Source organism: Luteibacter sp. P1_D3, assembly GCF_056406135.1.
In genome coordinates, this window is the sequence record NZ_JBFUAT010000012.1 from 1 (window position 1) to 111771 (window position 111771).

Annotated in this window: 98 protein-coding genes and 1 pseudogene; 50 read left to right on the forward strand and 49 right to left on the reverse strand. The window is 64.0% G+C overall.

What is annotated here, in order from left to right; genetic code table 11:
- Nucleotides 1–699, reverse strand: a pseudogene (locus AC1DYM_RS09865) (serine hydrolase domain-containing protein); the annotation flags it as partial.
- Between the two features lie 214 nt (nucleotides 700–913).
- On the opposite strand from AC1DYM_RS09865, the gene AC1DYM_RS09870 reads away from it, so the two are divergent.
- Both AC1DYM_RS09870 and AC1DYM_RS09875 read left to right on the forward strand, forming a co-directional pair.
- Entirely contained in the window at nucleotides 914–1846 is a 933-nt protein-coding gene (locus AC1DYM_RS09870) for an ATP-grasp domain-containing protein (RefSeq protein ID WP_477337790.1), read from the forward strand.
- On the forward strand, nucleotides 1843–2874 hold the full coding sequence (locus tag AC1DYM_RS09875; RefSeq protein ID WP_477337792.1) for an LLM class flavin-dependent oxidoreductase: 1032 nt from the start codon (nucleotides 1843–1845) through the stop codon (nucleotides 2872–2874). Before AC1DYM_RS09870 ends, AC1DYM_RS09875 begins: the two co-directional genes overlap by 4 nt.
- Here AC1DYM_RS09875 and AC1DYM_RS09880 read toward each other — a convergent pair.
- From AC1DYM_RS09880 to tal, 7 genes are all read right to left on the reverse strand, one after another.
- Nucleotides 2858–5272, reverse strand: a complete 2415-nt coding sequence (locus AC1DYM_RS09880; RefSeq protein ID WP_477337794.1) for a TonB-dependent receptor — start codon at nucleotides 5270–5272, stop codon at nucleotides 2858–2860. The genes AC1DYM_RS09875 and AC1DYM_RS09880 overlap by 17 nt on opposite strands.
- A 295-nt stretch (nucleotides 5273–5567) precedes the next feature.
- Nucleotides 5568–6677 (reverse strand): acyltransferase family protein, encoded by a 1110-nt coding sequence (locus AC1DYM_RS09885; RefSeq protein WP_477337796.1) that lies wholly within the window; start codon nucleotides 6675–6677, stop codon nucleotides 5568–5570.
- Between the two features lie 132 nt (nucleotides 6678–6809).
- Nucleotides 6810–8411 carry a response regulator gene (locus tag AC1DYM_RS09890; RefSeq protein ID WP_477337798.1) on the reverse strand — a complete coding sequence of 534 codons (1602 nt, stop codon included), beginning with the start codon at nucleotides 8409–8411 and terminating at the stop codon, nucleotides 6810–6812.
- 1 nt (nucleotide 8412) lies between these two features.
- Nucleotides 8413–9270 (reverse strand): CheR family methyltransferase, encoded by an 858-nt coding sequence (locus AC1DYM_RS09895; RefSeq protein WP_477337800.1) that lies wholly within the window; start codon nucleotides 9268–9270, stop codon nucleotides 8413–8415.
- On the reverse strand, nucleotides 9255–12683 hold the full coding sequence (locus AC1DYM_RS09900; protein ID WP_477337802.1) for a response regulator: 3429 nt from the start codon (nucleotides 12681–12683) through the stop codon (nucleotides 9255–9257). The genes AC1DYM_RS09895 and AC1DYM_RS09900 overlap by 16 nt, the downstream gene beginning before the upstream one ends.
- Before the next feature lie 126 nt (nucleotides 12684–12809).
- On the reverse strand, nucleotides 12810–13193 hold the full coding sequence (locus AC1DYM_RS09905) for a GNAT family N-acetyltransferase (RefSeq protein WP_477337804.1): 384 nt from the start codon (nucleotides 13191–13193) through the stop codon (nucleotides 12810–12812).
- A gap of 218 nt (nucleotides 13194–13411) precedes the next feature.
- A complete protein-coding gene (tal, locus tag AC1DYM_RS09910) occupies nucleotides 13412–14482 on the reverse strand; it encodes a transaldolase (RefSeq protein ID WP_477337806.1) in 1071 nt (356 codons plus the stop codon).
- Between the two features lie 317 nt (nucleotides 14483–14799).
- Between tal and AC1DYM_RS09915 the strand changes: the two genes are divergently transcribed.
- Nucleotides 14800–16428, forward strand: coding sequence for a glycoside hydrolase family 71/99 protein (locus tag AC1DYM_RS09915; protein WP_477337808.1), 1629 nt, complete (start codon nucleotides 14800–14802; stop codon nucleotides 16426–16428).
- Between the two features lie 53 nt (nucleotides 16429–16481).
- Here the strand turns inward: AC1DYM_RS09915 and AC1DYM_RS09920 are convergent, their stop codons facing one another.
- Both AC1DYM_RS09920 and AC1DYM_RS09925 read right to left on the reverse strand, forming a co-directional pair.
- Nucleotides 16482–16763, reverse strand: coding sequence for a hypothetical protein (locus AC1DYM_RS09920; protein ID WP_477337810.1), 282 nt, complete (start codon nucleotides 16761–16763; stop codon nucleotides 16482–16484).
- Nucleotides 16764–16990: 227 nt separating this feature from the next.
- Entirely contained in the window at nucleotides 16991–17818 is an 828-nt protein-coding gene (locus AC1DYM_RS09925) for an alpha/beta fold hydrolase (RefSeq protein ID WP_477337812.1), read from the reverse strand.
- Nucleotides 17819–18000: 182 nt separating this feature from the next.
- On the opposite strand from AC1DYM_RS09925, the gene AC1DYM_RS09930 reads away from it, so the two are divergent.
- Both AC1DYM_RS09930 and AC1DYM_RS09935 read left to right on the forward strand, forming a co-directional pair.
- The gene (locus tag AC1DYM_RS09930; protein WP_477337814.1) at nucleotides 18001–18597 is read left to right on the forward strand and encodes a carbonic anhydrase; all 597 of its coding nucleotides are present in this window, start codon (nucleotides 18001–18003) and stop codon (nucleotides 18595–18597) included.
- Nucleotides 18598–18621: 24 nt separating this feature from the next.
- Nucleotides 18622–19428, forward strand: coding sequence for a helix-turn-helix domain-containing protein (locus AC1DYM_RS09935; RefSeq protein ID WP_477337816.1), 807 nt, complete (start codon nucleotides 18622–18624; stop codon nucleotides 19426–19428).
- Here the strand turns inward: AC1DYM_RS09935 and AC1DYM_RS09940 are convergent.
- Nucleotides 19418–20872: an efflux transporter outer membrane subunit gene (locus tag AC1DYM_RS09940; RefSeq protein ID WP_477337818.1), complete on the reverse strand. Its 1455-nt coding sequence runs from the start codon at nucleotides 20870–20872 to the stop codon at nucleotides 19418–19420. The genes AC1DYM_RS09935 and AC1DYM_RS09940 overlap by 11 nt on opposite strands.
- 82 nt (nucleotides 20873–20954) lie before the next feature.
- On the opposite strand from AC1DYM_RS09940, the gene AC1DYM_RS09945 reads away from it, so the two are divergent.
- From AC1DYM_RS09945 to AC1DYM_RS09965, 5 genes are all read left to right on the forward strand, one after another.
- The gene (locus tag AC1DYM_RS09945; RefSeq protein ID WP_477337819.1) at nucleotides 20955–21560 is read left to right on the forward strand and encodes a TetR/AcrR family transcriptional regulator; all 606 of its coding nucleotides are present in this window, start codon (nucleotides 20955–20957) and stop codon (nucleotides 21558–21560) included.
- 85 nt (nucleotides 21561–21645) lie between these two features.
- The gene (locus AC1DYM_RS09950) at nucleotides 21646–22746 is read left to right on the forward strand and encodes an efflux RND transporter periplasmic adaptor subunit (protein ID WP_477337821.1); all 1101 of its coding nucleotides are present in this window, start codon (nucleotides 21646–21648) and stop codon (nucleotides 22744–22746) included.
- Nucleotides 22743–25853, forward strand: coding sequence for an efflux RND transporter permease subunit (locus AC1DYM_RS09955; protein WP_477337823.1), 3111 nt, complete (start codon nucleotides 22743–22745; stop codon nucleotides 25851–25853). Before AC1DYM_RS09950 ends, AC1DYM_RS09955 begins: the two co-directional genes overlap by 4 nt.
- A gap of 93 nt (nucleotides 25854–25946) precedes the next feature.
- Nucleotides 25947–26594 (forward strand): HD domain-containing protein, encoded by a 648-nt coding sequence (locus AC1DYM_RS09960; protein ID WP_477337825.1) that lies wholly within the window; start codon nucleotides 25947–25949, stop codon nucleotides 26592–26594.
- Between the two features lie 27 nt (nucleotides 26595–26621).
- Nucleotides 26622–27632 carry a GlxA family transcriptional regulator gene (locus tag AC1DYM_RS09965; RefSeq protein WP_477337827.1) on the forward strand — a complete coding sequence of 337 codons (1011 nt, stop codon included), beginning with the start codon at nucleotides 26622–26624 and terminating at the stop codon, nucleotides 27630–27632.
- Between the two features lie 120 nt (nucleotides 27633–27752).
- On the opposite strand, the gene AC1DYM_RS09970 is transcribed toward AC1DYM_RS09965, so the two are convergent.
- Nucleotides 27753–28718 (reverse strand): GlxA family transcriptional regulator, encoded by a 966-nt coding sequence (locus tag AC1DYM_RS09970; RefSeq protein WP_477337829.1) that lies wholly within the window; start codon nucleotides 28716–28718, stop codon nucleotides 27753–27755.
- Between the two features lie 100 nt (nucleotides 28719–28818).
- On the opposite strand from AC1DYM_RS09970, the gene AC1DYM_RS09975 reads away from it, so the two are divergent.
- Together AC1DYM_RS09975 and AC1DYM_RS09980 are read left to right on the forward strand one after the other, a co-directional pair.
- On the forward strand, nucleotides 28819–29112 hold the full coding sequence (locus tag AC1DYM_RS09975) for a hypothetical protein (RefSeq protein ID WP_477337831.1): 294 nt from the start codon (nucleotides 28819–28821) through the stop codon (nucleotides 29110–29112).
- A gap of 130 nt (nucleotides 29113–29242) precedes the next feature.
- Nucleotides 29243–30280 carry an alpha/beta fold hydrolase gene (locus AC1DYM_RS09980; RefSeq protein WP_477337833.1) on the forward strand — a complete coding sequence of 346 codons (1038 nt, stop codon included), beginning with the start codon at nucleotides 29243–29245 and terminating at the stop codon, nucleotides 30278–30280.
- Between the two features lie 6 nt (nucleotides 30281–30286).
- Here AC1DYM_RS09980 and AC1DYM_RS09985 read toward each other — a convergent pair whose 3' ends face one another.
- From AC1DYM_RS09985 to AC1DYM_RS10000, 4 genes are all read right to left on the reverse strand, one after another.
- Nucleotides 30287–30871, reverse strand: coding sequence for a DUF1989 domain-containing protein (locus tag AC1DYM_RS09985; RefSeq protein WP_477337835.1), 585 nt, complete (start codon nucleotides 30869–30871; stop codon nucleotides 30287–30289).
- Nucleotides 30868–31533 (reverse strand): guanitoxin biosynthesis heme-dependent pre-guanitoxin N-hydroxylase GntA, encoded by a 666-nt coding sequence (gntA, locus tag AC1DYM_RS09990; protein WP_477337837.1) that lies wholly within the window; start codon nucleotides 31531–31533, stop codon nucleotides 30868–30870. Before gntA ends, AC1DYM_RS09985 begins: the two co-directional genes overlap by 4 nt.
- A 166-nt stretch (nucleotides 31534–31699) precedes the next feature.
- Nucleotides 31700–32479, reverse strand: a complete 780-nt coding sequence (locus AC1DYM_RS09995) for a YkgJ family cysteine cluster protein (protein WP_477337839.1) — start codon at nucleotides 32477–32479, stop codon at nucleotides 31700–31702.
- A 113-nt stretch (nucleotides 32480–32592) separates the two neighbouring features.
- Nucleotides 32593–33645 (reverse strand): class I SAM-dependent methyltransferase, encoded by a 1053-nt coding sequence (locus AC1DYM_RS10000; RefSeq protein ID WP_477337841.1) that lies wholly within the window; start codon nucleotides 33643–33645, stop codon nucleotides 32593–32595.
- Between the two features lie 268 nt (nucleotides 33646–33913).
- Here AC1DYM_RS10000 and AC1DYM_RS10005 point away from each other — a divergent pair, with 268 nt between their 5' ends.
- A complete protein-coding gene (locus AC1DYM_RS10005) occupies nucleotides 33914–34219 on the forward strand; it encodes a hypothetical protein (protein WP_477337843.1) in 306 nt (101 codons plus the stop codon).
- A 7-nt stretch (nucleotides 34220–34226) separates the two neighbouring features.
- On the opposite strand, the gene AC1DYM_RS10010 is transcribed toward AC1DYM_RS10005, so the two are convergent.
- The 3 genes from AC1DYM_RS10010 to AC1DYM_RS10020 form a co-directional block, all read right to left on the reverse strand.
- Nucleotides 34227–34994, reverse strand: a complete 768-nt coding sequence (locus AC1DYM_RS10010; protein ID WP_477337845.1) for a TIGR00266 family protein — start codon at nucleotides 34992–34994, stop codon at nucleotides 34227–34229.
- A gap of 99 nt (nucleotides 34995–35093) precedes the next feature.
- Nucleotides 35094–35996, reverse strand: coding sequence for an SDR family oxidoreductase (locus AC1DYM_RS10015; RefSeq protein WP_477337846.1), 903 nt, complete (start codon nucleotides 35994–35996; stop codon nucleotides 35094–35096).
- Between the two features lie 119 nt (nucleotides 35997–36115).
- A complete protein-coding gene (locus AC1DYM_RS10020) occupies nucleotides 36116–37162 on the reverse strand; it encodes an alpha/beta hydrolase (protein WP_477337848.1) in 1047 nt (348 codons plus the stop codon).
- 28 nt (nucleotides 37163–37190) lie between these two features.
- Between AC1DYM_RS10020 and AC1DYM_RS10025 the strand changes: the two genes are divergently transcribed.
- Complete coding sequence (locus AC1DYM_RS10025; protein WP_477337850.1) at nucleotides 37191–37526, forward strand: hypothetical protein; 336 nt, start codon at nucleotides 37191–37193, stop codon at nucleotides 37524–37526.
- Between the two features lie 6 nt (nucleotides 37527–37532).
- Here AC1DYM_RS10025 and AC1DYM_RS10030 read toward each other — a convergent pair whose 3' ends face one another.
- The gene (locus tag AC1DYM_RS10030; protein ID WP_477337852.1) at nucleotides 37533–38234 is read right to left on the reverse strand and encodes a nucleoside/nucleotide kinase family protein; all 702 of its coding nucleotides are present in this window, start codon (nucleotides 38232–38234) and stop codon (nucleotides 37533–37535) included.
- 194 nt (nucleotides 38235–38428) lie between these two features.
- On the opposite strand from AC1DYM_RS10030, the gene AC1DYM_RS10035 reads away from it, so the two are divergent.
- The 10 genes from AC1DYM_RS10035 to AC1DYM_RS10080 all read left to right on the forward strand — a co-directional run bounded on the left by AC1DYM_RS10035 (nucleotide 38429) and on the right by AC1DYM_RS10080 (nucleotide 48240).
- Nucleotides 38429–39166, forward strand: coding sequence for a nucleoside/nucleotide kinase family protein (locus AC1DYM_RS10035; RefSeq protein WP_477337854.1), 738 nt, complete (start codon nucleotides 38429–38431; stop codon nucleotides 39164–39166).
- Between the two features lie 11 nt (nucleotides 39167–39177).
- Entirely contained in the window at nucleotides 39178–39894 is a 717-nt protein-coding gene (locus AC1DYM_RS10040) for a nucleoside/nucleotide kinase family protein (RefSeq protein ID WP_477337856.1), read from the forward strand.
- Between the two features lie 58 nt (nucleotides 39895–39952).
- Nucleotides 39953–40711 carry an aspartyl/asparaginyl beta-hydroxylase domain-containing protein gene (locus tag AC1DYM_RS10045; RefSeq protein WP_477337858.1) on the forward strand — a complete coding sequence of 253 codons (759 nt, stop codon included), beginning with the start codon at nucleotides 39953–39955 and terminating at the stop codon, nucleotides 40709–40711.
- Nucleotides 40712–40906: 195 nt separating this feature from the next.
- The gene (locus AC1DYM_RS10050; protein WP_477337860.1) at nucleotides 40907–42670 is read left to right on the forward strand and encodes a fatty acyl-AMP ligase; all 1764 of its coding nucleotides are present in this window, start codon (nucleotides 40907–40909) and stop codon (nucleotides 42668–42670) included.
- On the forward strand, nucleotides 42667–43647 hold the full coding sequence (locus AC1DYM_RS10055; RefSeq protein ID WP_477337862.1) for an NAD-dependent epimerase/dehydratase family protein: 981 nt from the start codon (nucleotides 42667–42669) through the stop codon (nucleotides 43645–43647). The genes AC1DYM_RS10050 and AC1DYM_RS10055 overlap by 4 nt, the downstream gene beginning before the upstream one ends.
- Entirely contained in the window at nucleotides 43647–43889 is a 243-nt protein-coding gene (locus AC1DYM_RS10060) for an acyl carrier protein (RefSeq protein ID WP_477337864.1), read from the forward strand. The genes AC1DYM_RS10055 and AC1DYM_RS10060 overlap by 1 nt, the downstream gene beginning before the upstream one ends.
- Nucleotides 43890–43950: 61 nt before the next feature.
- Nucleotides 43951–45135 carry a serine palmitoyltransferase gene (gene spt / locus AC1DYM_RS10065; RefSeq protein ID WP_477337866.1) on the forward strand — a complete coding sequence of 395 codons (1185 nt, stop codon included), beginning with the start codon at nucleotides 43951–43953 and terminating at the stop codon, nucleotides 45133–45135.
- The gene (locus tag AC1DYM_RS10070; RefSeq protein ID WP_477337868.1) at nucleotides 45132–46466 is read left to right on the forward strand and encodes a lipopolysaccharide biosynthesis protein; all 1335 of its coding nucleotides are present in this window, start codon (nucleotides 45132–45134) and stop codon (nucleotides 46464–46466) included. The genes spt and AC1DYM_RS10070 overlap by 4 nt, the downstream gene beginning before the upstream one ends.
- Nucleotides 46463–47305, forward strand: coding sequence for a hypothetical protein (locus AC1DYM_RS10075; RefSeq protein ID WP_477337870.1), 843 nt, complete (start codon nucleotides 46463–46465; stop codon nucleotides 47303–47305). Before AC1DYM_RS10070 ends, AC1DYM_RS10075 begins: the two co-directional genes overlap by 4 nt.
- Nucleotides 47306–47400: 95 nt before the next feature.
- Nucleotides 47401–48240: a hypothetical protein gene (locus AC1DYM_RS10080; protein WP_477337872.1), complete on the forward strand. Its 840-nt coding sequence runs from the start codon at nucleotides 47401–47403 to the stop codon at nucleotides 48238–48240.
- 121 nt (nucleotides 48241–48361) lie between these two features.
- On the opposite strand, the gene AC1DYM_RS10085 is transcribed toward AC1DYM_RS10080, so the two are convergent.
- From AC1DYM_RS10085 to AC1DYM_RS10105, 5 genes are read right to left on the reverse strand one after another with little or no spacing between them, the layout of a single operon-like run.
- Nucleotides 48362–49732: an efflux transporter outer membrane subunit gene (locus AC1DYM_RS10085; RefSeq protein WP_477337874.1), complete on the reverse strand. Its 1371-nt coding sequence runs from the start codon at nucleotides 49730–49732 to the stop codon at nucleotides 48362–48364.
- Nucleotides 49729–52845, reverse strand: coding sequence for an efflux RND transporter permease subunit (locus tag AC1DYM_RS10090; protein ID WP_477337876.1), 3117 nt, complete (start codon nucleotides 52843–52845; stop codon nucleotides 49729–49731). Before AC1DYM_RS10090 ends, AC1DYM_RS10085 begins: the two co-directional genes overlap by 4 nt.
- 10 nt (nucleotides 52846–52855) lie before the next feature.
- On the reverse strand, nucleotides 52856–55969 hold the full coding sequence (locus tag AC1DYM_RS10095; protein ID WP_477337878.1) for an efflux RND transporter permease subunit: 3114 nt from the start codon (nucleotides 55967–55969) through the stop codon (nucleotides 52856–52858).
- Nucleotides 55966–57123 (reverse strand): efflux RND transporter periplasmic adaptor subunit, encoded by a 1158-nt coding sequence (locus AC1DYM_RS10100; RefSeq protein WP_477337880.1) that lies wholly within the window; start codon nucleotides 57121–57123, stop codon nucleotides 55966–55968. Before AC1DYM_RS10100 ends, AC1DYM_RS10095 begins: the two co-directional genes overlap by 4 nt.
- On the reverse strand, nucleotides 57123–58262 hold the full coding sequence (locus tag AC1DYM_RS10105; RefSeq protein ID WP_211258485.1) for a hypothetical protein: 1140 nt from the start codon (nucleotides 58260–58262) through the stop codon (nucleotides 57123–57125). The genes AC1DYM_RS10100 and AC1DYM_RS10105 overlap by 1 nt, the downstream gene beginning before the upstream one ends.
- Nucleotides 58263–58698: 436 nt before the next feature.
- Here AC1DYM_RS10105 and AC1DYM_RS10110 point away from each other — a divergent pair, with 436 nt between their 5' ends.
- Complete coding sequence (locus tag AC1DYM_RS10110; RefSeq protein WP_477337882.1) at nucleotides 58699–60282, forward strand: methyl-accepting chemotaxis protein; 1584 nt, start codon at nucleotides 58699–58701, stop codon at nucleotides 60280–60282.
- 77 nt (nucleotides 60283–60359) lie between these two features.
- On the opposite strand, the gene AC1DYM_RS10115 is transcribed toward AC1DYM_RS10110, so the two are convergent.
- Genes AC1DYM_RS10115 through AC1DYM_RS10135 form a run of 5 tightly spaced genes read right to left on the reverse strand, consistent with a single transcriptional unit; the run spans nucleotide 60360 to nucleotide 68814 of the window.
- Nucleotides 60360–61775, reverse strand: coding sequence for a family 4 glycosyl hydrolase (locus tag AC1DYM_RS10115; protein ID WP_477337884.1), 1416 nt, complete (start codon nucleotides 61773–61775; stop codon nucleotides 60360–60362).
- Nucleotides 61753–62700, reverse strand: coding sequence for a carbohydrate kinase family protein (locus tag AC1DYM_RS10120; RefSeq protein ID WP_477337886.1), 948 nt, complete (start codon nucleotides 62698–62700; stop codon nucleotides 61753–61755). The genes AC1DYM_RS10115 and AC1DYM_RS10120 overlap by 23 nt, the downstream gene beginning before the upstream one ends.
- Nucleotides 62679–64040 carry an APC family permease gene (locus AC1DYM_RS10125; RefSeq protein WP_477337888.1) on the reverse strand — a complete coding sequence of 454 codons (1362 nt, stop codon included), beginning with the start codon at nucleotides 64038–64040 and terminating at the stop codon, nucleotides 62679–62681. Before AC1DYM_RS10125 ends, AC1DYM_RS10120 begins: the two co-directional genes overlap by 22 nt.
- Complete coding sequence (locus AC1DYM_RS10130) at nucleotides 64040–65998, reverse strand: beta-galactosidase (protein ID WP_477337890.1); 1959 nt, start codon at nucleotides 65996–65998, stop codon at nucleotides 64040–64042. Before AC1DYM_RS10130 ends, AC1DYM_RS10125 begins: the two co-directional genes overlap by 1 nt.
- A gap of 2 nt (nucleotides 65999–66000) precedes the next feature.
- Nucleotides 66001–68814 carry a TonB-dependent receptor gene (locus AC1DYM_RS10135; RefSeq protein ID WP_477337892.1) on the reverse strand — a complete coding sequence of 938 codons (2814 nt, stop codon included), beginning with the start codon at nucleotides 68812–68814 and terminating at the stop codon, nucleotides 66001–66003.
- Nucleotides 68815–69266: 452 nt separating this feature from the next.
- Between AC1DYM_RS10135 and AC1DYM_RS10140 the strand changes: the two genes are divergently transcribed.
- Nucleotides 69267–69722 carry a hypothetical protein gene (locus AC1DYM_RS10140; RefSeq protein WP_477337894.1) on the forward strand — a complete coding sequence of 152 codons (456 nt, stop codon included), beginning with the start codon at nucleotides 69267–69269 and terminating at the stop codon, nucleotides 69720–69722.
- A gap of 33 nt (nucleotides 69723–69755) precedes the next feature.
- Here AC1DYM_RS10140 and AC1DYM_RS10145 read toward each other — a convergent pair whose 3' ends face one another.
- Nucleotides 69756–70400 (reverse strand): YceI family protein, encoded by a 645-nt coding sequence (locus AC1DYM_RS10145; RefSeq protein ID WP_477337896.1) that lies wholly within the window; start codon nucleotides 70398–70400, stop codon nucleotides 69756–69758.
- Nucleotides 70401–70558: 158 nt separating this feature from the next.
- On the opposite strand from AC1DYM_RS10145, the gene AC1DYM_RS10150 reads away from it, so the two are divergent.
- The 6 genes from AC1DYM_RS10150 (at nucleotide 70559) to AC1DYM_RS10175 (ending at nucleotide 74449) form a co-directional block, all read left to right on the forward strand.
- On the forward strand, nucleotides 70559–70771 hold the full coding sequence (locus AC1DYM_RS10150; RefSeq protein ID WP_046967500.1) for a ParD-like family protein: 213 nt from the start codon (nucleotides 70559–70561) through the stop codon (nucleotides 70769–70771).
- A complete protein-coding gene (gene map / locus AC1DYM_RS10155) occupies nucleotides 70768–71541 on the forward strand; it encodes a type I methionyl aminopeptidase (protein WP_477337898.1) in 774 nt (257 codons plus the stop codon). The genes AC1DYM_RS10150 and map overlap by 4 nt, the downstream gene beginning before the upstream one ends.
- Nucleotides 71542–71575: 34 nt before the next feature.
- Nucleotides 71576–72592, forward strand: coding sequence for an LLM class flavin-dependent oxidoreductase (locus tag AC1DYM_RS10160; RefSeq protein ID WP_477337900.1), 1017 nt, complete (start codon nucleotides 71576–71578; stop codon nucleotides 72590–72592).
- A gap of 107 nt (nucleotides 72593–72699) precedes the next feature.
- Entirely contained in the window at nucleotides 72700–73290 is a 591-nt protein-coding gene (locus AC1DYM_RS10165; RefSeq protein WP_477337902.1) for a DUF4124 domain-containing protein, read from the forward strand.
- Between the two features lie 67 nt (nucleotides 73291–73357).
- Nucleotides 73358–73618, forward strand: coding sequence for a DUF3253 domain-containing protein (locus tag AC1DYM_RS10170; RefSeq protein ID WP_477337904.1), 261 nt, complete (start codon nucleotides 73358–73360; stop codon nucleotides 73616–73618).
- A 114-nt stretch (nucleotides 73619–73732) separates the two neighbouring features.
- Complete coding sequence (locus tag AC1DYM_RS10175) at nucleotides 73733–74449, forward strand: response regulator transcription factor (protein WP_477337906.1); 717 nt, start codon at nucleotides 73733–73735, stop codon at nucleotides 74447–74449.
- A gap of 4 nt (nucleotides 74450–74453) precedes the next feature.
- Here AC1DYM_RS10175 and AC1DYM_RS10180 read toward each other — a convergent pair whose 3' ends face one another.
- Complete coding sequence (locus AC1DYM_RS10180) at nucleotides 74454–75881, reverse strand: sensor histidine kinase (protein WP_477337907.1); 1428 nt, start codon at nucleotides 75879–75881, stop codon at nucleotides 74454–74456.
- Nucleotides 75882–76085: 204 nt separating this feature from the next.
- Here AC1DYM_RS10180 and AC1DYM_RS10185 point away from each other — a divergent pair, with 204 nt between their 5' ends.
- Complete coding sequence (locus tag AC1DYM_RS10185; RefSeq protein ID WP_477337909.1) at nucleotides 76086–79346, forward strand: protease pro-enzyme activation domain-containing protein; 3261 nt, start codon at nucleotides 76086–76088, stop codon at nucleotides 79344–79346.
- Between the two features lie 52 nt (nucleotides 79347–79398).
- On the opposite strand, the gene AC1DYM_RS10190 is transcribed toward AC1DYM_RS10185, so the two are convergent.
- The 5 genes from AC1DYM_RS10190 to AC1DYM_RS10210 are packed head-to-tail and all read right to left on the reverse strand — an operon-like array spanning nucleotide 79399 to nucleotide 82098.
- Entirely contained in the window at nucleotides 79399–79740 is a 342-nt protein-coding gene (locus AC1DYM_RS10190) for a hypothetical protein (RefSeq protein ID WP_477337911.1), read from the reverse strand.
- Nucleotides 79740–80201, reverse strand: a complete 462-nt coding sequence (locus AC1DYM_RS10195) for a hypothetical protein (protein WP_477337913.1) — start codon at nucleotides 80199–80201, stop codon at nucleotides 79740–79742. Before AC1DYM_RS10195 ends, AC1DYM_RS10190 begins: the two co-directional genes overlap by 1 nt.
- Nucleotides 80198–80959 carry an anti-sigma factor family protein gene (locus tag AC1DYM_RS10200; protein WP_477337915.1) on the reverse strand — a complete coding sequence of 254 codons (762 nt, stop codon included), beginning with the start codon at nucleotides 80957–80959 and terminating at the stop codon, nucleotides 80198–80200. The genes AC1DYM_RS10195 and AC1DYM_RS10200 overlap by 4 nt, the downstream gene beginning before the upstream one ends.
- Complete coding sequence (locus tag AC1DYM_RS10205; protein ID WP_477337917.1) at nucleotides 80949–81503, reverse strand: sigma-70 family RNA polymerase sigma factor; 555 nt, start codon at nucleotides 81501–81503, stop codon at nucleotides 80949–80951. Before AC1DYM_RS10205 ends, AC1DYM_RS10200 begins: the two co-directional genes overlap by 11 nt.
- Nucleotides 81504–81525: 22 nt before the next feature.
- On the reverse strand, nucleotides 81526–82098 hold the full coding sequence (locus AC1DYM_RS10210; RefSeq protein ID WP_477337919.1) for a cytochrome b: 573 nt from the start codon (nucleotides 82096–82098) through the stop codon (nucleotides 81526–81528).
- Nucleotides 82099–82235: 137 nt separating this feature from the next.
- Between AC1DYM_RS10210 and AC1DYM_RS10215 the strand changes: the two genes are divergently transcribed.
- Together AC1DYM_RS10215 and AC1DYM_RS10220 are read left to right on the forward strand one after the other, a co-directional pair.
- Nucleotides 82236–82535 carry a hypothetical protein gene (locus AC1DYM_RS10215; protein ID WP_046967490.1) on the forward strand — a complete coding sequence of 100 codons (300 nt, stop codon included), beginning with the start codon at nucleotides 82236–82238 and terminating at the stop codon, nucleotides 82533–82535.
- Nucleotides 82536–82540: 5 nt separating this feature from the next.
- Complete coding sequence (locus tag AC1DYM_RS10220) at nucleotides 82541–82852, forward strand: hypothetical protein (protein ID WP_477337921.1); 312 nt, start codon at nucleotides 82541–82543, stop codon at nucleotides 82850–82852.
- Here AC1DYM_RS10220 and AC1DYM_RS10225 read toward each other — a convergent pair.
- Nucleotides 82836–83423, reverse strand: a complete 588-nt coding sequence (locus tag AC1DYM_RS10225; RefSeq protein ID WP_477337923.1) for a TetR/AcrR family transcriptional regulator — start codon at nucleotides 83421–83423, stop codon at nucleotides 82836–82838. The two genes, AC1DYM_RS10220 and AC1DYM_RS10225, sit on opposite strands and share 17 nt — an antisense overlap.
- Nucleotides 83424–83550: 127 nt before the next feature.
- Between AC1DYM_RS10225 and AC1DYM_RS10230 the strand changes: the two genes are divergently transcribed.
- From AC1DYM_RS10230 to AC1DYM_RS10275, 10 genes are all read left to right on the forward strand, one after another.
- Nucleotides 83551–84105: a hypothetical protein gene (locus AC1DYM_RS10230; RefSeq protein ID WP_477337925.1), complete on the forward strand. Its 555-nt coding sequence runs from the start codon at nucleotides 83551–83553 to the stop codon at nucleotides 84103–84105.
- A 61-nt stretch (nucleotides 84106–84166) separates the two neighbouring features.
- Nucleotides 84167–84760, forward strand: coding sequence for a hypothetical protein (locus AC1DYM_RS10235; RefSeq protein ID WP_477337927.1), 594 nt, complete (start codon nucleotides 84167–84169; stop codon nucleotides 84758–84760).
- A 69-nt stretch (nucleotides 84761–84829) separates the two neighbouring features.
- Entirely contained in the window at nucleotides 84830–85357 is a 528-nt protein-coding gene (locus AC1DYM_RS10240) for a hypothetical protein (protein WP_477337929.1), read from the forward strand.
- A 9-nt stretch (nucleotides 85358–85366) separates the two neighbouring features.
- Nucleotides 85367–85711: a hypothetical protein gene (locus tag AC1DYM_RS10245; RefSeq protein WP_477337931.1), complete on the forward strand. Its 345-nt coding sequence runs from the start codon at nucleotides 85367–85369 to the stop codon at nucleotides 85709–85711.
- A gap of 107 nt (nucleotides 85712–85818) precedes the next feature.
- A complete protein-coding gene (locus AC1DYM_RS10250; protein WP_477337933.1) occupies nucleotides 85819–86817 on the forward strand; it encodes a sulfate ABC transporter substrate-binding protein in 999 nt (332 codons plus the stop codon).
- Nucleotides 86818–86819: 2 nt separating this feature from the next.
- Nucleotides 86820–87644 (forward strand): sulfate ABC transporter permease subunit CysT, encoded by an 825-nt coding sequence (cysT, locus tag AC1DYM_RS10255; protein WP_477337935.1) that lies wholly within the window; start codon nucleotides 86820–86822, stop codon nucleotides 87642–87644.
- On the forward strand, nucleotides 87641–88489 hold the full coding sequence (cysW, locus tag AC1DYM_RS10260) for a sulfate ABC transporter permease subunit CysW (RefSeq protein WP_477337937.1): 849 nt from the start codon (nucleotides 87641–87643) through the stop codon (nucleotides 88487–88489). The genes cysT and cysW overlap by 4 nt, the downstream gene beginning before the upstream one ends.
- Entirely contained in the window at nucleotides 88486–89592 is a 1107-nt protein-coding gene (locus AC1DYM_RS10265; RefSeq protein WP_477337939.1) for a sulfate/molybdate ABC transporter ATP-binding protein, read from the forward strand. Before cysW ends, AC1DYM_RS10265 begins: the two co-directional genes overlap by 4 nt.
- A gap of 513 nt (nucleotides 89593–90105) precedes the next feature.
- The gene (locus AC1DYM_RS10270; protein ID WP_477337941.1) at nucleotides 90106–90579 is read left to right on the forward strand and encodes a type II toxin-antitoxin system HicB family antitoxin; all 474 of its coding nucleotides are present in this window, start codon (nucleotides 90106–90108) and stop codon (nucleotides 90577–90579) included.
- A gap of 10 nt (nucleotides 90580–90589) precedes the next feature.
- The gene (locus AC1DYM_RS10275) at nucleotides 90590–91105 is read left to right on the forward strand and encodes a hypothetical protein (protein WP_477337943.1); all 516 of its coding nucleotides are present in this window, start codon (nucleotides 90590–90592) and stop codon (nucleotides 91103–91105) included.
- An 8-nt stretch (nucleotides 91106–91113) separates the two neighbouring features.
- On the opposite strand, the gene AC1DYM_RS10280 is transcribed toward AC1DYM_RS10275, so the two are convergent.
- A complete protein-coding gene (locus AC1DYM_RS10280) occupies nucleotides 91114–91866 on the reverse strand; it encodes a DUF72 domain-containing protein (RefSeq protein WP_477337945.1) in 753 nt (250 codons plus the stop codon).
- Between the two features lie 156 nt (nucleotides 91867–92022).
- Between AC1DYM_RS10280 and AC1DYM_RS10285 the strand changes: the two genes are divergently transcribed.
- Nucleotides 92023–92757 carry a 3-keto-disaccharide hydrolase gene (locus tag AC1DYM_RS10285; protein ID WP_477337947.1) on the forward strand — a complete coding sequence of 245 codons (735 nt, stop codon included), beginning with the start codon at nucleotides 92023–92025 and terminating at the stop codon, nucleotides 92755–92757.
- On the opposite strand, the gene yidA is transcribed toward AC1DYM_RS10285, so the two are convergent.
- A complete protein-coding gene (gene yidA / locus AC1DYM_RS10290) occupies nucleotides 92750–93577 on the reverse strand; it encodes a sugar-phosphatase (protein ID WP_477337949.1) in 828 nt (275 codons plus the stop codon). The two genes, AC1DYM_RS10285 and yidA, sit on opposite strands and share 8 nt — an antisense overlap.
- 153 nt (nucleotides 93578–93730) lie before the next feature.
- On the opposite strand from yidA, the gene AC1DYM_RS10295 reads away from it, so the two are divergent.
- Both AC1DYM_RS10295 and AC1DYM_RS10300 read left to right on the forward strand, forming a co-directional pair.
- Entirely contained in the window at nucleotides 93731–93967 is a 237-nt protein-coding gene (locus tag AC1DYM_RS10295; protein ID WP_477337951.1) for a hypothetical protein, read from the forward strand.
- Between the two features lie 126 nt (nucleotides 93968–94093).
- A complete protein-coding gene (locus AC1DYM_RS10300; RefSeq protein ID WP_477337953.1) occupies nucleotides 94094–95299 on the forward strand; it encodes a hypothetical protein in 1206 nt (401 codons plus the stop codon).
- 13 nt (nucleotides 95300–95312) lie between these two features.
- Here the strand turns inward: AC1DYM_RS10300 and AC1DYM_RS10305 are convergent, their stop codons facing one another.
- From AC1DYM_RS10305 to AC1DYM_RS10330, 6 genes are all read right to left on the reverse strand, one after another.
- On the reverse strand, nucleotides 95313–96626 hold the full coding sequence (locus AC1DYM_RS10305) for a sensor histidine kinase (RefSeq protein ID WP_477337955.1): 1314 nt from the start codon (nucleotides 96624–96626) through the stop codon (nucleotides 95313–95315).
- Nucleotides 96613–98001, reverse strand: coding sequence for a sigma-54-dependent transcriptional regulator (locus AC1DYM_RS10310; RefSeq protein ID WP_477337957.1), 1389 nt, complete (start codon nucleotides 97999–98001; stop codon nucleotides 96613–96615). The genes AC1DYM_RS10305 and AC1DYM_RS10310 overlap by 14 nt, the downstream gene beginning before the upstream one ends.
- Nucleotides 98002–98035: 34 nt before the next feature.
- Nucleotides 98036–100474 (reverse strand): ADOP family duplicated permease, encoded by a 2439-nt coding sequence (locus tag AC1DYM_RS10315; protein ID WP_477337959.1) that lies wholly within the window; start codon nucleotides 100472–100474, stop codon nucleotides 98036–98038.
- Nucleotides 100471–101256, reverse strand: a complete 786-nt coding sequence (locus tag AC1DYM_RS10320; protein WP_477337961.1) for an ABC transporter ATP-binding protein — start codon at nucleotides 101254–101256, stop codon at nucleotides 100471–100473. The genes AC1DYM_RS10315 and AC1DYM_RS10320 overlap by 4 nt, the downstream gene beginning before the upstream one ends.
- A complete protein-coding gene (locus AC1DYM_RS10325) occupies nucleotides 101234–102484 on the reverse strand; it encodes an efflux RND transporter periplasmic adaptor subunit (protein WP_477337963.1) in 1251 nt (416 codons plus the stop codon). Before AC1DYM_RS10325 ends, AC1DYM_RS10320 begins: the two co-directional genes overlap by 23 nt.
- 111 nt (nucleotides 102485–102595) lie before the next feature.
- Nucleotides 102596–102979 carry a hypothetical protein gene (locus tag AC1DYM_RS10330; protein ID WP_477337965.1) on the reverse strand — a complete coding sequence of 128 codons (384 nt, stop codon included), beginning with the start codon at nucleotides 102977–102979 and terminating at the stop codon, nucleotides 102596–102598.
- A 274-nt stretch (nucleotides 102980–103253) separates the two neighbouring features.
- Between AC1DYM_RS10330 and AC1DYM_RS10335 the strand changes: the two genes are divergently transcribed.
- A complete protein-coding gene (locus AC1DYM_RS10335) occupies nucleotides 103254–104498 on the forward strand; it encodes an RCC1 domain-containing protein (RefSeq protein ID WP_477337967.1) in 1245 nt (414 codons plus the stop codon).
- A gap of 46 nt (nucleotides 104499–104544) precedes the next feature.
- Here the strand turns inward: AC1DYM_RS10335 and AC1DYM_RS10340 are convergent, their stop codons facing one another.
- The 3 genes from AC1DYM_RS10340 to AC1DYM_RS10350 form a co-directional block, all read right to left on the reverse strand.
- Nucleotides 104545–105735, reverse strand: coding sequence for a glycoside hydrolase family 27 protein (locus AC1DYM_RS10340; protein ID WP_477337969.1), 1191 nt, complete (start codon nucleotides 105733–105735; stop codon nucleotides 104545–104547).
- Nucleotides 105736–105805: 70 nt separating this feature from the next.
- Entirely contained in the window at nucleotides 105806–107623 is a 1818-nt protein-coding gene (locus AC1DYM_RS10345; RefSeq protein WP_477337974.1) for a glycoside hydrolase family 35 protein, read from the reverse strand.
- A gap of 117 nt (nucleotides 107624–107740) precedes the next feature.
- Entirely contained in the window at nucleotides 107741–110647 is a 2907-nt protein-coding gene (locus tag AC1DYM_RS10350; RefSeq protein ID WP_477337971.1) for a TonB-dependent receptor, read from the reverse strand.
- 285 nt (nucleotides 110648–110932) lie between these two features.
- Here AC1DYM_RS10350 and AC1DYM_RS10355 point away from each other — a divergent pair.
- Nucleotides 110933–111771, forward strand: an 839-nt coding sequence (locus tag AC1DYM_RS10355; protein ID WP_477337972.1) for a glycoside hydrolase N-terminal domain-containing protein, incomplete at its 3' end; no start/stop codon positions are given.

The following is a 111771-nucleotide window of genomic DNA, read 5'->3' on the forward strand; positions in this document are numbered from 1 at the left end:
CTGGTCGACGGTGACGTCCGGATAGGCCGATAGTCCCGCCTTCTGATCCACGCGAAGCTTGCCTTCGCGCACGACAATACCGACCAGTGCCTGGGTCACCGACTTCGACAGGGAGTGACCCCAGATCGGCGTGTCGGGACCGTAGCCGGGGGCATAGCGCTCCGCGATCAGCTTGCCATCGTGGAGCACGACCATGCCCTTGGTGTGCCGCGGGCTCTGGGGATTGGGCTCGGAGAAGGCGAGATCCAGCGCCGCGCGAATGGCAGGGTCGGCCGCCTCTACCACGTGGGTGCCCCACGGATCGGGGATACCGTCGACGGCATCGCGCCGCGTGTCTCCGAGGCCGCCGGGATTCGGCATCGCATCGTCACCGTGCAAGAGAACGCAGCCCAGACCTGGCCGATAAACCGCACGCGCACCGAACCCGCCCAGGACCGTCGTGCGGACGTCGTGCCGCTCGCGATCAATCCGGTAACGCAATGCCCAACCGATGGAGCGCATGTTGGGCAACTGCTCTTCACGAAAGAGGCGATCCGGATCGACGTGGGAAATAAAGGCCGCACCGCAGAGGGAGCGACTGACCGAGTTGGTCGCCGTTCTAAACAGGTCCCCGACCGAGAGCGCATGAAAGGCGACGACGGCCGCCACGAGAACCAGCGCCGCGATGCCAGCGGCCATCTTGATGCTGCGAGAAGCCATGCGTGCCGTCCCTTTCCATGAACAAGGCAGCACTTTCTCCTTTTCCGGCCGCCGTTGCCAAGCGAAAGGGACGAAAGGCGCCCAAGCAGGGACGAACGGGGATGCGTACCGGAAGATCATGCGAACGTTAAGACGTCCAGACTTCCATCTTCACTTGACTTTGCACCCGGGCCATGTGAATTCTCTGTAAGTCCTTACAGATCGAAACCCACGCATGCCGAACGCACCGTCGCTGGCGATCGTTTACGAACACCCCGAATGGTTCAAGCCGCTCTTCGCCGCCCTTGATCGCCGCGGCGTGGCTTACCAGCCCATCTCGTTCCAGGATCACGGCTTCGATATCGCGCAGAAGGATGCGCCCGCCCCGCTGGTTTTCAGCCGGCTGGCCATGAGTTCCTTCCTGCGCCAGGACGAACATCCCATCTTCTACGCGCAGTCGCTCTATGCGCACTGGGAATTGAATGGAACGCGTGTGATCAACGGCACCCCTGCCCTCGCGATCGATGCCTCCAAGGCCCGGCAGATGTCGGTGATCACGTCCCTCGGGTTGGACATCCCCGCCACGCACGTCGTCCACAGGCAGGCCGATATCGTTGCGGCCACCAAGGGGCTGCGTTTCCCCGTCATCGTCAAGGTGAATATCGGCGGATCGGGGGCCGGCGTGTCGCGCTACGACACGCTCGAAGAACTGGCACAAGCCGTCGCCGACGGGACCACGCCGAAAGGTATCGACAGCGTCACCCTGGTGCAGGAATACGTGCCGGCGCGCGACCAGCGCATGGTCCGCATGGAGACCCTGGACGGCAAGTTCCTTTATGCCATCTCCCTCAATACGGACGGCGGCACGTTCGACCTGTGCCCCGCCGACGTCTGCCTGATCGACAAACCGACGGTCACGGTGCGCGAGTTCACGCCGGATGCCGAGGCGATACGCGCCGTCGAGGCGATAGCGCGCGCGGCAAAGCTCGATATCGGCGGCATCGAGTTCATGATCGACGACCGCGACGGCGCACGTCGCTTTTACGACATCAACGGCCTTTCCAATTTCGTGGCCGATCCGCTCAACGTGCTCGGCTGGGATCCGCACGAAAAGCTGGTCGACTACCTGGCCCACGCCATCGATGCCACCACGGGGAAAGCAGCATGAGGTATGGATTCTGGGCGCCGGTCTTCGGCGGATGGCTACGCAACATCCGCGACGAGAACATGGAGGCCAGCTGGGAATACCTCAGTCACCTGTGTCGGCGCGCCGAAGAGATCGGCTACGACCTGACGCTCATCGCCGAGTTGAACCTCAACGACATCAAGGGCGTCACCGAGCCGGCGCTCGATGCCTGGTCGAGTGCGGCCGCCCTGGCCGCGGTGACGAAGAAGCTGGAAATCATGGTGGCCGTTCGCCCCAACTTTCACCAGCCGGCGCTCTTCGCCAAGCAGGCCGCCAACGTCGATCGCATCTCCGGTGGCCGACTGGCCCTGAACGTAGTGTCTTCATGGTGGGCCGATGAAGCCAACCAGTACGGCCTGCAGTTCGACCAGCACGACGACCGTTATGCCCGCACCAGCGAATGGTTGCAGGTGGTCGATGGCCTGTGGTCGCAGACGCCTTTCACCTTCACCGGTGAACGCTACCAGCTGAAAGACGCCATCTGCGAGCCGAAGCCGCTGTCGTCACCGCGACCGACCATCTACGCCGGCGGCGAATCCGAGGCCGCCAAGTCGCTGATCGCCCTGCGTTGCGATGCCTATGTCATGCACGGCGACGAGCCCGAGTTCATCGCCGAGAAGATCGCGGACATGCGTGCGCGTCGCGAACGCAACGGCTTGCCACCCATGCAGTACGGCATGGCCGCTTATGCGATCGTCCGCGACACCGAAGAAGAAGCCCAGGCCGAAGTCGAACGCATCACGGCACTGGACACCGAGGCTCCCGGCTTTGCCAACTTCGAACAGTGGCTGTCCGGGACTCAGCTCGAGCGCGAGCTGAAGATCAAGGAGTACTCGGTATCCAATCGCGGTCTTCGCCCGGGCCTGGTGGGTACGCCTGAGAAGGTACGTGCACGCATCGCCGAGTTCTCGGCCGCGGGTCTCGACCTGCTGTTGTTGCAGATGAGCCCGCAGCTGGAGGAAATGGAGCGCTTCTCGCAGCAGGTGATCCAGGTCACCAGCGATAGCTGACCCTCGTATACAGGTAGCGACCGCTGTACCCGAACGGCGAATAGTCCGGGTACGGCCACGTCCCGCCGACGGCACCGTCGCTACCTGCCTTGTACTTCTGCGGATAGACATTGGTCAGGTTGTCGGCGCCCGCCGTGAACGTCCAGCCGCTGACCGCGTAGCTTGCCGACAGGTCGAGCAGCCAGCGTGCCGGGAACACCTGATCGAAGCCCGGGTTGCTCACCGGGTCCTGGTTGACGGTGAACTGGCCGTATCGCGTCAGCGCGCCGTGGAGGTTCCAGTGACCCAGCCCGTAGTCGGTGCCTAAGGCAATCTTGTCGCGGGGAGCGCCGTTGGTGATGTAGCCCTGCGCGATGTGCCCCACGCGCACCAGCTCCAGCCCGCTGGCGGCCAGCGACGGCGGATTGGGCGCCACGGACAGGATCGACGTGTGGTTGCGGTTGTAAGCCGCCGTGAACTGCAGCGTGCCGGCCGGGCCCAGGTCCAGGCGATAACCGCTGCTGAAGTCCACACCACGCGTACGCGTCTTCAAGGCATTGGTGAAGTAGCTGCCGCCCTGGATATTCGCAAAGCCCTGGCTGGCCAGATACGCCTGCACCGGGTCGCCGACGAGATTCTCGGAAGGAACGATCCGGTCGCCGATCGTGATCTGGTAAAGATCCAGCGACAGGGTCCAGGCGCCCGGCGCATACACCGCGCCCAGCGTGTAGTTGTGCGACTTCTCGGCCTTCAACGGTTCCGCGCCCAGCGCTTGGGCCACCGGGTTGCCCACCGCAAAGTTACGGATCTGCGTGGGTACGCCGCCGATGACGTTGGTCGACGTCGTCGAGTAGAACTGCTGCGGCAAGGACGGTGCGCGGAAGCCGGTGGCGGCCGTCCCGCGAAGTGCAAAGCTGTCGGTGAAATCGTAGCGTGCGGACAACGTGCCCGACGTCGTATTGCCGAAGTCGGTGTAATCCTCGTGGCGCAGGGCCAGCGAACCGCTAAGCTTGTCGGTGATCTGGTTCTCCAGGCTCAGGTACTCGGCAACGTCGTGCCGCGTGTTCTTGCCCGCATCGCCCGGTTGGAATCCCGGAAAACCCTGCGAACCCGTACCGAAGTACGAGGCCGGATCGCCCGGCTCGATCTCGTAGGCCTGGTGGAGATACTCGACGCCGAAAGCGAGCGTGACGGGATTATCCAGCCAGCCGAGCGTGAGATCTCGCGCGATATCGACATCGAAGGCCTTCTGCGTCGCGATCAGGCGGCCCGCGTTGAACCGGGTGGGACTGGCCGCGCCAAGATCGACGTTGAGCGTGTGGATCGGGTCGATGCTGACGCGGTTGCGGCCGTAGTTGCCGCTGATATCCCAGCGCCAACCACTCTCGGTCGTACCACGCACACCGGCCACGACGGCGCTGTCGATGGAGCGTACGTCGTTGAGTGGCAGGTAGCCGTCCGGATAGATGGAAGGCACGTTGCGCGAGCTGTTGTAGGTACGGAAGAGTGCCGGTGACGTTCCTTCGCGGCTGCTGGTATCGGCGAAGGCATACAAATCGATGTTCGATGCGAGCGCGTACTGGACGTTCAACAAAGCCTGGTGCGTCGTGATGTCCGGTTCACCGATGCGCTGCGTCTTCTGGCCATACACGGGCGAGGTGGGATCGCGATAGTCGCGCCCTCCCCGGTCCGTCGCATCCGCGTGCCCGTCAACCACGCTGATCCGCGCCCAGCCCTTGTCACCACCGAGCGGAACACCCAGGCTCGCGTCGCCCTGCCACTGCTTGCCGTCACCGGCGCTGTATCGACCCGCCGTGACACTCGCCTCGTTGGTTCCTTTTCCGGCGGCGCCCTTCAGCACGATGTTGATCACGCCCGCGATGGCGTCCGAGCCGTACTGTGCCGACGCGCCGTCGCGCAGGATCTCGATGTGATCGATGGCCGAGATCGGAATCGAGTTGAGATCGGCCGGTGCCGAACCCCGTCCGAGCGCACCCTGCAGGTTGAGCAAGGCGCCCGTGTGCCACCGTTTGCCATTGACCAGGACCAGCGTCTCGTCAGGCGAAAGACCGCGCAAGGCCGCCGGGCGCACGATGCCCGATCCGTCGTTGCCGGGTGCGCGGGGGAAATTCAGTGAGGGCGCGACACGCGACAGAACTGCGCCGAGCTGCGTATCGCCGAAGGACTGGAGATCCTGCGAGGAAACGACATCGATCGGCGACAGGGAGCTGCTCTGACTGCGATTCACCGAGCGGGTACCGGTGACCACGACGGTCTGCAACTTGGTGGCGGCATCGCTGGGGTCGCCGGGATGGCTGGCGCTGGCCGCCGGTGTGTCCTGGGCGTGGGCACCGCCGGCATGCAAGGCGGCCGCGATAAGTACGGACAGGGCGACGCGCGAGGGCTGAATAGGCCGCATGGGGAAGTTCCTTCGTTTTTCAGGCAACGCCATGACGTCGCGGCGAGCAGCCGCGTGTGGCGTGGGATCAGGGAAAGCGAACCGCCAGGATGACGGTAGCGCTCAGCGCCTCAGCGCTGGCGGATCAGGCAGTACGGCAACAACAACACACAGCGATCGACGAAGCGACGGCCGTGGAATGCGTGTTGGTGAGCTGCTGCGGGATCAAAAGGGTGCTGCCTCGCGATGTGTCCAGGGGGACGGGACGTTTAGATGTCCGAACCTCATCACATGCTGCTGCACGAAGTTACGAATGTCAAATACCTGCCGGAACCCGCCCAGAGGCGATTCTCGAGGCCCGCCGGCCAAGGGCATTGGCGGGTAACTCGACATAGACATGCACAAGACCGGCGACAAGAATCGCCAGGCCAACGCACGCGAGGCAGGCAAGGGAGTACGAGATGCCACGGTCGATCAGTATCGGCATGGTCACGTACCCGATCATCGAATGCACCAGGTAAAGCGGGAAGCTGATGTCCGCGAGGAAGTCGAGGATCCGGTTCTTCCTGAAGGTGTCCCTGAGCCGATAACACACCGCGAACAGAACGAGGGCATACGTGTAATTCTTTACCAGCGGCCCGAACACCTGCGCTTCGTGCATGGCGCCGATTGCCACGAACAGGCCAAAGATGAGCGCGCCGTAGCCTAGCGCCGAGCGTGCGTCGAGCTCATCGTAGAGCACGTAGTAGAAGAGGCAGCCCAGGAACATGAAGCTCATGTACTTCATGTCGGATACGAGGTACGCGAAGAACGACCCCGGAGACTCGCCATGGGTCGTGACGTAGGTGGCAACGCAGCACAACGTGAGCAGCCCGACGGAAAGCCAGACCACCTGCTTCGCGCTCTTCCCGATCAGGACGATCAGCGCGAACACGACATAGAACTTCACTTCCACCGCCAGCGACCAGCAGACGAAATCCAGCGACGGTATGCCGGCTGCGCTGTGTAGCAGCAGAAGGTTGCTTGCCACGTAAGACACGCTCACCCGCTCGGACAACGGCGTCGACCAATACCAGGCACTCACGCCGTACATGGCCAGGCTGATCAGCAGGCAAAACCAGTACACCGGATAGATGCGGAAGAAGCGGCGTATCAGGAACTGCCCGGTCGAAAGCTGCCGAAGGCTGATTGGAATGACGAAGCCGCTGATGAGGAAGAACACGCCGACGCCGAAAGCACCGTAGAGAAAGCCGCCTGCCCCCGGCGCAAGCACGTGCCGCGTATATCCCGGCTGCACTGGCACGAAGCTCGCCGGTACGCCGACGATCGCCCGCACCACAGGCGAGAAAAAGATCCCCCAGTAGTGATTCACCACGACCGACAAGGCCGCCAAGGCACGAAGTTGGTGAGCAAAAACAAGCTTCATACCCGCCCTCGTAGGAGCCGATTCATCGGCGATCGGGTGCTCGCGATAACCGGGCCCGCTGCCGCAGGATCGCCGGTAAACCGGCTCCTACCGGGGTGCGTGCCTTTGGGGGGCTAAAAGGTTGTCGACCTCTCAGCCAACCTGCGCCCGCTCCGCCTGCGTCACGAAGGCAAGCGCCTGCTGCAGCTCGCCGTAGCCCACCGGCTTGACCAGGTGGTAGTCGAAGCCCGCCCGGGCGGTCGCCGCCTTGTCGGCTTCCTGGCCCCAGCCGGTCTGCGCGATGATCGGCAGGAACCTGAGGCCCGGGTCGTCACGAAACGCCCGGCAGACGGCGTAGCCGTCGATGCTGGGCATGCCGATATCGAGCAGGACCACGTCCGGCTGGAATTCACGCGCGGCATCGAGGGCCGCCCGTCCGTCGAGCACCAGGCGATGCATGTGGCCCATGTCGCTCAACAGCCAGCCGATGGTTTCGGCGATATCCGCGTTGTCGTCGATAACAAGGATGCGCAACGCCTGCCCATTCGACGCGACGGCACCGGCCGCGCGCGCAGACACCTCATCATCATGAGCGACGAGAAGCGGAAGGCGCACGGTAAACGTGCTGCCCAGGTTTTCGCCATCGCTGCTTACGGCGATCGATCCCTCGTGCATCGACACGAGCTGCTTGACCAGAGCGAGGCCGATGCCGAGACCACCCTGGGAGCGCGTCAGATGCTCGCCGACCTGGGTGAAGAGCTCGAAGATGTTCGACTGCATCGATAGCGGTATGCCCATGCCGTTATCCGACACGGCGATAACGACGTCCTGCTCGTCGCGATACGCGTTGAGGGTCAGGGTGCCGCCCGATGGCGTGTACTTGGCTGCATTGTTGAGCAGGTTACCCACGACCTGGGTCAGGCGCGTTTTGTCGCCGTTGACCCATAGGGCATGAGGCGCCACGTTGACGCGCAGCGTGTGATTGCCGCCTTCGACGAAGGGCTGGCTGGCCTCGAGTGCCGCCTGGACGATCTCGGCAACCTCGACCTTCTCGCGCTTGAGCACGATCTTGCCCTGGCTGACTCGCGACACATCGAGCAGGTCGTCCACCAGGCGCACCAGATGGACCAGCTGACGGTCCATGACGCCGTGTATCTGCGTCGCTCGCTCGGGTGTCGGCTGGCCCCTGAGCACGTCCAGGCCCATGCGCAACGGCGTCAGCGGGTTGCGCAGTTCATGGGCGAGAATGGCCAGGAACTGATCCTTGTAGCGATCGGACCGGGTGAGCGTCTCGGCGTAGGCTTCGAGTTCGTCGCGCTGCGCGGCGATCTGCTGCTTCTGCCGATGCAGGTCGAAGAACACCTTCGTCTTGCTGCGCAGGATGTCCCACTCGACCGGCTTCTGGATGAAGTCGACTGCGCCGGCCTCGTAGCCCCGGAACGTCCGGTGATTATCGGTATTGCTCGCTGTCAGGAAGATGATCGGCACGTTGCGCGTGCGCTCGTTGCCGCGCATGAGTTCGGCCAGCTCGAAGCCGTCCATGCCGGGCATTTGCACATCGAGTAGTCCCAATGCCACGTCGTGCACGAGCAGGAGCTCGAGGGCTTCTTCTCCCGAACGTGCCTTGAGCAAGACCAGGTCGTCGCGACGCAGCAACGCCTCGAGCGCGACGAGGTTGTCCTCGAGGTCGTCCACGAGAAGAAAATGAACCGGGCTCATGGTGGCCGCGTCCTTACCGATGGTGGGAGAAACCACGTCAATGGTCCTGCTTCTGGTAGATCCGTTCCTCGAGGACAAAGTCCTGGAACGCATCGGCATGGGCGGAGAAGCGCAGGCTTTCCTTCGAGCCGAGGCCGAGGAATCCCTTGCGTATGAGCGAATCGCTGAAAAGCCCGATGGTGCGGTCCTGCAGCGAGTTGTCGAAATAGATAAGCACGTTGCGGCAGGAAATCAGGTGCATCTCGCCGAACACCGCATCGGTCACCAGGCTGTGGTCGGCGAACACCACACGCTCCCGCAGCGAACGGTCGAACGAGGCCTTGCCGTAGGCCGCCGTGTAGTAATCCGAGAGCGAGGACCGGCCACCGGACTGCTGATGGTTCTCGGTGAAGCCCCGGATGCGGTCCAGGCTGTACACCCCTGCCGAGGCCGCCTCGAGTGCGCCGGCGTTGATATCCGTCGCGTAGAACATGGTCCGCTGCTCCAGACCTTCCTCACGAAACAGAATCGCCAGCGAGTAGAGCTCCTCGCCGCTGCTACAACCCGCGACCCACACCTTCAGCGACGGATACGTGTGCAGGTGCGGCACGACATGCTCGCGCAAGGCGCGGAAATAGGACGGGTCGCGAAACATCTCGCTGACCTGGACGGTCAGGTAGCTCACGACCTGGGGGCCAATGGACGGATCATGCAGGAGCGCTTCCAGCATGGCCGACAGCGTGCGATAGCCGAGCTTGTCGCGCAGCTGCCGCAGACGCCGGGTGACCGACGCCCGCGAATAGCCGCGGAAGTCGTAGTGGAAGCGCTGGAACAGCGCCTCCAGGATCAGTTCGATCTCGATCGCCTCGAGACGATCGGCCGCGCTGTCTTCCATCGTCGTCACTGCGCGAGCCATACGCGCACCAGCGAAAGCAGTTTGTCGACATCCAGCGGCTTGGCCATGTAATCGCTCGCGCCGGCTTTCAGGCAGTTTTCCTGATCGTCCGGCATGGCCTTGGCGGTGAGCGCGATGATGGGCATCTTCTTCCAGCGAGGATCGTTGCGGATCGCCCGCGTGGCAGTCAGGCCGTCCATGACCGGCATCATCACATCCATCAGCACGAGGTCGATACCCTGTCCCGCGCCGTCGCTGGCCTTGTTCAGCGCGTCGATCGCTTCCTGTCCGTTGCGTGCGACAGTGAGCACACAGCCACGCGGCTCCAGGATATTGATCAGCGCGTATACGTTACGCACGTCGTCCTCGACCACCAGGATGCGCCGACCTTCGAGCAAGGCGTCGCGGTGCTGCGCTTCCTGGATCATTTTCTGGTGTTCCGCCGGCAGCTCGGTTACCACCTGGTGGAGGAACAGAGAAACTTCGTCCAGCAGGCGTTCCGGTGACTTCGCGCCCTTGATGATGATCGAGCGGGAATAGATGCGCAGGCGCGCCTCTTCGTCGCCCGTGAGGTCCCGTCCGGTGTAGACGATGACCGGCGGGAAGGCATGAATCCCCTCCCCGCTCAGCGTCTCGAGCAGCGTGAACCCGGAAGCGTCAGGCAGCGAGAGGTCCAGCACCATGCAGTCGAAGGTCTGGCTCTTGAGATGTTCGAGGCACTCCGCCGCCGTCGCGGCAGCCACGGTTTCGACATCGGCCGACGCGAGAAGCTGGCGAATCGCATCGCGCTGGACGTCATCGTCTTCCACCACGAGGACGCGCCGCACCGCTTGCGAAAGCCTGGCGTCGAGCTTGCCCAGCACCTCGGCCAGCTGCGCGCGCTTGACCGGCTTGAGCAGGTAGCCCACCGCGCCCATCGACATCGCGGCGTGGGAGTGATCCGTCGCCGAGACGACGTGAATGGGAATGTGACGGGTGCGGACGTCACGCTTGAGGATGTCGAGCACGGATAGACCCGACTGGTCGGGCAGGCCCACGTCGAGCACGATCGCCTGCGGCAGGTGGTGCCGGGCCAGGGCGAGCGCTTCCTGCGCACTGGTGGCGATCAGGCAGCGGAAATTCATCTCGCGTGCCAGCTCGAGGAGGATCTGGGCAAACCGCTCGTCGTCCTCGACAACCAGGATCGCCCGCCGGTGATCGGCCGGTTCGAAGCGGTCGTCGGGTACCTTCGGTGCGGGAATCGGGATCGGGGGCGTGACATCGTCGCGTGATGGCGTTTGCGCCACGGCCACCGGGGCGGTCGACCCGCCAGCGCCCGGCGCACGAACCGATCCCAGCAACGGCGGCAGGGTCAGGCTGAACGTGCTGCCCCTACCCACCTGGCTGTCGACCGCGATGCTGCCGCCGAGAAGGCGCGACAGCTCCAGCGAAATGGACAGGCCCAGGCCGGTGCCACCGTACTTGCGGCTGATCGTGCCATCGGCCTGCTGGAACGCATCGAAGATCCGCGTCTGTTGCTCGGCCGAGATGCCGATGCCGGTATCACTCACGGCGAAGACGAAATCGCCGTGCGCATCGCACGACACATGCAACTGCACGCTGCCCTGCTCGGTGAACTTGAAGGCGTTGGACAGGAGGTTCTTGAGCACCTGCTCCAGGCGCTGACGATCGGTCTCGACGATCGGCGGGCAATCCGGCGACGTCGACACCTCGAAGATGAGGCCCTTCTGCTCGGCCACCGGCTGGAACTGCGGAACCAGGCCCTTGATCAACCGCTCGACGGACAGCGACTCGGCGTGGATCTCGATATGACCGGCCTCGATCTTGGACAGATCGAGAATATCGTTGATCAAGGTGAGCAGATCGTTGCCGGACGAGTGGATCGTATTGGCGAACTTGATCTGCTCCTCGGTCAGGTTGCCACGCGGATTGTCAGCGAGGAGCTTGGAAAGGATCAGCGCCGAATTCAGCGGCGTGCGCAGCTCGTGCGACATGTTGGCGAGGAAGTCCGACTTATAGCGGCTTGCGCGCAGCACCTCCTTCGCCTTGTTCTCGATGACTTCGTTCGCGCGGGCCAGATCGTCGCGCTGCGATTCGAGCTGGTTGGCCTGCTCTTCGAGATGGGCGTTGGTCTGCTCAAGCTCCGCCTGCTGTTGCTCGAGCTCGTGCTGGGACTGCTTGAGTGCGCGGCTCTGCTCCTCCAGCTCTTCGTTGGAAACGCGGAGCTCTTCGCCCTGCATCTGCAACGAGTCGGACTGCCGACGGGTTTCTTCCAGCAGCCGGCTGAGGTCGGCGCGGTAGGTCGCCGAGCGGAGCGCGACGCCGATCGCCGCCGACGCCTGCTCGAGAAGCGTCACGACGTCTTCGTCGACCGCACTGAAGAAGCCGAGCTCGAGCACGCCGTTGACGTCGCCATCGACGACGGTCGGCAACAGGACCAGGTGGCGTGGCTTGTCCTGGCCCAGTGCGGAACCGATCGCGAGGTAACCGTCCGGCACGTCGTCGATGACGAAGGTCCTGCGTTCCGCGACGGTCTGCCCGAGGAGCCCTTCCCCCGGCAGGAAACGCGAGACGACCTCGTGACCGGAGGCAAGACCGTAGACCCCGATGCGCTCGTAGAAACTCTCCGAATTGACGAACAGCGCCCCCGCTTGCGCGTCGACGAAACGCCCGAGGAACGCCAGGATGTTCGCACCAAGGGCCTCCGTTTCCTGATCGCCGGCCATGACGGCCGCCAGCTCGAGCTGTCCGGCTTGCAACCATGTCGCCCGCTGACGCGCACGCGACGCATTGCGGATCATCACCGCCACGAAGACAGTCAAGGCCACGCCGAGGAGACCGCTGAGCAGACCGCTGGTCAGGGCGTTGCCATAGGCGGCGGTCATCTCCACGACGCGCTTGTCCCGCAGTGACGACTCCTCGGCCTGCATGCTGGCCAGCTGGTTGCGCACGGCGTCCATGGCCGCCTTGCCGCGATCGCTGTTGACCAGGACCAGCGCGGCATCGAGCCCACGGGCACGCCGCACCTCGATCGTGTCCTTGAGCTCGGCAAGCTTGTCGTCGAGGCGAACGGTGAGCTCCTTGAGCCGCACCTGCTGGCCGACGTTGTCCTGCGTCGTGGCGTGGATGGACTCCAGGCGCGCAGGGATGCTCGCCAGCGCGGCCCGATAGGGCTCGAGATAGCGCTCGTTCCCGGTCAGCAGGAAACCGCGCTGTCCGGTTTCCGCGTCTTGTGCGGCGGAGAGGATCTCGCTGAGCGCGGTGACCGTCTGCTGCGACTGGATGACCTTTTGATTGCCATCCCGGATGGTCCGGATGTTCAGATACGCAAGCGCGCCGCTGACCACGAAAAAAACGATGACGGCGGCCAGCGCGATGGACGTGCGCTGATCCATCGCGCGTGAGCGCGACGCACGGGGTACGGGTGAGCTCATGGTGACCAGACTTGTTAGCTGTCGTAGCGGGTAAATATATCATCAAGCCGCGGTTGTCCACCGGCTCCCGCCACAGCAAAAAACCCTGCGAAATCCGCCTCTTCGGCGCCTTAATTCACCTCGGTTTCACGGCTGCTCGGGCAATGGCAAAGGCAATTCGAGGACGGGAAGCACCCGGTCGTCGGCGCCTTCGATCGGCGCCGGAACGTCGCCGACCCGAACCGCGCCACACGCCAGGTAGAACGGTTCGGCATGGGGATCGGCCTCGATCGTGAGACGCCCGGCGCCGAATTTCCGGGCTTTTTCGGCGGCGTTCACCAGCATGGCTCGCCCATACCCTCGCCCGATGAACGCTGGCAGGAGCCAGAAGTGCTCCAGCCGCAGCGTTTCCTCGGACGCAGCCCTTAGCTGATAGAACCCGACCAGCGTGTCACCCGACCGTGCCGTGATCGTGGGGCAGCTCGTCATCTCCGACGGCGTGACCGCGAGGGTCGGTGCCCAGCGCTCCAACTGGGCGTCCGAATAAGGCCAGTGCGATTTGGAGGCGAGCGCCAGGTTCGTGAGAAGCGGCGCTTCTGAGGCGAGCGCTCGTTGAAATCTAAGCATTGGGGATCCCCGCTCGCAGCCATCGATTCGTCGCGATGAACGATCGTGGCGATCTTACCCCGCTGCCGCGGGATCGCCGATGAATCGGCTCCTACCGTGCCCCCGCAAGGCCAGGCGCGCGTTCAGGCGGTGACCTTGCCCTCTACGCGTTTGATCAGCTCGTCCCATGCGGTGACGAAGGCGGCGCCACCCTCGACCTGCAGTTGCCTGGCCAGGGCAGCCACGTCGAGGCCGCCCTCGGTGGCGGCTTGCTGGACGGCGGCACCGGCATCGCGATCGAGACCTACTTTGTCGGGCACCTGGCCGTGGTCGGCAAACGCACGCAGCGTCGCATCGGGCATGGTGTCGATCGTGTCGGGCGCGGCGAGCGCGGTAATGTACAGCGTGTCGTCGGCTTCGGGATCCTTTACGCCGGTGCTGGCCCAGAGCAGGGTCTGGGGCATCGCCCCTGCGGACGCCAGCGTCTTCCAGCGTTCGGAAGCGAGCACGCCCTGGTAGCCATCCCATACGTCGGCGGCGACAGCGAGGCCGAGCTTGTTACGCAGGTCGGCCCGACCCTGCTTCGCCGCGGCGGCATCCCAGCGGCTGACGAACACCGACGCCACCGAGCGGACTTTCGGATCGAGCCCCGCAAGAATGCGCCGCTCGATCCCACGCATGTACGCCTCAGCGACGGCCAGGTACTGATCGCGGGAGAACAACAGCGTCACGTTGATCGCGATGCCCTGGAAGATGGCTTCCTCGATGGCGATGGCGCCCTGCGGCGAGCCGGGGATCTTGACGAAGGCGTTCGGGCGGTTCATTTGCGCATGAAGCGTGTTCGCCCACTGCAGCGAACCCTTCGCATCGTCGAGCAGATGGGGCGACACTTCGATCGAAACCCAGCCGTCCTTGCCGCCGGTGTTCGCGTGGATCGGGGCGAACAGATCCGCCGCGCGCTGAAGATCCTTGACCATGAGACGGAACACGATCTCTTCGGGCGTCGCGCCCGTCGCGCGCTCGGTAGCGATCTGGGCGTCGTAATCGGTTCCGCCCGTGATCGCCTTGGTGAAGATCGACGGATTCGAGGTCAGCCCCGTGATCGAAAAGTCGCGGATATACGTCTCGAGCTGCCCCGTATCGATCATGTTCCGGGAGATGTTGTCGAGCCAGAGGCTCTGGCCGATGTGCTGGAGTTTCGCGGTCGCGTTCATGGGCTGTCCCGATCCAGGTGACGAACGACGGCGCACATGGCCAGGCGCCGGACTGAAAGCCATCGAACGCTAGCCCATGCCGTGCGCGGCGTCTTGAAGAAACCTGTGTCCTGACGCCGCCGGGCCTGTCGTTACTTCGCGGGTGACGGCTGGACCGGTACGCGGCAATGCGCGAGTGCCGGCGACTGGCCCGGGACATGACGTCATGACTGTTAGGACATGCTGGACGTAATCTCTTACCGAAAGCGTGAATCCAGACACGTTCGAACCTGGGCAGGCGAGCCACGATGCATCACCCCGCCACCCATCGGACACCCATGTCATTCAGAAAAACTCTCGCCGCGATGATCGCGCTCGCGTGCTTCCAGCCAGTGATGGCATCGGCGGCCGACGTCACTGACACGTCGACCGTGCTCGACAAGGTGTTCGCGGCTTATCAGGGATGGTTCCACTGTCCGGGTGCACCAAGCCCCGAAAGCAACTGGTTCCACTGGACCTATATCTCGCAGATCGACCCCACGGCCACGAACAGCTCGATCCCGACCTTCCCCATCACCGACGAATATCCCGCCGAAGCCCTATGCCCTGCCCCTGGACTCACGATCGGTGGCAAGCAAGCGAACTTCTTCTCGTCGTTGAACGTAGGCACCGCGCAGACACACTTCCGCTGGATGCGCGAATACGGCGTGGACGGTGCGATCCTCCAGCGCTTCCTCGGCTCGCTCGACATGCTTTACCAGGAAAACGACATCGTGCTGCGCAACGCCATGCAGGCCGCGGGCGATAATGGCCGCTCGTTCTTCATCGAGTACGACGTCAGCGGTCAGTTCGAGAACACCAGTACCCAGGCCGATGAAGACGCCATCTTCAACAAGCTGACGAGCGACTGGTTGCACCTGGTCAACGACCTCCACGTCACCCAGAGCGCGATGTACCAGCAACAGGGCGGCCGGCCCGTCGTCTCCCTCTGGGGCATCGACCAGGGCGGCAGCGAGACGACCTGGCAGATGAAGCCGGCGCTGGCGTCACGGGTGATCGACTGGTTCCACAACGTAGCCCATGCGACCGTGATGGGTGGCGTGAGCAACACGTATCTGGAACAGCCGGCTTACGCGGAAGTCGTCAAGAAGTTCGACATTATCCAGCCGTGGAACGTCGGCGTGTATCAGGACAGCGACCTCGACTGGTACGAAACCAACCGGACGCGCGTGCACCTGGCGGCGACTGCCGCGAACGGGCAGATCTACATGCCGACGATTCTTCCGGCGTCGTCCAGTCGCGACCAGACCAACGGCAACCTGCCATCGGAAGGCGCAAAGAGTCTCGGTGGCAAGTTCTTCTGGGACCAGGCGTACCGGGATCGCAGTGCGGGCGTCCGCACGGTCAAGATCGCCATGTTCGACGAACTCGGCGAAGGCACCTCGCTGCTCAAGGTCGCCTCGAATGCCTCGCAGGCTCCGTCGCAGTACCCGTGGCTCACGCTCGACGTCGACGGATACAAGCTACCGACGGACTGGAACCTGCGCGTGACGCACGAGATCGCCGCCATGTTCCACGGCGTCAGTCCGGTGACCGCCACGATGCCGACCGACCCGGGTCCGTTCGATGTCGTGCCGGAGTGTGGCGTGCTTCATCCGAATGAGATCCTCGCCCCCGCGCATCCACTGACCTCGTGCGATGGCCACATCAGCCTGGCACAGGACACGAATGGCGACCTCACCGTCTACCGTGACGGCATGCGACTCTATTCCAGTGGCACGGGAAGCCAGCCGATCAAGACGACGATCATGCAGGGCGACGGCAACCTGGTCGAATACGACCAGAACGGTCAGCCGCGTTGGGCTAGTGGCTCGGCGGGACACCCGGGCGCGTACCTGTATCTGCGCAACGATGGCACCACGTGGATCGTCGACGGCGGCAAACCCATCTGGCAAGCCGCCCCCTGATCCATCGCTCTCCCCCAGAACGCCGCCCGGTAATCCGGGCGACGCTCACTCTTTCAGGCAATACCCAACAGATTCTGCAACTGCGAAGCCACGGTCGAAGCAAGCGTCGTGGCCGTCGAAGCCGTGCTCGATGCCGCCGTCGTGGTTGACGTCGGCGCACCCGTCAGCGGATCGGTTGCACTCGCCGAGGTCAGGCTATCGGTGAACGGCGAGTCCGTCGTCGTATCGGTGTCCGTGTTGAGCAGACCCTTGCCGCCGCCATGGCCACCGTGGCCGCCGCGAACGTGCATTTGCGGCATGGGATTGACGCTGGTGGTCGAACCAATCGTAGTCATTTGCGGTTTCCTTGCTGTGGTGGTCTTTTGTGTCAGCAATGGGCGTGCCAAGTGTCCGCCAAAAGCATCGCCGATGAATCGGCTCCTACATTTCGCGGGGGATTCAACGGTTCGCTATAACGAACGAGGCCGTTGCATTGCTGCAACGGCCTCGGGTGTCAGTCCATTGACTGCGTGCGTCAATTTATAGCCGGCGATTACTTGCGACTTGCGTGAGACGCTACGAATCAGGCCTTGATAAACGCAAGCAAATCCGCGTTGATCGTGTCCGCATGCGTGGTCGGCATGCCGTGCGGGAAGCCCTCGTAGATCTTCAGCGTGGCGTTCTTCAGTACCTTGGCGGACAGCACACCGGCATCCTTGTACGGAACGATCTGGTCGTCGTCGCCATGAAGGACGAGCGCCGGCTGCTCGATCTTCTTCAGGTCGTCGTTGAAGTCGGTTTCCGAGAACGCCTTGATGCAGTCGTAATGGGCCTTGGTGCCGCCCATCATGCCCTGGCGCCACCAGTTGGTGATGATGCCCTGCGACGGCTTCGCGCCGGGACGGTTGTAGCCATAGAAGGGACCGGAGGCTACGTCGAAATAGAACTGCGAGCGATTGGCTGCCAGGGCGGCGCGCAGGCCATCGAACACCTCGATGGGCAGGCCGTCGGGATTGGCGGCCGTCTTCACCATGATCGGCGGTACCGCACTGAGCAAGGCGATCTTCGCCGTACGCTGCTGGCCGTACTGGGCGACGTAGCGCGCCACTTCACCGCCACCGGTCGAATGCCCGACATGCACGGCGTCGCGCAGGTCCAGGTGTTCGGTGAGCGCCGCGAGATCCGCGGCGTAATGATCCATGTCGTTGCCGTCTTCGGTCTGGCTCGAGCGACCGTGGCCGCGGCGATCATGGGCGATCACGCGGAAGCCCTGCTCCAGGAAAAACAGCATCTGGGTGTCCCAGTCGTCGGCCGACAGGGGCCAACCGTGGCTGAAGACGATCGGCTGGCCCGTGCCCCAATCCTTGTAATAGATGGATACGCCGTCTTTCGTAGTAATCGTGCCGTCCATACAACGCTCCTGAATCGTGGGGTGGTGGAAATACATGAAATGTTTGTGGAATAGGCCGTGCTTTTATTGAACAAACGTCTTTTTGCACGGACGCCAAAGCCAAGCTTATTACCTCGAACGTAATTGCCGCACATCGGCCAGGATCGAATACTTCGATCACCTTCCTACACGAGACCACGCCGATGAACGCCGCACCCGCCAGGTTCAGCGAGTTCGTTTTCAGTGCCCAACCCGGCTTCGACGAGCCAGCGATGCGCGAAGCGTTCTCGCATGCCGTGCCACTGAAGAGCATCGTCATTTACTGTTACGACCCGCGTGTCCGCGAGATTCCAGGCGCCGTGGCCCAGTTTCTCGGCGACCAGGTCTATCCGGGGGAAGTCGTCGTAAACCAGGCCGGCCAACGCGTCGGCTCCACGACGACCATGGGCACCGTGTCCGTCGCCGCCGGGCGTGCCGTGGATGCGCTGCGTTCGGTCACGGTCGGCGAGTTCCTCTTCGGGATCGAAACCGTCGTCGTCGTGCATCACTCGAACTGTGGCGCCACCTCGTACTCGACCGACGGCATGATCACGGCCTTTCGCCATGAGCACGGCGCCGATCTTTCGCGCGTCTACGACCGCGGCAGCATCAGCATCACCGACTACGAGGCGTCGCTGAAGTACGATACCGACCTGCTCCGTGCCAGCCCGGGCGTGCCCCGGCATGCCGAGATCCTTGGCCTGTTCTACAACACGGACACCGGTGAGCTCACCGAGGTGATACGGAACAAGGGCGAGTAACCCCACCATGGCGAGGACCGCGACATGACCACGCACGCCGACGCTTCCGCAGGCGAGCTCGGACGCATCCTGAAGGCGTGGCGTGGCATGCGCGGCCTCAGCCAGCTCGAGCTTTCCCTCGAAACCGGCGTCTCGCAACGCCACCTCAGCTTCATCGAAAGCGGGCGCAGTGCACCGACGCGGCAGATGCTGATGGTCGTGGCGGACGGGCTGGACATGCCGTTTCGGGAACGTAACCAGTTGCTGCTGGCCGCCGGCTACGCGCCGATCTACGCGGAAGAGTCGTGGGATGCCGCCTCGTTCGCCATCGTCCGCCATGCACTGGAAGGCATGCTCGCCCACCACGAGCCCTTCCCCGCCCTGGTAATGGACCGGTACTGGAACGTCGTGATGGCCAATGAGGCGACCAGGCGCATGCTCGGTTCTTTCATCGACCTCGATCGCTGGGCGCGTCCGCGCAACATGCTTCGACTGATCTTCGATCCCGAGGGATTGCGACCGTTCGTCGCGGACTGGGACGACATCTCCGCCGCCCTGCTCCAGCGGGTGCGTCGCGAGTCGGTGGGTGGCGTGATCGACGACGCCACACGGGAACTCGTCGCTTCTTTGCATGCGTACCCCGACATCGACGCCAGCGCCATCGACGACCCGGCAGGCGACCTGCCGGTCATTCCACTGACGCTTACCGACGACGACCATCGCCTGAGCTATTTTTCCCTGGTCACCACCGTCGGCACGCCGCGCAGCCCGGGGCCGCAGGAACTGCGCGTCGAATGCCTGGTACCGGTCGACGAGGCTACGAAGGCCTGGCACCGGCATCTCAAGGACTAACCACCGACGCGATACCGTTCTGCGGTTCCCAGCCGCCGCCCAATGCCCGGAAGGCGGCTACCGCGGCCCGCGCCGAGCCCGCCTGTGCCTGCACCTTCGCATCGCGGGTAGCCAGCAGGCGCGAGTTCGCATCGAGCACTTCGATCAGGCTCACCGCGCCGCCCTTGTACGCAGCCTCCGACGCGACCTCGGCTTGCTGCAGCGAGACTTCGCCACCGGCCAGGATGGCCGTCTCCTTCTGTCGTTTATCCAAAGCAACGAGGGCGTCTTCGACGTCCTCCGATGCGCGCAGCACGGCCAGTCGGTACGTCGCCAGCGCCTCCGCATCGCGCGCCTTGGCCGCCTTGATTTCCGCATCGACGCGGCCGAAATCGAAGAGACGCCAGCGCAGACCGAGAACCCCCTGCGCCTGACTGGCCGGACCGGAGAACTGCTGGCCCGCCGTCGTCGTCGCCGTGCCGATCAGCGCCGAAAGAGAGAACTTCGGGTAGTACTCGGCGATCGCCTGGCCGATGCGCGCGTTCGATGCCGCCAGTTGCCGCTCGGCGGCGATCAGGTCGGGACGTCGACGCAGCAGGTCGGCCGGTCCGCCGGCGTCGGCCAGCAACGGCGCCTGCGGAATCAGACCGATCGCGGCGAGCTCGACCTGGGACTCACCGGGTTGTCGCGCAAGCATGACGTCGAGCGCGTTCATCGCACTGGCCAACGCGGACTCGAGTGCCGGTACCGTCGCTTCGACTTGCGACAGCGCCCCCTCGGCCTGGTGAAACTGAAGCGCCGGCGCGATGCCGGCCTCGAACTGCAGGCGAATCGTGTGGGTCAGCCGCGTCTGTGTGTCGACCTGCTCACGGGCTACAGCGAGTCGCTGTTGCAGTCCACGAATGGCGAGGTAATCGTCGGCCACCTGGGCCTGCACCTCGAGCGTGGCGGCGGCATAGCCGGCTTGCGCCGCTTCGACATCGTCCACCGCGCCTTCGCGTCCACGCCGGAGGCCACCGAAGAGATCCAGCTCCCAGCCAGCCACCAGGTCGCCTTCGTACGCGTTACCAAAACGATCGAAGCCTGGCTGTGCAGCGAGCACGCGACCCAGCGGGGTCTCGGTCGATTGCTTCGCGCGCGCCGCTGAGGCGGCGACGGAGGCTGACGGCAGCAGTTCCGCGGTCGCTTCACCGAGGCTGGCGCGTGACAGCTGCACCCGTGCCCTTGCCTGCGCGAGGCTGAGGTTCTGGCTGACGGCGACCGCGATGAGGCGCGAGAGCGTCGGATCCTGGAATGCATCCCACCAGCGCTCGAGGTGGGCGACCGGCGCGGACGATCCGCCCGGGGCGGGCGCTGCGGCGTGGAAGGCGGCCGGCGCATGGACGTCGGGGCGGACATAATCGGGACCGACCGCACAGGCCGAAACGGCCAGGGTCGACGCCAGCGCGAACAGGAGGGGCTTCATGGTGAATCCTGGGAAACTGAGTGACCAGATTACGATATGGTCACTGGTTGTCAAGTAAAAGCCCGTCCTGTATACGGATGGGATGATCCAGACATCCCCACCCGCCGACGACCAGACCCTGACCATCCGGGATCAGATCGTCGAGGCCGCCGACGCCCATTTCAGCCGCTACGGCTATGCCAAGACGACGATGGCGGATCTCGCCCGCGCCATTGGCTTCTCCAAGGCGTACCTCTACAAGTTCTTCGATTCCAAGCAGGCCATCGGCGAGGCGATCTGTACGCGCTGCCTTGCGCCGCAGTTCGCCACGATCGCGGCCGCCGTCGAGGCCGCCCCGACGCCTCATGAGAAGGTCCGCGCGCTGTTCCGCACGTCGGTAAAACAGTGCCTGGAGCAGTTCTTCAACGACCGCCAGCTGTACGACATCGTGGCCTTCTCGCGGTCCGAGAACTGGGCGAGCTCGACGAAGTACGTCGCCGATCTCAACGCCCTGCTGGAAAGCGTCATTCGCCTGGGCCGCGCCAACGGCGACTTCGAACGTAAAACGCCGCTGGACGAAGTGTGCCGGGGCATCTGGATCGCGGTCCTGCCGTTCTCCGACCCCGTGCTTCTACAGCACAACCTGGACATCGTGGAAGACGGCTTGCCGGCGGTGATCGGACTGATCCTGCGCAGCCTGTCGACCTGACCCCGTGAAAAAATAATGGCTGTGACCAGTTGACAATTTGGTCACACGACACAAAAGTGTCGCTTTCCCTACTCGGAAAGCCGTCATGCACGCCCGTTACCGCGCCTCCCTTTCCATCCCCCTCTTGATCGGGGCAGTCCTGTTGGCCGGCGCCGTGAGCGGCTGCTCGCGGACCGAAGCCGACCCGCGACTCGCCGCGCCCCTGGTTCGCACCGCCACGCTGGACACCAGCAAGGTCGGGGAATCCAGCTACTCCGGCATCGTCGCGGCGCGGGTACAGAGCAATCTCGGCTTCCGCGTTCCCGGCAAGGTCGTCGAGCGCCTGGTCGACGCCGGCCAGACCGTGAAGAAGGGCCAGCCGCTGATGCGCATGGACCGTACCGACCTCGCGCTGGCCGACACGGCCTCCGTGGGCCAGGTAGAAGCGGCACGCGCACAGGCACTGCAGACCGCTGCGGATGAGAAGCGACTGCGCGGCCTCGTCGACGCAGGCGCTGTTTCCGCCTCGGCCTACGATCAGGCCAAGGCCGCCGCCGATGCCGCCGCCGCGCGCCTTCGCGCCGCCCAGGCACAGGCCTCGGTGTCGTCCAACGAAGCGGGTTATTCCGTATTGCTTGCCGACGCCGACGGCACGGTGATGGAGACCCTCGCCGAGCCCGGCCAGGTCGTCGCCGCGGGCCAGATGGTCGTCCGCCTTGCCCATGCCGGTCCGCGCGAAGCCCTCGTCGATCTTCCCGAAACGCTGCGTCCGGCGATCGGCGCGGTGGCGCGTGCCACGCTCTACGGCAGCAACGGTGAGGCCGGCAGCGCGCGTCTTCGCGTGTTGTCCGATGCCGCCGACCCGGCGACACGTACGTTCGAAGCGCGCTACGTGCTCGAAGGTACCGCCGCTGACGCACCGCTCGGCTCGACCGTGGTGGTCCACCTGCCGAACGCATCCCGTGCCGCCGCGACGATCCCGATCTCAGCGGTCTTCGATCGTGGCCAGGGACCCGGTGTGTGGATCCTGCCCGACCGGAAGCAGTCCGTAACATGGCGTCCGGTGAGCCTGGGCTCCGTCGGCGAGGAAACGGTTACGGTGACCGGCGGCCTGCAGGCGGGTGAACGCTTCGTCGCGCTCGGCGCCCACCAGTTGCACGAAGGCGAGCCCGTCCGCACCAGCCTGACGGCGAGCGCGCAGCCATGAGCGCCGGCTTCAATCTCTCGGCGCTGGCCGTCCGCGAACGCGCGGTCACGCTCTTCCTCGTCATCGCCATCTCGGTCGCCGGCCTGTTCGCCTTCGTCCATCTGGGCCGTGCCGAAGATCCCAACTTCACGATCAAGGTCCTGACCATCGTGACCGCGTGGCCCGGTGCCACCGCGCAGGAAATGCAGGACCAGGTGGCAGAACCGCTGGAAAAACGCCTGCAGGAGCTGCGCTGGTACGACCGCAGCGAGACCTTCACTCGCCCGGGCCTGGCGTTCACTACCCTGACCCTGCGCGACGATACCCCACCCGCCGACGTGGAAGGCGAGTTCTACCAGGCGCGCAAGAAGGTCGGCGACGAAGCCGCGAAACTTCCACCAGGCGTGATCGGCCCGCTCGTCAACGACGAGTACGCCGACGTGACCTTCGCCCTCTATGCCCTCAAGGCGCGCGGCGAGCCGCAACGCATGCTGGTTCGCGAAGCGGAAAGCCTGCGCCAGGACCTGTTGCACGTCGCGGGCGTGAAGAAGGTCAACATCATCGGCGAGCGACCGGAAAAGATCTTCGTCGAGTTTTCCCATGAGCGACTGGCCACGCTCGGCGTCACGCCGGCGGCGATCTTCGACGCCCTCAACAAGCAGAACGTGCTGACCTCGGCCGGCTCCATCGACACCGCAGGGCCGCAGATCCAGATTCGCCTCGACGGCGCCTTCGACGACGTCAAGGCCATCGAGGACACCCCGGTGATGACCGCCGGCAAGACCATCCGCCTGTCCGACATCGCCACGGTACGGCGCGGCTACGAAGATCCCTCCACCTTCCTCATCCGCAACGACGGCGAGCCGACGCTCGTTCTCGGCGTGGTGATGAAGGAACGCTACAACGGCCTCGAACTCGGCAAGGCGCTCGAGAGCAAGGCGACGGAAATCTCCGCGAGCCTGCCGCTCGGCCTGAGTTTCACCAAAATCACCGACCAGGCCGTCAACATCGCCGAGGCCTACGACGAGTTCATGCTCAAGTTCTTCGTCGCGCTCGCCGTGGTCATCGCCGTGAGCCTGGTCAGTCTCGGCTTCCGTGTCGGCCTCGTGGTCGCTGCCGCCGTGCCGCTGACCCTCGCCGGCGTGTTCGTCATCATGCTGGTGACCGGCCGCGATTTCGATCGCATCACCCTGGGTGCCTTGATCCTGTCGCTGGGCCTGCTGGTCGACGACGCGATCATCGTCATCGAGACCATCGTGGTGAAGATGGAGGAAGGCCACGATCGGGTCGCCGCGGCCACTTACTCGTGGAGCCATACGGCGGCCCCGATGCTGGCGGGCACCCTGGTGACGGCGATCGGCCTGATGCCGGTGGGCTTTGCGCACTCATCGGCCGGTGAATACGCCGGCAACATCTTCTGGGTCGTGATGTTCTCGCTGCTGACGTCCTGGCTGGTCGCGGTGATCTTTACTCCCTACCTCGGCGTCAAGCTCCTGCCAAAAATCCCGGTGATCGAGGGCGGCCATGCCGCCATCTACGGCACGCCGCGCTACCGTGCCTTCCGTCGGCTCATCGCCGCGATGGTGCGCCACAAGGTGATGGTGATCGCTTCCGTGATCGGCTTGTTCGTCGTGGCGATTTTCGGCATGGGCTTCGTCAAGCAGCAGTTCTTCCCGATCTCCGATCGCCCCGAAGTGCTCGTCGAAGTGCAAATGCCCGAGGGCACGTCCATCGATGCCACGTCGAAGGCGGCGAAGAAAGTCGAAGACTGGGCGCGCAAGCAGCCCGAAGCGCAGATCGTCACCGCGTATGTCGGTCAGGGCGCACCGCGCTTCTTCCTCGCCATGGCGCCGGAACTGCCCGATCCCTCGTTCGCGAAGATCGTCGTGCTTACGAAGAATGAAAAGACACGCGATGCACTCAAGCTTCGGCTGCGCCAGGCGGTGCAGGATGGCCTCGCGCCCGAAGCACGCGTCCGTGCGACGCAGATCGTCTTCGGGCCGTATTCGCCCTTCCCCGTCGCGTTTCGTGTGTCCGGGCCCGAAGAATCGAAGGTTCGCGACATTGCGCAGAACGTGCAACAAGTGATGCAGGCGAATCCGGGCATGCGGACCGTGAATACCGATTGGATGGAGCGGGTGCCTACCGTGCACTTCGTGCTGGACCAGGATCGCCTCCAGGCCATCGGCCTCACCTCGCATGACGCCGCCACCCAGCTGCAGTTCCTGCTCACCGGCGTGACGGTAACGCGCGTGCGTGAAGACATCCGTTCCGTGGACGTCGTCGCGCGCAGTAACGGCCCGACGCGTCTGGATCCGACGCAGCTCGGCGCCTTCTCGCTGGTCGGTTCGGAAGGACGCCGCGTTCCACTGGACCAGCTCGGCCACGCCGAGGTCCGGATGGAAGATCCGATCTTGCGCCGGCGCGACCGCATGACCACGATCACCGTTCGTGGCGATATCGGCGAGCAGTTTCAGCCACCCGATGTTTCCATGGACCTGATCGGCAAGCTCAAGCCCGTCATGGACAAGCTTCCCCCCGGCTATGCCATCGTGCCGGCCGGCGCGCTGGAGGAAGCGGGCAAGGCCAACAAGGCGCTGGCGGCGGTATTCCCGGTCATGCTCCTGCTGATGATGATCGTGATCATCTTCGAAGTGCGCTCCCTTGCCGGCATGGGGATGGTCCTGGCCACCGCACCGCTGGCCCTGGTCGGCGTGGTCCCGACGCTGATCGCCTTCCACCAGCCGTTCGGCTTCAACGCCATCCTCGGTCTGATCGGCCTGGCCGGCATCATCATGCGCAACACGCTCATCCTCATCGGTCAGATTCGCACCAATGAGCGGCAAGGTCTCGATGCCTACCACGCCGTGGTCGAGGCGACCGTGCAGCGTTCGCGACCCGTGATCCTCACCGCGCTCGCCGCCGTGCTGGCCTTCATCCCGCTGACCTTCTCGGTGTTCTGGGGCTCGCTGGCCTTCACCCTTATCGGTGGCACGATCGGCGGCACCATCCTGACCCTGCTGTTCCTGCCCGCACTGTACGCACTGTGCTTCCGCATCCGTCCGGACAAGGACATCGATCCGGGCGCCGTGCCGCACATCAGCCACACGCCTGTGGAAGCCATCTGACGATTGGCACGAATCGACGTTAAACAGTCATTTTTGCCATCCGGTGAGTCGGTACCTTATTTGCCTGTACCGACTCATCCGGAGCCTCCCCCCATGAACGCACCCGTATCCATCGGCGGCATCAGCGCACCCGATTCCGCTTTCACGCGCAAGGCCGCTGCCCTTGTCGAGCAGGTCCATAACAGGGACATGCTCCATCACGTCCATCGCTCGTGGTGGTTCGCCGATTTCCTTGGCCGCAAGCGAGGCCTGAAGTACGACCGCGAGGTGGTCTACCTCGCGGCCATCATGCACGACCTCGGCCTGAGCCAGGCACACATGGCCGACAAGCGATTCGAGGTCGACGGTGCCGATGCGGCACGCGCCCTGCTGCGCGAAGACCGCTTCCCCGAAGCGAAGGCGCAAGCCGTGTGGGACGCGATCTCGTTTCACTCCAGCATCGGCATCGCCGAGTACAAGGAGCCGGAAATCGCGCTCGTGCACATGGGCTCGCACCTGGATGTCCTGGGCTTTTACTACGACGAAGTCACGCCTAAGCTCATCGATGACACCCTCGCGCTCTATCCGCGCGTCGGCTTTCCCGCAGCGTTCCAGGCCGCCCTTGCCGAGGTGGTCCGGAAGAAACCGATCCTCGCGGCGGGTACCGGCCTGGTCGATATCGGCCACCGCCATGTTCCCGGCTTCACGCTACCCAACGGCTGCGATCTGCTCGACAACACGGTTTTCGAGCACCGTCACTGAGCCGGCGCAGGCATTACTATCCTGACCATGAAGAAGCGGACCACCGAGGCGAAACCGCTCGCTCGCACGACACGACGGCGCGTGGTCATCCTCGCCCTTCCGCCGGTCGACGCGCTCGATGTGGTCGGCCCGGCGGAAGTATTCGCCTATGCGAACCAGCTTCATGATGGGCCAACTCCCTACCTGCTGGAACTGGTGGCTCCGGGACCGGACGTGCACCTCGCCTCCGAGACCGGGATCGGCCTGACGGCTCATCACACGCTCAAGGATGAAGCGCGCGGTGGCCGGCCGATCGATACGTTGATCGTCGCCACGGGATTCGGCGCCATCGATCGCCTCGACCCCGTGGCCATCGACTGGATTCGTCGGCGTGCTTCCGGCATCCGACGCGTCTGCTCGATCTGTGTCGGTGCCTTCGCCCTGGCCGAGGCCGGCCTCCTCGACGGACGGCGCGCGACAACCCACTGGCGACTGGCGGATCAGCTCGCGGAACGTTTCCCCGAGGTGGACGTCGATCCCGCACCCATCTGGGTGAAGGACGTCAACGTATACACCTCCGCCGGTATCTCCTCGGGTATCGATCTGGCCCTGGCGCTGGTGGGCGAGGACCTGGGCGATACCGTCGCGCTGAACATCGCCAGGAACCTCGTCCTCTTCCTGCGCCGCCCGGGAGGGCAGGCACAGTTCAGTGTCGCCCTGCGCAACCAGGCGATGAGTTCGGAGCTGAGTAACTTGTGCGTATGGATCGGTGAGCATCTCGACCACGATCTCACCGTGGAACGCCTCGCGGACCGGCAGGCCACGAGTGTCCGCACCCTGATCCGACTCTTCCAGCGCGAGCTGAAGACCACGCCGGCGAAGTACGTCGAGGAAATGCGTCTCGAAGCCATCGGGCGCGCTCTGGAACGCGGTGGTATGACGATCGAAGACGTCGCCAGACGCCACGGTTACCACAGCGTCGACGTCCTGCGCAAAGCCTTCATCCGCCGCTACGGTGTCAGCCCAAAGGACTACGCGCTGCGCTTCGCGGCCACCTGATCTCGCCACCCGCCTTCGGTAGGAGCCGATTCATCGGCGATCCCGCGGCAGCGGGCCAAGGTGTCGCTAGCACCCGTTCGCCGATAAATCGGCTCCTACCAAAGCCGGCAAATGAATGGGTCAGTGCAGGTCGGCGCGGAGATCACGCACGCCGCGGCCGAGCTTTTGACGTAGCAGGGTCCGCAAGGTCGCGCCGTCGACATAGCCCACTTCGCTGGCGATGGCTTCGATATCGAGGTCGCTGCCATGCAGCAGCGAGCGCGCCCGCTCCACGCGAAGATCCTGGAAATACGACAGCGGCGACTTGCCGAGTACCGCTTCGCAGCGTCGCTGCAAGGTTCGCGAACTGGTCGCGAGGGCGTCCGCGGCGTCCTTCAGCGAGAAGCCCTTTTTCAGGTTACCCCGCGCCCAGCGCTCGAAACCGACGATCAGCGGATCGGCGTGCGCCAGGTGATTCGGAATGATGTATGGCGCCTGCAACGAGCGGATATCCGCAAGCAGATAGCGTGCAACCACGGTGGCCAGCTCGGGACTCGCCTGCCGCACCAGCCATAACGCAAGATCCAGGTGACCCATCGCCGCGCCAGCCGTGACACCCACATCGGTTGGCACCAGCATGCGCGACTCGTCGAGCAACACCTTGGGGTAGCGCTGCCGAAACAAAGGCGCGAGCCACCAGCTGATCGTCGCCTCACGACCATCGAGCAGGCCCGTCTCTGCCAGCAGCAGGCTTCCGTTGCAGGCCGAAGCGAGTCGTGCTCCCTGCGCGTGCCACGCCACCAGCTGTGCGCTCGCCTTCCTGGCATCCGCGCGCTGGAGCGCCGGCACCAGGGTCACCGGATCGCCCGTACCCTGGGCGGGGAGTACCGCCCAGTCCGGAGCCGGCCCATCGGACGCGATGGCCTGCACCGGAATGCCGAATCCCTGAGCGGAAAGGACCTTCCTGCGCACGCCGACGAGCGATACGTCGAATGGCGCAACGCCACGCTCGCGAAGCGAAAGGTTATTGGCGAGCCGGAACACATCCATGAGGGCGGAAAGCCCCGTATCGAAGACGCCCTCGATGGCAAGGACAGAAATACGCATGGCGTAAATGACTCTTATGTTGTCGTTTACGACAATACCAGCATCCGCTCCCGGCGCCTACATTGGACCCGTCATCCCCCCACGATCCAGGAGCAAGACCATGAAAGTTTTCGCTATCGGCACGGCCAATGGCCAGTTCAGCCCCGAGGCATCGGCCAAGTACATGCCCGCTGAAGTGCCGGCCACGCTCCAGCTTTATCTGGACGGCAAGATGGAGCAGTTCTGGTTCCGCACCGACCGGCCGGGCGTCGTCTTCCTGATGGAAGCGGAGACCATCGAGCAGGCCAAGGATGCGATTCGCACCCTGCCCCTGGCGGCCGCCGGTCTGCTGACGTTCGAGTATTTGCCGGTCGGTCCGCTTGCGCCGCTCGGGATGCTGCTTCAGGGCCGCTGAGCGTCGAGGGACGTCGCGGGGTGCCTGCCTCCGGGGCACCCCGCATTTCTTCCGAATTTGTGGTTTCTTCGATGCTCCGTGACTGGTGGCACGGGCCCTTGCGTGCACCGACGCTCAGCATGCAGACCACATGACCAAGCCCTCCAGATTCTTCATCGCCACCGCGATCGCCGTGACCTCGCTCCTGGTCGTGGCGTTGATCGCCGGCACGATCTACAACCAGCTGGCGCTGCGCCAGCTACGCACTGCCGCCCATCCGCCCGGCGAGATCTACAAGGTCGACGGTTACGACATGCACCTGTTCTGTTCCGGGACAGGCTCTCCCACGATCGTGCTCGACACGGGTCTCGGCGACGACTTCACGACGTGGCTCAAAGTGCAGCCCGAGCTATCGAAGGTCACACGCGTCTGCTCGTTCGACCGGAGTGGCTTCGGCTCCAGTGCGATGACGCCGCGCCCGCACGATGCCGACACGCTTGCGCGCCGGCTACATGACCTCGTGCACGCCGCAGGCATCGATACACCCTTCGTACTGGCCGGCCACTCGATTTCCGGCCTCTATCTTCGCGCCTACGCCAAGCACTATTCGAACGAACTCGCCGCCCTGGTCTTCATCGATGGTGCCACACCGCTCCAGGACGACCGCGTGCCGCGGAGCCTCGTCGCCATCCAGGACGCACAGCGCGCCAGCATGCCGTGGCAGAAGCTGCTCATGACGATCGGCTGGTATCGGTTGCAAGGGATCTGCTCGAGTGTACCGAGCGGATTCGAGGCCTATGGCGCGATCATCCGGGCCGACAACTGCGACCCGACGCAATACGACGCACTCGAAGCGGAGCTGGATGCGGTACGCCAATCGGGCGAAGAAACCCGTGATGTCGGGCCTTTCCCCCACCTGCCCGTCCTGGTGCTCTCGCGCGACCCCGCGTCGATGCCATCGAACTGGCCCGTCGACGTCGCGAAGGCCAACTCCTTGGTCTGGAACCAGATGCAGGAAGAAAGCCGGAATCTCTCGCCCCTGAGCCGTCGCGTTATCGCCAAGGGCAGCGATCACTACATCCACGTCGACAGGCCCGACCTGGTCGTTCGGGAAGTAAGCGCCCTTGTCGAGGCGCTCAGGCGAGGCGAAGTGCCTTATTCACAGAAGGAAGCCACCACGGAACAGTAGCGCTTCCTAGCCGTCGATTCGGTAATGAATGGGCTTGAACTTGAAATTGTTGGACAGGCCGGCCGAGCACGCCGTGAGCCCGATGATGACGTCCATCTCCGCCCGGAATACGGTGCTGTCGCCGGCCTTACTGAGCGGTGGCTCCACGGTCAACGTTCCGGTCTCGCCGTTGACCGGAACATTCATGAAAACATTGAAGGCGGTGGGGATGGCATCCGGGTCGACACCGAAGGGCTCGAGTGCATCGCGCAGGTTGCCAAAGCAACCTTGATGCGGCTCGGTATGCCCGTAGAGCTTGCGGAACATCTCGGCGGAGCACGGCGCCAGCAGGAAGTCATGCCGCCCGACCTCGTCCTCGACGATGGTGAGCATCTCTCTGCTGCGATTGGAATACAGCACATCCCCCGTCGAGAGGTAGATCTTGCTCGCATAGTCGAAGGTGCGTCCCGACGAAATGACTTCCGCGACATCCACGGCATTGAACGCCACCATGTCGGCAACCTGTTGACCCATGGGATCGATCACGGTCAGTCGCTGACCCGCCTTGAGCTCGAACGCCACGCCGCTCTGCGGCGGGATCACTTCGGTCATGCGGCTCTCCCATGCGGTTTGAACGGGCATTCCCACGGACCGTCGATCTTCCGGCCACTGTATTGCAATGCCTCCGAGCTTTCGCCGTGCACCGCGAGCATGGGATTGGCCGAGCCATTCATCGCCACGTCGCGCTCGATAATAGCCTCACGCAACCTGTCGTAACGCCCCTGTTCCCGCAGGTACTCGAACTGCGCATGGAGATTGAAAACCATGGCCGGATGAGCCAGCCGACGCGCTTCGCGACTGGCGCCGGGATGAAGACCGATGACGTAGAAACTCTGGCCACCAACGCTCATGCTGAATTTATCGGACGTCGGATCGCTGCTAACCGACGGATCCCAGGCGAACGACTTGCTGTCGACATCGTGGATGCCCTGCAGGCGCCCGAACAGGGACGCCTCGAAAGCCGACTCATCCATACCCCGGGAATCCGGAAAGTGAATGACCAGGCTATGGAACACGTGATCGGGCTTCCGCCGGCCTGCGAATCCCTGGATCGCCTGCGCCAGCCACGCGTCGTCCTTCCCACAGCGAATATCACCGGAGACGACGTGAGTAATCTGGTTTCGCGCATGAGCCGTTTTGGCGGCAAGGCAGGGAAAGACGTTACTCGCAAGGTGATCGGCGAAGATGGTCTCGACAGGAGGGCGTGCAGACATGGATGTACTCGGTACAAATGAGTACACACCCTGGCGGCTGAGGCGTGAATAGCCGGGGCAACCTCCGTGAAGGCTTTCCTGACCCGTGTGAGCGCCCGTGCGCCGCGTTCACGGGCGTGTACGACGCCCTCACGGACGTGCTCTCACGAAAGGCACGTGCCTTCTGTTAGACGTAGCTTCCTGGTTCCACGAACGCTATGAAACGCCTGTCGGCGCTCAGAACGTCGCCTGCGTGCAGGAGATCGGCGCCCGCCGATGCCAGCAGGGAAAGCGTGCGGTCGCGATGGGACACCATGATCCACGGTGATCGATCCGACTCGGCTTCGTGTTCCGCCGATATCGCATCGAGTGCCGCCAGGAAGCGCGAACGCTCCGGCGTGTACGTCACGACGCCTTCGTTGGTGAGACCCGCCGCGTTGATGCCGAGCCATTCGCATAGACGTCCCTTCGCGTCGGCCTCGCGATAGTCCGACCCACGGCGACGATCGACCGCGTCGGCCACGGTCGCGTCGGCCCAGCCTCCCGTCTCGGTCTGCAGCGGTGTATCGGCTTCCCATGCCTCCGGCGGACACAGCTTCTGTCCGGGATCGACCGGGATAAACGGATTCACCTCGGCCGGGTAGATGCGACAGGCCATTGGCCGCCGCTCGTAGATGCCACAGGTCATGTCGCTGCGAAGGTTCGGGCAGGCACCCGCAAAGCTGGCCAACAGGGACACGATGACGCGTACCGGCAGCGAACCGCTCGCCGCCGGGAACGAGCGCTTGCGCTTGTGCCGGGCCATGCCGTCATCGGCTGGCATTTCCTGTGGCCAGGGAATCGCCTCGCAGAAGAGCTCGACCGTGCCGCCCTCACTGAGCCAGGTCCGGGCTTCGGCAAGTCCGAGGGGAAGTCGCAGGCCATGGCAACAGCGGCCACACAGGGTGCAGGAAAAACGCAGGGGCATGGAAGCCGGGTCCAGATCGGGGTCGAGGAGAGGTACGCCTGACCATTCGGTTCAGATCCCGATCTGGTTACAGGTCCCGGTCGGGACCGTGCAAGTTTCGCCGATGTCAGGCCTCAGGGCCGTGCCTCGAGCACGATATTGAACGGCGTCTCCGCGGCGCGCCGGAGATGACGGAAGCCGCCGGCATCCACGATGACCTTGCGTAGGCGCGCCTCGCCCGCCTGCGCACCGAGTGCGGGGCCGTGCCTTGCGAGTGAGACCGGAACGCAGATCATCGACGACGCCGCGTAATAGATACGGCCCACCGGATTGAGGTTGTCCGCCGTGGTGTCACCGGCAAATGGCTCGACGACCATGCAGGTGCCGTCGTCTTTCAGCGCGGTCCGCGCATGGCGTGCGGCGCCATCGAGGTCGGCCATGTCGTGCAGGCAGTCGAAAAAGGCAATCAGGTCGAAATCGCGACCGGCGTAACCGGTGGCGTCGGCTTGCTCGAACGACGCGTTGCTCACGCCGGCGTCCTCCGCCCGCTTACGAGCGACCTCGATCGACGGTGCGTGATAGTCGTAGCCGACAAAGTGCGAGTGGGGAAAGGCCTTCGCCATCAGCACGGTGCTCGCACCGTGTCCGCAGCCGATGTCGGCCACCTTGCCACCGCGATCGAGCTTGTCGACGACACCGTCCAGCGCCGGCAGCCACGCATTCAGAAGATGCATGTGGTAACCGCCGCGGAAGAAGCGTTCCACGCCGTGGAACAGGCACGTGTGATGCTCGCCCCATTCCATGCCGGCCCCGCTGCGGAAGTTGTCCCGCACGCGGGGATAGGTATGAAACAGGGCACGGGCTATTTCGTAGGCGCCGGCAAGATCGACCGGGCCCGCCGGATCGGCGAGACACGCCGCCTGCTCATCGCTGAGCCGGAAGGTCCCTGACGACGCGTCGTAGTCGACATAACCACCGGCCGCCTGGTTACCGAGCCATTCGCGGATGTAGCGCTCGTTGGTCCCGGTCTGCGCGGCCAGTTCCGCAGGCGTCAGGGATGCTTTCGCAAGCGCCTTGTAAAGGCCCAGCTCGTCACCGAGCAAGACCAGAACCGCGCTGAAGGCAGCGCCAAGATCGCCGACCGCCTTGCCGAGAAACGCATTGAGTTTTGCTTCGTCGATGGACATGAGTGGGCACTCCTGGACACCACCCACTGGTTTACCGCAACCCTGTCCCTCCTTCCATTCACCGAACAGCCTATGTATCAAGTCTGAGACAGTGCATGACGTCGCCCTTGTGCACCAACGGCCGGCACGCGCGTTAGAACTAGGAATGGCGAGCCGCCTGCATGCGCTTGCATCACATCCATGAAGCGGCCATCACCTCATGCCTCGATCGACACCACACGGAGCCGGCAAAGCTCCCGCCCTGTCAATCTGCTACCAGGCAGCGCCCATGTCCCTCAGCCCCTCGTCGTCCATCATCATCGACCTGTTGCTCATCGCCGACGCTGCGATCGCCGAAGACACGGCGGAGGTTCGGCGCCTCGCAAGGCGCGTGCAAGACGTCGCGGGGCGCAGCGGGTCGCCTGTCATTGCCACGCACGCGCGCACGGTAGAACTGCTCGCCGTGCGGGAAACCGCGCCGTCGGCATTGGCGCTAGCCGTCGATCGCCTGATTTCTGTGGCTGAGCGTGAGATTCACGACGTCGGCATCTGGTGCGATCACGATGCTGCAGACGCGGACAGGCGCTCCGCGTAGTCGCCGATCAGTTGTCGTCGCGACTCATCAGTGAGCCCACGATGCCGCCAAGCAGCGCACCGCCGATACCGGCCCGACCAGCGCCCTCACGACCGGGCATGTACTCAGCGATCTGATGTGCGAGCCGCGAGATAGGCAGCGTCTGCAGCCATACCGTGCCCGGGCCGGTAAGCGCGGCGAGGAAAATACCGTCGCCGCCGAACAGGGCGTTCCTGATACCGGGAACCGTAGTGATCTGGAAGCCGACCGAAGCCTCGAAGGCACCGACGTGCCCCGGATGAACCCGCAGGGTTTCGCCCGGCTTGAGATCCTTGCGAATGAGTTCACCCGACAGCTCGAGCCATGCCGTGCCCGTGCCACCGACACGTTGCAACATGAAGCCGCTGCCGCCGAAGATGCCTGCGCCGAGCGACTGCTGAAAGCCGACACCGATCGTGACCTGCGGCGTGGCGCACAGGAAACCGTGACGATGCACCATGTACTCGTTACCGGGATTCAAGGTTACCGGCACGATGTGGCCCGGCACCTTGGTGGCGAAGGCGACTTCGCCAGCAAAGCGCGAGGCCCGGTACTCGGTCATGAACAGGGTGCCACCGCCGACCACGCGCTTGAACACGCCCAGCAGTCCACCGCCGCCACCCATCTGGGTGTGCGTGGTCATCTGGATCGAGGCCGTCATCCAGGAGAGTTCACCGCTCTCGGCGAACACGCTTTCGCCCGAATCGAGCTGTACTTCCAGCACCGGCATGACCGTGCCCTGGATACGAGTCTGCATGTCGTGTTCTCTCAGCGGAATTCCCCGCGGCGAGTCTTGCGCAGCGGACGCGTCCATACAAGTGAGCAACCGCCACGCAAGAACTTACGACATGCCGTTCTAGTGCGACGTCTCGACCGCGTAATCCATTTGCTTCAGATCGGCGATCAAGCCCGGTCCCGTCGGATTCCATCCAAGGGCCTCGCGCGTCCAGGCGCTGGAAGCCGGCAGGTCCATGCCCATGAACATGGCCAACCAGCCGAAGTGTTCCTTCGCTTCCTCCGGCGACAGGGAAACCACCGGCAGCTGCAGACCGGCCCCCACGACCTCGGCGATATCGCGCGCGGCGATGCCTTCTTCGGCCACCGCGTGGTAACGCGCACCCGCCTTTCCTTTGTCGAGCGCCAGCTGATAGAGCTTCGCGACATCGAGCACGTGGGCCGCCGGCCAGCGATTCCGGCCTTCACCGACATAAGCCACCTTGCCCTTCGCTCGTGCGATGTCGATGTAGGGCGATACCAGTCCTTGCCTCACCGGGTCGTGTACCTGCGGCAGCCGCACCACCGACACGTTCACTCCCGCGTCCAGCAGAACATTGCCGGCGATCTCGGACGCGGCGCGAGGGTTCGGGTTGTTCGCGTTGAAAACGTCTTCTTTGGCCATGCCGCTGTGATTCACCGCGCCCATGCCCGTGCCGGACGTGATGAGCAGCGGTCGGTCGGACCCTTTCAGTACCGAACCCAACGCCTCGATGACGCGTCGGTCCTTATCGCAGTTCGCCACGAACTGGGAAAAGTCATGATCGAACGCCGTATGGATCACGGCGTCGGCCTTGGCCGCCCCGGCACGAATGCTTTCGAGGTCTTCCAGGGTGGCGCGGTGCGCCTCGGCCCCGGCAGCCGACAGGGCGTGTGCCCCGGCATCGGACCGGGTCATGCCGATCACATGGTGCCCGGCGGCAAGCAGTTCGGGAACGATGCGGGAGCCAATGAAGCCGGTCGCACCGGTAAGAAATACGCGCATGAGTCATCTCCGTTTGATCCGGAGGGTTTTATCGCGCGTCTGGACTCCGCCGATAAGTAGGGTCGTTATCAGGGTATGTGGACTAACAGGCTACGGATTCGTCAGTGGCGCCGCGATGCCTAGTGTCGTACCTGCGACACAATGTGCGTGATCCCCTCGATCACCACATCGGGAGCGTCCATCTGGATATAGTGCCCGGTGTCCGGAACGACCTGCGCCACACCTTGCGTCGAACGGGCGGCAACGCTGTCATGCAGACCGACCAGCATGTGATATTCGGCGTCTGCCTGCGCCTGCGACTGTCCCCGTCGGCGCGAGTCGGAACCGCGATACAGCACGAGAAGAGGCATAGCTCCATACGCCCCGGGCTTTGCGGCGAGCTGCGCGGTGCTCGCGTAGAAGGTGCTCTCCTGCTCCCACACCATCGCGCGCTGCGCGCCATAAGACTGCGACTGCCTGATGAGCTGCGCATTCAAACGCGGACCGAAGTTGGGATCGTATTCCGCGACGCACGACGCATAGATCGGCGTATCCGCGACGAGTTTTCCTGCGGCCGCAGCGACCACGCACTGCTCCGCTTCCCGGAAGTCTCGCTGGTTCGCTCGATCCCAATCCGCATGCGATCGCCCGTCAACCCGGTTATAACCCTCCGCCTGACCCTCGTTGGTGGCGTCGACCAGCACCATTCCCGTGACGTCGTCAGGATGCTCTGCGGCGTAAAGGCGGACGACCATGCCACCCATCGAGTGACCGACCAGCACCAGGGGCGGACGAATGCTCGCCCTGGCAAGCAGAGCGCGCAGATCATCGGCCGCCTGTTGAATGGTTCCGGGTTTTCTCGGTGGATCACTGAAGCCGAAGCCTGCCCGGTCATACGAGCACACGCGCGTCAGCCTGGCGATCGCCGGCTGTACGCGCGCCCAGGTGGTCAGCCCGTCGCCGTGCCCGGCTTCGAGTAGGACCGTTGGGCTCCCTGAGCCGATGCAATAGAGGTTGAGCCGCCGGCCGGGCTCCACGACGACCTGTCTTGCGGGATGCAGGTAGACCGCATCGTCTGTTGCTGGCGACGCCGGTGCAGCGGCTGCCAAGGGCTCGGCGGCATTCACCGCCGCTATTGCGCCCATAGTAATTAACAATTGGATAACTTTTCTGGTGCGGCGCAACATAGGGAAATCACTCTAGGACCAACCCGTCATGACCGCCCTCGCCTTTGCCCGCTCGCCGCTCCGCCTGCTTCCCCTCGCCCTGCTGGTCACCGGCGCGGGCGCCTGGGCCTCCCAGGACCACACCATGGTCGCCTCGCCGGCGGCCGCATCGGTCGCCACGGTCGCTACCATCGCCCCGTATGGCGCCGTTGCCCACGACACGACGGCTTCGTCGGCCTCGGTGCTTCCGTACGGTGCCATGAGCCCGGCCGTCGCGACCGCATCGGCATCGATCCTTCCGTACGGAGCGATCAGCCACGACGCGACGACGGCATCGGCGTCGATCCTGCCCTATGGCGCGGTCAGCCCGCGCGTCGCTCCGTAAAACCGCTTATTTCGCGGTGTAACCGCGCTCGGCCATGATCTTCGCCACAGCCGCCTCGGCATCCTTGAACACCTGTTCGAGCGGCTGGTTGGCGTCGATGTCGACGATCGGAGCACCGGCATAGGTCAGGCGGGGCGTCACGGCGATCTTGCGGGCCAGGGCTTCCCGGCGATGATCCGGCTTGCGTGCGAAGGCGGTATCGACGTCGACGTTGAGGCGCAGCACGAGGTCCGGGCGATGGCTCGCCATCCACTCGAACACCGCCTTTTCACGACGCGCCAGGGCGAGCACAACCGGTGACCCGCCCGAGGTCTCGGGAAACCCGGGGCCATCGTAGGCGCCCGGCACGGACACTTGCGGAAAACGATCGGTCACCACGATGAGCCCACGCTCACGCATGGCGAGCATCCGCTTGAAACGGAGCTTGCGTCGCAAGGTGAAGGCCGTGATGACCAGTGCCGGCAACAGCGTGGGTTGCTTGTCTTCCTTGAGGCGACGGTTCACATCGTCCGCCTTTCGGTTGATCACCCGGTCCAGGACGCCGCCGACCAGCGGCAACTGGCCGATGGCGCGACCCACGTTTCCCGACTGCTTGCCCAGGTGGGCCCGGCCTGCCGGACCGTAACGGCCGATCCACTCGAGGATGTGGTCACCGACGGTGGACTTGCCCGAGCCATCGCTACCGATTATCGCAATCAGCGGCGCCATTGCGCCGGATTCTGCCCGCATTACCGTACCCGCGTTAATAAATGTGTCATTGAAATGATACCAGCGTGTAGCCACATTGAGACAATTCGTAGGCCGCATCTTCGCGTTTGTGAAGGCGAAGTTGCACTCAGGTAGACGCAAGTATGAACAATGTAATAAAATTGTTGCCGTCAAGCACAAACCGGGGATCTGGTGTGCCTAGTCCTTCCTTACTCAATGCCTCGCGCTCCCTGCCTGTCATCGCCCTCACCGGGAGCGATGGTTCGGGCAAGTCGACGCTGCAAGCGAATCTCGTCGCCCATCTGCGTGAGCACGGTCCGACCGAGGCCCTGTACCTGGGCCAATCATCGGGCCGCATCGGTGAATGGATTGCGACGCTGCCGATTATCGGCAAGTCCTTCAACCGTTACCTGCTAAGCAAGTCGGACAAGGTCCACGACCGCCCGTCCGCGCCTCCCGGCAACGTGACCGCCCTGGCCATCTATCTGCTTTCCCGTTGGCGCGCCCACAAGTTCGGTCGCATGCTGGCCATGGCCAGCCGTGGCGTCCTCGTGGTGACCGACCGCTACCCGCAGGCCGAGAAAGCCGGTTTCAGTTTCGATGGCCCCCAGCTGGCGAAGACCGAAGGCGGCAACTGGTGGGTCCGTCGCCTGCGTGCGAGCGAGCGTCGCCTCTACGATTGGATGGCTGCCAGCGTTCCCATGCTGGTGATCCGCCTCAATGTCGACGCGGAAACCGCGCACGCCCGTAAGCCCGACCACAAACTGTCGTCGCTGCGCGAAAAGGCCGCAGGCTTTCCGCTGCTCCGCTTCAACGGCGCGTCCATTCTCGACCTCGATGCACGTGACGAAGCGGCTTCGGTGCTGAAGGATTCGCTCAGCGCGATTCACGCGGCACTCAACGCAACGCCGGCCCAGGTGGCCGCCGCGTGACGGCAGGTTCGATGAACACCGTCCATGGACTCATTGCGGTCGTCGGTTGCGACGGCACCGGCAAGTCGACGCTTACCCACGACCTGGTGAAGGTGCTGGGTCAGGACGGCCCCGCCGTGCGTCGCTACCTCGGCCTGGTGTCCGGCGAAACCGGCGACAAGATCAAGCGCCTGCCGCTGATCGGTCCTCGCCTGGAGAAGCGCCTCGCGGCCAAGGCGGCGCATGCGCAGGACATGAAGAACAAGCTGCCCAATGCCTTCGGTGCACTGGTCATGTACGGCTTGTCCCTGTGGCGTGCCGCCCACCTGCGCCGCGTGGTCCGCCTCGCCCAGAGCGGTGTGACGGTGATCACCGATCGCTATCCGCAGGCGGAAATCGCCGGTTTCCGCTATGACGGCCCGGGCCTGGGCATGGCGCGCAGCCACCACTGGCTGGTGCGCAAGCTGGCCGCGCGCGAGCAGGCGCTGTACGAGCGCATGGCACAGATTCGCCCCGCGCTGGTGATCAAGCTGGACATCGACCTCGCTACCGCACAGGGCCGCAAGCCCGATCACGGCACGGCCGAATTGAACGACAAGATTGCAGTCATGAGGCGGCTCCGGTTCAACGGCGCACCCCTCTTCGAGCTGGACACCCGCGTGCCCTACGCCGACGTATTGCAAAAGGCGCTGGGCGCCATCACTTCGCATACCTCGACGCTTCCCCTCGTTCACGACGCTGCCGCCTAGCGCGCGTCGCGACGAGGTTTTGCTGACCAACGCCCACCTTTTAGATAACCGAACAGACGTGAATACGATTACTCCGACGGCATCGAAAGCACCGCTGTGGCGCCGCGCCCTGATCCAGGGTGGCAAGCGCTTTCTGCGCTGGAGTGGCGACTTCCAGGCGAAGCATTCGCTCGTGCCGACGACGCCTGTACTCGGGAACGAGGTGTTCGACTGGGTGCCGAAGCTGGAAGCGGCCTGGCCCGAGATTCGTAAGGAGCTTGACCACCTGCTGTTGCACCCGGAAGACATCCCGGCGTTCCACCAGCTGTCGCCCGACCAGAAACGCATCTCCAAGGGCGACAACTGGAAGACGTTCGGCTTTTACATCTACAGCAAGCGCGTCGACGAGAACTGCGCCGTATGCCCGAACACCGCCGCGGCGCTGGACGGGATCCCGGGCATGCGTACGGCGATGTTCTCGATCCTGAAGCCGCAGTACCGCATTGCCGCCCACAAGGGACCCACCCGTGCGGTGATCCGTGCCCATCTGGGCGTGAAGGTGCCAAAGGACTGGGAGAACGTGTGGATCCGGGTCGACGACCAGATCCTGCACTGGCACGAAGGCAAGGTCGTCCTGTTCGACGACAGCTACGAGCACGAAGTCCACAACGATACGGACGAGTATCGGGCGGTGTTGTTCATCGACATCGACCGGCCCTCGGACAGGATCGGCACGCTATTCAATCGCGCGATCTTCGCGTTGATCCAGGCGAGCCCGTACGTGAAGGCCCCGTTGAAGAATCTTAAGAAGTGGAATCAGGAGCACAAGCGGGGCTAGTTGAAAGGGCTCAGAAAGGACCCCGACTTCTGGCTGTAGCGTTGCTGAAGCAACTTCCGTATTCTTTAACGAAAGATTGAGTAAATTCTTAACAAACCGACCAATTATGGTACCATTAGGTACAGTAACCTCCTGGAAACAACGTGGGAATGTCCCCATCTAGTTTCGGAGAACGCTTGAGAACGCGATAAGACCATGAGCGCAGACGGAAACATTGCCATCCAGGTCGGGCTAGCCACGCCCACCATGAACACGGTGCCCCTGCGCCGTGCGGACTTTGCCAGCCTTGCAGAAGTGCTGGACTACGCCGCATGTGGCGTCACGGGTGCCAACTTCTACGCGGGCGGCAAGCTTGATCTGGCCCTGCCCTACCGGACCCTTCGTAAAGAGGCCCTTGAGCTGGCGCAGCGACTCGCGACGCTCGGGCTCGAGCGCGGCGCCCGTCTGGCTATCGTGGCGGAAACGAACGCTGATTTTCTGCGTTTCTTCTTCGCCTGCCAGTACGTCGGCCTGGTTCCCGTGGCTCTTCCGTCGACAGTGAATCTCGGCGGCCATGATGCCTACGTGAAGAAGCTGCGCGGCATGCTGCAGGCCGCTGGCGCCTCCGTGGCCGTCGCTTCGGAAGGCTTCATCGGTTTCCTCGGCGAAGCCGTCGCTGGGCTGAATATGGCCAAGTGGGGCACGCCGGCCGCATTCGCGGAGCTGCCGATCCACAACGTCGAACTGCAGCCTCTCGGCCCGACCGAAGTCGCCTACCTCCAGTTCACCTCGGGCAGCACCGGTACGCCGAAGGCGGCGATGATCACCGAGCAGGCGCTGATGGCGAACCTGCAGGGTTCGAACAATCACGGCCTCGACCTGCGTGATGACGACCGTTTCGTGTCCTGGCTCCCGTTCTATCACGACATGGGCCTGGTCGGCTGTCTGCTCACCGTCATGGCGGGCCAGCGCTCGATCGATTATCTCGATACGCGCGAGTTCGCGATGCGTCCGCGTCGCTGGCTCGAGCTGATGAGCTCGTCGAAGGCCACGATCGCCTACAGCCCGCCGTTCGGTTACGAGATGTGCGCTCGCCGCGTCCGTCCGGGCGACATCGCTTCGTACGACCTGTCGCACTGGCGCGTTGCCGGTATCGGCGCCGAGCCGATCCTGCCGGAAGTGCCGGCGCGCTTTGCCGAACTGCTGGCTCCGGCCGGGTTCGATGCACGCGCGTTCGTGCCGTCCTACGGCATGGCCGAAGCGTCGCTGGCGATCAGCTTCTCGCCGCTGCAGGCGGGTATCGTCGTCGAGTGGATCGATCCGACCCACCTTGCCGAAGACCTCGTCGCGACGCCGGTCGCTGCCGGCACCGGCACGGGCTTCGTCCGTTGCGGCGGTCCGCTCCCGGGTCACGAACTCGAGATCTGGAACGATGCCGGTACGCAGCTCGCCGACCTGCACGTCGGTCGCATCATGGTGCGTGGTCCAAGCATCATGTCGGGCTACTACCAGCAGCCGGAAAAGACCGCTGAAGTGCTCGCCGCCGACGGCTGGCTCGACACCGGCGATATCGGTTATGTCGTCGATGGCGAAGTCGTCGTCACCGGCCGTCACAAGGACATGATCATCGTCAACGGCCGCAACATCTGGCCGCAGGACATCGAGCGCATCGTCGAGCGTCAGCCGGAACTGCGCTCGCAGGACGCCTCCGCGTTCGGCGTGCCGGGCCCGGGCGGCGCGGAAGTCGCTGCCGTGGTCGTCCAGTGCAACACCGACGACGTCGACGTCCGCGAGTCGCTGATCAACCGTATCCGTGGCGACCTCCTCGAAGAGCTGGGCATTGCCTGCCTCATCGAGCTGGTGCCGCGTCACACCCTGCCGCGTACGTCGTCGGGCAAGCTGTCCCGCTCGGCCACCCGCAGCGGTTACCTTGAGCGTCAGGCTCAGGAACAGGCTCCGCAGGCCGCCGCCGCGGCATGAGCGACGTTGCTGCCGCAAGGCAGCCCGTCGTTGCACTGACGGGTGCCACCGGTTTCGTTGGCACCGCGTTGCGGCAACAGTTGGTAGCTTCGGGCTACCGCGTTCGCGCCCTGTACCGCCCCCGTCCGGGGCGGGTCCTGAAAGACACCTTCAACGTTGAATGGATTGCCGGCGATCTGGCCGATGGGGCCGCGCTGGCGACCCTGGTCGAGGGCGCCGAGGCCTTCGTGCACTGCGCGGGCAGCGTTCGTGGCGCCCGCCGTACCGATTTCGATCGCGTCAACGAGCAAGGCGTCCTGGACACAGTGGAAGCCGCCAGGAACGAACCCGGCTGCCGCCGATATCTCCTTATCTCGTCCCTCGCCGCCCGCGAACCGCAGCTGTCCGACTATGCCGGTAGCAAGTGGCGGGGCGAGCGTGCGCTTGCCTCCCATGCGGGCCGGCTGGCCTGGGTCGCCCTGCGCCCACCGGCTGTCTACGGCCCCGGCGACCGCGAGATGCTTCCGCTCTTCCAGGGTATGCAGCGCGGGCTGGCGCCGATCCCGGGCGACGGTCGCGGACGGTTTTCGCTGATCCACGTCGCCGACCTCGCCTCGGCCGTGACGGCCTGGCTGGCGTCCGAGGGCGATTCGGGAAATACTTATGAACTGGATGACGGCCACGAAAACGGCTACGACTGGGACACCGTGCTTGGCACGGCATCCCGCGTGCTACGTGGTAACGCGCCGATTCGGCGGCTGACGATTCCCGCGTCATTACTGCGACTTATCGGTGGGGTTAATCTCGCCGCGGCGCGCGTCTTCGGATACGCACCGATGCTCACCCTCGGCAAGGTGCGCGAAGTCACGCACGCCGACTGGGTGGCCGATGGCACGGCTTTCGAATACGCAACCGGTTGGCGGCCCACCTTTGGCTTCGAGCGCGGTCTTGCCGACACGCTCGGCAAACCCTCTGCCGCAACGAACGGAGTGCCCTGATGAATCATCAAGATGTTGTTGCGAAACTTATCGAGCTCGTCACGCCCTTCGCGGAAGGTCGCGTCCTGGACATCAACGAAAGCACAGGCATCACCAGTGAGCTGGGACTGGATTCCCTGAAGGTCATGGACCTGGTCGTGGCGGTCGAGGACGAGTTCGACATTTCCGTGCCGATCAATGCATTGGCGGAAGTGCGGACCGTTGGCGACTTTGCGTCGCTGATCCAGAAATCCGCGGGCTAGAGCGCTTCATCGAGCGCACTCCGACGCGTCACTGTTCCAGCATTCCACGGGCAAACATCGCATGAAAGAGAATTCCAGGCTGAAGGCGGTTCGTGCCGTCCGGCAGGAGCTGGCGCAGGTCGGCATCGACCCGTTCGGCGTCCAGATCGACCGGATCGTTTCGCCCACCGAGGGCATCATCGATGGTCGGCCGACCATCCTCGCCGGTACCAACAACTACCTCGGCATGACCTTCGATGCGGACTGCGTCGCCTCGGCGCGTGAAGCGCTGGAAACGGCGGGTACCGGCACCACCGGCTCGCGCATGGCCAATGGCAGCTACGCCTCGCACCGCGAGCTCGAGCTGGATCTGGCCCGCTTCTACGGCAAGCGCGACGCCATCGTCTTCTCGACCGGCTACCAGGCCAACCTGGGCATGATCTCGGCCCTGGCTGGCCCGGGCGACACCGTGATGATCGATGCCGACAGCCACGCCAGCATCTATGACGGCTGCACGCTGGCCGGCGCGAACACGATCCGCTTCCGCCACAACGATGCCGACGACCTGGCCAAGCGCATGCGCCGCCTCGGCGACGAGGCAGCCAATGCCCTGATCATCGTGGAAGGCGTCTACAGCATGCTCGGCGACCGCGCACCGCTGCGCGACTTCGTCCGCGTGAAGAACGAATTCGGCGCGACCCTGATGGTCGACGAAGCCCATTCGATGGGCGTCCTCGGCGAGAAGGGTCGTGGCCTGGCCGAAGTGGATGGTGTGCTCGACGACATCGACTACGTGGTCGGCACCTTCAGCAAGAGTCTCGGCAACACCGGTGGTTTCTGCGTCGGTGACTCGGTCGACATGGACGTGCTGCGTTACGCCAGCCGCCCGTACGTGTTCACGGCCTCGCTCGCGCCTGCCACCATCGCCGCGACACGTACCGCCCTGCGCAAGCTCGAAGCCGCCAGCGATCGTCGCGAGCGCCTGCAGGCCAACGCAGAGCGTCTGCACGCCGGCCTGTCCGCACTGGGCTTCCGTCTGGGTGCGCCGGCCAATGCCGTCGTCGCCGTGCTCGTCGGCGAGAAGCTGGAAGCGCTGCGCTTCTGGGACCACCTGCTAAAGGCGGGTGTGTACGTGAACCTCATGGTGCCACCGGCAACGCCGGGCAACGAATCGCTGCTCCGCTGCAGCGTCAGCGCCGCGCATACGTTCGAACAGATCGATGCCATCTGTGCCGCCTTCGGCAGCTGGAACGGCGCACGCGCATGAAGCACTGGTTCTCCGATGGCGCGTTTCGCGCCATCGTGCGCAACGCATCCATCCTCGGTTCAAGCAACGTCGTCAGCGCGTTGCTGAGCCTGTTGGCCCTGGGTTGCGCAGGCCGTGGCATGACGCCCGCGTTGTTCGGCACGCTGGTCGTCGTCCAGGCCTATGCGAAGACGGTCAGCGACATCGCCAAGTTCCAGACCTGGCAGTTCGTCGTCCAGTTCGGCACGCCTGCCCTGACCCACAAGGACATCGCGCGCTTCCGTGACGTCACGGGGTTCTCGTTCGGCCTGGATCTGGCGAGCGGCATCATCGCCGCCATCGGCGGCATGATCCTGTTGCCGCTGCTCAGCCATTCGGTCGGCATCTCGACGGAAGATTTCTGGTGGGCCCTGGCCTATTGCACGCTGATTCCCACCATGACGGCGGCAACGCCGACGGGCATCCTGCGCTCGATCGACCGCTTCGACCTGATCGCCGTGCAACAGGCCGTCACGCCGTTCCTGCGCGCCATCGGCAGTGTCATCGCTTACTTCGCCCACCTCGGCTTCCCAGGCTTCCTGGCGACGTGGTACGTGTCCAGCCTGGTCGGCGACATCGCGCTGTGGATCTTCGCCGTGCAAGAGCTGCGCCGGCAGAACATCGATCATGCGCTGCGACCGGGGCTGTTCGGCCCGGCGCGCCGGATCAAGGGCGCCTGGGACTTCGTCTGGACGACCAACTTCTCCCACTCGATCTGGTCGGCGCGTAACGCCGGCAGCAACGTGCTGGTCGGCATCATGCTGGGGCCCACCGCGGCCGGCCTGTTCAAGGTCGCGCTGACGTTCTTCGACGCGGCCGGCACGCCCGCCTCGCTGATGCAGAAAAGCTTCTACCCCGAAATCATGCGGCTCGATCCGGCCAGCACGCGGCCGTGGAAGCTGGGCTTGCGCTCGGCCGCCCTCGCCGGTGGCCTGGGCGTACTCGTCGCGCTGCTTGTCTTCGTCGTCGGCAAGCCGCTGATTTCCTCGGTGTTCGGCGCGAAGTATCTCGAGTCCTACAGCCTGCTCCAGGTCATGTGCGGCGCCCTCGTGGTCTCCATGGCCGCCTTTCCCCTCGAGTCGCTGCTTTACATCGCCAGCCGCCAGCGTGCGGCCCTGGTCGCGCAGGGACTCGCGGCGCTGCTGTACGTCGGACTGCTCATCGGATTGACACATCACTTCGGCATCATGGGCGCGGCCCTGGCCTATTTCGGTGGTCAGTGCCTGGAAGCGTTTTTCTTCCTGGTCCCGACCGTGTCCGCTTACCGTAAGCGACATACGCTTTCGTTCTACAAGCCGGAGGAAGTGCAGTGACGAGTGGGCGTCGTGCGGGCCAGTGGCAGACCTTCCCGGCTGAGACGTTGCGGCGGTTGTTCGACGCCGTGGATGTCAACGATGCCGTCGATGCGCATGCCCCCCTGCCTGAGCCCATCGTCCTGGCATGCCCGGAAGATTCGATCCGGCAGTGTTATTCGCTGAGCCTGCAATTCTGGAAAGATGGCGTCATTCGCGCGGACGCGCTGCGCCTGATCGACAAGCTGCTTCGCAACGAAGGGCTGAGCGCCGACGAACGCCTCGAGTTCAAGCACATCCGTGCGAGATACAAACAGCTGCGCTTTACGCAACGGCTGTACAGCAGGCGTCACCGGTCGGACTACCTGTTCGACAAGACCACACGCATGCTGGGCAAGCTGCAGGATGCCTTCCGCGGTGGCCAGCGCGGTGACATCATCCGCAGCGGCTTCAAACTGCGCGTGTTGCTATCGAAGCCTGTCTGGTGGTTCGTCCAGCGTTCGCTGGAGAACACGCGCCTGGACAGCGAAGCGGGACTGATCGCGTTCCAGAAGGCGGAAATACGCGCGCTGAAAGAGGCCATGGCAGGTACTACCTTCGCTGGCCACGAGTTCCACACCGTGCGCAAGATCGTCAGCATGCAGGTGTCCTTCTACGACACCCAGAGAACGCTCGGTCCGAACGATCACGCCTACCGGATGTCGCGCTTCCTCGCGGCGATCAACGGCCTGATGGGATCGCGACACGACGAGATGATCGCGGAGGCCCTATCGGGCCGACGTCACTACGACACGCCGGCACCGCTAGCCAACGAAACCCGGTCTCGTCTCGAGACCCTGATCGCCCGCTACCCGCTCTAAGCTGGAAAACGAAAGCGTTTCGGTAAATACTTGCGAACTTCTCATACCCGCAAGCGGCATTCGCTTTCGTAATAAAAGCCTAAGGAAGCGCAGTAATGACCCGCAGTAGTGGGCCCACGTGGCAGAAATTCCCGGCCGAAACCTTGCAGCGCCTCTTCGACGCCGTGGCTGTCGACGATATCGTCGATGCACATGTCGCCCTGCCCGAGCCCATCGTGCTGGGCTGCCCGGATGAGTCGATTCGGCAGTGTTACGCCGTATGCCTGCAATTCTGGGAAGACGGCTTCATGCGTGAGGACGCGCTGCGCCTGGTTGAAAAGCTGCTGCGCAACGAGGGTCTCAGCGCCGACGAACGCCTTGAATTCAAGGACATCCGCGCGCGCTACAAGCATCTGCGTTTCGCGCAGCGTCTGTACAGCAAGCAACATCGCTCGAACCGCGTCTTCGACCTGACCACACGCGTCCTCGGCAAATTGCAGGATGCTTTTCGCAGCGGCCGGCGCAGCGGCATTGTCCGCAGCGGTCTGCAATTGCGCATTCTCTTGTCGAAGCCGGTCTGGTCGATGGTCAGGCGCGCGATGCAGAACACGCAGCTGGACAACGAAGCGGGCTTCGTTGCGTTCCAGCAGGCGGAAATGCGTAACCTGAAAAAAGCCGTGTCGCGTACCGCCTTCGCCGGCCGTCAGTTCCATGCAGTGAGAAAAATCGTAAGCATGCAGGTGTCGTTCTACGACACGTTGCGCTCGCTCGGTCCGAACGACCACGCGTACCGCATGTCGCGGTTCCTCGCGGCGATCAACGGCCTGATGGGATCCCGTCACGACGAGATGGTCGCCGAGGCCCTGTCGGGCCGGCGGCACTACGAAACGCCGGCGCCCCTGGCCAGCGAGACGCGCTCGCGCCTCGAAACGCTGATCGCGCACTTCCCCGCCTAAACGGCACCCGGTTTCTTGGCTTCTCGGCTCCTTGTGGGAGCCGCTTCAGCGGCGATAGGGTGCTCGCGACTAGCTGGCCCGCTGCCGCGGGATCGCCGATGAATCGGCTCCCACAGGATCCTCAGCGCGGCGATTTGGGATCGCGCACGGACGCGGGCTCCCAGCCACCGCCAAGCGCCATGATCAGGTTCACGCTCGCGTCGAGACGGCGCAGGCGCAGCTGCATGTCACCACGCACGCCGTCGAGCGCCGCGTTGGCGGACTCCACAACGGCGGGATAGTCGGCGACGCCTTGCTTGTACTGGTTGCGCGTGACGCGATCCGACTCGGTCGCGGCCTTGGCGGCTCTGGCCTGCAGCTCGGCGTGCGCCGCCAGCGTGCTGGTCACCACCAGGCCGTCTTCCACTTCGCGGAACGCGTCGAGCACGGTCTGCCGGTAGTTCGCGACGGCCTCGTTGAAGGCTTCGTCGGCGTTCGTGACCTGGCCGGTCAGACGGCCGCCCGTGAACAAGGGCGCGCGAATATCCGCCGTGCCGGTGGGACCCTTCAGGATGCCGATGCCGGCGGCCAGATTGATCGACGGCAAGGTCTCGGCCTTGGCGACGCCAATGCGCGCGCTGGCGGCCGCCATACGGCGCTCGCTCGCGGCGACATCCGGGCGGCGCTCCAGGAGGCTGGCCGGCACACCGGTGGGCACGTCGGGGATATTCGCGATGAACGCGGCGGGGGCGATGGCGAAGTCCGCCGGCGCCTTGCCGAGCATGACCGCGATCGCGTGTTCCAGCTGGGCACGGGCCGCCTTCGTATCCGCCAGCTGGAGCTGTGCCGCGCTGGCTTTCATGGTCGCGTCGGCCACGTTCGCGCTGGAGGCCTGGCCCTGCGCGTACTGGTTGCCGACCATCCGGTGCCACTGTTCGTTGGCGTCCGCGGACTGCTGCAGGAGGTCGATGACGGCATCGTCCTGGCGCAGCGCGAAATAGCTCTGCACGAGCTGCGCCTGCATCGACAACGTGGCGGCGGCAAGGTCGTCCCTGCTCGCCTCCGCGATGGCGCGATGGGATTCCACGTCGCGGCGAATCCGGCCCCACAGGTCGAGTTCCCAGCTGACACCGATACCGATGTCGTTTTCATTCTTGCGGCCGGACTTGAGCGTACCGCCCGTGACCGACGGCAGCGACGCGCCATGGGCCACCTCGATCAGCGCTTGGGCCTGGCGCACGCGTGCAGCGGCGGCGGCCAGCGACTGGTTGCTCACCGCCACCTGCGAGACCAGCGAATTGAGGGTGGGGTCGCCGTAGATTTCCCACCACTTGCCGGCGATCACGGATTCCGCGTGCGGGGCCTTCTGCGCGCTGGCTTCCTTGAAGGCGGCGGGCACGGGGGCCGCGGGGCGCACGTAATTCGGGCCGACCTCGGTGCAGGCGGCGACAGCCATCACGGCGCCCGCGACAAGCAGTGCGCGCAGGGCGTGTGCAGGAAGGCGCGCGCTCACTTCAGCGCTCCATTGCGGCCTGCCGACCAACCGGCGTCCCCTCGGGCCCTGAAACTCTGCGTCCATCTGCTTGCCCACCTGCTGAATCTGTCGAGATAAAGGTACACAACCGGGGTCGTGTAAAGCGTCAACAACTGGCTGACTACCAGGCCACCACCCATGGCGATACCGAGCGGGGCGTGCATTTCCGAGCCGTTGCCCCGGGAGATCGCCAGCGGCACCGCCGCCACCATGACCGCCAGCGAGGTCATCAGGATCGGACGGAAACGCAGGCGGCATGCCTCCTGGATCGCCTCGGCCGGCGTCAATCCGGAACCGCGCTGCGCGGCGAGCGCAAAGTCCACCATCATGATCGCGTTCTTCATCACGATGCCGATGAGGGCGAAAATACCGATCAATGCAATGACGTCCAGATCGGTCCGGAAGACGATGAGCGCGAACACCGCGCCGACCGCCGCGGAAGGCAGGGTCGAAAGAATCGTCAGCGGGTGGAAGCAGCTCTCGTAGAGGATGCCCAGGACGATGAACAGCGTGAGGAACGCACCGAGGATCAATGCCGGCTCACTCGACGCCACCTGTCGGGCGGCACCCGCCGAACCGGCGAACGTGCTGCGCACCGAGGTCGGCATGGCCGTGCGATCCACCGCGCGCTGAATGGCCTGGGTCGCCTGTGACAGGGAGACACCCGGTGCCCTGTCGAACGAAATCGTCGCCGACAGCGACTGGCCGTAATGGGAGATACCGAGCGGCGTATTGAACTGCCGTACGTGACCCAGCATCAGCAAGGGCACGTCGCTCTTGCCCGAGCCCGGCACCTGGATCAGGTTGAAGGCCTCCGGCGACTGCGCCTGCTCCGGGGCCACGCCCATCAACACGGGGATCTGGTCCGACGGCGAGAAGATCGTTGCGGCGCGCCGTCCCGCGAAGGCATCGCGCAGCACACCATCGACGCGGGCGTAACTGATGCCATATTGGGCGGCGGTGTCCCGATCCACGTCCAGCGAGGTCGCCAGCGCCGTGCCGCCGTTGTCGCTGTGCACGTTGCTGATCTGCGGAATCGTGGTCATGGCCTGGGCGATGCGTGGCGCCCACGCGCGCAGCAGTTCCGGGGAGTCCGCCTGGATCGTGTATTCGTTCGAGGCCCGGCTGCGGCGTCCGCCGACGCGAATGTTCTGGACGGAGGTCACCGTGAACGTGCCGCCCGACAAACGGGCCAGCTTGGCGTTCAGTCGCGCTGCCACCTCGTCGGCGCTGGCGTCCCGCTTCGAAAGCGGCTTCAGGGTGGCGAACAGCGAACCCGAATCGTGCTCGGCATAGCCAGCGACGCTCTGAATGGCAGGATCGGCGCGCACCACATCGAGGAACACGGCGAGCTTCGCCTTGGCCACCGGGAAGGAGGCGCTGCCGTCGGTGTCGAAGTCGCCCGTGAGTTCGCCGGTATCCTGGCGTGGGAAGAAGCCCTTGGGCACCACGACGTACAGGACCACGCTCAGGCACAACACCGCGAGCAGGGACAACATGGTCAGCGGCGCACGGCGCAGGGCGACGACGAGGCTCTTGTCGTAGGCCCTCTGCAGCCTGGCGAAGGCGCGCTCGCTCCACTCGAACACGCGGCCATGTGCGTGACGGGTGCTTTCCGGCTTCAGCCACAACGCACACACCATCGGCACGAAGGTCAGCGAGACCACCAGGGAGATCACGATCACCACGGCCAGTGTGACGGCGAACTCGCGCACGAACAGGCCGACATAGCCGCCCATCAGCAGCAAGGGAATGAATACCGCGATCAGCACGGCGCTCATGGACAGCACGGTGAGGCCGACCTCGCCCGCACCGACGCGTGCCGCTTCGCGCGGCGGCATGCCGTCCTCGATGTGGCGGGCGATGTTCTCCACCACCACCACGGCGTCGTCCACGGTGAAGCCCACCGCGATGGTCAGCGCCATCAGGGACAGGATGTCGAGGCTGTACCCGAGCAGGTACATCACCGTCATCGCGCCCAGCAGCGAAATCGGTGCCACGGCGCTGGCGATCAACGCCGCGCGCACGTCGCGCAGGAACAGCAACATCACCACGACGACCAGCACCACCGCCAGGGCCAGCGTGTGCTCGGCACCGCTCAGCGAACCGCGCACCGAGGTCGCGCGATCGACGATGACGCTGACCTTCATATCGCCGGGCAAGGACGCCTGCAGCGCCGGAAGCCGTCGCGTGATGCCGTCGATCACTTCGATGATATTGGCGCCGGCCTTGTGCCGGACCAGCGCCAGCACGGCCGGTTCGCCATTGGCGAGCGCCGCGTTGTCGGGTTCGCGCACGGTATTGACGACACGGGCGATATCGCCCAGCGAAACGGCGGTGCCGTCACGCCCGGCAACCACGAGCGAGCGGAACGCATCGGCGGTAGCGAGCTGGCCGTTCGTGGCTACCTGCAGGTAACGGTCACCGACCTCCAACGCGCCGGATGCCTGGTTCGAGACCGCCGCAGCCACGGCGTGACGCAGCTGTTCGAAGCCCACCCCGCGCTGGTTCATCGCGATCGGATCCAGGTCGATGCGGATCGCCGGCACGGAACTGCCGACGAGCTCCACGTCACCCACGCCGTCCACCTGCGCCAGCATCTGGCTGAAGGTCGTCGAGGCCACGGCATACATCTGGCCCGGGCTCGCATCGCGCGAGGTCAGGCTGAGCACAAGCACCGGGGCGTCGGCCGAACTCACCGCGCGATACGTCGGGCTGCCCGGCATGTCGGATGGCAAATCACCGCGAGCGGCATTGATCGCTGCCTGCACGTCGCGGGTGGCGCCCACCACGTTGCGGGAAAAATCGAAGCTGAGGCGGATGTCCGTCGAGCCACTGGTGCTGACCGAGGTCATTTCGGTCACGCCGGCGATGCGCCCCAGCGCCCGTTCGAGCGGGGTCGCGACGGCCGAGACCATCGTCGCCGGACTCGCCCCGGGCAGGCTGGCGGAGACCTTGATGGTCGGCACGTCCACCTCGGGCAGCGAGGCGATGGGCAGGAGCCGCCACGCCAGCGCGCCGGCGATCACCAGCCCGAGGCACAGCAGCGACGTCGCCACCGGCCGGTCGATGAAGAGCCTGGAGATGTTCATGCCCGCCGACTCACGCCCGCAGCCCGCGACGCTGCAGCACGCGCTCGAAGGCCAGGTAGATCACCGGCGTGGTGAACAGCGTCAGCAACTGGCTCACCAGCAGGCCCCAGAAGATGCCCACGCCGAGCGGATGGCGCAGCTCCGCACCCATGCCGCCGCCCAGCATCAACGGCAAGGCGCCGAGCATGGCGGCCAGCGTGGTCATGATGATCGGACGGAAGCGCAGCATGCAGGCCTGCACGATGGCATCGCGCGGCGCCAGCCCCTGCTGCCGCTGCGCGTCGATCGCGAAGTCGATCAGCATGATGGCGTTCTTCTGCACGATGCCGATCAGCAGGATCACACCGATGAGCGAGATCACGTCAAGCTCGAACCCGCCGATCATCAGCGCCAGCAAGGCGCCGATGCCCGCCGACGGCAGTGTCGACAGGATCGTCAACGGATGGATGTAGCTCTCGTAGAGCACGCCCAGCACGATGTAGACCGTCATCAGCGTGGCGAGGATCAGCCATGGCTGACCATCGCGCGAGGCCTGGAAAGCCTGCGAGGAACCCTGCCAACGCATCTGCATGCTGGCCGGCATCTTCAGCTCGCGCCATGCCTTGTCCACGGATTGAATGGCCGCGTCCAGCGCAACGCCGCGCGCGACGTTGAACGACACGGTGGCAGCGGGCAGCTGGTCGATACGGGTGACCACCAGCGGCCCCGTGCGCTCGCTGATCTGGGCGATCGACGAGAGCGGAATCAACGTGGACGACGGATCGCTCGCATCCGCACCGGTCACGCCGGCGCCAGCCTGCGGGGCGAGATAAACCCCACTCATCGCGCCCGCGGTACCGTCGGCGTTGGGAGCGGCTTCAAGGATCACGCGACGCTGGCTGGCGAGGGTCAGCAAGGTGCTCACCTGGCGCTGGCCAAACGCGTTATACAGCGCGTCACCCACGGCGGCCGACGAGATGCCGTAGCGGCTCGCCAGGTCGTGATCGACCTGGACGAAGGCCTCCAGGCCCTTGTCGTGCTGGTCGCTGGTCACACCCGACAACTTGCGGATGTTCTGCAGCGGACCGACGATGCGCGGCAGCCACTGGGACAACAGCGCGGGGTCCGAATTCTCGACCGAGAACTGATACTGCCCCGGGCTGACGCGATCGTCGATCGTCAGGTCGGGCACGGGCTGCATGTACAGCGTGATGCCTTCGATCTTGCTGGCGGCATCCGAGAGCCGCTGCATGACCTTGGGTACGCGGCTGCGCTTGCTCAGCGGCTTGAGATGAATGAGCAGGCGGCCACTGTTGAGCGACAACGCGCCATCACCGACACCGATGAAGGATGCCACGCTCTCCACCGCGGGATCCTTCAGGATCTCGGCGGTCAAGGCTTGCTGACGCTTGGCCATCGCGGCGAAGGACACCGTCGGCGAAGCCACGGAAATGCCCTGGATGTCGCCGGAATCCTGCGTCGGGAACAAGCCGCGCGGAATCACTACATACAACACGACGGCGAGCGCGGCCATGCCGGCGACTGTCACCAGGGTAGCGGTCTGGCGTGCGAGCACCCATTCCAGTCCGCGCGCGTACTTCGCCAACACGGTGTCGTGCCATTCCCTGCCCTTGCGGGCGAGGCGGCTCTGCTGGGATACCTCGGGCGTACGCCGGAGCATGCGGGCGCACATCATCGGCGTGAGTGTCAGCGACACCACGCAGGAAATCAGGATCGCCACCGCGAGGGTGATCGCAAACTCGCGGAACAGACGTCCGACCAGCCCGCCCATGAACAACAACGGGATCAACACCGCCAGCAGCGACAGGGTCAAGGACACGACGGTGAAGGCGATCTGCCGCGAGCCCTTCAGTGCCGCCGCGAACGGATCCTCACCGGCCTCCACGTACCGGGCGATGTTCTCGATCATCACGATCGCATCGTCGACCATGAAGCCGGTCGCCACGATGAGCGCCATCAGTGTCAGGTTGTTGATCGAGAACCCGGCCAGGTACATGACCGCGAACGTTCCGATCAGCGAGAGCGGGACCACCACGCCGGGGATCACCGTGGCGGCGCCACTGCCCAGGAACAGGAAGATCACCATCACCACGAGGACGATCGCGAAGATCAGTTCGAGCTGGGTGTCGCGCACGGCGGCGCGTACGGTCTGGGTACGGTCGGTCAGTGTCGCGACATCGACCGCGGCGGGTAGCGTCGTCTTCAGCTGGGGCAGCAGGTCACGGATGCGATCGACCACTTCCACCACGTTGGCGCCGGGCTGGCGGCGGATCGACAGGACGATCGCCGGATCCTGGCCCGACCATGCGGCCAGCCGCGCGTTTTCCGCGCCATCGGCCACCTTGGCCACGTCACCCAGCCGGACGACCGCGCCATCGCGATGTCCGACGGTGAGGCGTTCGAACTCGGCGGCCGTATCGATGGGATTGCTGATCGCGATATTCGACGAGCGCACCGGCCCTTCGAGGCTGCCCTTGGCCTGGTTCGAATTGGCATCGTGGATGGCGCCACGCAGGTCGTCCAGGGTCATCCCCTGCGAACGGAGCCTTGCCGGATCGGCCTGCACCACGATCGCCGGCTGCTGACCGCCCTCGAGGCTGACCAGGCCCACGCCCGTCACCTGCGAAAGCTTGGGCACCAGGCGCGTATCGGCCAGCTCACGGAGCACTCGTAGCGACAGGGTCGGCGAGGTCAGGGCCAGGGTCATCACCGGCGCATCGGCCGGGTTCACCTTGCGATAGATGGGCGGCTGCGAGATGTCCGGCGGCAGCAGGGGTGCCGCGCCGTTGATTGCGGCCTGTACTTCCTGTTCCGCGACGTCCAGCGGCAGTTCGAGGTTGAACCGCAACGTGATCGTCGACGCGCCGGCGGCACTCGTCGACGACATCTGGCTCAGACCGGGCATCTGACCCATCTGCCGCTCGAGCGGTGCCGTGACCGTCGATGCGACGACCTGGGGGCCCGCGCCGGGATAGGCGGTGACGACCTCGATGGTCGGGAAGTCGACTTCCGGCAGCGCCGAGAGCGGCAGGAACCGGTACGCGAACAGGCCGACCAGCAGGATCGCGATGGCCAGCAGCGAGGTCGCAACCGGCCTCAGGATGAACAGGCGGGACGGGTTCACGGGTTATGGCATTCCGGAGCGCTCGTAACGGACGCCGGTGCAGGCGTGGCACTCGCCGTGGCGGTGACCGATGTACCGGAACGGAGCCTGTCCGCTCCCTCGACGACGACCTTGGCACCGGCAGCGATGCCGGAGGCGATGACCGCCGTACTCGTGTCGCCCGGGCCGAGCTTGACGGGCACCACAGCCGCGGTCTTGTCGTCGTTGATCACATAGACGAAGGGACCCTGGGCCCCCTGCTGAACCGCTGCAGCCGGGACCAGGATGGCCTGCGGCAACACCTGGACAGGCAGCTTGGCCGTGACGAACTGGTTGGGCAGCAAGGCGTTGTCCGTATTGGCGAACTCGGCTTCGAACTTCACGGTGCCCGTCGCCGGGTCCACCTCGTTGTTCGCCGCGCGCAGGCGCCCGCTGGCCAGCACCTCGTCGGGGCTGTCGCCATAGGCGTCGACGGGAATGCACGTGCCCGCATTCAGACCCTGCAGGACGCGCGGCACCACGTTTACCGGCACCGAGAAGACCACCTTGCTCGGCTGGGACTGCGTCACCACCACGATGCCGCGCGAATCGGAGGGACCGACCAGGTTGCCCGGATCCACCCGGCGCAGGCCCACCATGCCCGCGATGGGCGAGGTGATCCGCGCGTTGGCCACCTGCAGGTTGGCCGTACCGATACGGCCCTGCTCCGATTTCACTTCGGCGGCGTACTGCGCCACCAGCGACTTCTGGTCGGCCAGACGCTGCGCTGAGATGGAATCCTGCGTGGCCAGCACCTCGAAATGCTTGAGCGTCTCCTGCGCGTTGGACAGCTTCGCCTGGCTCGCGGCCAGGTCGCCGGTAGCCAGCTGGAGCTGTGCCTGGGACGCGCGCGGATCGATCTCGGCCAGCACGTCGCCCTGCTTGACCATCTGGCCGCCACTGAAGGCGATGCTCTTGAGCACACCGTCCACCTGGCTGCGCACCAGCACGCTATTGGAGGGTGTCACGGTGCCCGGCTGCGACCGGTAGACGACGAAACCGCCCTGGCGCGCGGTGGCAACGACCACCGGCACGCTCTGGTCGGCGTCCGCCCCACCCTTCTTCGAACAGGCAACACCGGCGATCGCGACGACGCCAAGCAGGATCGGCCCTAGCCGAGAGAATGACGTGCTCATCAGAGCTCCTTCTCGTACACGCGATAGCGCTTGTAGTCTCGGCCGCCGATCGCTTCGATGATGTTACGCATGCCGTCGTTGTTCTCGAGGATCCACGACAGCTCCACTTCCTTCACGCCACGCGCGACGAGGTGATGACGCACGGCGTCGATGACCAGGAAGGCCAGGCCCGGGCCCAGCGGCGTGTTGTGGAACATCTTGCGCACGCCCATCAGCGGCACGCGTGACGACGTCGGGAACTTGACCTTCAGGCCCCACAGCAGCTTCGCCCAGTTGAACGGCAGCAGCGAGCCGTTGAAGTCCTTGATCACTTCGTTGACGTTGGGCAACGCGACGATGAACGCCGCCGGCACACCATCCACTTCGGCGATCTGGATCAGTTCCGAGGCGATCAGCACCTTGAGCGTGTGGCCCAGGTCCTTGAACTCCGCTTCGGTGAAGGGCACGAAGCCCCAGTTGTCCGACCAGGCATCGTTGAAGATGTCGCGCAGCGTGGCGAGCTCTTCATCGAACCGCTTGTTGTCCAGCGGACGTACCCGGATGCTCTGCTTGGACTTGCCGAGCAGGCGCTTCATCACCTTGGGTGCGGGGAAGTCCGGCTCGACGACATAGGCGAGCACGTCCTTGGCCTTGTGGTAGCCGGCCTGGTCCACACGCGCACCGTAATACGGCTTGGTGTGGCCCATCATGAAATAAGGCGAGGTATCGAAGCCGTCCACCAGCAGGCCGACCTCGTCGTTGATCGACAGGCTGAGCGGGCCGCGCACGCGCTTCATGCCCTCGCTGCGCAGCCAGTCCTCTGCCGCCTTGGTCAGCGCGTCGAAGGTCTCCTGGTTGTCCTCGGCGTCCAGCATGCCGAAGAAGCCGGCGTCATCCGCATGGATCTCCAGGTGCAGGGAGTCGATCTGGGCACTGATCCGGCCGACCGGCTTGTCGCCGCGGTAGGCGATCCAGGCCTTCCAGCGGGCGTGCTCGAACCACGGGTTGGTCTTGGCGCCAAGGTGCAGGCGGCGTTCGAGCGTCAGCGGCGGGATCCACGCGGGGTCGGAACCCAGGAAGGTCGCGGGCAGCTTGATGAAGCGATCCAGGTCCGCCTTGCTGTCAAGCGGGACAATGCGCAGCGAAGCGGGTGTGCTCACTAGTGAATTCCGGTTATCAAACAGGATAAAGCCCGCGCCAGGTGGACACGGCTACTCCATCGTCGTCAGGCTGAAAAGCCATTGACGAATTTTCTGAATGACATTTTAGGCCTGCCGGCGGCCATTTGAATACCCTGCGACGGCGTCACAGAAGCCTTGCGACCGGGGCATAGGTGCCCCACGTGCCTCGCGGCGCCCCATTCGCCCCGAACTGGCCGCATGAACAGGCAGGATCGTCCCGGATCGGGACCCGCCACGGTCTTGTACCAAATCAGCGACAGTTGCACGTGCGTGATCGATCGCCGCCGATTTTCCCCATTATCAGACCGCACGACTGCTTTCCTTTTCCTTTCAAAAAGACCGTGAAATACGCACAACAGATCTGCATTTTTCGCCTCTTCATTTTCTTTTCTCACGGCCGAAAACGACCCATCCCATGTCGCAAGGCCGAACCTCGATGTTCCAGCTTTCCAGCCTCACCATTCGCGCCAAACTGATCGCCGGGCTATCCGCTTGTTCACTGCTCATGCTCGGCATCGGGCTGATCGGCGCACACGGCGAACGCAACATCAACATCAATACACTCGACATCTATCAGGGCGACCTGATTCCAATCCTGCACATCACCGACGCACGGCAAAGCGTTCACGCCGACGAAACCGCCCTCGACGAGATGCTGTTGAAGCGCATCCCCTCCGCGGTCGATGCCGCACGTGCACGGATCGAGGGCGACAAATCGTCCGCCGATGCGGCCTGGGCCGCCTACTACCCGATGATCTCGTCGGACGTCGAACGAGAAGCCGCCGACGCCGTCGTCGGCCTCCGTCGAAAACTCGATGACCTGAATCGACAGGCCCTCACGGCCGCCACCAAGGGGGACTTCGATCCCGCGCATTCGGTGGCCAGTGCGGACTACGTCGCCACACTGAAGAGCTTCAGTGAACGGATTGGCATCCTTTACGCCGAAAACCTGGGCCAGGCGCGCGACTCGTATGAAAGCTCGCAGGTGGCGTACCGCAGGACCCTCATCGTCTCGGCCATCGCGATCGTCGCGGGGCTTCTCATTGCCCTGCTCCTCCTCGTCGGCTTGATACGCGCCGTGGCGACACCGATCAGGCAGGCCGCCGCCCTCGCCGACGCCATCGCTTCCGGTGAACTCAATCACGTGGTGAACGTGACGCGCCACGATGAGGTCGGCCATCTGCTGCTCGCCCTGGGACGAATGGACGAGCAGCTCACCGGTATCGTCCGTGAGGTACGTCGCGGCGCACAGACGGTCGACGGCGCAGCGCGCCAACTCGCCCAGGGCAACGACGACTTGTCGGGCCGTGCGCAGGAGCAAGCATCATCCCTGGAGGAAACGGCCGCTGCCATGGAGGAGATGACGACCTCGGTCCAACAGAACGCGACGCACGCCAGGGATGCGGCCTCGCTAGCGGCGTCCGCGCTGGAAAGCGCCCATGCCGGGCAGGAAGTCACCCGCGAGGCGGCCCTCGCCATGCATGCGGTCGAGGCATCGAGTCATCGTGTCGTCGATGTCATCAGCCTCATCGACGAGCTCGCATTTCAGACCAACCTTCTTGCCTTGAACGCGGCTGTCGAAGCGGCGCGGGCAGGATCGGAAGGCCGCGGCTTCGCGGTCGTCGCAGCGGAGGTCCGGCGGCTGGCGCAGCGTTCCGCCGCATCGGCGAAGGAGATCCGTGTGCTCATTTCCGATGTGAGCGACAAGGTCACCCACGGCAGCTCGCTGGTCGGCCTGTCGGCGAGCGCGCTGCAGGATCTCGTCGAGCAGGTACGTCGTACGGGCGTGCTCGTCGACGAGATTGCCACCGCCAGCACCGAGCAATCCGCAGGCATCGAACAGGTGGACGGCACGGTCGCGCTGCTCGACGAAGCCACGCAGCATACGGCGGCACTGGTCGAGGAAGCCGCCGCGTCGAGCCGCTCGCTCCAGGAGCAGGCCGCCGAGCTGCTTGCACGAGTCGACTTCTTCCGGATTCGGGGACCCGTCGGGGATTGAGCCAGTGCATTTCTGTGGGAGCCGGCTGCCGCAAGCACCCATTCGCCGATGAATCGGCTCCCACAGGCATCACGGATTCAACCGTGCCGGTGCACCGGCCCCTGGCAGAGGCACTCGCCGTCCTCGTTCGCATGGCCCAGCAAGGCATCGAGCAAGTCGCCCGATGGCGTCCACTGGCCGATCGCCGGATGGATCAGCATCGCCTTGCGCGCTTCGAGCCGCTTGTCGTTCAGTACCGAGGCGATCGCGGCACGCTCATACGCCTTGACCGAACGCACCAGCCCATTGACCGCATCGGGCAGCGGCGCGATCGGTCGCGGGATGATGGAATCCAGCGAGATGTCCGAGGCGATCTCGACGATATCGTCGTCCGGCAGGTCCGGCAGTGCGCCACGGTTGCGCGTGTTGACCACGATGCGCGCCGGTTTCGCACCGGTCAGGCCACTCATCACGTCGATGGCGATGCGGTGGTAGCCCGTCGCCACGCGGAACGGATCGCCTTCCAGGCTCACGCCCTGGTCGAATGCCGAACCGCCCTCGGCTTCCAGCTTCATGTACGAGCCCGAGCGCTGGTTGAGGTAAGCGGCATAGATATCCACGGCCGCATCGCCGTCGCCGGCATCCAGGCGCGACGTCAGGCCCGCCAGCAGGTCGTCGTTGAGACGCTGGATCTCGCCGCCGCGGCTGCCGCCCTGCTTGCGCTGGTTGTCGAGGGCACGCTGACGCTCGTAATAGAAGAACAGGTACTCGGTCGGGATGAGCCGCAAGGTGCGGATCATGTCGAAGTCGAACAGCGGCGCCAGGTAGAGCTGGCGCAAGAGGTCATCGTTGTCGAGCAACCGGTCGATGACCTCCTCGCCACGTACCCGCACGCCACGCACCCAACCCAGGTGATTGAGTCCGACGTAGTCACACTCGACATCGTCGGCCGGCTCGCCGAGCGCGCGGGCGATGTTGTGGAACAGCTCCGTGGGCGTGTCGCAAATGCCGACGATGCGTGCCTTGCTGTGGTCGCTCACCGCCTGGGTGATCAACCCGGCCGGGTTGGTGAAGTTGACCAGCCACGCTTGCGGGCTGAGACGTTCCACCAGCCGCGCCTGCTCGATGGCCACGGGGATGGTCCGCAACGCCATCGCCACACCGGCGGGACCCGTCGTTTCCTGGCCGGGATAGCCCTGTGCGATCGACGCACGCTCGTCGGAGGCCCGGCCGGCAATACCGCCGATGCGCACACTGTTGAGCACGAAGTCCGCGCCCTCGATCGTGTCTTCCAGCGATGTCGCGCCACGCAGCCGCAGGTCGCCGCCGAAGCGACGGACGACGGCCTTGCCGAGGTCGACCATGATCCGCAGTCGCGCAGGATCCGGGTCATACAGCACCATCTCCGCGGCACCGAGGGCTTCGGCCGCCTCGTTCACGCCAAATACCACGAGCGGTGAACGGACACCGCCACCTCCGATCAATGCGATCTTACGATCCGTACGTTTGCTCACGAAGGGTCCTCAATTGGGGGGAATGGGGGAGTGACTGAAGGGCACCGGCCGCGGTCGTACACAGCGCGCCACAGACGCAGCCGCGCTCGACACAGCCGTCGATGGACTCGCCATCGAGCAACCCGTCGATGACGCCCGCGTCGAACGCATCGCCGGCACCGGTGGAGTCGACGGCCTCGATACGCGGCGCTGGCACCCGGCGCAGACCGCGCTCGTCGGCAATCCAGGCGCCGCCGGCACCGTGTTTCATCACGGCGCGGCCAATGCCGGCACCGACCGACCAGGCCTCGAACGACGAGGGCTCCTCGTCTCCGGTGAGCAAAGCGGCTTCCTTCGCATTGGGAAGGAACAGGTCGACGTCGCGAAGGCTGGGCCGGTTGACGGGATCACGGAGCCACGCCGGGCTATACCCGACATCCAGCGAGGTCGTGCACCCGGCCTGACGCAGCAGGGGCAGCAGGATTTCGGCCAGATCGCGCGGCAGGGGCAGCGCGAAGTGCACATGACGTGCGGCGGCGAGATCGGCGAGGATCTCCGGCGAGGCCAGCAGTTCGGGCAGCGCGCGATTCACGCCGGCATAGGTGAAGAACGAACGGTCCTCGACGGTGGAGACGCTGACCGTGATACCGGTGCCGTCGTTACCGATTCGGATGCCTTCCATGCTGACGCCGAACTCGCCCAGGCGACTTTCGAACCAGTCGAGATCGGCCTCGCCGATCAGGCCGACCAGGCGTACGCGACGGCCCAGCCGCGACAGGGCACACGCGGTATTGATCGCGCCACCGCCGAGCTCACGCAGGTAGTTCTCGGCGATCACTTCTTCGCCGGGACCGGGCCAGGCGGGAAAGCCGCTGAAAACATGGTCGGCAAAGATTTCACCCACCACGGCGACGTCCCACGACTTCAGGGTTGCGGGAATGGCCACGTGTGGGACCTCCGTGCTTGCCACAGGAAAAGAAGGGTGCCTGCCACCACCGCGCCCACCGCCGTGACGATCGACGATGTGCCGGCCGTAGCGACCAGATAGAGCCAGCCGATCACGCTGATGACGATCGGCAGCGGATACAGCGGCATGCGAAAGACATCCGCCTCGGCGCGCCGTTTACGCAAGGCGACGACGGCGAAGCATTGCGCGATGTACTGGAAGAGGATCTGCGTGACCATCAGCGTCGCGATCAGGTGTTCCAGCGAGAGGAAACACGCTGCGGCGGATGTCACGCCGACGAACACCAGGGACACGGTCGGGAAGCCACCGCGCGGATGCAGCCGGGCGAATACGGGGAAAAACTGGCCATCGGCCGCCGCTGCGTACGGCACACGCGAGTAGCCCAGCAGGACCACCAGCGCCGAACCCCAGCTCGCGAGCAGGATCAGCAGCACGGCCAGCGTGCCGCCGGTGCGGCCATGGATGGCTTGCATGAAATCCGCGACGACCGCCTTCGAATGTGCCGCCTGTTCCCAGGGGAGCACGCCGAGGATGCTGAGATTGAGCCCGAGGTAAAGCACAGCCACCAGCGGGATCGAGATCAGCACCGCCATCGGAATGGTCCGACGCGGCCGCTTCACCTCCCCGCCCAGCATGCAGACGTTGTTGTAGCCACCGTAGTCGTACACGGCGATCAGGGCCACCGCGCCCAGCCCGAGCCAGAAGCCGTGCGACGAGTCGACGTGCGCCTGGAAGAAGTGGCTGGCCACGCTCATGTCGAAGTGCGTGATACCGCTGAAGACGATCCAGGCGCAGGCCACCACGACGATCGCACTGACGAACACGGAAAGCCGCTGGATCTGTCCCACCTTGCGGTAGAGCACGGCGGTATTGACCAGGCAGAGGCCGGCGGCGATGAGCGCCCTGCCCGTATCGCCCAGCGAAGGGATCAGGAAGCCGGCGTACTGCGCAAAGCCGACCGCCGCGCTACCGATCGATAGCGGCGCGGTGAGCAAGGTCTGCCAGAGGTAGAGGAAACCAAACAGGCGCCCTGCTTTCTCGCGCCCGTACGCCTCGCGCAGGTAGTGATACGGGCCGCCGGATTCGGGAATCGTGGAACCGAGTTCGGCCCAGACCATGCCATCGCAGAGGCACAGCAGCGCACCGGCGATCCAGCCAAGCAAGACCGAGGGGCCAGCCAGCGCCGAGAGTGCGATAGGGATCGTGACGAAGGGGCCGATGCCGATCATGTTCAGCACGTTGGCCGAGAGTCCGCCCCAGAAGCCGATGGCGCGTGGGGGCGAGGTCGGCGTGCCGGGGTCGGTCGCGGTGGCGCGCATCAGATATTCCCCGATGTATGCAGGCTATCGGCCGCGGTGATGATAGCGGGCGTCTGTCGATGCAGGTCGAGCACGAGGACGTCGTTGTCGCCCGCACGCAGCCACGGGCCCGGGCAGAACAGCCGATGCTGCGGACCGATGTTCCAGTAGCGACCGAGGAGCTGGCCGTTGATCCAGAGGTAGCCTTTGGACCAGGCGGAGAGGTCGATGTAGACGTCGCCTGGGGTTTCGATGTTGAGGGTTGTCTTGAAGAACATCGGGCCGCGCCGCGGACGGGTTTTCGCCGATGAATCGGCTCCTACCAGAACGGCGCCGCCGCCAGCCGCGATAGCCGCTGTAGGAGCCGATTCATCGGCGATAGCCCGAAGGCCATGAATCCAATCCCCCTCGAGCGGAATCGCCCAAGCCTCCACATCCCGCAACGGCACAGCATCAATCGATGCCGGCCCGATAAGCCCCTTATGATCGCCAATGCGCGGCCCGAAATTGATATGCCCAAAGGTATCGATGAGGATATCCAGCGTCCGCGGCGTAGCACCCCCCGCCGCAGGCAGCCGTACCTCAGGCTGCGAGTTCAACGAAGGATGTTCCACGCGCGACACCAACCCGACTTCATGCCCATCGACATGGACCACGGCGTAATCGCGCACGTTCTCCAGCCTGAGGACACTGCCCGAGTCGATGCGCTTGCGGTAGACCACCAGTCCCTGATCCAGCCCGAACAGGATTTCATTCGGACCCGGCGACGGTAGCGTCACCGCTGCTCCTGGCAGGTTGTCCCATAGCGAAGCGAAGGCCTGCGGTGTCACCGGTGCAAAACTCGCCGACGGTGGCACTGACGGAAGAGCGGCCGGCGTGACGCGCGTGACCTCCTCGATTACACGACGCAGCCGCATGTACTGCTCCGTCGGGCGACCGCGCTCGTCGATCGGCGCGCCGTAGTCGTAGCTGGTAATGACAGGCTGGAACTGCGAGCCGTCGTCTTCCGCATTCGACCCGGCCGTCAGGCCAAAATTCGTCCCGCCATGGACGACATAGAGATTGAACGAGTACCCCGCACGCATGATGTGCCGCAGCGTCGTTTCGTAGTCCTTCATAGCGAAGGTCGGCTCGCCCCAGTGGGTCAGCCAACCGGGATAGGCTTCGCCCACCCAGACCGGCGACTCGCCGGCAAATCCCCTGCCCTTCACCAGGTCGGCCACATCGGCCCCGTCGAGCCCCAACGCGGTACCCGCGGGATAGGCCTTGCGGCGCTGCAGATCCTTCCAGCCATCCGACACCGAGAACGGTCCGTCGATGCCGTGCTCGCGCCAGATATCGCGCAAGACATCGAGATAGCCGATGTCGTCGGCGAACATCGAATACTCGTTTTCGATCTGCACCATCAAGATTGGACCGCCGGCATGGGCCATGAGTGGCGCGATACGCGACGCGAGCGCAGCGAAGTAACGACGTACCGCTGCCATGTAGCGTGGATCATCGCGCGTCCGCAGCCGCGTATCCGGATCCCGAAGCAGGTAAGCCGGCAGGCCGCCGTTGGTCCATTCGCCGCAGATGTAAGGACCGGGACGCAGGTAAACCCACATCCCCTCCTCCGCACACAGGCGAATGAAGGCCGCGACGTCCCGGTTGCCGGTCTCGAAATCGAATACCCCGGGCTCACGCTCGTGGTGATTCCACATCACGTAGATCGCCACGGTATTGAGCCCCATGGCCCGTGCCATGCGAATGCGATGCCGCCAGTGCTCCTTCGCGATCCGGGCCGGATGCATCTCGCCGCTGTGCACGCGGAACGCCTCACCATCGAGCAGGAACTCGCGCTTGCCGAAGGTGAAGGCGTGATGCCGGCCGTCCGGCACCCTCGCAACGCGTATGCCAGCGGGCGATGCCGCCCACCCACGACCGGCAAAAGCCAGCGGGGTGAGCAGCGACAGCGCGAGGAAGCTTCGTCGATGCATGCTCAGAAGTTGTACTTCACGGTCAGCAGGGTGGTTCTGCCCGCATCGACGATATCCGAATTGGCCAGGCTGTTCCTGCCGATGTGCGACCAATACGAATACTGCTTGGTGAGGTTGCTGACCTGCAGGTCGAACTGCAGGCCGTTGGACATCGCATAGCCCAGATGCAGATCGACCCGGCGAATCGGCCGGATCCACAGGTCATCCCACGGGCTGCCCTGGTTGAGGAAGTCGTACGTCGACAGGTAGGAACCGGTGTAGTGGTAGCTGAGGTTGGCCGAGAACCCGTACTTCTCGTAGAAGAGCTCGGCATTGGCCATGCGCTGCGGTGCCGACTGCAGGCGCTCGTTCTCGAAGCCATCGCGCCCCAGGTCCACCTTCGAGTTCTGCCGCGTGGCGTTGACGCTGAAACCCAGTCCATCGAACGGCTCAGGCAGGTTCTGGAACTTCTGCCGATACGTCGCCTCCAGACCCACCACGCGTCCATCGCCGCCGTTGGTCGGCGTCTTCGTCAGCACCGTACCCACGCCCGAGGTGTTCGGATCGGCCTGGCCACCGCCGCTGTCGTAGATGTAGTTACGCAGCTTCTTGTAGTAGCTGGACAGCGAGACATAGCCACCGTTCTCGGTCGTCCACTCCGCGCCCAGGTCCACGTTGGTGGCCTTGATCGGCTTCAGGTTGGGGTTGCCGGTGGTGATCGTGGTCACGCCATCGGACACGTTGATCTGCGAGCCGCCGCCCAGCTGCACGAACGCAGGACGGGTGTAGCTCTGCCAGATCGCGCCGCGGTAGACGATGTTGCCATCGGGGCGGAAGTTGATGAACAGGCTACCGAGCGGTTCGTTGTAGATGGTGTGGTTATTGGAGAAGTAACCCGGGATCTCGTTGCCGTCGGCGTCCTGCGGTGTGGTCCAGAACGTATTGCGAATCGAGGTGTGTTCGAAGCGCACGCCCGGGATGACTTCCCACGGGCCGCTCTGGAACGTCGCCATGGCATAAGCCGCGGTGACGGCCTCGGTGCCGCGCATCGTGTCGCAATTGAAGTTGTTGTAATCGAGCTGGCTACAGGTATCCAGGTCACCCGGCTGCAGGTGATCGGCGATCAGGCCAGCCACCGCCGAACGACTGATCTGCGGTGTCGTCCAGTCGAACTTGCCCGGGAAGATCTGGTTGTAATAACCCTTGATGATCCCGAGGTCGTTCAACGTGGTCGTGCCATCGTTGATGCCGGCCGTTGAGTAGTCACGGTCAGTGAACTCACGCGAGCTGTCGCTGTACTTCACACCGAACTTGACCGACTGCAGCGGACCGTCTTCGAAGTCATAGCGGAGATCGAGCTTGGCGCCACCACGCTTCTGGCCCGAGCGGATGTCCGTCACCTCGCCATAATCGTTGGCGTACATGTTCTGCAGGTTGTTGACCGAGTTCAGCAGGCCCGGGGTCAGCTGCGGATACGGGAAGCCGTGACCGCCGTAGCTCATCAGCGAGCTCTGGTTGTAGGCGAAGTTGTCCTGCGAGTACTTGTCCTCGCGGCCGTCGATCTCGACGTGGTTCGGGCGATCGTTACGACCGATGCTCCAGAACACATTGGGCGAGATGGTCCAGCCGCCTGCCGTCTTGTCGGCACCCAACTGGATCGTCGCCAGATCGGCGCGCTCGGGGTTGGTTTCGTACCAGAAGCGGTTGGCAATGCGACCGATGTTCGGCGTGTAGACGCCCGGCGTAGCCGTCGGAACGTACGTCACATCCTGCGGAAGCAGCTGGCTGTACGTCGTGTTCTGCTCGGTGAGCGCATACGCATACGTCATGCGCGCGTACGCTTTGAGCGTGGGATCCACGTTCCAGTCGAACGAGATGTTGCCACCGTAGCGACGTTCGAAGCCGGATGCGATACCCACGTTCGTGCCAAGGCTGGTCAGGTTGTGCGCCGGGTCGTAACCCGCCGCGTTCTGCCCATCGGCCGTCGCATGAAGGAAGGCCCAGGAACCGTCATTGGAGGCACTTTCCGCGGCGCCGATCTCGCTGTTGGCGATGTTTCGATAGTCGTAATACCCGCTCACGTAGACGCCGAACTGCTTCTCCGCACCGAATTTGCCCTGCAGTTCGGCGGCGAGGCCGCTGCCGAGACCGCTGCCGCCGTAGTCGCGCGCGCGGCTCTCGACACGCCCGCTCGCGGTCACGCTACCGCTGAAATCCTTCTTGAAGTCAAAGGCGCTCGGCGTCCGGAAGTCGATCGTGCCGCCAATCGCATCGCCGTCCATATCGGCCGTCGAGGTCTTGTTGAGCACGATGGTCTGCAGACCCGACGGCGGCAGCAGGCTGAGCTGCACGCTACGGCTGTACGGCATGCCCTGGGCCACGTTGCTGCCGTTGACCAGGTTGACGTTGTACTCGGACGGCAGGCCACGCACCGAGGTAAACATGCCCTCGCCGCGCGCCGCGCCATCGATGCCGCCGAAATAACCCGACCCGGTCGTCGTCACGTTCACGCCCGACATCAGGCCCAGCGCCTCGGCGACGTTATGCACCGCGGTGTGCTGCAGATCGGCCGCGGACAGCACGTCCACGGTGTTGATCGCGTCCATCCGCATGTTCGTCGCGTCGTAGCGATTGGCCACGACGCTCAAGGCCTTCATCTGTACAGCCTTGTCCGGCTTGGCCGGTGTCGCCTGGCTGTCCGCCGCGGCTTTCGCGGGCGGCTTGGCCGACGTCGAAGACGCTGCCGGCGCCGCGTCCTGCGCGAACGCCGTTCCCCCAAGCACGGCACACAAGGCCGCGACCAGACACTTCTTGTTGAAACCCTTATCGATACCCACGACTTACCCCCACCCCGAGATGCATTTGAAAGCACGCACGGCACCATGCCGCGCCATGCGCAGTTCAGCTGACCAGCGGGTTCGTCGCGCGGACCGGACGTGAGCGGACGTGCACGCCAGCGCTAGCGGGCGTGCGTCGAGATCACGACGGACGGGTGAACGTGCCGATCAGGACGGTCGGACGATCAGAGGGAGGTTTGCGGGGGCGAGTAGCCGGCAACGCACTTGCCGCGGGAACGCAGGGCGCTCAGCTTGGCACGTGCGAGGATCGGCAAGCCGTCGGCCATAACACGCGCGAACGGACGACCTGCGACATGGCAGCTGGCGTTTTCATTTGAATTGGGCCGACGCATCGTAGCGGTCTGTCCGTCATTCATCGCGAGCTGCGAATCGGCATACCAGAGAGCATGCCGGAAGGATTACGCGTACGGACGTCCAATCGAACGCCGCGCGTGATGCAAGATATAGCGCACTGTAAAAAAGGCGTCAACTGCCAAAAATGCATAGGTGACAAGTTGTTGCGTCGCAGCAGCGCTACGTTGCCATCGTTCCTGTTCACGAAACATCGCCCGGACGCGTGTGACGCTCCTGCCATGAAAGTACCCTTCGACGCCATCGTCTGCCGGGCCATCCGGGAACGTCGCCTGCTTGTCGTCACTTATGGCGGAGCGCAGCGCGTCGTGCAGCCGCATGTCTATGGTGATGACCACGCGGGTGACCGACTGTTGAGTGCCTATCAGGTCAGCGGCCCGAGCGCCTCGGGCGCGCCGCGCGGCTGGAAGTCGTTTCGAATGGATCGCGTCAATGATGTTGTTCTCGGTGACGGACGATTCCACGGCGCACGCCCCGATTTCCAGAACGACGACGGTGCGTTTGCGCGGATCATCTGCCAACTCGACGAACCTTGAAGTCGTCGAGTCAGAAACCCTTCCATCATCTCGTCACGACTTCACGAATTCGGTCTCGACAAGAATCGTGACTTCGTCGGCTTCGAGCGGCACCCATTCGCCCACGCCGAACTCCGATCGCTTGAACGTCGCCTCGCCCGAAAAGCCCATGCGTGGCTGCGCGAATCCACGATAGACGACGCTCAGTTTTACCGGCTTCTTTACGCCATGGAAATCCAGAACGCCATCGACCACCGTGTGCTCGCCAGCCAGCTTGACGGTCGTGGCGGTGAAGGTGATCGATGCATATTTATCGGACTCGAAGTACTTCTGCGCGATGCGCTTGTCGAACTTCGGATCGCCGGTGCTCACCGAATTGGGATCGATCGCGATCGACAGCTTCGATGCAGTCGCCGATGAAGGATCGTATGAGAACCCGCCGTTAACGTTGTCGAAGCGCAGCGTGTAGCGAGACAGGTCCATATGCGCGAGCTTGGCCGTCACGGACGTGTGATGCGGGTCGAGTTTGTAGTCGCCCGCTCCCGCTGCCTTCGGATCCCGGGTCAGATTCAGATTCTTGTATTGGGAGACGGCGCTGGCATCTTCAGCCGGCTTTTGATCCGTCTGCGCGGCGACCGAAAGGGATGCAGCGACCAGAACGGTCAAGGCCACGGTGGAGACCATCTTGGGCAAGGGCATGAGGCGGGTCCGCTGAAAGTGGAAGGCTGACGGGTGCGAACACCCTACGCTGCCCTCAGCATGGCGTCATCCCAACGTTCGGCCTGGTGACCGTGACGCCGCTTGATCGGTATATATGTATCATATACGATTCGTATATTCTTCAACGAGACGCAGCCATGGGCATCGTCAACATCGACGACGAGCTTCACGACCAACTTCGCCGCGCGTGCACGGTTACGCACCGCTCGATCAACGCGCAGGCCAATTTCTGGATCAAGATCGGCATGCTCTGCGAGATGCATCCCGAGATGAGCTTCCAGGACCTCGTCGCGAGGGAGCTACGTGGTGCCGGAGTCACGTCACCGGTCCTCAAAGAGGGCCGTGCGTGATCAAGCAGCCCCGCGAAGTGGAGCTGATGGCGCAAGCCGGGGCACTCCTTGCGCAGGTTTTTGATCGGCTGGATCGCACGCCGCTCGAGGGACGGAGCACCCTGGAGATCAACGATCTTGTCGAGCGCATGATCGTCGACGAGCATCAGGCCCGGCCGGCCAGCAAGGGCCAGTACGACTTCCCGTTCGTCCTCAATGCGTCGATTGACAACGTCGTCTGCCACGGCATGCCGTCGGCCGATGACGTGCTCCGCAACGGACAGATCGTCAATCTCGACATCACGCTGGAAAAGAACGGCTTTATCGCCGATTCCAGCACAACCTATTTGGTCGGCGATGTGCCCTACCCCGCCCGGCGCCTGGTCCGCGCGACTTACGAGGCGATGTGGAAAGGCATCGCCGCGGTGCGCCCTGGTGCCCGCCTGGGCGACATCGGCCATGCGATCGCCCGTTACGCGTGCGAACAGGGTTACAGCGTGGTCAAGGAGTACTGCGGGCACGGTATCGGTCGTGAGATGCATGAGGATCCGCAGATCCTTCACTACGGCCACGCGGGCACCGGGCTGGAGCTGAAGGAAGGCATGGTCTTCACCATCGAACCGATGCTCAATCAGGGCAAGGCGGCCATTCGTTCGCAGCCGGACGAATGGCCGGTCTACACCCGCGACGGCAAGCTCTCCGCGCAGTTCGAGCACACGGTGGCCGTGACGCGCCATGGCGTGCGGGTGTTGACGCTGCGACCAGGCGAGACGCCGCTGTGCGCCGTATGATCCTGGACATCCCAAGTCATGATCGACGGTCCCCATGAAACGCATCGGCTTCCTCTCGTTCGGTCACTGGACCGACTCGCCGCACTCGGCGACCCGCTCGGCGCGCGACGTCCTGCAGCAATCGATCGACCTCGCGGTTGCCGCGGAACAGATCGGTGCGGATGGCGCCTTCTTCCGCGTCCATCATTTCGCCAATCAGCTGGCATCGCCCTTCCCGCTCCTGGCAGCCATCGGCGCTCGCACCAGCACGATCGAGATCGGTACTGGCGTCATCGACATGCGCTACGAGAACCCGCATTACATGCTGGAAACCGCCGGCGCCGCGGATCTCATCAGCGGTGGGCGGTTGCAGCTCGGCATCAGCCGGGGCTCGCCCGAGCAGGTCATCGAGGGATGGCGTCACTTTGGCTACGCACCCGCGGAAGGCGAATCGGATGCCGACATGGGGCGCCGGCACGCCGAGGTCTTTCTCCAGCTCCTCGATGGCAAGGGTTTCGCCAAGCCCAATCCCAGGCCCATGTTCCCCAACCCGCCGGGTCTTCTGCGTCTCGAGCCGCATGCGCCCGGCCTGCGTGAGCGCATCTGGTGGGGCTCCGCCTCCAACGCGACCGCCGTGTGGGCCGCGAACATGGGCATGAATCTGCAGAGCTCGACCCTCAAGGCGAACGAGACCAACGAGCCGCTCCACGTGCAGCAAGCAAAGCAGATCCGCCTCTATCGTGATGCGTGGACCAAGGCCGGTCACCCACGCGAACCACGGGTTTCCGTCCTGCGTTCCATCTTCCCCCTGATGAATGACATGGATCACGCCTATTTCGGGCGAAGCAAATCGACGGACCAGGTCGGCTTCATCGACAACATGGAAGCCGTCTTCGGCCGGACCTATGCCGCCGTCCCCGAGGTACTCGTGTCGGAACTCGCCGCCGATGAAGCCATCGCCGAAGCCGACACGCTGCTTCTCGCGGTGCCCAACCAGCTAGGTGTGGATTACAACGTGCACCTCATCGAGTCGATCCTCGAGCAGGTGGCACCGGCGATGGGGTGGCGCTGAAGGCACACCTGAGCAAGCGACACCGTCGGCGCGGTGTCGCCTGCGCCGTTGCCATTCCTTAGATCCCGAACAATTGGTTAGACTCTCGTCAACTCAGGGAGGTCGGCATGCAGGCAGGGAAGCGTTGGTGGGGACAGGTGAGCCTGGCTTTTGTGGGACTTCTGGCGGCGTCAGGGGCCCATGCCGACATCTACAAGTGCACGCGCCAGGGCCAGGTCGCCTACCAGGAGACCCCCTGCGAGGCCGGCGCACAGCAAGTGGCGCAGCAGCAGACCCACAGCGGCGACTTCGTCGGCTGCTGGATCACCCCCGACAACCGCAACCGGTATCCCAGCGTGTGGCGCATCGAAGCCATCGGCACGGGCCTTTTTCGACGCACCGCGCCGCAGGGATCGATGGGTTACATCGGCTCCTCCTCGGTCCTCAAACCGGCATCCTCGGAGGAGCTCGCGATGGTGTCCAGCATGGGCCCGTGGCGGGCCGTAGCCGGCATCAACCGCCATGTCGACGCGCCCCAGCCCGTGCCCTATCGCTATCGCATGCGCGCCTCCACCGTGTCCGACGAAGCGCTACGCATGCAGAGCCGACAACAGCTCGAAGGGCTCTACCGCGGCCAGGACAAATCCGGGCAGACCATCGTGTTCTTCCTGGCTCAGACAGGGGAGCGCCAACGGCTCATTTCGGCTGATTGCCCCTAGGAATGCCCCATCGAGGCCGATGACTCACGTGCCGCCACCTTCACCGTGGCGGCGCTACGTTCGCGGCATGGATATCGATGCCGAGATCATTTCGCTGTTACGCAAGCGGGCACCGGACGCCTCGATCTGTCCCTCCGACGTCGCCCGTGCCCTGGCGACCGGTGAGCACGCATGGCGCGCACTGATGCAGCCGGTACGAGACGCGGCAGCCAACATGGCGCGCAAAAGCCTCATCGTCATTACGCAAGGCGAGCGTCACATCGATCCCGGCGAGGTCGACCGTGGTCCTATTCGACTTCGTCGAGGACCGTCGTTTCCTCGACATTAGTCGCTCCGAAACGGGCCCACAGGAACTTACGAAGTCTCGTCGTGAGCAAGGAAGAGAAATTTCGTTCGTTTGCCGGATATGCTTCGGGCATCACGGTAGATTCGAGGCGTGGGCATGACGAATTCGATCCCCGAGGCCCGAGCGCCGGCACGCCCCTTGCGGCTGGCGCTGCTGGACGACGACGAGCTGCTGCGTGACAGGATTCTTGCGCCCCGGCTGAGGCAATTCGGTTTCGAAGTGACGGCAACGGGTAGCGCCGCCGAACTACACGACGTCGTTAGTCGGGGCGCGCCGGACATCTTTCTTCTCGACATCGGCCTGCCGGACGGCGACGGTTTCGAGGTAGCGCGCTCGCTCCGCGCAGCGGTACCGCGCGCCGGCATCATCATGCTTTCGGGTCGTGGCGATAACGTCGACCGTGTGCGTGGACTATTCGAAGGTGCAGACGCCTATCTGACCAAGCCGGTGGAACTCGATGTCCTTGTGGCCACCTTGTATAGCGTGGCTCGGAGGCTCGAACCCGCCGCAGTCGCGGCACCGGTCGGTCGCTGGGCCCTCAGCCCGGACGAGTGGTTCCTGCTCTCACCGTCCGGCGCGCGGGTGATGCTGAGCAAGAGCGAACGCCTCCTCCTCGATGCGATGCTTCAGCGCGCCAATCAGGTCGTTTCGCGAGAAGCCCTGATCGCCGTTCTGACCGACGATGTCCACGCCTTCGATCCCCACCGGCTCGATTCCATGGTTCACCGTCTGCGTCGAAAAGTGCTTGCCGCTCTTGGCGAGCCCCTGCCACTGAACGCGGCGCACGGCACAGGCTATGTGCTCCAGGCCTGAGCCGTCACACAGCTCGAGCGATGCCCCGCAAGCCTGACATCTCTGCCGCTGGGGTAATCAACGGCAGCATCAGACGAATGGTCGTCCCCTGCCCCGGCACGCTCTCCACCACGATCCGGCCACCCGCCTGCACGACAAGGTCGTAAACCACGCTCAGCCCCAAACCCGTGCCATGGCCGGCTGGCTTGGTCGTGAAGAACGGCTCGAACACCTGCGCGCGGATCGACTCAGCCATGCCCATGCCGGTGTCCTGCACCGAAATCGCCAGGACATCTTCCGCGCCATCCAGGGTGATCGTGCAGCTGCCGCCGTCGGGCATGGCGTCGCGTGCGTTGGTCACCAGGTTGATGATGGCCAACTCGAACTGGCTGCGATCGAAGCGGATCATCCGCGGACCCGACAGCAACAACACCCGCAACTGGCAATGCGACGGCAAGGACTGTCGAGCCAGCGGGCGCAGTTCTTCCAGCGCCGCCACCGCATCGAACTCCTCGGTCAGGGTGACATCGTTGCGACTGAAGTTGAGCAACTTGCGGCACACGGCGGTTCCGCGTCGGGCAGCCAGCTCGATCCCTTCCAACGCGTCCGCTACGGCTCGCGTATTACCGTCCATAGGCTCATCTTCCCCCGGCAAACGGTCGCGCTCGGTGGAAAAGCCAAGGATGATGTCGAAGACGTTGTTGACATCGTGCGCCACGCCACTGGCAAGCTTGCCTACCGCATCCATCTTCTGAGCGTGCAATAGCTGTTCATGCGTGCGCTCGCGTTCGGCGATTTCCCGCGCCAGTTGCTGTCGGCGCCGGTCGGACTCGAGCAGGCTCTCACGCAAGGCATAGATGCTGCGATCCACGATCAGTGCGATCAGCAGGTAGCTGGTCAGCGCCCGCATCGGCAGGAAATCGTAGATGGCGAGCAGAACGCCGACCGGCTCACCGGCACCCGAGGCCTTCAGCGGGTCCACACTCATGATCAGGATCAGCGCCTCGGCGGCATAGGTGATCCACAACGCTTTGCGCCCCAGCATCAGGCCACTCAGCGCCAGAATCATCATCAGCGTGAGGTTGCCATCGGTGGCGTGGTAGCCGAAGGCGGCATACGCCACGGCGCCGGACGCGAGCATGGTGGCGACGAACTGGGCCACGGCGGGCGGGAATCGTCCGCGACGGATCAGGTAGAAGCCCACCCATGCCGAGAGGGTCATCGCCAGATCGGTGCCGACGTCGATAGCCAGCGCGGCGGACGCTCCGATGCGCGCCCTGGCGTAGAAATGCTCCTGCAGGTACGACCAGTGAAGTCCGAACAGATAGAGCTTCGTCAAAGGAATCCGCAGGCCCTCGAAGACCAGCAGCAACTGCATGAAGCCGGCATTGCGCCGGTCGACCGGATCGTCGATCGGCGTGTTGGCAAGCCAGTCGCGGATACGGGACATCATCGTGCCATTCCCCTTGCTGCGCGGCGTGAGAACTCGGTGAGAACTCGGCCAGTCGAGCGTGTGTGACTTTGCGACGGATGTAAAGCTATCGTCGAGCGTCCGCATGAACCTGCGTCGTGCGGACGTTGTGCCGAAGGGGCAGTTCGTCACGGACTGGGCGCAAGAAGTTACGACGCACTACGGGCTCTTTCCTTCGGGGGTACTATGTCATCCATCATTGCAAGGCCTTGGCTGGCCGGTGCGGCGCTGTTCGTCGCCGCATGCGACGCGCACGCCGCAGCCGCCACCGCCACGGTAGGCAGCACCAGCACCACGCCATTGATCACCAAGTCGGTCGACAAGAGTCAGATGACCACGCTGCCAGGCAGCGTGCCTGCCAGGGTCCGCAGCAGTGCCGATGCCGGACCGATGAGCACCACCGAGGTGATCTCCTCGATGACCCTGGTGCTCAAGCGTAGCGACGATCAACAGAAGCGCTTCGATAATTACCTTGCCTCGCTGGACAATCCCTCCTCGCCCAACTTCCACAAGTGGCTGACCGCACGCCAGGTCGGCGAGCAGTTCGGGCCGAACCAGAAAGACATCACGGCGGTAAAGGCGTGGCTCGCCAGCCAGGGCCTGGGCGTGAAGAATGTTTCCGCCGACGGCATGCTGATCCGCTTCAACGGATCGGTCAGTGCGGTGCAGCAGGCGTTCGGCACCTCCCTGCACCACTTCACGGGTGCAGACGGCAAGCGACACTTCGCCAACGCGACCGAGCAGAAACTGCCCACGGCCCTGGTCCCCGTCGTCAGCGGCGTCGCTTCGTTGACCGACTTCTTCCCGAAGCCGCAGAAGAAGGATGCGCAGCCGGTCAAGCGCAATAAGAAAGGCGAATGGGTCACCGCCGGTGCGCCGTCGTCCGACTTCAATTTCGTCTATCAAGGCGATGTCCAGTACGACGTGGTGCCGGCCGACTTCGGCACAATCTACAACGTCAATCCGTTGTGGAACCAGTCCAGTCCCGTGCGGGGGGCCGGCGAAACCGTCGCCGTGCTCGAGCGCACCAATGTGCTGGATGCCGACGTCGCCACCTTCCGGCACACCTTTCTGCCGACCGACGCCAAGGGTGTCTTCACGCAGATCCATCCGGCGGGTTTCGCGGGCGACACGAGCTGTGGGGATCCGGGCACGAATGCCGATGAAGGCGAAGCCGCACTCGATGCCGAGTGGGCCGGTGCCGCGGCGCCCGACGCCAACGTGACCCTCGCCTCCTGCGCAGACAGCGGTGCCGACTTCGGTGCCTTCCTGGCCGCCCAGAACCTGCTGGAGCAGGATGCACCGCCGCCGATCATGAGCCTGAGCTACGGCGAGTGTGAATCCGTCAGCGCCGCCGTCGGCGATCTCGCTGAAGCCGCCGCGCTATGGTCGACCGCCGCCGCCGAAGGCGTGACCGTGTTCGTCTCCACCGGCGACGCGGGCTCGGCCGGATGCGACCAGAACCAGGTCGCCTCCAGCTTTGGTATCGCCGTGAATGGACTGGGCAGCACGCCCTATAACATCGCTGTGGGCGGTACCGACTTCGATGACTTCAAGAAAACACAGAAGTACTGGTTGCCGGGCAACGGCGAACTGGGTGCGAGTGCGATCAGCTACATCCCCGAGCAGACCTGGAACGATTCCTGTGCCAGCGCCCAGCTCGACAAGGTTCTCGGCATCGCCAATCCGAACAACGCCTGTAACTCGGCGGCCGGGGAGAGCTTCCTCAACACCGCCGGTGGCAGCGGTGGCCCGAGCTACGTCTGGTCGCAGCCGACCTGGCAGCAGGGCATCGCGGGGATCGATCAGAACGTCACCCGCGCCCTTCCGGATGTCTCGCTCTTCGCGGCCAACGGCCTTTACGGGCATGCACTGATTTTCTGCATGTCCGACAGCGACCAGGGCGGCGTGCCGTGTAACTACCTCGATCCGACCGACTCGCTGTTCAATAGCGCTGGCGGCACCTCGTTCGCTGCACCGGCCATGGCCGGTGTGCAAGCCCTTGTCGATCAGGCCAGCGCCAACCGCCTCGGCAACGTCGGCCCGACGCTCTACGGTCTGGCCCGCACGCAATACGGTACGGTCGCCACACCGGCGGCAGGCTGCAAGGCCAACGACACCACCTGCGTGTTCCACGACGTGACCGTCGGCGATATCGACGTGCCCTGCTTCGCAGGCACCGGCGATTGCTTCGTCAAGAAAGGCCAGCAGTACGGCGTTGTCAGCGATGGCGGCCGCGCCTCGCTCGTCACCGCGTGGAAGACGAACAAGGGCTACGACTATGCAACCGGCCTCGGCTCGGTCAACGTCACCAACCTGACCAATGCCATCGCCGCGAAGCAGACCCGTGGGCAAATCGTTCCCCGTACCTGGGATCTGGTCGGCGCCAACGACAGTGCCAATCCCGGCGTCGGCCTGAACTCGGTCCTCGACGGCAAAAGCACCTTGCTGCTGGTCGGTCCGAAGACCGGTAACGCCACCCTCGTTCGCTTGAACGGCAGCACGGTCCTCGACAGCGATACGTGGGTCCCCGTGCAACAGGGCTCGCAGGTTGCTGACGGCTTCGTGCCGGGCGACCAGGTGAAGGCTATCCCGTTCGACATCTTCGACGGCGCCCTGGCCAACCAGACGGTGATGGAGAGCGACAACGCCACCACCCACGAAATGAACCTGGCGATCTACAGCTACGGCTGGGCCGATTTCCGCTTCCCGTATCCGGCAGGCTGGAGCCTGGTTGGCGCGGGCCTGGTCGATGCCTCGGCCAAGTCGAAGCAGGTCTGGTTCAACGCCAACACCAGCAAGCTGTCGTTCTGGACCATCGACTGCAGTGGCACCCTGAAGTTCGGGCGCTTCGACAGCCTCGACTGCGCACAGAGCGTGGCCACGACGGTTGCCGCGCCGGCCGGCTTCACCCCGAACCTGGCGGACCTCAACGGCGACGGCATCCTGGATATCGTCTGGACCGGACCGAAGAACGCGATCAAGTACTGGATCAATAATGGCCAGGGTGGCTTCACCAAGAGCGACGGCAGCAATGCACCGGCGGGCTTCGCCTTCGTCGGCGCCGGCGAGATCGCCGGCAGCGGCAAGACCGATCTGATCTGGTTCAACGCCGACACCGGCAAGCTGCGTTGGTGGGAAATGGACGGCACGACGGTGGCGAGCACCAAGACCATCGCGGCACCGGATGGCTACACCGTCGCCACCATCGAAGACTTCGATGGCGATGGCCTCGCCGACCTGTTCTGGACCAACGCCAAGGGCAAGGCCCTGCTCTGGCAAGGCATCGGCGACGGCTTCGTCTCGCAGCAAGTAGCTGATGGCGAGGGCACCGCGTATGTCGTGCCGTCGGGCTACAAGGTGCAGATGAATCGGTTGCAGGGCGTGGTGAATGCGGCGGTTCCGTCGGGCACCGCGGCGCAGGTGGCGGCGGTCGCTACGCACTAATCCATTCTAAGCACGAGAGAAAGGGCGGACGGGAAACCGTTCGCCCTTTTTTTTACTCGCTATATTCACCTCGATGCACCAGGAACGTGACTGTGTAGTCCGGATCGGTCACTACCTCGCCCGAGGCCCGGAGCCGGTACGCCCCGCGCGCGGCTGGTCGAAATGAACGCGTGTCGGGAGGAAGATTGAACACGTCGCCCTCGCGTGAGCCTTCGAGCCGCAAAGCGATGCCGGATTGCTGATCGACTCTCGTGACACGTCCAAAGCTTTGTTCATGATTCTCAGGCTTGCCCTCAGCATCCGTGAAGGTTATGCCGATCAACAACAGCTTGCCGACAAGATCAGACGCGATCGAGTCATCCCAGAGCCGTGTTGCTTCAGTGTCTTCAGCCATTACGTCACGCTTCCCGCATTCAATCGCTTCGCGCCCGGAAGCGCTCTTATGACCGAAGCACCCTGGATCTCATCGAGACCGATGAGCAGCACGGCACGACCGTCCCAGAAAACAATCTCAAAAATCGCGCCGCTCAGCTGCGGCTTCAGCGGCTGCCCTCTCCAGAACGTCGTATTCCCGTCCGCCCATGGAATATCGCTAACCGCGAACGTTGGACCTGGCTGAAAAGCGTCCAGCACGCCCCAGATGAAACACGTCTCGCCTGGGACCCCATGGGCCAACAGGTCTGCGCCTGACAACCAACCCTCATTGATACCCTGAGGCCATGCAGTCGCCTCGATATCCGCGAGATGCCACATAAAATCGGCCGCCGTCACTCCCATGGCCAAGAAGATCTCAGGAAGATCCGGCAGCGGATTCATTTCAACAATCAGGTCCATGCACGGAATGTAGCGGCTCATTTCGACGTGCTCAACAGAGTCCTGAAGCGCGTCAGCTCGGCCCGATCCATATCCGACACGATAGCCGCTGGTTGTCCGCCCAAGGTCGTAGCATCAAGCACGTAGCCCTGCAACTGGACCGATTCAGGGGCGCCCGAACCCACGGTCGACGGCAAGACAAACACGTCGATCAGGTGTTTGCCATGGCGATAGACAAGCACCGGTATGCGGTCGCTCCCGGCGTAGTCGATACGACCGCCAATGAGTGCGTAGCCCTCGGTGGCAAAATCCTCCACCACGGGTGCCGTGGCGATCTTGCCCGCAAACCAGGGTTTTACCGTGTGTTGGTCCGTCGACACGACATCGATCGGCGACGTCGCGGCCAACGCGCGCCAGTGACTGGCAAACAGATCGCGGGTCAGTTGCGACTGCCCATCGACGGGGCCCCTGCCGTGGTTCCACGCGGCCAAGGTCGCTCCGCCCGCCACGAAGGCAAGCACCCATGAAGCGGCCATGGCCAGCCAGGGACGCTGCGTACGAGGTGCCTGGTGACTGGCTGCCGCCGCGCCTTCTTTCTCGATGCGGGCACGCAAGGCATCGGGCGCACCGTAGCGTGGTGCGTCCTTGCGCAAGGTGTGGCGTAACGCATCCAGTTCGATCAAGGCGGCGCGACAGTCGGAGCACTCGTCGAGGTGTGCCTCGAACTCACGGCCCGTGGCACGATCCAGTTCACCGTCGAAGTACAACGGCAACAGCTCACTCGCAGCTTTACAGTCCATGAGGGATCTCCTTCGTGCCGTTGTCCATCAATGCTTTCTGTAACAGTGCCCGTCCGCGAGCCAGGCGGGACATCACGGTACCGATGGGCGTTTGCAATACATCGGCGATTTCCCGATACGACAACTCTTCGATCTCGCGCAAGATGAGCACCTCGCGAAAATGCTCCGGAAGGTTACGCAGGTGGACCGTGATCACCTGCCTTCGCCGGGAACTGTCCAGGCGTTCCTCGATCTCGTCCGCCTCCGCGCGCGGCATCCAGTGCTCGGCAGCGACGGGATTGTCATCGATCGCAACGTTTCGTTTTTCCTTGTTGCGCAGGGCAAGTCGGGCGAGGCAACAGTTGCGTACGATCGCGAGCCACCACGCACGCGCATTGCCACCGGCATAGCTCTCCGAGGAGCGAGCCGCACGAACGTAGGCGTCGTGGACGGCATCGGCCGCATCCTGCTCGCTGCCCAGCAACCAACGACCGAGATTGTAGGCAGCGTCAAGATGGCTGAGCGCCAGATCATCGACAAACGCACGGCTACTCGTCGACATCATGATGACTGCGTCCCCATGCCGGTTAGACCCGCAACATACGCTGGATGACCCTGTCGCGGTCGAAGAATCGGTGCTTCAGGGCGGCACCAATATGACCGACCACAAGGATACACAGCGTCCAGACCAGGCACACGTGGAGCGTATCGGTAAGCAGTCGCAACGGTTCGTCCTTGCCGATCACTACGGGCAGGAAGCCGATCCCGAAGAAACTGACCGGATGGCCGCCGGCCATGCGGTGCAGGTAACCGGTAAGCGGAACCAGGAACATCAACGAATACAGCACCCAGTGCAGCGTATGGGCGGTCTTCTGCTGCCATGAGGGAATATGCGCGGGCAAGGCAGGTGGCTTGTGCGTCGACCGCCAGACCAGGCGCAACACGGCGAGCATGAAGATCAGGCTGCCGATCGAAGCGTGGTAGAACAGAACCTCATCGTGACCGGGGGCCTTCTTCGGGAAGGTTTCCATGAATAACCCGAGGCCGACGTTCGAGAAGATGAGCAAGGCAATGAGCCAATGCATCGCGATGGCGACCTTCGTGTACGACATGGGGTGAGTCGTCGAGGTGGCATAACTGGCTTGTGCGGGGACGGACATGGCTGGGACCTCGGGTTCACGGCACGGGAAGCGTGCCCACGACAGACCAGATCGTCCGGAGACCGGTTTTATTCCCGCCCGGTTGGAGGGGCCCGAACCCTCCCCTATACTGCCGCGCCACCCCGTTCGGTCAGCCCATGAAGTACCTCGCCGCCCTCCTCCTTGCCGCGCCGCTGGCCGCCACCGCTGCCCCGAACGTCTGCGCCGAGCGCGGCAACTTCGCGTCCCTGGTCGCGGTTGCCAGGAGCAAGGGGCTCGACGAGCGCTCGGTCACCGAAGCCGCGGCCACCGATCCGAATGCGTCGTTCGTGGTTCGCCTGTCGCATATCGAGATCATCCAGACGATGTACCGCGGCCCGGCAAAGTCGCTCTCGCCGCCCGAAGCGGCCGCGTCGGCACGTCGGACGTGTGAAAAAGCGCTGGCGAAGAGCCACTGAGCGACATGATCAAGCGAATCATGTTGTCGGCGCTCATCGGCGTGACGGTCACGCTTCTGCTCATTGCCTCGTCTTTCGCCGCCGACGACGCCGGCCATGAGACCTTGTCGAACGTCCTTTTCTGGCAGAACTGGCTTCTGCAGGCGTTGGTCCCCGCACCGGACATCGGCGCGGCGGAGCATCCGTTTGCCGAGGGCACGCCCCTCACCTTCATTGCGTGGTTTGCGAGCGTACCGCTCGGTTTCGTGATCTACGGGGTGGCAGCCTTCGCCATCATGCGAAGGCCCAAGCTGATCAGCCCTACGCCGCTGGGATAGCCGCCGTGCTCACGAGACGACGCAATCCACCGCGAGCGACGTCGGCAAACTTCGACGGATCGCCGAACGCGCGGGCGGTAAGCATGGCGCCGTAAATCAGCGAGATGAACGCCTCGGCTTCGCTGCTGGCGGCACCCTGAAGCCGGAACGCCCCTTGCTGGGCGCCCTTGGTGAGGATCGTTTCGAGCCACCTCGACAAGTCACGAAAATGGGCGCGGACACATTCCGCCAGCTCGGGCGGCAATGACGGCAACTCCGCCGCCAGCATGCCGGCAACACAAAAAGGCGCCGACGCATCGGCGATGCACTGCTCCCAATAGCCCGTGTAGAAACCGAGCTTCTTCACTGGGTCGAAGTCGTCGCCTTCGAGCAGGGCGATCTGCGCGACGATACCGGCGCGCGACTCTTCGACCACCGCGCGCGCCAGGTCCGACTTGCTCGGGAAGTGGTGATGGATGCTCGCCTTCCGCACCTGTACCTGCTCGGCGACATCCGCATAGCTGAAGCCATTGTAGCCACGTGTCTGGATGAGATACCGGGCTGAGTCGATGAGTTTCTGCTGGGTCGTCATGGTCGCAGCCTACCATCTAGTAGGCTGTTCATTCAATAACTGGCTGATCCCCTCGCCTTCCTTACCGCTATTGACCATGAACCCTACCTACTAGTAGGGTGTGCACACTTTCCTTGAAGATTTCCCCATGAATACCCTCCGCAGCTACTACTTCCTCCGCGCCGGCGTGTCCTTCGCCTGGGTCGCACTCGTCATCCTCCTGTCGAACATGGGCGTGCCCGCCATCGTGTCAGGCGCCCTCCTGGTCCTTTACCCCGCGTGGGACGCGCTCGCCAATTTCCTCGATGCGCAGCGATCCGGCGGCTTGCGTGCCAATCCTGGTCAGCGTCTCAATGCCGTGGTCAGCGTCGCCACCGCTGCCGTCCTGATCGTCGCGCTGATCGTCCGCGGCAATGCTGGCGGACTCTTCGTCTTCGGTATCTGGGCCCTGCTAGCTGGACTGCTCCAGCTCTTCGTCGGCATTCGTCGCCGCAAGCTGGGCGGCCAGGTTTTCATGATGATCAGCGGCGGGCAGTCGGCCCTGGCTGGTGTGTTCATGACCATCCAGGCGTTCGGTGACGCGCCGAGCATCGCCAAGCTGGCCCCGTACGCGGCCTTCGGTGGGCTCTACTTCCTGCTGTCCGCGTTGCGACTGACCTTCAAGCGTCCGACTTACGAGGCGTATCAGGGCAACGCCAACTGAGCCCCACTCACGCCCTGGGTGGCCTGCTAAAGTCAGGCCACCTACCTGGACGTTCTCCGCCGTGGTCACAAAGAAGAACGGAACCTTCTGGCTATCCGGCCTCCTCGCTGCCCTCCTCACCATCGTGGCCGTCCTTACGTACGACCATGTGTCGGCACGGAACCGGGAGGCAGCTCAGCATGCGGCGCAGAGTGCCGAGCATGATCCTCTGAGTTTTTCGTGGCCCTTCGGCTGGACGCCGATTCCTGAAAGACGAGTCCTCAATGCACATAACGAGATGGCGACAGCCGTCTTCATGGTGAGTGGTAAGAGGGTCGCGACCATCGTCGTCCTGATCGATCGCTTTACGAAGCATCGAACACTCGACGACGAGGTCGCACAACGCATCAAGGCGGAGATCAGGGTCACACGCAAGCAAGGCGAGGATGTGGACCTGTCGCCTGCGGCGCAAGACACCTGGCCAGGCCGCCCCGCTCTTCGATACGACGCCAGCCTTGTTTACCGCGGAACCAACCAACGCATTCACCAGCGAAGGATCTTCGCCGTGGGCTCCGAGAACATCACTTGCAGCGTGTGGTACGCAGCGAACGAGGAAGACTTCGATCGATACCTTCCTGACGTGGAGCGGGTGAAGAGCCAGGTGACCTGTCCCTGACCTGTTCATGCCTGCTTCCCACCTGCGCTAATCTGCCGGCCACACATCCATGGACTCAAGGACGGCGGCATGCGTGTTTTCCTCCAGTGCATCCCCCTGCTGGCGGTGGCGGCCACGCCCGTGGCCCTCGCGCAGTCGAAGCCAGGCGCCGGGCTCGTCGCCTCGGCCGGCCCGACGACGGTCGTCGCCAAGCTCTATAAGGACTTTGCCTGGGAGGCACTGGGTCCTACAGACAAGGCTTTCGGGAAGCCTCTTACACAGCAGCCTCGCAACGTTCTGGAACGCTACTTCGACGAGACACTGACATCCCTGCTCGTCAACGACGATGCCTGCATAAAACGAAACCGGGGTGCTGATTGCAATCTTGGCTTCACCCCCATCTTCGCCTCGAACGATCCCGAGGCGTCCGACCTGGACATCACGCCATTGAGTGGCGATCGTGTCGCCGTGTCGTTTACCTATCCTGGCAACGGGGAAAAGGTGGGCCTGGAGTACCTCACGGTGCGGACACCCAACGGATGGCGGATAAAGGACATCGTCTACCATAATTTGCATGATGAGCATCTTGCTCGCATGCTTTCGCAGCCGTTTCCCTAAAGGCACGACATGAATGAGGCCACTCGGATGTTGAGAGAAGCCCTCATCGGCCAGAAGCTCGCCGCTGTGACCTTCGTCCTCGACTATTTTCAGTTCCAGTTTGATGGGAGTGTATTGACCGTTTACACGGCGCCGAAGGCACACCTCTTCCAGGAAGAGATTTCCAACTACAGAGACGAACTCTGCGCGCTGATCGCGAAGATCATTACCTCAGTTGAGGAAATCCCAGACACTGCTATCCACATCGACTTTGGCGACTACGGGCGACTGACTATTCCACTGGACGAAGACTCGAAGCGTCAGGTCGAGGCAGCGATGTTTACGCCTTTCGGAAAGGCCCCATGGGTTTGGTGATTTGGAGCAACGTGATCAACCAGGAATTTCACGTCGCGCTGACACTCCGACCAGCTACATCGACGTATCCCCCTGTCCACGTCATCCGGCACCCAAGGAGCATGACGATGAAGCTTCGTCCCACCCTTCTTGCCCTCGCTGCGACGGTCATGGTCCTTCCCGCGATGTCGAAGGACGTGACCCTGCTCAATGTGTCCTATGACCCCACGCGGGAGCTGTACAAGGCCCTGAACACGGCCTTCGCCGCCGACTGGAAGGCCAAACACGGCGACACCGTGACGATCCAGATGTCCCACGGCGGCTCCGGCAAACAGGCACGCTCCGTCGTCGACGGCTTACCGGCCGATGTCGTGACCCTCGCCCTGGCCTATGACATCGATGCCATCGCCGACCGTGGCCTGCTGGCCAAGGACTGGCAAACCCGCCTGCCAGACAACGCCTCGCCTTATACGTCGGCCATCGTGTTCCTGGTCCGCAAGGGCAATCCGAAGGCCATCCGCGACTGGGGCGATCTGGCCAAGACCGGGGTGCAGGTCATCACCCCCAACCCCAAGACATCCGGCGGCGCCCGCTGGAACTTCCTTGCCGCCTGGGGCTACGCGCTCAAGCTGCCGGGTGGCAACGACGACAAGGCCAAGGCCTTCGTCAAGACGCTCTACGAGCATGTGCCGGTGCTCGACACCGGTGCCCGCGGTGCGACGACGACCTTCACCCAGCGCGGCATCGGCGACGTGCTGATTGCGTGGGAGAACGAGGCCCTCCTTGCCAAGCAGGAAGCCGGTGGCGACCAGTTCGACATCGTCACCCCTTCCATCACCATCCTCGCCGAGCCGCCGGTGGCTGTCGTCGACAAGAACGCGGCGGCGCACGGTACACGCGAGGTCGCGGACGCGTACCTCACCTTCCTCTACTCGCCCCAGGCCCAGAACATCGAAGCGCGCAACTTCTACCGACCGCGGTCGCCCGAGGTCGCCGCGAAATATGCCGCACAGTTTCCGAAGGTAAAGACGTTCACCCTGGCCGAGGTCTTTGGTGACTGGCGGAAAGCGCAGGCCAGGTTCTTCGCCGATGGCGCCCTCTTCGACCAGATCGGCCCGGGCAACTGACCATGCGTCGACGGGTCTTGCCGGGCTTCGGATTGAGCCTCGGTTTTACCGTCACCTATCTGGGCCTCATCGTGCTCTTGCCACTGTCGGCACTCGCATGGAAGGCCTCCGAGATCGGGCTGGCCGGCATCCCGCGGTTGTTGTCGTCACCTCGTACGCTGGCGGCGTTCAAGCTCAGTTTCGGTGGCGCGTTGCTGGCTGCGTCGATCAATGTCGTCGTCGGCCTGATGGTGACCTGGGCGCTTGTCCGTTACCGCTTTCCCGGCCGGCGGATACTCGATGCCCTCATCGACCTGCCGTTTGCGTTGCCGACGGCCGTCGCTGGCATCGCGCTAACAGCCGTCTATGCGCCTAACGGCTGGCTAGGCCGTTGGCTGGTTCCGCTGGGTATCCAGGTCGCCTACGCGCCACTGGGCGTACTTGTCGCCATGGTGTTCGTCGGCTTTCCCTTTGTCGTGCGGACGCTGCAGCCCGTGCTGCAGTCGCTGGAACGCGATGTCGAAGACGCCGCGGAGAGCCTGGGTGCGTCGCGGCTGCAGACCTTCGTCAAGGTCGTCCTGCCGACGCTCCTGCCCACCCTGTTGACGGGATTCGCCCTCGCGCTCGCCCGCGCGGTGGGTGAGTACGGCTCGGTGATCTTCATCGCCGGCAACATCCCGCTGCGCTCGGAGATTGCCCCGCTGCTCATCGTCCAGCGGCTGGAAGAATTCGATTACGCCACCGCCGCGGCGCTGGGTGTGGTCATGCTGGCTTTCTCGCTCGTGCTCCTGGTCCTTCTTTCCGTACTGCAGCGCTGGAGCCGGCGCTGGGCGGAGCAGCACGCATGAAGGCGCGCCGGTCCGGACGACCCGTGAGTGCCACGCGACGCATCGGCCAGCTGCTGATCGTCGTCGCTTCGTGCGCGTTCCTCTGCCTGTTCCTCGTGGTCCCGCTGGCCTCCGTGTTCGTCGAAGCCCTTCGTCAGGGTGCGCAGGCTTTCGCGGCGAGCCTGGACCAGCCCGAAGCCATGGCGGCGATCCGCCTGACCTTGCTGGTCGCCGCCATCACGGTACCGCTCAACGTCATCTTTGGCGTGGCGGCTGCCTGGGCCATGACCCGTTTCACGTTCCGGGGAAAAGCGCTGCTTGGCGCGCTGATTGACCTGCCGCTCTCCGTTTCACCCGTCGTTTCGGGCCTGCTGTACGTGCTGATGTTCGGCGCACAGGGCTGGTTCGGTCCGTGGCTATCGGCCCATGGCATCAAGGTCATCTTCGCCGTACCCGGCCTGGTGCTCGCGACCATCTTCATCACGCTCCCGTTCGTCGCGCGGGAACTCATTCCACTCATGCAGGCGCAGGGCAGCGAGGAAGAAGAGGTCGCCCGCGTGCTCGGTGCGAGCGGGTTGCAAACCTTCTTCCGCGTGACGCTGCCCAATATCCGTTGGGCGCTGCTCTATGGCGTGCTGTTGTGCAACGCGCGCGCCATGGGCGAGTTCGGCGCAGTATCGGTCGTTTCAGGACACATTCGCGGGTTGACCACCACCATGCCGCTCGAAGTGGAGATGCGCTACAACGAGTACAACTACGTCGGCGCGTTCGCTATTGCGTCGCTGCTCGCCCTGTTGGCCTTGCTGACCCTTGCGGTGAAATCCGCCCTGGAATGGCGCTATCAAGCCGCCGAGAATCACCGATGACACTCGCTCTCAAACGGCTGAGCCGCCACTTTCCCGACATCGCCGCGCTCGACGACGTGAGCCTCGACATCGCGTCGGGGGAATTCATCGCCCTGGTCGGCCCATCCGGCTCGGGGAAGACGACCCTGCTGCGCATCCTTGCGGGACTGGACTATCCCGACGAGGGAAGCGTCACCCTCCATGGCGATGACTTCCTGGCGGCGACGGCACGGGAACGCAACGTCGGCCTCGTCTTCCAGCATTACGCCCTGTTCCGTCACCTGACCGTGCGCGAGAACGTCGCTTTCGGCCTGCGTGTACGTCCCCGTCGACGTCGCCCTTCCCGTGACCAGATTCGCGCACGCGTCGACGAACTGCTCAAGCGCGTGCAGCTGGCGGAACTGGGTGGCCGCTATCCGAGCCAGCTTTCCGGAGGCCAGCGCCAGCGTGTCGCGCTCGCGCGTGCCCTCGCGGTGGAGCCGGACGTGCTGTTGTTGGACGAGCCCTTCGGCGCGCTCGATGCACAGGTGCGCACTGCCCTGCGCCGCTGGTTGCGCGAGCTGCACGAAGAACTGGAGCTGACCACCGTCTTCGTCACCCATGACCAGGAAGAAGCGCTCGAGCTCGCCGATCGCATCGTCGTCATGAACAAGGGGCGTATCGAGCAGGTGGGTCGGCCGCATGACGTCTACCAGGATCCCGCCACACCCTTCGTCTGCGAGTTCATCGGCCGCACGAACCGTATTCCGCTGCAACGCCGGGGCACGACGTGGGGTGCGGGAGGATGGTCCCTTCCGGCCGGCGCATCGGGTGGGCGATTTCAGTCAGCCGTGGCGTATATCCGGCCGGAACACCTGTCGCTCTCGGTGCCCGAGGATGAGCCCGCGTGGAACGCGCGGTTGCGGCATGTCTACCTGGCAGGAAGCATCGCGCATCTGGACATCCATATCGCCGAGATCGACCAGACGCTGGAGGTCGACGTGGCGAGCGAGGATCTGGCCCGGCTGTCGCTCGTTCCGGGTGCCGCCTTGCGCGTTGCGCCGACGAGGCTCGTCGCCTTTCCGCTGGATGAGACGCCTGCCGCGCAGCCTTTGGTCAGCGAACGCTGGGTGATGCAGCGTTGAGATCGTCGGCGCTTGGGCTCGACGCTGCGGGGTTCGCGCCTAACGGCTGTAGGCCGCTAAGCTGCCTGAAACGGCACGCCGACGCCTGCATCGCCTACATGTCATATAGATCAGTGACTTACTTGATTTCATGAAGTCGGCGGGGGCGGCTGCAGGAAACCTATCCACGACTCAGGTCATTATTTTTGCAACTGAATGTTAGTTGCAAAACCGGTCCCCCCGAGGCAATAATGCCCGCTCCTCAGGGAGACGGAAGCTTGGCCAAATCACGGAAGTTACTACTGAGGCTGAGCACCCACCCCAGGGATTTCACCTGGGATGAGCTGAGTACGCTCTTGAGACAGCTCGGCTTCGAGAAGCATGCGGGAGCGGGGTCCGGCGCCTCGTTCCATAGCTCGACAGACCCGTCGCGGGTCATTCACTTGCACAAACCACACAACCGGAATCCGCCCACACTGCTCGTTGTTTATGTCCGGGCCGTGCATGCCCGACTTCAGGATTGGGGCTACTACGATGACCAGCAATAACCGCCTCGCCTTCAAGGGCTTCACCGCCACTATCACGTTTTCAGCGGAGGACATGCTCCTCGTTGGCCAAGTCGATGACATCGACAGCTTGATCATGTTTTCGGCGGAGAACCCTGCTGATCTCACCACGGAGTTTCACGCCGCAATTGAGCAGTATCTTGCCGACTGCGCAGCGCGAGACGTCGCGCCAGAGAAACCATGCAAGGGAACGTTTAACGTCAGGATCGGAACGGACCTGCACAGAAAGGCTGCCGTGTCGGCTCGTCGCCGAGGACAGTCGCTGAATGATTTCGTCAAGTTCGCCATCAAGCAAGCGGTGGATGCCGCTGAGATGACCAACATCAGTACCGCAGTTCTCTTCGAACGTCGTGCAGCGCTGGTCTCGGACGAGCTATGGGGACCTGAAGCTACCGGGCTGTCGCGTGTACTCCTGCCGCAGTCATTTACAAAGCCGCACTGAGGACAACGCCGTGTCTACGATGGAAAAGTACTACCTGATCGGCTCCCGCCTTGCGGACATGCACCTCGACGAAAGTGTGCTGCTGGCTCAGTTCAATACCGCGCCTGACGTCGAGGCCGTTGAGGCCGTCGTTAAAGTCGAGGCCGTCCCCCCGGCGCTTTCCGGACAGAAGTTCGACGATCGCAAGGTTATCGAGATCGGCATCGTGGTGAGGATGACTTTTTCAGAAGGGGAATCGTCTCGCAAGAAGAAAGCCTCTTCAACGCGGGAAGGCTTTCGTATGACTTTTTTTGCCGGCTTCCTTGCTCACGACGAGAGGAACGACGGCAACATCGAGTTCTTCCAGGCCGACGTTCCGCAATACCAGCGCATGTTGTACTGGATGAAGCGGGACTACATTCTTCAGGTGCTTTCCCAGTCGCTCTATCGATCGGCTGTTTTTCCTCACGACATTGAAGACGATTCCACGCTTGATAACGCAAAACCGGTCACGAAACGTCGCAAGAATCCAGGTGGAAAGGGCTAAAGCCTTGCTCAGCGCCTCAATCGCTTGATCAGCGCCAGCGCATTTGGCACTGCCTCACCGCGCGCCGTATTGTCGAAGATGCACCACGCGTTCCTGCCTTCCGATCGCGCCAGGCGCATCCGCGATGCAACGCCTTCGATGAACACATCATCGTAAGCTGAGTAGTAGACCCGCGGCGCACCGTGCAAGCGGAGATACAGCAGCGCTGAATCGCCGGGCGGCTCGACACCAGCCACCGGCGAGGGATCCGCCCAAACATACGAGACGTCCGCTTCGCCGAGGACAGCCGCCCCCTTAGGTGTGAACCACGTGGCATGCCGCGGTTCGCACACCACAGGCAATGGCGTGTGCTTTCGCAGAAGAGCAAAAAAGGCCCTGGCCGTTCGCACATCGAGTGCAAGGCTCGGCGGGAGTTGAATCAGGATGCAGCCCAGCTTGGGACCCAATGCGGCCACCTCGCTGAGGAAGGCCAGCAACAGGGCTTCGCACTGCCGAAGGCGAAGCTCATGCGTGATCGAACGCGGCATCTTTACGCTGAAACGAAAACCCTCCGGCACGCTCGCCGCCCAACGGGCATAGGTTTTTTCCTGATGCGACCGGTAAAACGACGAATTGATCTCCGTGCACGGAAACACCCTCGCATACCGTTCCAGGTGAGTGCCTTCGCCCGGAAAAGACGGCGCATCCTTCGATGCAAGCGACCAGCCCGCGCAGCCGACCCACATGGCGTCCGACGTGAACCTGGGTAGAGGGTTGGTCATGCATCGCATTCTCGGCATCCGGTATCGCGATCGCGTGAACAGGGCGGTCCTTCGTTTCGTTCCTCAGGTCGAGTTGGCCGCAACGTGACTTCCGGCAGGGTATGCCGGCGGTTCCTGCCATTACGCTCGACGCTTACCCTTCCCCGGAACGTCATCATGCTTCGTGCGCTCGCCATCGCCTGTTGCCTCACGGCCGCCCTCCCCGCCATCGCCGCCGAGAACACCCTGACTCCCGCCGAGACTGCCCAGGGCTGGCAGCCCCTTTTCGACGGCAAAACGCTGCAGGGCTGGCACTCGTTCGGCCAGAAAGGCACGGGCAAGGACTGGAGCGTCGTCGACGGGTCGATCCAGCTCGATCGCGATCTCAAGGCGCCCGACGCCGATTTCGCGGATCTCGTCACCGAGAAGGAATACGAGAACTTCGACCTCAAGCTCGACTGGAAGATGACGGCCTGCGCCGATGCTGGCGTCATGTTCAACGTCAAGGAGTCGCCGAAGTACAAGTACACCTGGGAAACCGGCCCGGAAATGCAGATCGCCGACCTGGTCTGCACCAAGCCGGACAGCTACACGCTGTACGAGCGTTCCGGCGACCTCTTCGACCTGATCTCCTCGGACATCGAAAACGTCAACGAGCACGGCCACTGGAACGCCATCGAGATCATCGTCGACCATGGCCACGTGCAGTTCTTCCAGAACGGCCACAAGACCGTCGACACCACGCTGTGGACCCCGGAATGGACCGCCCTCGTCGCGAAGACGAAGTTCGCGAAGATGGCGGACTTCGCGAAGTTCCACAAAGGCCGCATCGCCCTTCAGGGTGGTGAAGACAAGGGCGTGCCGCCGATCCAGATCGCGTTCCGCAATATCCGGATCAAGGAACTCAACTGACGCCGGCGGCCTGCTTCAGGGCATAACGCTCGATCGCTACCGCGACGCCGTCTTCGTTGTTGCTGGTCGTCACATGATCCGCAACCGCCTTGACGGCGTCGATCGCATTGCCCATGGCCACGGCAACGCCAGCGAACTCCAGCATGACCAGGTCGTTCTCCTGGTCGCCGATCGCCATGATGCGTTCCGCGGGAACACCAAGATGCGCCGCCAGCGTGGCGAGTGCCCTGCCCTTGCCGGCTTCCGGATGAAGGATCTCGAGGAAGTCGGCAGCGCTCTTGACCACCGTATAGCGCTGCATCAGTTCGGGCGGCAGGCGGGCGATCGCCTTGTCGAGGATGGCTTCGTCGTCCACCATCATGAACTTGCGGAAGCGCCACGCCGGGTCGACCTGATCGACCGAACGGAACATCAACGGCGTGCGTGAAATGTAGGCATCGCGCACCGTGTGATAACTGATGTCCGCGTTCGGCGTCATCATGCTCCGCTCGTACAGCACGTGAAGATGCACGCCGAGTTCGCGCGCGACCTTCTCGCAATAGACGAAATCGTCGTAACCGAGCGTGGTTTCTTCCACGGAGGTCGTGCCGGACGCATTCTGGATCACGGCACCGTTGAAGGTGATGCAGTAGTCCTCGTCCCCGGCCAGGCCGAGCTCGGCCAGGTATGCCTCGATACCCGAATAGGGGCGCCCGGTCGCCACGACGATACGGATGCCGCGCGCTCGGGCGGAAGCGATGGCTTCCTTGACCCTCGGCGAAATGGCGTGATTGGAGTCAAGCAGCGTGCCGTCCATGTCGATGGCAATCAGGTCGATCATCGGATGCATCTGGTGAGGGGAATCCGCCATATTACTGCATTGCAGCAATGGCGACGCCGAGGGCGTGCCAAGAGGCCTTGGCGCTCGCTTCACGGGCGGGACCAGAGGATGGCTTCTTACCCGATGTCTCGGACCGCCAAGCCAGGAGCTGCCATGGAAGCCCGCGATCTCGGGAACACGATCACCTTCTATCTCCCCCAGCCTGGCGGCGGTGCCGAGCCCTACGCGGTGTTCCAGGATCGACAGCGTATCGGCGGATTTGCGACTCGGGCCGAAGCCATGCGCTTCGCCACGGATCGAGCCGAGACGATCCGCCAAACCCGCAACGTGCCCATTCGCGTGCGTCACGAAGACGAGGCCGGAGGCTGGCATAGCGCGGAGAACGTGTGATGATCGCGCAGGCCGCAGGCGCGGTATCCATACGGGGACTCTATGCGTTCGCTCGTGATCGTGACAGGGATAGCCATCGGGCTCATTGCATCACCTCTCTGGGCTAAAGCGCCCAATCTCGCGCCGTTGACGAGTCAACTGGAAAAAATACGCCAATCGCACGGCATCAACGAAGAGCGCGACGCCGGGCCCGAGTTCACGTCGGTCAAGCAGGCGTTGCGCGAATGGGTGGAACATCAATTGCCTCCGGCGCCTGGCGCGCCGATGCCCGATGGCACGACATTCGAACTCGACCCAGCTGATCTCACGACGCTTGGCACGCAACTGAGCCGCACGCTTGATCTCGCCGGATTGACGTGTCGCCAGCCGGGCCCGTCGGCATACCACTGTGGTGGCGATCCCCCGCGAGAGGAAAACGAGCGGGGATTTCTCGACGCGATCCACATCGCTCGCCTCGACGACCGTCACCTCCTGGTGATGACCGGCGTCGGCATGAAGTGCGGCTTCGACCAGTCGGCTTATGTCTATGAAGACGGTCCGGACCACCGTTGGCACCTGCTCTCTGCCATCGAACAGGATCGCTACAGCAAGGGCGACTACCGTCCGCAGAGCTTCCTCTCGATCGACATATCCCCTTCGGATACGCCGTGGGACCAACCCGCACCGCCGCCCCTCGTGGCCGCACTCGGCTACGAGCCCTGGTGCTCATCGAACTGGCACACGCTCTACACCAAGCTGTGGCAGGCATCGACGAGCACGACGACCCCGCCCGCACTGATCGACCGCGAGGACGGCATGCTCTACATGGGCGATGACTTTATCGCCGCCGCACACGTCTCCAATCACGACCTGCTGGTCGAATTCAAGGGAGCCAGCATCGACGGCGTTGCGCTGGTGCGGCGGCATATCCTGCATTTTCAGATCGGGCCGAACCACGCGGTGACACGCGTCGCGCCTGTCGCGCTTGATCCCCAGGCCTTTGTCGAGGAATGGCTGACCAGCCCCTGGACCGAAGCATCCCACTGGTCATCGTCGTCAGCCCGTCAGCCGGGTTTGGAGCGATCTCACGCGGCCGAGGGGCGTGGCAACCTTACCGGCGAATTCGACGGCCTGCCAAAGCGCTGCCGCAAGTCCGAGTCCGAGTGGCAGGTTACCTACGACGAAGACACCGCGAATGACACCCGCCCGAGATACTTCAAGGTCAGGTGGCTTCCGCCGTACGAGTTCAACCTCGTTGCCGCGTCCAGCAAGCCCTTCCCGGGTTGTGACCAGACCGCCGTGGCGCCTTCGACCATCGGCACGTTGTTTCCGTCGCAGGGGTGGACGCCTTGACCCGATGCCCGCTTCAGCGGCCTTCGGCCACCGGGAGGGTCATCCGCGCCACCACGCCCCGCCCCGCGTCGCGCGCATGCAAATCCAGCGTCCCTTCCTGGGCTTCCACGATCTGCCGCGACAGCGCCAGACCGATGCCGGCGCCGTGCGCCTTCGTCGTGAAGAACGGCACGAACACATTCCCGCTCGCCGGAAGTCCGGGCCCCAGATCGCTCACTTCGATCACCACACGCGCGTCGAGTCGACGCCAACTCAGGAGCACATCCTCCTCGCCACCGGCCTCCACGGCGTTGCGCAGCAGGTTGATCAGCACCTGCTCCAGTTGATCGCGATCGCCATGCAGGCTCACCGCGTCACCCGGCGCGACGCGGATACGCGTGTCATCGAAGAGCCACGCCACCCGCTCGCATAACGAAACCACATCCACCGTCGCCCGCTGCGGCGGCGGCAACCGGGCAAGCCGGGCGTAATGGCTGATGAAGCGTTGCAACGCAGCGCTACGCTGGCCGATCACGTCGAGCCCATGGCGAAGATCCGCGTCGACGTCGCCATCGAGCGGCTTGCCGGCACCGGGCAGGAGGCCGTGCAGCGTTTCCACCATCGAGCCGATTGGCGCCATGGAGTTGGTGATCTCGTGACTGAGCACACGCAAGAGGCGACGGAACGCCTGCGCTTCCTCTTCGCGCAGTGCCCGCTCCATAGGCTGCACCACCAGCAGCCGTCCTTCCTGGCTACGGCTGCGCAGCGTGGCATGTCCCACCTGCCAGCGGCCGGCCTGGCCGGCAAACTCATACGGAACGATGTCACCCGAGGCCACATCGAACAACGGGGAAAGACCGAGCACCTCCGCGGCCCTACCAAGCAGCTCGGCGGCCGGTCGCGCGAGGAGGTGCTCGCCGGCAGGATTGACCAGGCGCAGGCGACCATCACGCTCGAACGCGAACACCGCGCCATCCAGGGCCGCCAGCGTCTTGCTGAGCAGTTGCAACGATTCCTGAAGTCCCCGTTGCTCATCCTGGAGTCGCACCGCCAGTTCGTTGAAGCGCCGCGCGACGTCACCGAAATCATCGCGACGCTCCGCACCTGATGCGCGTACGCCGTAATCCCCTTCGCGCAGGGCTTCGAGCAGGTTCACCACCGTCTGCATGCGGCTGGGACGGCCGCCCGTAAAATATCCCGCGACGATGGTCAGAAACACCACCAGGACGAATAGCGCCGCCGCCTCCGCAAACGATGGCGGCATGCCGACTAACAGCACACCGCCCAGTGCCATGAGCGCAGGCAACGCGATGAGGATGCCGCCTGCGGCAGCCCTACTCCGCATCATCGCGCTGGAGTCCGTACTTCTCCATCCGCCGATACAGCCGCTGGCGGGTGATGCCGAGATGTTCCGCCGCACGCAGCAGGTTGCCGTCGTGACGCTCGATCGCCACCCGCAGCATGGCCGCTTCGGCATCGTCGAGGGTCATGTCTTCCATGCCGCGCGATTTCGTCGGCTTGCGCAGCCGGAGATCACCCGTGGTGACCCGATCGCCCCCGAGCAGGGCAGCGCGCTCCATCGCATGCGCCAGTTCGCGCACGTTACCGGCCCAGGTGTGTTCGAGTAGAGCGCGCTCGACGGACGCATCGAGCACGGGCGGATCGCGACGATATCGGCGACTCGCGGCGGCGAGGTAGTGACGCGCAAGCGGCACGATGTCATCACGACGTTCGCGCAGCGGCGGCAGGCGTAGCGGAAAGACGCTGAGGCGGTAAAGCAGATCCTCTCGAAAGCGCCCCGCATCGACTTCGACGTCGAGGTCGGCGTTGGTGGCTGCGATCACGCGCACGTCCACGCGTTGCGTGCGTGAAGCGCCCAGGCGCTCGAACTCACCGCCTTCCAGCACGCGCAGCAGCTTGGGCTGCTGTTCCAGCGGCAGGTTGCCGATCTCGTCGAGAAACAAGCTGCCACCGTCCGCCGTCTCGAATCGGCCGGCGCGATCCTGCCGTGCATCGGTATAGGCACCCTTGACGTGGCCGAACAGCTCGGCCTCGAACAGCGTCGGTGCCAGACCACCGATATCCACCTTGACGAACGGTCGCGCGCGGCGCGGCGACAACCGATGGATACGCTTGGCGAGCACGCTCTTGCCGCTGCCGTTTTCCCCCAGCAAAAGAACGGCGGCGTCGCTCGTCGCGATGCGCGCGACGTCGTCCATCAGTCGGCGCATCGCCAGCGACTCGGCCACGAAGATCTCGCCATCGTCGAGCAGCAAGGCCTGGGCGTCGCTCAGGCGGCGGACGTCGCGCTCCCGTTGTTTCAGCGCGATGCGTGATTCGAGCACGCTGAGCAGCCGCGCGTTCTGCCAGGGCTTCTCGATGAAATCGACCGCGCCCTCGCGCATGGCCTCCACTGCCAGCTCGATGCTGGCCCAGGCGGTCATGGCGATCACCGGAAGGTCGGGTTTGCGGGTGGTGAGCTCGCGGATGAGCGCGAGGCCTTCCTCGCCGGAGGTGGTATCACGGCCGTAGTTCATATCGACGAGGACCGCGGCGAGATCGTCGCCCTGGATCATCGACAACGCGTCGGCAGGCGTCGCCGCTTCGCTGCACCGGTAACCCGAGTGTTTCAACAACAGGCGCAGCGCATCGCGCACGGCATCCTGGTCGTCGACCACGAGAACATGCGGCAGCGTGCCGCCTGGGCGAGAGGGTTCGGTCATGCGGGCCAGTCTAATGAGGTGGATGCGATCACGGCTAGTCGATGCGCAGTGCTTGCATCGGCCGCACGCGCGCGGCGCGCCATGCGGGAGGCACACTGGCAAGCAGCGCCGACAGGCCGAGAACCAGCAAGACGGCGCCGATGGCCAGCGGGTCAAGTGCCTGGACACCAAAAAGGAAGCTGGTGAGCAGGCGCGACAACACCATCGACGCGGCCAAGCCCACCGCCAGACCCAGCCCCACTTGCAGGGCCGCGGAACGAATGACCGTGAACAACAGACGGTGACGCGTCGCGCCCAAGGCGGCACGCACGCCGTAGTCGTGCCGATGCGCCGCCACGGCCACGGACATCACCGCGTACAGGCCGACCGACGCCAGTAGCAACGCCAGGCCAGCGAACAGGCCGACAAGCAGCAGGTTGAGGCGTTGTGCGGCCGTCGTGGACGCCACCACGGTCTCGAGGGTACGCAGGTTGGAGATAGGCTGACCCGGCGCGACTTCGTTGACGACATCGCGCAAGGTGCCGTCGTTCAATCCAGCCCCCGGCCTTACATGAACCGCGATGTTGAGCGGACCAAACTCCCTCATGATGGACCACATCGCTTCGGGCACCTGGGCCAACGCGGTGTAAAGGATCGGCGGCGATGGCTCGGCAGGACCACGTTGGCGCACGTCGCCCACCACCCCCACCACGCGTAGCGGCACTTGCCGGGTATCGTCGACCCTCAGCATCACGATGTGTCCGAGTGCGTCCTCCACCCCGAAGTACTGGCGCGCGAACGACGCACTCACCACGCACACCGGATCGGCGCCCGCGACGTCGCTGTCCGAGATACCACGCCCCGCCAGCAACGGCACGCCCACCGCCTCGAGGAACCCGGCGGTCATCAAGCGGTACTGCGTGCCGACCATCGAGCCATTGGGAAGCACGATCGGCCAGTTGAGTTGTGAGCCCGTTGGCAGGTTGGTAGACACGCCCGCCGCCTCCGCCTGCGGTAACCGGCGCAAACGTTCCAGCAGCTTGTGCGAGAGCGCCGAAACGTCGGCGATCGTCGCGTAACGCTGCTTCACCGGCGAAAGGGCGAACGTGGTGACGTTACGGCTGGTGAAGCCCATCGGCACGGATTCGAGTTCGTGCAACGTGCGGGTGAACAGGGCTGCGCCTACCAGCAAGACGACGGCGACGGCGATCTGGGCCACGACGAGCGCTCGTCCCGTACGGCCATCCTCACGACTGAGGCCACTGCGTCCGCCACTGACCAGTTCGCTCCGCCAGTCACGTCGGCGACCGCGCAGCACGGCCAGCACCGTCGCGCCGATCGCCGCCGCCAAACCCGCCACCAGCGCGAAGACAACGCTCATGCCCGTCAATCCCACCGGCTCACCACGCAGCCACTCGGGCGGCACGATGTCACCGATCAGGCGCAACCCCAACCACGCCAGCAATAAGCCCAACACCGCGCCGAGCACGCCGATCAGCAATCCTTCGCCAAAGGCCGGAAGGCTCAGTCGGCCGATCGACGAGCCCAAGGCAGCGCGGACGGCGCTCGCATGCGTCCGGGACAAGGAGCGCAACAGGATGAGGCTGGCGAGGTTGATGACGGCGATCAGCAACACACAGGCGGATGCCCCCAGGAACAGCCCGAGGGTTTTGCCTGTATGGGGCGCGAAGACGCCGGTCAACAGCGGCAGCGCCGACGGCGGTTGCTCGCGCAGGGCCTCACGCATCCTCGCCATGTCATCGGACGATGCAAGAAACAGCGGCGTGAGTGCGGCAGCCGTTTCTGCCGCCGTGCCTGCCACCGTCGCGCCTGGCTTCATGCGGCCAACGATCATCTGATTGGTCGACATGTCGCGCGAAGCCAGATCCGGCTGCATCGACAAAACGATGTCCGCACCCCATGGCCATTGAAAGGCCTTTGGGAGGACGCCGACGATCTGCATGCCCTGCCCTTCGACGTTCAGCGTGCGCCCGACCACGGCGGGATCCGCACCGAAACGAGCACGCCAGAAAGCATCCGTAAGGATCACGGCCCCCGGTCCGTGCGGACGATCCTCCGCGTCATCGAAATTGCGGCCAAGCGCCATCGGCAGGCCAAGCACTTCGAAAAACGCACGATCCGCGTGCATGGCGACGGCCACTTGCGGTCGGCCGTCGGGTGCGATGTTCACATTGCCGGGACCATCGGCGGTGCCGGCCATCTCGATCGACGACATCTTCCGGAGAGGCGCGTAATAAGCCGGCCCCGCGCCGTACACGTTCTCGTCCATATACGTGCCCATGGTCACGAGCCGGTCGGCGTGCGGAAAAGGCAGCGGTTTGAGCAGCGCCTGATCGAGCAAGGCGAACATCGCCGTGATCGTTGCCACGCCAAGCGCCAGCGTGAACGTAGCCAGCAGTAAGAAAGCCGGTCGGCGCAGCAGACCGCGCCACGACTGGCGAAGCTCGGTGAGAACGACCGCGACAGGCATCATGGCAGTGCCTCGCGAATCATCGGCATGGCATGGTCTTCTTCGCCACGCAGGCGCTCGAAGGTGTCTTCATCGACGATGCGGCCATCGAGCATGTGCACGACCCGGTCGGCGCGTCGGGCGAAGGCGGGATCGTGGGTCACCATGCACAGGGTGGCGCCGTTACGGTTGAGCTGTTCGAGTAGCTGCATCACGGCTTCGCCGTTACGCGAGTCGAGATTGCCCGACGGCTCGTCCGCCAGCAGGATGCGCGGTTCGCCCACCAGGGCGCGCGCTACCGCCACACGCTGCTGCTGGCCGCCGGAGAGTTGCCCCGGATAATGACGTTGACGATGGCTCATGCCCACCTGATCGAGGACCTCGCGCACCCGGCGTTGAGCGACGTCGCGACGGTAGTCGTCACGAAAAGTCAGCGGTAGCGCGACATTCTCCTCCACCGTTAGGTCGGCGATGAGGTTGAAGGCCTGGAAGATGAAGCCGATCTTGGCGTTACGCATCCGCGCCTGACGGCGCAGGTCGAGGCCGGCCACGTCGGCGCCATCGAGCAGGAAGCGCCCGGCGGTTGGCGAGTCGAGCAGGCCCAGCATCGACAACAGGGTGGACTTGCCGCAGCCGGACGGCCCGGTGATCGCCACGAAGTCACCTGCGCCGATATCCAGCGATACGTCCGAGAGTGCATGCGTCTCGACGTCGTCGGTGTGGAACACCTTGCCCAGGCCTTCAAGGCGGATCAGCGGTGTATTCATCAGGTCGCTCTCCATATCAGCGTATGCGTAGGGTGTCATAGCCGTTCCATTGGCTGGTATCCGAAAGGATGGCTTGGTCGCCGGCACGCACGCCCTCGAGCACGGCCGCGCGGTCGCTGGACATCGCGCCATAGCGCACCGGGACGCGATGCGCCTGGCTTTCCCCCGGGTGGATGACGAACAGCGATCCGACCCCATCGGACGATGCTCCGTAGGGACGACCGACATTCACCACGTTCGGCAGTGTGCCCAGGACCACACGACCTTCCACGGAAAGTTCGGGCCGCGCGCCCGCAGGCAGCAGCGTGTCGAAGGCGACATCGACGGTGACGCTGCCATTGCGCACCGATGGGTCGACGCGAATCAAGCGCCCAGCGACCTTGCCGTTGCGTGTGTCGATATCGACAGGCAGGTCGAGGGCAAGATCGCTGGCGAGGGCTTCTGGAACCTGCAAACGGGCGATGAGGTCATCAGGCCGGGCGACCCTCGCCAGCTTGGCGCCCGAGGCGATCTGCTGGCCGGGTTCCACGTCCACCTGCTGCAGGATGCCGTCGATGCCGGCCCGCACGCCCAGCGAATCCACCTGCTGACGGGCGATGTCCAGCGCGCGGTCCGCCTGGTCGCGCTTGGCTTCCTCCGCACGCAACTGCGCCTCGATGTTGGTGCGAATGGCCGTAACCCGCTGACTCTGGATGGCGAGACGCTTCTGATCCTGTTCCACCGTGATCTTGCTTTGCTTGACCTCGATCTCGGCAGCGGCGCCTTTCGAGAACGCACGCTCGTTGGCCACCCGCTTGATGTCCGCCGTGAGCAGGTCGGACTCCGCCTGGGTCTGTACGGCCTGCGCATCGAGCAGCTGCGATCGCAGGAGCGCTTTCTGCGCAGCGACCCCCGCCTCGGCACCGGCCAGCGCGGCCTTCTGCTTCTCGAAATCGGCCCGCAACTCGGGATTGACCAGTTGCAGGATCAAGGTGTCGGCCTGCACGCGTGCACCCGGCTCGACCACCACCTGCTGCACGGTCGCCGCCGCACCCGCCGTGATCCAACGAATCTGCCTCGGCACCAGCGTGCCGTTGGCGCGGATCTCGCGCTTCATCTCACCCTGCTCGGCGGTGCCAATCCAGATGTCGGAGCGCACGACCGTGGGGGCGGCTTTGCCGAGGGCCAGCGTAGCGACCAAAGCGAGGATCAGCGTGGCTGCGCCCCCGGCAAGCCATAACGTGCGTGGGCGGCGAAGCGAGGAGGCGGCAGATTTGGCGATGTCCATGCCAGGGCTAGAGCACGAGGCGTGCCAAGGCGGGAGTGGCTTGGTGGCGTGGGTTCGAGGGAGGCGAGCGTACGGTGGCGGACAGTGGGTGTCCGGCTTTGTACCCGGCCGCTACTTCGATCGCGGCTCGAGCTCGATGGTGACACCCGCGCACTTGATGGCCTGAAAGTCCACCGTTGCAGACGGCACGTATTCCACGTGAAGCGTCGTGTTACCCACCCACGTCATTGTCACCGCCCCGTCCTTCAGCTCGTACACTCCGTGGTGCGAAAAGCTTAATATCTCGCAACCCTCATCAGCGTCCCCCTGGCTGAGATTGACCTCGCTATAGAGCGCCGCATTTCCGGGACCGCTTTGCTGCGTGGTGGTCGCATTGGCCCGGTAATGTCCGTCGGGTGAACGTACGTGAGCCTCCCAGATGACGGCCCTATCGCTATCGCAGCCGGACAGCGTTATCGCCACGACCAAGAGCCATACTGGCGTCCATGATTTCATCGTGTGATCTTCCCTGGTGTGTAGCGGAGTTCCGATCGTATCCATGCATGAGCTGGCTGTCGATCCATCGAGCTGGCAAGCGATCTGCGCAGCGGCATAATCGCGTCTAAAGCACTTGGGCAGCGCAATGAAAGACGGGGCCAACGTGACCCATCCTCGTGCGCCTTATAGAGGGATACGGGTGGACGCAGCGAAAACATCCTGGCCAGCACGGATCGCAAAGCTCCCTCTCCTTTCCATCCTCGCCTTCACGGCGTTTCTCGTCTGGAGTGGCGTGACGATCGTTCGGGGCGTGCTCCATCCCCCGGCGCCCGAGAAGCCCAGGCTGAATTGTCCCATCCTGCGCACGGCTCCGTTCAAGGTACCGGGGATCGAAGACGCAACGGCTATCGCCTTCCAACGAGGCTATCTCGTGGCACTCGATAGTGCGGGGCGCCTATGGTCCTACTTCGTCAGCGACACGACAGACGCCTGTGAATCGACGGCGTACCCCATGCTCCTTCGTCGGGACAGGCAACCGCCGGGCCCACCCGCTCTCTTCAATCGTATCGCCAGCTCCGCGTATGAAGGCATCGGCATCACCAAGGAGGGTGACCTCGTGCGGTGGGCGCCCGAAGACGTCATTCGGCGCTGCAATCTCAAACTGGACGGCAGCGATTGTGGTGTTCAGCCTTATCGTCTCGCGAGCCACGGCCAAGAGCTAGCCGGAAGTTCGATGCACTACATGTTGCTCAACGCCGACGGCAGTATCGTCAGCGGCGGCATGAACGACTGCGGCCAATTGGGACGCCCGGACTTCGCCACGGAATCCATCTACCTCCCTTTTAAGGCCGTGGCATCGCTGCCACCGATAGCGTCCATTGCGGCAGGCCGCCGGAGCAGCATGGCGCTCGATCGGAAGGGGCATGTCTGGACCTGGGGTAACCTCTCGCACCCCATCGTGGCATCGGCTACGCCCTCCCAGCCTGTGGCGGTGGCCCGCCTCTGCGGCCCCTTCACCAACCCGTACGGCCTTTCCGAAGCGCCCGACGGCACCCCTCGCATGGTCGACGGACTACCAACGATCGTTGCCATCGCCAGTTACCACGCCTTCGATCTGGCGCTCGACAAGAAAGGGCAAGTATGGGGCTGGGGCGATAACCAATGCGGACAGCTCGGTGGCGACGCCAACGCAGCGATGCACATCGGCGGCTATCAGGCGTTGCCGGCGCTGATCACGGGCATGCCTCCAGTCAAGGCCATGGCGGCCGGGCGACGTCACGCGCTCTTCCTCGCCCGCGACGGATCGGTGTGGGCCACCGGGGACAACGAATTTGCACAACTGGGAAAGCTGGGTGGCCTTCCCTCCAATACGTATGCGTGCTCATCGAGTGCAGCACGCGGAGCTAGCGATGCTTACTCCGAGCTCCCCCAACGCGTTCAGGGGTTCGGGCCTGCCAAAGCTGTGGCGGCCGATGCAGGACGCAGCGCCGCCATCGATGCCGACGGGCATGTATGGATCTGGGGCCGCTACCCCTGAACACGACGCATCGACCGGGCGCGATCGCCCGGTCGATGCCACCGCGTTACTTGCTGATGCGGTAAATCACCGTCGCATGCGGTTCCAGCTTCGTCTTGATCGAGCCGTCACCCTTCGCATCCGTGTGCGCCCAGAGGTCGCGTACGGTATGGCTCCCGCCAGTCTTCAGGCCGATCTCGGTCGCGGCGACCGTGACGTCCTTCGCCGTATCGGCTTCGTTGAACACTGCCACAGCGCGACCGCCGTCCTTCAGCGGCTTGACGATAACGTGGATGCCGTCCGCGTCACGCACCTGCTTTCCCTGCACGCCGAGCGGATCCTGATCGATGGCGATGACGTCCTTGTTGAGCAGGATCTGCAGCGCGTCGGGTTTCACGGTACGAAGGTCGGTGCCGATCAGCAGCGGCGAGGCCATAATCGACCACAGGCTGAAGTGGCTGCGGTACTCGACATCGGTCATGCCGCCGTTACCGACTTCGAGCATGTCCGGGTCGTTCCAGTGGCCCAGGTGCGCGTAGCCATCGAGGACGACGTTCTGCTTGAATATCTTCAGCATCGAGGCGTAGTTGTCGCTGATATCGCCGGTCGTGCGCCAGGAGCCCGCATCGACCGGGTCCTTGCCAGCCCAGAGCCAGGGCTTGTTCTCGCCCCACTCGCACATGCTGAAGAAGATCTGCCGACCGCTGCCACGCAGGGCTTCGGCCATGGCGGTGTAACGCTGATGCGCATCCACCTTCTGGTTGTTGCAGTTGTCGTACTTGAGGTAGTCGACATGCCAGGAGGCGAACGTCTTCGCGTCGTCCTTTTCGTGACCCAGGCCACCCGGGAACCCACGATTCTCCTCCAGCGGCTCGCAGGTCGAGGTACCCGCACTGGAATACAGGCCGAACTTCAGCCCGCGCTCGTGGATGTAGTCGGCCAGGGCGGTGATGCCGCTCGGGAAACGCTTCGGGTTCGGCTGCAGGTGGCCGTCCCTGTCGCGCTGCCAGTTGGCCCAGCAATCGTCGATGTTGACGTATTGGTAGCCGGCATCCTTCAGCCCCAGGCTGATGAACTTGTCGGCCACGCCGCGGATCATCCCTTCATCGAACTCGGCACGGCAGTGGGTGGAGTTCCAGTTGTTGAAACCCATCTGCGGCAGGACGGAGGGCGTCTCGTCCGCCTTGACCGGCGCGGCAGCCACGGCCGCGACACACATGAGCGCGGAAACGATCGCGCCTCGCAGGATGCTATTCATGGAATCGCTCATCGATACGCCTCATGTCGGTCGGAAGAAAGTAGAAAGAGAAACGAGCGAGCATCGCGGCTCATGGAATACCCACCGTGGTCGTGCCGAGGATGGGTTGCTTGCGCGTGCTGAGCACAGGCGCACCTTCCACCAGCAGGTCGAGCACCACGATCTGATTGCCGTGCGGCTTGAGCCAAACCCCGGGTACATAAAGCGTGCGTTGCGGACCGATGCTCCAGGTACGACCCAGCGCATGGCCATTGAGCCAGACGAAGCCCTTGCCCAGACCTGCCGTGTCCAGGAACGTATCCGCCGCGGCGCTGCCGGCAACCGGTGCGTCGAACGCGGCGCGATAGAAGCATGGCGCATGCTGGCAGGCGACCGAGGTGTAGTGCAGCGATGCGCTATCGGTGAACGGCAGTGAGTAGTTCTGCCAGTCATGCAGCCGTTTGCCGTTGAGGCTGACGGGACCAAGGATGCCCTTGCGCTCGTTCAGCATCTTCTCGCCGAAGTTGATGCGCCCGTCGTTCTGCACCAGCAGGTCCAGCGTGTCGCCCTTGTGCAAGGCGACCTTCATCCGGTCCTGCTTCAGGCGGCGATCGAGCGTGCCGACCCGCTTGCCGTTGACGTAGACCTGCGCATAGTCGTGCAAGGTGTCGACCAGCAACTCGCCGGACACATCGGCGTCGATGCGTTTGCGATAGAGGATGTCGCCATAGGCCTGGTCGAACGACTCCATCGTTCTCGGCTCGGCCGAGGACACCGGTGCAGGCAAGCTGTCCCACAAGGACACGGACTCACCCAGCTTGATGCCGTCGATCGCCTGTGTCGGTGGCGTGGCGGGCACGGGCGGCGGTGAGACGCCGGTCTCCTTGGCGATCACCGCCCGTGCGGCCAGGTACTTCGGCGTGGGACGTCCGCTCTCATCGAGGGGGCTGTCGTAGTCGTAGCTGGTGACGTCGGGCTGGTAACTGTTGTCGTCCCAGTTCGCGCCGTTCATCCAGCCGAACGAGGTACCGCCATGGAACATGTAGAAATTGACCGAGTAGCCCTGCTTCAACATCCACGACAACTCGTCGGCAACTTTCTTCGCGGGTTCGACATGGTGAGGCGCACCCCAGTGGTCGAACCAGCCGATCCAGTACTCGCCAACCATGTACGGGCCACCGGGCTGCCAGGTCTGCAGCTTCTCGAACTTCTTCTGGGCGTGGCCCACACCGAAGTTGATGACCTGCAGGACGCCGGGCAGCGATCCGGGTGTTTCCGCGCTATCGGACGTGCTGAGCAGCGAGGCGTTGAAGCCGCCATCGACGATCCCCTTGCGGATCTGCTCCATATAGGCGGTGTCGGTGCCAAAGCTGCCGTACTCGTTCTCGACCTGTACGTCGATGATGTTGCCACCGCGACTCAGCTGCAGCGGCGCCAGTTCCTGGCCCATCCTGTGCAACCAGCGCTGCGCCGGCTCCATGAATTTCGGGTCGGTGCTACGCACCTTGACGTTGGGATCCTTCAGCAGCCACGCAGGCAAGCCACCAAACTCCCACTCGGAACACACATAAGGGCCGGGACGCAGGATCACGTACAACCCCTCTTCCTTCGCCTCACGAACGAACTCGGCGACATCGTTCTGTCCGCTGAAATCGAAGTGCCCCGGCGTCGCCTCGTGGGCGTTCCAGAACACATACGTCGTAATGGTATTCAGGCCCATGGCCTTGGCCATCTTCAGGCGGTCCCGCCAGTATTCGCGCGGCACGCGCGCGTAATGCATCTCGCCGGAGACGATGCGGAACGGTTTACCGTCGAGAACGAAGTGCCCCTTCTCGATGCTCATCGGCTGGCCGGATGCGGCAGGCGCCGCGGATGCCATGCCACACGACAGGGCGCCCATGAACAGCATGGACGCCACGACACTCTTCGATCGACTCACTAGACACCTCACATCAGGACCACCGGCATCGGCACCGGCTCGCGCGAAGGCGAGCCGGTGCCGGGCTACTTCATGCCCCGGAGGACATCAGAACGTTCCGCGCACACCGACGGTGTAGATCGTGCCGTCCGCTTCGGCATAGAGGAAACGGTTGCTGTACACCGAGTAGTCGTACAGATGCTCGTGCGTCAGGTTGGTGCCGGAGACGAACACCGACAGGTGCTTGTTCACCGCGTAGCTCGCGCTCAGGTCGACCTGTCCGTAGGCACTGCGCGTGGCCGGCTGGGCGCCCGAACCGAAGGCCAGGCTTTCCAGATACTTGCCGCGCCAGTTGTACGCCACGCGCACCTGCACCGGGCCCTTCTCGTAGTAAACGCTGGCGTTGGCCGAGTCGCCGATACCGGGCACGGCGAACTTGCCCGATGCCGCGATAACGCCGGGGCTCAGCGCGGTGCTGCTCTTCACATGCGTGTAGTTCAGGGCCATGCCCAGGCCGTTGAAGGGCTCGGGCAACAGATGCGTGAACTGGTAATTGAACGTCGCTTCGGCACCGTAGATGTTCGACGAGTTGAGGTTGATCGGCTGGGTGAGCGACCAGATGAACGGCTGCCCGGTGTTCTGGTCGTTGAGGAACGGGACCGGCGTGCTCACCAGCGTGCTGAAGTTGCTGACCTTCTTGTAGAAACCCTCGACAGCGATGTAGCTGGCGTCGTCGATGTACCACTCCAGGCCCATGTCGTAGTTACGCGAGGTGTACGGCTGGAGCTGCGGGTTGCCCTGCGAAATGGTCAAGGAGTTCGGGCGCGTGCCGAAACTCTTGTTGTAGTAAAGGTTGCTGAGCTGGGGCGGTGTCAGCGTCTTGGACAGGGACAGGCGATAGATCAGGTTGTCCAGCAGTGTCCACTTGAAGTTCATCGACGGCAGCCACTTGTGGTAACCACCCTTGTCCGACTGCGGCGCCAGCGGACCGTAGGTCACCTGGCCGTTGCTGGTGTCGTGCGGATCGACGTAATACGCGATCGGCGGCTGGTTGATCGCCGTGGATGTCGAGACGACGTTGAGGTAACGCACGCCGACGTCGACCGCCCAGGGCATGTTCCACATCGTGCCTTCGAACACGGCCTTGGTGAAGAACGACTTTTCCTTTTCGCCCACATTGTTGTAGCTGCCCGGGTTAGGGGCGGCATCCAGGTTGCCACCGTTCGCAGCCATGCCGGCAAGCAGCGCGGCGCGCTTGTCGTCGGGGAGCTGGTTATATGCGGCCGGCGACGCCAGCCAGTCCAGGTAAGCCCGCGGATCGTACTGAATCCATTGCGACGGCAGGCCCGGCGACGACACACCCTTGATCTTCGATGGCGCGTTGAAGATGTACGCACCGATCGCGTCCGCCGGGACCGGGATGGTATAGCCGCAGTACGCGTTGCAGAGGATGCCGTTCGGCGTACCCCAGCTCACGGATTTCACCGATTCCTTGGTGTACTGCACGCCCGCCTCGAAGCGCGTCATCACGCTGTCGTTGAAGGCCTTGTCCAGCTTGAACTGATAGTTGTCGACCTTGTTGGTCACGTTGTTGCCGGAGCCGGCATTGCAACAATGCGCCGTGAGGTTGTCCAGGTTGGTCGGCGACAGGATGTTCGAGTAGCTCGGCGGCTCGTTGCTGCCACCGTTGGTCCAGGTCGGGTTGGTACCGAAGTTCTTCGCGCCGACCACCAGGAAGTAGCCGTTGGGGCTCTGCTTGTTCCAGGCCTTGGAGCTGGACGCATCGAGGATAAGCTTGGTCGATTCGTCGATGTCGAAACCGAGGTTGACACCGTTCTGGTAGCTCTTTTCGTAGCTCGGCGTATACGACGTGACATAGTCGTTCGCCATGACGTTCGGGCCCTGGCTGTTACGGACAAAGCTGGTCACCGTATTGTTGGCATCGGTCGTCAGCGACTGGATGTCCGACGTGTTGCCGTACTGACCGAACTCGTGCTCGATGGGGTCGACCTTGTAGCTCGAGTACAAGGTGTCGAACTGGACCGTGAGCGCATCGATCGGCTTCCAGTCCATGGCGCCGCTGAAACCCTTGCGGGTACGCGTCTCGTTCAACACGTTGCTGGCCAGCGTTTCCGGGAGCGCCACGTTCCTATAGGTGGGCGTGGTCGCGCCCGGCGTCGTGTAGATGTCCTGGTCGGCATACCAGGAGTTGGCCTGCGTATTGAGCTGGGTGTCCTTGCGCTTGTAGTACGAAGCGGAAAGCATCCAGCCGAAGGTGTGATCCTTGTTCGTCCAGCCGAGCAGGCCCGAGGCCTTGGGTGTGGTCTTGCCTTTCCAGTCGCCGGTCAGGTTGCTGTTGATACCTGCCCCGCTCCATGCGCCGTGATACCCACTGAAGTCCAGCGGTCGCGCGGTCTGGATGTCCACCACGCCGCCGATGTCGACTTCGGAAATGTCGGCGGACGAGGTCTTGTTGACCTGGGCGACACTGATGATTTCCGAGGGAAGGACATCGAAATTGAAGGCGCGCGAGCCGGAGGCCGTGGCCATCGGCCGTCCATTGATGGTGACGGCGACGAAATCGGGACCGAAGCCGCGCACGGCGATCTGGCTGGACTCGCCACCACTGCGGTTCACCGATACACCGGGCACGCGCTGCAGTGCGTCGGCTACATTGGGATCGGGGAATTTGCCGGCTTCTTCAGCGGAAATGGAATCGACGACGTTGACCGAATCCTGCTTGATCGCCTGAGCGCGCTGGAGTGCGGCGAGCTGACCGGTAACGGCGACCTCACCCAACTCGGTGACCTTCTTCTCGTCACTCTTGTCGTCCGCCGCTTTGGCCGGCTTGCCCGGCTTGGCAGGTGGCGTAGCGGACTGCGTTCCGGCCGGAGCGGCCTCTGGCGCCGCTGTCGCGGTCTGTGCGTAACCTGGTGCGCCGTAACCCACCAACCAGGCGACACCCGTTGCCACAAGCGACCGCCGCACGGCGACCGCCAATTTCGTTAGCTGCATGGCTACCCTCCCCCACTCTGTGGAATAACGTCCGATGAGCACACACGGTTTGCTGCCCGACGCCCATCGACACCGTTACCCACCCGGCGCCACAAAGCCCCGAAATCCCCGTCACCCCTTACCCCTGACAGAGCAGTTAGCTGCTACCGCTTATTTGTAGTACTTATTCATAATACCTAGCTTGATCATGGCAACAAGCTGCGCCGCAGCATGACAATGTCGGTGCTCCGCTCTAGATTTCTATTTGTCCTACAAATGGCTTTTCCAGGAGCGTCGGAACACTACATGACCAGTGGCAGGGATCGGCACACGTGCCTGGAAAAACCGCTCGCCGATCCGATGGACCGGCGCCGTTTCTTGAAGATGACGGGCGCCATGGCGGCCCTGTTGCCGTGGCTCAGCCTGCCCCGGTTTGCCGAGAGCAAACCTGTCGAACGCCCTGTCGGCCCCATGCCACGCGCGGCGACGCAGTCCCTTTGGTACGGAACACCCGCGCCGGAGTCGAACCTGCTGCGGGAAGGCCTGCCCATCGGCAATGGTCGCCTGGGTGCACTGGTCGGTGGCGACCCCTCGTCGAATGTGCTCTACGTCACAGATGCATCGATGTGGCTTGGCAAACGCGATGTCGTGCTGGGCGACGACGGCCAGTTCGACTACACCACCGAACACTTCGGCAGCCTGGTCATGCTGGCCACCCTGCACCTGTCGATCAAAGAACATGAGGCCGTCGGGATCACCGACTACCGGCGCGAACTCGATCTGGGCCAGGGCTACGTTCGCACGTCGTACCGGAAAGACGGCATCGCGTACACGTGCGAGGTCTTCGCCAGTCACCCCGACGACCTGATCGTCATCCACCTGTCCCAGTCCGGCGCAGGCCGCCACAACGGATCGGTCCAGTTGCGTGGCATGCACGGGGAAACGTCCCAGGCAGCGGCCTTAAAAGGATCGAGTGGGACCGCGAGCAGTCATTTCGAAGGCGTTCTGGAGAACGGCCTCCGGTACGCGACGAACGTCACGGCGGTCGCAGAGTCCGGCACCGTCCACGCCGACGCGAACGGCATCCATTTCGCGGACTGCAGCGCGCTGACGGTCCTCCTGTGCGGCGGCACCAACTACACGCC

Excerpts from the sequence above, each read along its gene's own strand:
- AC1DYM_RS09870 (WP_477337790.1), top strand. The coding sequence starts at position 914 with ATGCCGAACGCACCGTCGCTGGCGATCGTTTACGAACACCCCGAATGG.
- AC1DYM_RS09875 (WP_477337792.1), top strand. The coding sequence starts at position 1,843 with ATGAGGTATGGATTCTGGGCGCCGGTCTTCGGCGGATGGCTACGCAAC.
- AC1DYM_RS09880 (WP_477337794.1), bottom strand. The coding sequence starts at position 5,272 with ATGCGGCCTATTCAGCCCTCGCGCGTCGCCCTGTCCGTACTTATCGCG.
- AC1DYM_RS09885 (WP_477337796.1), bottom strand. The coding sequence starts at position 6,677 with ATGAAGCTTGTTTTTGCTCACCAACTTCGTGCCTTGGCGGCCTTGTCG.
- AC1DYM_RS09895 (WP_477337800.1), bottom strand. The coding sequence starts at position 9,270 with ATGGCTCGCGCAGTGACGACGATGGAAGACAGCGCGGCCGATCGTCTC.
- AC1DYM_RS09900 (WP_477337802.1), bottom strand. The coding sequence starts at position 12,683 with ATGAGCTCACCCGTACCCCGTGCGTCGCGCTCACGCGCGATGGATCAG.
- tal (WP_477337806.1), bottom strand. The coding sequence starts at position 14,482 with ATGAACGCGACCGCGAAACTCCAGCACATCGGCCAGAGCCTCTGGCTC.
- AC1DYM_RS09915 (WP_477337808.1), top strand. The coding sequence starts at position 14,800 with ATGTCATTCAGAAAAACTCTCGCCGCGATGATCGCGCTCGCGTGCTTC.
- AC1DYM_RS09920 (WP_477337810.1), bottom strand. The coding sequence starts at position 16,763 with ATGACTACGATTGGTTCGACCACCAGCGTCAATCCCATGCCGCAAATG.
- AC1DYM_RS09925 (WP_477337812.1), bottom strand. The coding sequence starts at position 17,818 with ATGGACGGCACGATTACTACGAAAGACGGCGTATCCATCTATTACAAG.
- AC1DYM_RS09930 (WP_477337814.1), top strand. The coding sequence starts at position 18,001 with ATGAACGCCGCACCCGCCAGGTTCAGCGAGTTCGTTTTCAGTGCCCAA.
- AC1DYM_RS09935 (WP_477337816.1), top strand. The coding sequence starts at position 18,622 with ATGACCACGCACGCCGACGCTTCCGCAGGCGAGCTCGGACGCATCCTG.
- AC1DYM_RS09940 (WP_477337818.1), bottom strand. The coding sequence starts at position 20,872 with ATGAAGCCCCTCCTGTTCGCGCTGGCGTCGACCCTGGCCGTTTCGGCC.
- AC1DYM_RS09945 (WP_477337819.1), top strand. The coding sequence starts at position 20,955 with ATGATCCAGACATCCCCACCCGCCGACGACCAGACCCTGACCATCCGG.
- AC1DYM_RS09950 (WP_477337821.1), top strand. The coding sequence starts at position 21,646 with ATGCACGCCCGTTACCGCGCCTCCCTTTCCATCCCCCTCTTGATCGGG.
- AC1DYM_RS09955 (WP_477337823.1), top strand. The coding sequence starts at position 22,743 with ATGAGCGCCGGCTTCAATCTCTCGGCGCTGGCCGTCCGCGAACGCGCG.
- AC1DYM_RS09960 (WP_477337825.1), top strand. The coding sequence starts at position 25,947 with ATGAACGCACCCGTATCCATCGGCGGCATCAGCGCACCCGATTCCGCT.
- AC1DYM_RS09965 (WP_477337827.1), top strand. The coding sequence starts at position 26,622 with ATGAAGAAGCGGACCACCGAGGCGAAACCGCTCGCTCGCACGACACGA.
- AC1DYM_RS09970 (WP_477337829.1), bottom strand. The coding sequence starts at position 28,718 with ATGCGTATTTCTGTCCTTGCCATCGAGGGCGTCTTCGATACGGGGCTT.
- AC1DYM_RS09975 (WP_477337831.1), top strand. The coding sequence starts at position 28,819 with ATGAAAGTTTTCGCTATCGGCACGGCCAATGGCCAGTTCAGCCCCGAG.
- AC1DYM_RS09980 (WP_477337833.1), top strand. The coding sequence starts at position 29,243 with ATGACCAAGCCCTCCAGATTCTTCATCGCCACCGCGATCGCCGTGACC.
- AC1DYM_RS09985 (WP_477337835.1), bottom strand. The coding sequence starts at position 30,871 with ATGACCGAAGTGATCCCGCCGCAGAGCGGCGTGGCGTTCGAGCTCAAG.
- gntA (WP_477337837.1), bottom strand. The coding sequence starts at position 31,533 with ATGTCTGCACGCCCTCCTGTCGAGACCATCTTCGCCGATCACCTTGCG.
- AC1DYM_RS09995 (WP_477337839.1), bottom strand. The coding sequence starts at position 32,479 with ATGCCCCTGCGTTTTTCCTGCACCCTGTGTGGCCGCTGTTGCCATGGC.
- AC1DYM_RS10000 (WP_477337841.1), bottom strand. The coding sequence starts at position 33,645 with ATGTCCATCGACGAAGCAAAACTCAATGCGTTTCTCGGCAAGGCGGTC.
- AC1DYM_RS10005 (WP_477337843.1), top strand. The coding sequence starts at position 33,914 with ATGTCCCTCAGCCCCTCGTCGTCCATCATCATCGACCTGTTGCTCATC.
- AC1DYM_RS10010 (WP_477337845.1), bottom strand. The coding sequence starts at position 34,994 with ATGCAGACTCGTATCCAGGGCACGGTCATGCCGGTGCTGGAAGTACAG.
- AC1DYM_RS10015 (WP_477337846.1), bottom strand. The coding sequence starts at position 35,996 with ATGCGCGTATTTCTTACCGGTGCGACCGGCTTCATTGGCTCCCGCATC.
- AC1DYM_RS10020 (WP_477337848.1), bottom strand. The coding sequence starts at position 37,162 with ATGTTGCGCCGCACCAGAAAAGTTATCCAATTGTTAATTACTATGGGC.
- AC1DYM_RS10025 (WP_477337850.1), top strand. The coding sequence starts at position 37,191 with ATGACCGCCCTCGCCTTTGCCCGCTCGCCGCTCCGCCTGCTTCCCCTC.
- AC1DYM_RS10030 (WP_477337852.1), bottom strand. The coding sequence starts at position 38,234 with ATGGCGCCGCTGATTGCGATAATCGGTAGCGATGGCTCGGGCAAGTCC.
- AC1DYM_RS10040 (WP_477337856.1), top strand. The coding sequence starts at position 39,178 with ATGAACACCGTCCATGGACTCATTGCGGTCGTCGGTTGCGACGGCACC.
- AC1DYM_RS10050 (WP_477337860.1), top strand. The coding sequence starts at position 40,907 with ATGAGCGCAGACGGAAACATTGCCATCCAGGTCGGGCTAGCCACGCCC.
- AC1DYM_RS10055 (WP_477337862.1), top strand. The coding sequence starts at position 42,667 with ATGAGCGACGTTGCTGCCGCAAGGCAGCCCGTCGTTGCACTGACGGGT.
- AC1DYM_RS10060 (WP_477337864.1), top strand. The coding sequence starts at position 43,647 with ATGAATCATCAAGATGTTGTTGCGAAACTTATCGAGCTCGTCACGCCC.
- spt (WP_477337866.1), top strand. The coding sequence starts at position 43,951 with ATGAAAGAGAATTCCAGGCTGAAGGCGGTTCGTGCCGTCCGGCAGGAG.
- AC1DYM_RS10070 (WP_477337868.1), top strand. The coding sequence starts at position 45,132 with ATGAAGCACTGGTTCTCCGATGGCGCGTTTCGCGCCATCGTGCGCAAC.
- AC1DYM_RS10080 (WP_477337872.1), top strand. The coding sequence starts at position 47,401 with ATGACCCGCAGTAGTGGGCCCACGTGGCAGAAATTCCCGGCCGAAACC.
- AC1DYM_RS10090 (WP_477337876.1), bottom strand. The coding sequence starts at position 52,845 with ATGAACATCTCCAGGCTCTTCATCGACCGGCCGGTGGCGACGTCGCTG.
- AC1DYM_RS10100 (WP_477337880.1), bottom strand. The coding sequence starts at position 57,123 with ATGAGCACGTCATTCTCTCGGCTAGGGCCGATCCTGCTTGGCGTCGTC.
- AC1DYM_RS10110 (WP_477337882.1), top strand. The coding sequence starts at position 58,699 with ATGTCGCAAGGCCGAACCTCGATGTTCCAGCTTTCCAGCCTCACCATT.
- AC1DYM_RS10125 (WP_477337888.1), bottom strand. The coding sequence starts at position 64,040 with ATGCGCGCCACCGCGACCGACCCCGGCACGCCGACCTCGCCCCCACGC.
- AC1DYM_RS10130 (WP_477337890.1), bottom strand. The coding sequence starts at position 65,998 with ATGCATCGACGAAGCTTCCTCGCGCTGTCGCTGCTCACCCCGCTGGCT.
- AC1DYM_RS10145 (WP_477337896.1), bottom strand. The coding sequence starts at position 70,400 with ATGCCCTTGCCCAAGATGGTCTCCACCGTGGCCTTGACCGTTCTGGTC.
- AC1DYM_RS10150 (WP_046967500.1), top strand. The coding sequence starts at position 70,559 with ATGGGCATCGTCAACATCGACGACGAGCTTCACGACCAACTTCGCCGC.
- AC1DYM_RS10160 (WP_477337900.1), top strand. The coding sequence starts at position 71,576 with ATGAAACGCATCGGCTTCCTCTCGTTCGGTCACTGGACCGACTCGCCG.
- AC1DYM_RS10165 (WP_477337902.1), top strand. The coding sequence starts at position 72,700 with ATGCAGGCAGGGAAGCGTTGGTGGGGACAGGTGAGCCTGGCTTTTGTG.
- AC1DYM_RS10170 (WP_477337904.1), top strand. The coding sequence starts at position 73,358 with ATGGATATCGATGCCGAGATCATTTCGCTGTTACGCAAGCGGGCACCG.
- AC1DYM_RS10175 (WP_477337906.1), top strand. The coding sequence starts at position 73,733 with ATGACGAATTCGATCCCCGAGGCCCGAGCGCCGGCACGCCCCTTGCGG.
- AC1DYM_RS10180 (WP_477337907.1), bottom strand. The coding sequence starts at position 75,881 with ATGATGTCCCGTATCCGCGACTGGCTTGCCAACACGCCGATCGACGAT.
- AC1DYM_RS10185 (WP_477337909.1), top strand. The coding sequence starts at position 76,086 with ATGTCATCCATCATTGCAAGGCCTTGGCTGGCCGGTGCGGCGCTGTTC.
- AC1DYM_RS10190 (WP_477337911.1), bottom strand. The coding sequence starts at position 79,740 with ATGGCTGAAGACACTGAAGCAACACGGCTCTGGGATGACTCGATCGCG.
- AC1DYM_RS10195 (WP_477337913.1), bottom strand. The coding sequence starts at position 80,201 with ATGAGCCGCTACATTCCGTGCATGGACCTGATTGTTGAAATGAATCCG.
- AC1DYM_RS10200 (WP_477337915.1), bottom strand. The coding sequence starts at position 80,959 with ATGGACTGTAAAGCTGCGAGTGAGCTGTTGCCGTTGTACTTCGACGGT.
- AC1DYM_RS10205 (WP_477337917.1), bottom strand. The coding sequence starts at position 81,503 with ATGATGTCGACGAGTAGCCGTGCGTTTGTCGATGATCTGGCGCTCAGC.
- AC1DYM_RS10210 (WP_477337919.1), bottom strand. The coding sequence starts at position 82,098 with ATGTCCGTCCCCGCACAAGCCAGTTATGCCACCTCGACGACTCACCCC.
- AC1DYM_RS10215 (WP_046967490.1), top strand. The coding sequence starts at position 82,236 with ATGAAGTACCTCGCCGCCCTCCTCCTTGCCGCGCCGCTGGCCGCCACC.
- AC1DYM_RS10220 (WP_477337921.1), top strand. The coding sequence starts at position 82,541 with ATGATCAAGCGAATCATGTTGTCGGCGCTCATCGGCGTGACGGTCACG.
- AC1DYM_RS10225 (WP_477337923.1), bottom strand. The coding sequence starts at position 83,423 with ATGACGACCCAGCAGAAACTCATCGACTCAGCCCGGTATCTCATCCAG.
- AC1DYM_RS10230 (WP_477337925.1), top strand. The coding sequence starts at position 83,551 with ATGAATACCCTCCGCAGCTACTACTTCCTCCGCGCCGGCGTGTCCTTC.
- AC1DYM_RS10240 (WP_477337929.1), top strand. The coding sequence starts at position 84,830 with ATGCGTGTTTTCCTCCAGTGCATCCCCCTGCTGGCGGTGGCGGCCACG.
- AC1DYM_RS10245 (WP_477337931.1), top strand. The coding sequence starts at position 85,367 with ATGAATGAGGCCACTCGGATGTTGAGAGAAGCCCTCATCGGCCAGAAG.
- AC1DYM_RS10250 (WP_477337933.1), top strand. The coding sequence starts at position 85,819 with ATGAAGCTTCGTCCCACCCTTCTTGCCCTCGCTGCGACGGTCATGGTC.
- cysT (WP_477337935.1), top strand. The coding sequence starts at position 86,820 with ATGCGTCGACGGGTCTTGCCGGGCTTCGGATTGAGCCTCGGTTTTACC.
- cysW (WP_477337937.1), top strand. The coding sequence starts at position 87,641 with ATGAAGGCGCGCCGGTCCGGACGACCCGTGAGTGCCACGCGACGCATC.
- AC1DYM_RS10265 (WP_477337939.1), top strand. The coding sequence starts at position 88,486 with ATGACACTCGCTCTCAAACGGCTGAGCCGCCACTTTCCCGACATCGCC.
- AC1DYM_RS10270 (WP_477337941.1), top strand. The coding sequence starts at position 90,106 with ATGACCAGCAATAACCGCCTCGCCTTCAAGGGCTTCACCGCCACTATC.
- AC1DYM_RS10280 (WP_477337945.1), bottom strand. The coding sequence starts at position 91,866 with ATGACCAACCCTCTACCCAGGTTCACGTCGGACGCCATGTGGGTCGGC.
- AC1DYM_RS10285 (WP_477337947.1), top strand. The coding sequence starts at position 92,023 with ATGCTTCGTGCGCTCGCCATCGCCTGTTGCCTCACGGCCGCCCTCCCC.
- yidA (WP_477337949.1), bottom strand. The coding sequence starts at position 93,577 with ATGATCGACCTGATTGCCATCGACATGGACGGCACGCTGCTTGACTCC.
- AC1DYM_RS10295 (WP_477337951.1), top strand. The coding sequence starts at position 93,731 with ATGGAAGCCCGCGATCTCGGGAACACGATCACCTTCTATCTCCCCCAG.
- AC1DYM_RS10305 (WP_477337955.1), bottom strand. The coding sequence starts at position 96,626 with ATGATGCGGAGTAGGGCTGCCGCAGGCGGCATCCTCATCGCGTTGCCT.
- AC1DYM_RS10310 (WP_477337957.1), bottom strand. The coding sequence starts at position 98,001 with ATGACCGAACCCTCTCGCCCAGGCGGCACGCTGCCGCATGTTCTCGTG.
- AC1DYM_RS10315 (WP_477337959.1), bottom strand. The coding sequence starts at position 100,474 with ATGATGCCTGTCGCGGTCGTTCTCACCGAGCTTCGCCAGTCGTGGCGC.
- AC1DYM_RS10320 (WP_477337961.1), bottom strand. The coding sequence starts at position 101,256 with ATGACACCCTACGCATACGCTGATATGGAGAGCGACCTGATGAATACA.
- AC1DYM_RS10325 (WP_477337963.1), bottom strand. The coding sequence starts at position 102,484 with ATGGACATCGCCAAATCTGCCGCCTCCTCGCTTCGCCGCCCACGCACG.
- AC1DYM_RS10330 (WP_477337965.1), bottom strand. The coding sequence starts at position 102,979 with ATGAAATCATGGACGCCAGTATGGCTCTTGGTCGTGGCGATAACGCTG.
- AC1DYM_RS10340 (WP_477337969.1), bottom strand. The coding sequence starts at position 105,735 with ATGAATAGCATCCTGCGAGGCGCGATCGTTTCCGCGCTCATGTGTGTC.
- AC1DYM_RS10345 (WP_477337974.1), bottom strand. The coding sequence starts at position 107,623 with ATGCTGTTCATGGGCGCCCTGTCGTGTGGCATGGCATCCGCGGCGCCT.
- AC1DYM_RS10350 (WP_477337971.1), bottom strand. The coding sequence starts at position 110,647 with ATGCAGCTAACGAAATTGGCGGTCGCCGTGCGGCGGTCGCTTGTGGCA.